The sequence below is a fragment of the Streptomyces sp. NPDC050759 genome (assembly GCF_044456945.1).
In the GTDB taxonomy this organism is placed as follows: Bacteria; Actinomycetota; Actinomycetes; order Streptomycetales; family Streptomycetaceae; genus Streptomyces.
Genome location: NZ_JBITGI010000021.1, coordinates 1 through 115343 on the forward strand (window position 1 = coordinate 1; position 115343 = coordinate 115343).

Consider the following 115343-nt stretch of genomic DNA (forward strand, 5'->3'; position numbering starts at 1 on the left):
TGCAGCAGCCCCGTGACGTAGTGCGGCTCGTAGGTGCGCACGGTCTGGGCCCCGGCCTCCAGGCTGACGTAGGCGCTGAACCAGTTCGGCAGGACGTCCCGGTAGGTGTGCCACCAGCCGGGCTCGTTGGCCCGCTCGGCCAGGACGACGAACTCCTCGATCTCCTGCTGGTCGGCCCCATAGGTCTCCAGCAGCTTCTCCACGTAGAGCGGCTTGAGGGCGACCTCCGCCTTCTCCAGACGGCGGATCGTCAGGGACGTCACCCTCAGGGCCCTGGCCGCGTCCTCCAGCGAAGCCCCCGCGCCCTGACGCCGCTCCTGAAGACGCCGGCCCAGGATCATGCGCAGCACGGTGGGAGCACTGGTGCCACCGGTGCTCGTACGGCCTTCGCTCACGTCCTGACCTCCTGAGGGGGTGTCACCGGCTCGAGTCTGACAGTGACTTGATGACGCCACCAGACGGATATCGGCTTTCTGAAATTATCAGGGAGCTGGTTGCAGGTTGAACTTGGGTGCGAGCATAGTGACTTGTGCGAACCGTGCCGCCGAACGCGAGCACGGTGACGTCAACCGCCCCCACCCCGCGGCGTGTTGGCATCCCCCGCCCCGATGCTGCTTGCCCGGCCGCGCCGCCGCCCCCACGGAAGGCCAACACCGTGTCCCCCCACACGACCTCGTCCCCGCAGCTGTTAGACGCCGTGGACCAGGAACGAACCCACTGGATCGAACTTCCGGCCCACCGCTCCAGCGTCGGTGTCGCCCGGCGCTCCGTCGGCACCCGGCTCAAGGCCTGGAGCCTGCCCGGCGAGCTGTGCTCGGACGCGGTGCTGCTCCTGTCCGAACTGGCCACCAACGCCGTGTGCCACACCCTCAGCCCGCGCATCCTGTGCGGCATCGGGCTGGTCACCGACGGGATCCTCCGGCTGGAGGTGCACGACCACGACCACTCGGGCCCCACGCTGCGCCGGTGCCGGGCGGGGCTCGACGACGAGGGCGGGCGCGGACTGTTCCTTGTCGAGCAACTCGCGGACACCTGGGGGGTGGACCGCTCGAGACTCACCGGCGGCAACGCGGTATGGGCGAACCTGAGGGCCTGAACTAGCTCTTAGAGGGAGTGAGTTCGGCGAGGAGCAGGGTGCGGTCGTCCGCGCCGGCCGGATCGGAGGGGGCGTTGAGCAGCCGTCGGCACAGGGAGGGGAGCGGGTCGTGGTCGACGGCGGCCGTGTCGAGCGCCCGGGCGAGGCGGGCGATCTGGTGGTCTATGTCGGCGTCCCGCGACTCGACCAGACCGTCGCTGTAGAGCGCGAGCAGCGCGGGCTCGTCGATGCTCAGCACGGTCGGCTCGTAGGCGCCCGCGCCGAGACCGAGCGGCAGGCCCGCGCCGACCAGCGTGACCGGAGCGGTCCGGCCTTCCGGCCCGCGCAGCAGCGGCGGAGGATGACCGGCACCCACGAGGGTGCAGGTCCCGCGCCGGGCGTCCCACTCGGCGTAGATACAGGTCGCGAAGGACGCGCCCGGGGTGTCGCTGGCGAGCGCGTCGAGCCGTCGTACGAGATCGACGGCGGGGATGTCGAGACCGGCCAGCGTGCGTACGGCGGTGCGCAGCTGGATCATCGCCACGGCCGACTCCGGGCCGTGCCCCATGGCGTCCCCGACGATCAGGCTGACCCGGTCGTCCGGCCGTCTCAGCACGTCGAACCAGTCACCGCCGATGATCGAGCCCTGTCCGGCGGGCAGCGAGCCGTGGGCGATACGGCAGCCCTCGACCTCCTGAATCGTGCCCGGCAGCAGGCTGCCCCGGATGGCCAGGGCGGTGCGGCGCTCGTGCTCGTAGCGGCGCGCGTTGTCCAGGGCGACCGAGGCCCGCGCGGCCAGCGACTCCACGGCCGCGATCTCCGCGGTCAGGAAGGGTCCGCGGTCCGGTCCGCGGGAGCAGGCGACGAAGCCGATCGCCCCGCCGCGCAGCCGCAGCGGCACCACGAGGAAGGAGCGCGTCTTGAGGAGTTCGCCGATGCGCGCGTCCTCACCGACGGAGGCGGCGAGCCGCTCGGCGGTGTGGTCGTCGACCGAGTCGAGCAACTGCGCGTGTCCGTCGACCAGGGCCCGGGCGTACGGGGTCTCGCGGGGGAAGACGAGCACCTCGCCGACCGGCAGGGTGCGCTCCCAGGACTCGGGCGCGTCCGTGCCCACGCGCAGGGCCAGTCGGCGGGCCTCGATCTGCGCGGGGTCCGCGCCGGCGTACGTGGTCTCCTCGCGCCGCCACCGCTCCAGCAGATAGAGGGACGCCGCGTCGCAGAAGCCGGGCGTCAGCGCGTGCACGACATGGCTGCCGGTCAGCCCCAGGTCGAGTTCCGAGCCGATGACGTCGGCCGCGGGGGAGAAGGCCGACCGACGAGGCGGGGGCACGGCGGCGGGGGTGTCGTCGGAGCGGCTGTGCGGTTCGTTCCGCAGGGTCGTGGTGCCTTTCCGGGTGGGGGTCCGGGCGCCCGGCGCGGGACAACTGATCGCCAGACGTCGACGGCAACTATATGATGAGTCGTCAAGTACCTTGGCCAGAAAGGACGTTCTGGTGACCGACACGGATGCTCTGCCGCCAGGGACCGATCCGGACAAGGCGAGCGTAGCCCGGATGTACGACGCGATGCTGGGCGGGGAGCACAACTTCGCCATCGACCGGGAGGCGGTCGCGGCCGTCACCGCCATCGACCCCCAGGTGCGCACGCTGGCCCGCGCCAACCGTGCCTTCCTCGGGCGGGCGGTGCGCTTCCTGGCCGACTCCGGTGTCCGGCAGTTCATCGACCTCGGCTCGGGGATCCCGACGCAGGGCAACGTCCACGAGGTGGCCCAGGCGGCGAGCCCGCAGGCCCGGGTGGTCTACGTCGACAAGGACCCGGTGGCCGTCGCCCACAGCACCACCCTGCTCGCCGACAACCCGTACGCCGGCATCGTCGACGCCGACATCCGGCGGCCGGCCGACGTCCTGGCCTCGCCGCAGGTGCGCGAGCTGATCGACTTCGACCAGCCGGTCGCCGTGCTCATGGTCGCGATCCTGCACTTCGTCGCGCCCGAGGAGAACCCGGCCGGTATCGTCGCCGCCTTCCGGGACGCCCTGCCCGAGGGCAGCTGGCTGGCCCTGTCCCACGCCACCAACCAGGACCGCCCCGACACGGCCGCCGCGGTCACCCAGCTGTACCGCTCCCGGGCCACCTCACCGGTCACCGTCCGCTCCCACCAGGAGATCCAGGACCTCTTCACCGGCTTCGAAATGACCGAACCGGGCCTGGTCCACGTACCCCTGTGGCGTCCGGACGAGAAAGATGACATCCCGGAGAACCCGTCGGAGTACTGGGTGTACGCGGGGGTCGGCCGCAAGAACGGGTGACCCCCGCGACGGTCCCGTGCCGAAGGGACACACGGGTTTGTGCTTGACGGGGCTCTCACCCCACGAGGGCTCTCACCCCACGAGGGCCCTCACCCCGCGAGGGCCCTCACCCCGCGATGGAGTCCAACTGTTCCGCCGCCGGACGCAGAGCCCACAGGTCTCCGCCCGGCGGCGCCTCCAGTAGCGGAACAGCCTTGCGGGCCTGTGCGTCGCCCGCGTCGGCGGCGGCATGCACGACGTCGGTCGCCGCGTACCGGAGGAACTCCAGTTCCGGGTGGGGCCACACGGCGGCTCCGGTCGCGGCGGGCAGCAGATAGTCCACCGCCTTGAACAGGCTCTGCCCGTCGGGGCCTTGGTACGCCCACAGATCGACCCCGACATGCCGGCCGATGGCCGCGAGCCGGGTGTAGGCGACCAGGTCGAAGGTCGAGTAGTGCCAGCTCCGGGTGCGGGTCAGCTCCTGGGGCTGGCTGCCGTCGGCCGCGATCTGCGGCGCGATGCGCTTCCCACGGGCGTCCAGGACCGTACGGCGGGCCAGGGCCTTGTCGCCGGTCGCGTAGGCGAGGCCGGCGAGCAGCATGTCGTAGAAGGTGCCGTGGTTGTTGGCGGCGGCCGCCTCCTGCTTGCCGAAGTCACTGTCCTTGACCCAGCCGAGGAAGTCGGTGTTCCACTCCGTCATGCCGGCGCGGTCCTTGGTGCTCCAGCCCGGAGCGCCGGTGTCGAGCAGGGCGAGCGCGTCGAGGACGCTGGTGTACGACTGCGAGAAGTCGATGATGCCGATGGCGCGCCCGTCGTACTTGCAGGGGATGAACTGAGCGTGGTCCAGGTTGGGGTTCATCCGCGTGGCCGGGTCGAGGAACCAGGTGCGCAGCACCTGCCCGGCCTTGCGTGCGTACCGTTTCTCGCCCGTGTAGTACCAGGCGAGGGAGAGGTCGTACGCGGAGTCGAAGGTCTTCTCGACATCCTGACGGTCGGTGCCGGAGTCGACCTCGGGATTGCGCTCGCCGTCACGCTGGACGTACGGGCAGCCCCATGGGTTGTCGGCGGTGGGGGTCTGGGAGGGCCACCAGTACGGGGCCTGGCTGAGGTAGTCGTGGACGTCGCCGCCGGGAGCGGGCCTGGGCTTGTCGACGACGGTCCAGGGGCCCTGGTCCAGCCACTTGTCGGCGCGGACCGTCAACGCCTTTACCGCGCTCCGCAGTTGCGGGTCACCATGGTCGAGCCGGGCCTTCGTCTGCTGCAGACGGGCGCCGTCCAGGACCGCGGTGTGCGGCGGGGGCGCGGTCTGTGCCACCACCGGTGCGCAGAGCCCGGTGGTGAACGCGGCCAGAGCCGTCACCAGAACGCGCAGGCGGGAGCGCACGCTCATCGGCCCACTCCGTTCAGCCGGCGCTGGGCCTCGTACAGGTTCCGTGGCCGCACCGCCCCCGAACTGCCGTACAGCTCGAGGCGCGTGTGCAGATCACCCGTGAAGTCGGGGACGTCGATCTGGTCGAACTCCCTGACCTCGTCGATGCCGACGGTCGCGGAGTACGGCGCCAGACCGTCGATCTTGACCAGCCCCGCACGGCCGTTGGTGACGCGGATGTTCCAGTGCGTGAACCGGGCGCCGAAGAGGGGACCCGCGCTCGCGTCACCGCCGTGGCGGCCGTTGTTGTTCAGGGTGATGTCGGTGCGGACGTTGGCGAAGGGCAGGCCGCGATGGCTGTCGAAGGTGCCCATCCGCATGTCGCCGCGCGACCAGACGTTGTACGACGACAGCCCCTCGACGTTGATGCCGTGGAGCTGGGTGTTCGCGGGCGCGGGGGTGCTGCGCTCCTCGATCGTGAAGTCCTCGACGAGGTTGTCGTGCGAGCCCTCGCGGCAGAAGTAGGGGTGATGGGAGCCGCGGCCCGCCACGCGCGTCCGGCGCAGAGTACAGGCGGAGGCGGCCACCAGGCCGAAGCCGTTGTCGACATGACGGACCGTCACGTCGTCCACCCAGCAGTCGTACGCGCACTGCAGCACGACGCCGTTGTGCCCCTTGTCCAGCAGATGCGGCTGCTGTGGGGTCTCGAGCGCCTCCAGGGTCAGGCCCTCGACGCCCGAACCGCTCAACTCCGCCACGTGCGTGGTCAGTTGCGGAGACCACTCGGGGCGCAGGTCGAGCGGGAGCGGCCGTTCGAGGGTGACCTTCCGGCCGTGGACGCGGGCGATGCGGACCGGCCACTCGTAGGGCACGTACGACGTCAGCTTCGTCTTGTCGTCCCAGAAGTAGGCCTCGGGGCCGGGCCCGCCGCCGCACATGTGCTCAAGGAGGGTGTGGTCCGCGTCGTCCGCGAGCCGGAGGAGGACCAAGGCACCCGGCCGCAGTGAGCGAGTGTCGGCGGCCGTCACCGTCCAGGAGCCCTGGCGTGCCGGGGCGAGCTCGGTGAGCGTCCGCCATTCGTCGCGTCGGTTGCCCGTCCAGCCCTCGAAGGGCCACGCCTTGGCCCTGATCGCGGCGACGAGTGATTCCCAGCGGGCCCGGGGCGCCAGCCAGATCAGTCCGCCCGCCCATGACCAGGACGACTTGTCCCCTCCGTAGCGGGAGCCGTAGGTCCCGATCAGCTCGGTGAGGTTCTTCGTCGCGTACAACGTCGTACGACCGCTGCCGGCGCCCCTGAGCACGACGTTCGAGCGGTCCACGCGGATCACGTCATCGATGCGGAACCTGCCCGGCGGGATGGTGACCGTGCCACCGCCGGCCCTTCCGGCGGCGGCGATGGCACGGTTGATCGCGGGGGCGGAGTCGGTCGTCCCGTCCGTCACGGCGCCGAAGTCGCGTACGTCGGCGACGACTCGGTGGCGCGGAAAACGTGCCGCCCCGCCGTGGCACCCGGCGCGGCCGACGTACGGGATCTGCGGATGGGTGAGAGGAGTGCGGCTGAACTCCCGCCACAGTGGCGTGACTTCGGCCGCTTGTGCGGTCGGCGCGGTGACGGCGCCGGCCGCCACGGCGACCGCGCTCCCCAGCAGCGTTCGCCTGGTCATGCCCATGACATTCCAAGAACCCGATGGGCCCGTGTGCGCATTGCTCATGTCCGTTCGCCCTTCCCATGCGCTTTTCATGGATGTGAACGACGTTCATAACTGCGTTGCGCGGTGAGCATGCCATGAGGTTCTTCCGTGCGAAAGAGGTTGCGCAGCGGTTAATTGGCCATGTCCATGAACAGATGCAGACGCCGAGCCCCGCCGACGAGGTGTCTGTCGGCGGGGCTCGGTGGGGCGGTGGGTCCGGGCTTTACCGGCGGCTCCAGCCGACGGTGACGATGCCGGTGATCTTCGATCCGGTGACGTTGTCGTAGACGACCTCACCGCCGGACCTCTTCCAGATCCTGAGGTGGAAGGTGTCCGGGGCATCGGTGGCGGTGATCCGGAAGCCGTATCCGCTCTTGCCGTCGACCGTGGCGGATCCCTGGTAGACGGCCCGGGAGCCGGCGACCACGAGCCAGTCGGAGCCGGTCGAACGGAACTTCAGCCTGGCCGGGCCGAAGTCGAAGGAGGCCTCGCCGACGGGTGCGGAGGCTCCCGGCAGATAGGCCGCTGCGAAGGAGAAGGCGGCCTTGCCCGTCAGGTCCGGCTTGGCGGGGTAGGCGCCGGCCGGGGAGCCGAGGACTCCGGTGCCGAGCGCGGGACCGGCGGAGCGGTCGTAGACGATCAGCTCGGGAAGCGTCCTGCTGTCCGATGCCCCGTCGTCGTCGGTGACGGTGAGCACCGGACGGCGGATTCCGGCCTGGGTGTAAGGGTGTTCGGCGCGGCAACCGGACGCGGTGACCGTGCCGGACTGCGGCGCGCTCCCGTCCTTCCAGTCGACCACGCACGTGTGGGTGTCACTCGCCCCCGGGTCGGTGAACTCCGCCGTGACGACGGTGCGCTTGCCGACCGGCACCGGGGACTGCGGACCTGTGGCGGAGACCACGGCAGGTGCCGCGTTGACCACGTCGACCGTCGCCGTGTCCTTGCTCCGCCCGCCCGTCAGGGTGACCGTGTAGGTGCCGTTGTCGGTGCATGTGAGCGTCGTCGCGGCCGAGCCGGGGTCGGCGAAGGAGCAGGGCGCCCCCTCCTCGACGGTCCACTTAGGGCTGCCCGCACCGGAGATCGTGCCGTGCAGCGCGATCGCGTCGCCCTCCGTCCCGCCGACGTCCTCGCCGGCGTGCACGATGCTCACCGGGTCGATGCTCGTCAGGGTGGGCACGACCTTCTTGATCAGGCCGTCGGAGTCGAACTCCAGCTTGTCGACGGTCGTTTCGCGGTGCATGCCGTCACCGCCGGGGATGGCGAACCGGTGATAGGCGATGTACCAGTCGTCGGTGCCCGGCACGTGGACGACCGAATGGTGACCGGGGCCCTTGATGCCGAGCGAGAGGTCCTTCTCCAGGATCACGCCCCGCTTGGTCCAGGGGCCGGTGGGGGAGGGGCCGGTGGCGTAGGCGACGCGGTAGTTCTCGTCGCGGGTGTCGTTCTCCGACCACGTGAGGTAGTAGGTGCCCTTGCGCTTGATGACGAAGGAGCCCTCGTTGTAGCCGCTGGGCGTGATGTCCTTCATCTTCGTGAGATCGACGGACGTCATGTCGTCGTTCAGCGGCGCCACGTAGGCGTGCCCGTTGCCCCAGTAGAGGTACGACCGGCCGTCGTCGTCGGTGAACACGGCCGGGTCGATCATCTGGCCGCTGAACTGGCCCGCCTTCAGCAGCGGTTGGCCGAGCGCGTCCTTGAAAGGACCGGTCGGCGAGTCGGACACCGCGACACCGATGTTGGCGTCGGCACAGAAGTAGAAGTAGTACTTCCCGTCCTTCTCGGCGATCGTCGGCGCCCAGGCCCTGCTGTCCGCCCAGCTCACGTCGGGACCGAGGTCGAGGATGACGCCGTGGTCCTTCCAGTGCACCAGGTCGGTGGAGGAGTACGTCTTGAACTGCGTGCCGCTCCAGCCCTCGAAGCCGTCGGTCGTCGGGTAGATGTAGAAGGTGTCACCGAACCGCACGATGTTCGGGTCGGCGTTGAGCCCCGGCAGGACCGGGCTCCTCATGACGAGCGCCGAGACCGTCCAGGTGCGCTTCGTGCCGTCGGACCCGGTCACCTCGTACGTCACCGGCTTGCTGAAGTCCTGCACACTGCCGGAGGCGGGGCTGATCGCCGCTCCGTGGGCGAGGGTGAACTCCGGTGCCAGCGCGGTGAGATCGGTGCCCTCCCGCATCGGCAGCGTGACCTTGCCGTCCGCGTTGTCGACGATGGCGTCGACCTTCAGCGCCGGGTGTGTGGCCTTGGCGATGCCCGCGGTGTTGCCGCTGAGCTCCATGACCTCCGCGGCCGACAGGGCCCGGTCGTAGATGCGGAAATCGTCGACCTCGCCGCCGAAGGACGGGTCGGCCGCGTACAGGGACTTGCCGATATAGCCGCTGTAGTCCTTGTTCGCGTCGTACAGCTCGGACGGCTTGATGGTGGTCGTCGTGCGGGCCGCCTCGACGCCGTCGACGTAGAGGACCATCGTGCCGCTCGTCCCGTCGAGGGTGACCGTGACGTGCCGCCACTCGCCGGGCGTGAGCTGCGAGCCGGCCGTCAGCTTCGACTCCGCCGACCAACTCGCCTTGGTGATCGCCGAGTAGAGGCTGTTGCCGCCGTTGGACGGGGTGGCGAACAGGTACTTGTCGCTGTCCGGACCGAGCCCGAACAGCCACTGGAAGCTGTTGCCACCCTTCCACTTGGCGTAGGTCGACACGGTCACGCTGTCGGCGTTCTTCAGCACACCGCGCGGGATCTTGAGGTACGGCGAACCGGTCGCGTCTCCCGACATCTTGAAGGAGCCGCCCCGCACGCCCGTGCCGAAGCCGGGGGTTCCGACATAGGTGCCGTGGTAGCCGTGTCCGCTGGAGTCGACCGCGATGTTGCCGCCCGTCTCGTCGAAGCCGTAGTGCAGCAGCAGGTCGGCCGGGACGTCGGCGCCCTCCTCGGACACGGTGACCTCGGCCTGGACCGGGATCGCGGCGCCGTCGGGCAGGCTGCCGGTGACCGTGAAGGTGCCGGCCTGTGCGTACTTCGACGCCGGGACGTCGTCCCAGGTGACGGCGACCGGGCGCTTGACGCCGTCGGCGTAGGTGGCGATCACGGTGGCGGGCAGGACCGGCGCCTCGCCGGTCCGTGTCTTCACCTTCACGGCCTCGACGCTCTCGACGAGCTGGTCAGGCTGGTAGGCCCGCAGCAGCCGGTCGTACTCCGCCTGGGTGACGGGCAGGACGGTGCCGTGGCGCGGCTTGGCCGGAAGGTCGTAGTCGGCGACCGGGGTCCAGTTTCCGGAGTCGAGGTCGGTCGTCTCGAAGGGGAGGTAGCCGCGCCCGCCGAACTCGTCGAGGAACGCGTACCACTTGTCCTCGGTGTTCGACTTGAACACCAGGGGCCCCTCGGCGGCGCTCATCGCGCCCTTGCCGATGCCCTCCGCGACCGCGGTCCAGGACGGGTTCAGGATCGAGTCGCTCTTCTCCTCGAAGATGAACTTGCTGTTGGGCGTGGAGGAGCTGTTGTTCCGCTCGTCCTTCGACAAGCGGTAGTAGGTGCCGTTGTCCTGGATCATCGTGGAGTCGATGACCGAGTAGCCGCGGTCGATCCAGACCTTGGGCTCGGTGAACGTGTAGAAGTCGCGCGTGGTCGCGTACATCATGCGGTTGTACGTGTCGCCGGAGTGCGCCTCGTTGGCGTACAGCTTCGACGCCCAGAAGACCACGTACTGGCCGAGCTTCGCGTCGTAGAACGCCTCCGGCGCCCAGGTGTTGCCCGCGCTGTCCGGGGAGACCTTGATGAGCCGCTGGTTCGTCCAGTGGACCAGGTCGGTGGACTCCCAGATCATGATGGACTTGCTGCCGGAGCGCTGGGCGGCGTCCCAGTCGCCGTTGCCGTAGATCCTCAGATCGGTGGCGATCTGGTAGAACTTGTCGCCCTCGGGGGAGCGGATGATGAACGGGTCGCGCAGGCCCTTCTCACCGAGCGTGGAGGTCAGGACCGGCTTGCCGTCGTTCAACTCCCGCCACTTCAACGGGTCGTTGCCCTTGCTCAGGGCGGAGTAGAGCTGCTCGCCGTCCGAGGTGCCCTCTCCCGTGAAGTAGCTGAACATGTAGCCCTTGAGGGCCTGTTCCGCGGGGAGTTCGGGAACCTTCGCGGTGAAGGTGCGGGTCGCCTTCGCCTCGCCCTTGGTGACGGTGGCGGTCAGGGCGACGATCGCGGAGCCGTCGCCGTGCGCGGGGCGGTGGACCACGCCGTCGTCCTCGATGACCTTCGCGTCGGCGGAGGACCAGGAGACGGTGGTGGCGTAGTCGCCCGCTGCCGGGAGGGTCAGGTTTCCGCGTACGTCGTCGAGGTTGTGCACGGTGAGCGACTGGGCGGCCCGCTCGGTGGCCGTGGTGTCGTCGAAGTCGGGCAGGACCGTGACGTCGAAGCTCTTGGTGTCGGTCACGGTGCCCTTCTTCAGGGTCGCCGTGAGCGTGGCGTGGCCGTCCGGTTCCCCGGCGGCGGGGCGGGTCACCTTGCCGGAGCCGCTCACCACATCGGTGTTGTCGCTGGCCCAGGTGATGGTGGACCCGCCCGCCGTGCCGGTCCTCGGCAGGTTCAGGTCGGCCGTGACGGCGCTGGTGTCGCCGAGGCTCAGCGCGGCCTTGTCGGCGGAGACGCCCTGGCCGGCGACGGGCAGGGAGAGCTGCTCGACCTCGGAGGCCGCGAGGGCCCGGTCGTAGACCCGGAAGTCACGGATCCGGCCCTTGAAGAGCTTGTCGCCCGAGTAGACCGACTTGCCGATGGAGTTGGCGGTGGTGGTTCCCGATCCGATCGCGCCGGGCGTGATGGTGACCGCCGTGTTGCGGCCGACCTCGACGCCGTCCTCGTACAGGACACCGGTGTTGCCGGTCTGGGTGTAGGTGAGCTGCTTCCACACCGCGCGGGTGAGGTTGTGCGCGTCGGAGGGCTTCGTGGTCTGCTCGGTCGACCAGTTGCCGCTCGCGATCGAGGTGCGCAGGGAGTTGCCGGTGGCGAACAGGTACCCGTTGCCGTTGCCGCCGCTGGAGTTGCCGAAGCCGTAGATGAAGTACGGCGTGGTCTGTGCGGAGTCGATCAACACGTCCGTGGAGACGGTGATCGAGTCCATGCCCTTCATGACGTCGTCCGGCACCTTGATGGACGTGTCGGAGCCGTTGAAGGCGAGTCCCTGCGCGGGGTCCGACCAGTCGGCGGTCCCGTTCACCGTGCCGTCGCGGCCGTGGCCGGAGGCGTCGGTGACGGTGGTGCCCGAGGCGCCGTCCAGCTTGTACCAGAGGGCCAGGCCGTCCGTGATATCCGCGGTGTCCGCCGCCTGGGCGGGGACCATCGGTGCGGCGAGGCCCAGGAGCAGCGACGCGGCGGTCAGACCGGCGAGGCGGCCCGCCCGGCGTCTCGCGCGGGTACGCGGACGTGCGAAGTACGTCATGTGGGGTTCCCTGCTGAGGCGTGGCGGGGCCTCGGCGGGGGCACCCTGCCGTTTCGGCTGTGTGACGTCGTGTTGCGAGAGTGTCAATCGCGTCGCATGGGCACGTCAAGAGGTTTCGAACGATGTCCGACTGGCCGAACGACACGTTCTCCCCACATGTATGGGGGAGTTGGGGGCATGCGGGTTGTACCCAGCGTGACTACCTCAGACAATCGAAGGGACGGGCACCATGCTCGCCATCATCTCCGCGGTCCTGTTCTTCATCTCCTTTCTGATCAACGCTGCGGACATCTCGACCAACGACACCTTCACCTCGACGAACATCATGCTGCTCGGTCTCATGGTGCTCGCCCTGCACGTGGCCGGTATCGGAAGCGGCTGGTCCGTGGGCAGCCGCCGGCGGTGAGACCCGTCAGACGCGGGGCAGCCCCCAGCGGGGCGCGTCCTCGTTCGGGCGCACGGGCGCGACCGTCAAATCAGGGCGGTCGCCCCTGGCGGTGATGAGCGCCGACTCCCCCTTGCGCAGGGCGACTTGGACGGCACCATCGCCGACGTCGGTGTGCGGAAGGGGGTGTCCCCGTCCGTCGCGTACGTCGACGGGACCCGCGATCCCATGCCGTACGACGCAGGGCGCACCCGCCTCGCTCACCAGCCGCACCCAGCGCGTGGCGCCGTTCTCACGCCGCGCGCCGAGCAGGAAGGCGCCCTGCGTGCGGAAGTCGTGCACGACCAGGTCCGCCCAGGCGGCGGGCAGCGCGGGAAACACCCTGATGACGCCGCCCCACGACTGACACACCATGTCGTGCAGTGACTGTGCCGCCGACAGCGGTGTCTCGATGACCGGCCCGGACTCCTTGTACATGGTGTTGGGCTGGATGAAACGGGTCATCAGCTCGCCGAGGTACCCCAGCGCGTCCTCGCCCTTGCCGAGCAGTGCCGACATGGAGGCGGCGCCGGTGAAGGTGTAGCCCTGCAGGGCACCTTCGAAGCCCACCCAGTGTGCCAACGACCGCTCGATCAGGGCGCGTTCGTCGGGCGTGCGGCCGGTGACCTCGTACAGGGGGTACACCGCGAGAAGGTGGGAGTAGTGGCGGTGCGACTTCGCGAAGGGGATGTCCGCGCCGATCATGAAGCCGTTGGCGTCCGTCGGATACGCCACCCGTTTCGCCAGTACCTCGCGCCAGCGGGGCGCCAACGGGTCGTCGATGCCGAGGAGGTCGGCGGAGTCGAGAAGGGTTCGGCAGCCCCAGGTCAGGAGCATCAGGTCGTAGTTGCAGTCGCGCGAGTCGCCGCCGTACTCCGGGGAGAAGGTGGCGGGCAGGTGCAGCTTGCCGTCCGGTCCGGGCTCGAGGAAGTGCAGGTAGTAGTTGATCGCCTTGCGCAGCAGGGGGAACAGCACGTCCTGGAGGATCGACCTGTCCATCGTGTGCCGGTAGCTGAGCCAGACGTTGTGCAACGCCCAGGTCAGATTGCCGACTTCGGGGGTGGGAGGGTCCTGGCCGGGGACGCCGACGCCGTAGCCCATGAGGGTGCTGGCCGCGCCGTTGACCAGCTGGGGGTCGGTGGTGCGTGGGATGCCCAGCGAGTCGGCGCGGTACAGCGTCGGCGTCTCCTGGGCGAGGTTGTCCCGGAACTCGCTCAACGCCCGGGTGATGGCGTCCAGTTCGAGATGGTTGGAGCCGTGGATGAGCCAGTACTCCAGTTGGGCGTTCAGGTTCCACCAGGTGTTGGGCCAGGGTGTGGGCTCCAGCCAGGGCCCGCTCGTCGCCATCACGGGGGCGTCGCGGCGGGCGGCGGAGGCGGTCTTGTACAGCTGGATCCAGTAGAAGCGCTGGATACGGGCGTCGGGCAGGGACAGGAAACTCTTGCGGTAGTAGGCGTGCCACCAGGCGCGGTGGTCCAACGCCAGCGCCGAGTAGGGGAGTTGTGCCGTCCGGCGGACCGCTGTGAGGGCCCGGCCCAGAGCCGTGGTCCCGGGGTACGAGTGCGCGACATGTGCGTACAGCGTCCGGGTCCGGCCCCTGGTCCGCTCCTGCCACGCGGTGACGTGCTGCCCGCCCGCCAGCAGCGGCTGCACGGCGGCGGTGATCCCGTCGTGGTCGGCGACCTGGGCGGGCGGATTGCCCTGGTAGCCGTCCGGCAGCGGCTTGAAGGCGGCCCGCGGACTGATCGCGTCCGCCGGATGGAACACCCACCGGAAGCCGCGCTCGCCCTCGCTCGCGGTCACCTCCACGGCCAGGACCGAGCGGTCGTTGTGGATCAGGGCGCGCAGGGCCAAGGTGCCCTTGTCGGTGCTGAGGGTGCCGGTCAACTCGGCGTCGCGCAGCGACAGCCGCCAGTCGAGCCCGGTGATCGCGCCCACCGGCTCCAGGGTGAAGTACCCGATCGGCAGCCGGGCGAGACCGAAGAGTGAGCCGAACTCAGGGCGGTGGTCCTGTACTTCGGAGTGCTGGATGTTGAAACGCACCGCCGTCGAGGCGGCTCCCGGTTCGGCGTAGATCCCGGAGCCGAGGAGGCCGTTCCCCAGGAACGGGCCTTCGTACCAGGCGGTCGGCATCCGCTGCCAGACGAGGTCGGCGTCGTCGAGAACGGTGCGCCAGGGGTCGCCGGCCGGCGGGGCGGCCTCGGTGCGGTCGGCCGCCGTCGCCTGAGTGAGAGGCAGACCCGACGCCAGGAGTGCGCCACCGAGGGCGGAGCCGGTGGCGAGCACGGTGCGTCTGGACGGATCGGGTGCGGAGGGGCTGGACACGGTGCCTCCAAGCGGGCTCTGCAAGGGCGAATCATCGGAGCTATCCCGCGTTGCAACCTAGAGTTGGGGTTGCGGTGCGTCAATGGAACGGGATAGATCCGATGTCCCTCATCGCTCTCGCATCCACGCCCGGGTGCCGAACGAGGCACACGCCCGTGCGGCCACCGCCGCCGCGGCGCGCAGGGCTTCGCCGAAGCCGTACGGGGTCAAGTCGCCCTGGGCGGCGAGGTGATGGGTGAGCGCCCCGTGGAGGACGTCACCGGCGCCCAGCGTGTCGGCGACCCGGACGGCAGGTACGTCCACGGTGCCACCGCCTTCGGGGCCCGCCCACTCGATGGGCCGCGCTCCGCGACTCACCGCCGACCAGACAACCCCGTGTTCCCTCAGGAACCGCAGGACGTCCGCCGGGGTCCGCGTGCCGGGAGGGCGGAAGTCGTCCGAGCAGACGGCCACGTCGATGAACGGCAGCAGCTGCTCCGTACCGGCCTTCCAACTGCCCCCGTCCAGAACGGTCCTCCTGCCGGCGGCACGCGCGGCGCGGGCGGTCGCCGTCGCCAGCTCCATGTGGTGGCCGTCGAACTCGACGATGTCGCAGGCGGCCACCAGTTCGTCGAGATCGTCGGGCGGCGTGAGCCGGTACCCGGTCGCGTTGGTCGACGCTACGGCGCGGTCCCCGCTCGACTCGGTGACGAGAATGGACGACACGGCGGGCGGGTCGGCCGAATCGGCGGCCAGGTCCGACACGCTCACCCCCAGCTCCCGCAGGTCCGCCGCCGCCGCGACTCCCAGCGGATGGGAACCGATCCCGGTGAGCAGCCTCGCCTCGCCACCCAGATGGCTGAAGGTCACGGCCGCGTTCGCGGCAGGACCGCCCGCGGCCACCACCTGCTCACGAGCCGTCAGTTTCTCGTCGGATGACGGCACATGGTCCACGAGCTGAATGACGTCCACCGTGCACAGGCCGACGAACAGCCCTCGAGGTCGTCGGCTGTTCGTCGGCTCCACTGTGTGCACCTCTTTCTGCCCGCAGCCCCTGGGCCTCAGCCCGCCGCCCTCTTCACGAGCTCCCCGATCCGCGCCTCGTCGGCCGCGGTCAGTTTCGTGAGCGCGAAGGCGGTCGGCCACATCGTGCCCTCGTCGAGGTTCGCCTTGTCGTTGAAGCCGAAGGTCGCGTACCGCGCGCTGAACTTCTGCGCGCTCTGGAAGAAGCAGACGACCTTGCCGTCCTTGGCGTACGCGGGCATTCCGTACCAGAGCTTCGGCGCCAGGCCGGGCGCGCTCGCCCTGACGACGGCGTGGATGCGTGCGGCCATGGCCCGGTCCCCGTCCTCCATCTCGGCGATCTTCGCGAGCACGGCGGCCTCGTCCTCCGCCGCCTTTTCGGCACGCGAGCCGCGGCGCGCCGACGCCTTCACCTCCTGGGCGCGCTCCTTCATCGCGGCGCGCTCCTCGTCGGTGAACGTCTCGGTCTTCCTGGTCGTCTTCCTCGTGCCGGCCGCCATGACGGTTCCTCCTGGTCTACGGATGGTCGGGGACATCTTCACGCCGGACTGGCGCGCCGTTCACCCCCACGCGCCGGCGATCTGCCGGGTCGTGGCGTTGAGCCGGTTGAACAGGTTCGTCACGCCGATCATCAGGACGATCGCGGCGAGCTGCTTCTCGTCGAAGTAGGTGGCGGCCGTGTCCCAGACCTCGTCGCTCACCGCGTCGGGACGGTCGGCGAGACGCGTCGCCGCCTCGGCCAGCGCGAGCGCCGCCCGCTCCTCCTCGGTGAAGTAGGGGGCCTCCCGCCATGCGGCGACGGTGGCCAGCCGCTCGTCGCTCACTCCCGCCTTACGGGCCGTCTTGGCGCCGCCGTCGACACAGGCGCTGCAGCCGTTGATCTGACTGACCCGCAGATGCACCAGCTCCAGCGTCTGCCCGTCCACCCCACCGGAGTGCACGGCCTTGAAGAGCTGCTGGATGGGCTGCATGGCGTCGGACAGGACGGCGGCGGGGTTCTGCATACGGGACTGCATCAGGAATCTCTCCTCTGTCGGGCTGTGCCCCGTCCGTCGGGGCGTGATTCCATCTCAGCCGAGAGGGCTTGTCAGGACGACGGCCGTGGGACACCGTGGGACAGCCGAAACGGCCTTGAACAGGCACGATCCGGCCTGGACGAGTTCGGCCGGGGCGGGACAGGGGGGCGGGGAGCAGTGGTCGAGTACGACGGGACGGTGGGCGCAGACCCGCAGGAGGAGCTGGCTGCCCGGCTGCGCCTGCTCCAGGAGCTGTCGAAGCGGGGCGTACGGGCCCTGGCACGGGACGCAGGTCTCAGCTCGTCGTCGCTGTCCCGCTACCTCAGTGGCCGGACGGTTCCGCCGTGGCCCGCGGTGATCGCCCTGTGCCGGCTCGTCCAGCGCGATCCCCGCCCGCTGCGCCCGTTGTGGGAGCGGGCCTCCAACCCCCTGCCGGCACCGCCGAGGACCAGCCGCCAGGTTCTCCCCCCGTCGCCGCCCGCCGGTGCCCCGCGCCCGCCCCGCAACGACCTCCCGCGCGACGTGCCCGACTTCACCGGCCGCGAGGCCCAGGTCACGGCCGTGCTCGACGGGCTGGGCGCCGGCCGGGTGATCGCCGTCGACGGCATGGCGGGCGTCGGCAAGACCTGCCTGGCCGTGCACGCCGCCCACCGGCTCACCGCCGACTACCCGGACGCCCAGCTCTACCTGGACCTGCACGGCTTCACCGAGGGCCGCAAGCCGCTCGACCCCGACCGTGCCCTGCGCACCCTGCTCGCCGCCCTCGACGTGCCCTCCGAGAAGGTCCCTCAGGACGGCGGTGTCGAGGAGCTGGCCGCCCGCTGGCGATCCGAACTGGCCCACCGGCGGGCCGTCGTGGTCCTCGACAACGCCGCCGACGCCGACCAGGTCCGCCCGCTCCTGCCCGGCGCCGGCCCCTCCGTCGCCCTCATCACCAGCCGCAACCGGCTGCTCGGCCTGGACGAGGTCCCGCCGGTGTCACTGGACGTGCTGACCGAGCGGGAGAGCGCCGAACTGCTGGCCCGCGCCAGCGGCGAGGCCGACGGCCGCGAGGGGCGCCTGGCCCGTGACCCCGAGTCGACGGCCGAGGTCCTGCGCCTGTGCGGGCGTCTGCCCCTGGCCCTGCGGCTGGCCGCGGCCCGGCTGCGGCACCGGCCGGGCTGGACCGTCGGCGTCCTCGTCGAGCGGATGGCGGAGGGGGCGAGCGAGTTCGACACCGCGTTCGCCATGTCCGTACGGCAGTTGGACCGCGCCAAGGCCCGGCTGTTCCGTCTGCTGGGCCTGCTGCCGGGGTCGTCGTTCGACGAGCACGTGGCAGCCGCCCTGGCCGACGTGCCGCTGCGCAGCGCCCGCGAGACGCTGGAGGACCTGCTGGACGCGCACCTCGTCCAGCAGCCCGCGGCCGGCCGCTACCGCCTGCACGACCTGGTCCACCAGTACGCCCGCCACGCCACCATGGAGCAGGACTCCCCGGCGGAACGGGACCGGGCGCTGACCCGGGTGCTCGACCACTACGTGCACGCGGCGGCAGCGGCAGATGCCGCCATGCCGTTCCCGTCCCTGAGCCGCGAGGCCACCGTCAACCGCCCACCGGCCGAACCGCCCCGCTTCGACGAGAAGATCGCGGCCCTCGTCTGGTTCGGCACCGAGTACCTCAACCTGCTGGCCGCCTTCGAGGCGGCGGAGGACGCCGGGGCCGACCGGCACCTGTGCGAACTACCGCGCTTCATGCGGGCGTACTTCGCCCGGCGCTGCGGAACCACCATGCTCAACGGCCTCTTCGAACGCTCCCTGGCCGCCGCGCAACGCCTCGGCGACCCCCTGCAACTGGCGGAGGCATACAGCGACTTGGGATTCGCCCGCTACAACGCGGGCCGCATGGCGGAGGCGAGTGCCGCGTACGAGGCGGCCGCACCACTGGTGTCGCGGGCGGGGGACATCCGCGCGGAGGCCGAACTGACCATGCGGCGCGGCTACTTGGCGTGGGACGAGGGACACGTCGAGGAGCCGCTGGGCCTGTTCCGGTTGGCAGGCAAGCTGTACGCGGACGCCGACTGCCCGATGGGCACGGCCCACGCGACCGCGTACGAGGCCTGGGCGCTGCTCCAACTGGGACACCGCGAGGAGGCGGCGCAGCTGGCCCGAACGGCGCTGGAGGCCCCGCACGCCGACGGAGCATGGCCGCCCACCCTGACCGCCCTGATCACGCTGGGCGTGGCCATCGCCCACGAGGACCCCGACGCGGCCGTCGGCCACCTCCACCAGGCGCTCGCGCTGGCCCGCGAGGACGGACACCAGCACAACGAGGCCTGGTGCCTGAACTGCCTCGGCGTCGCCCTGACCCGGATGGGCCGCTACGAGGAGGCCCTGACCCGTCACGAGCAGGCGTTCGCGCTGCTGGACGCACTGTTCGAGGACCACTGGAAGATCCACTTCCTCAGCGCCTACGGCGAGACCTGCCGCCTGGCAGGCCTGCCCGACCAGGCCCTGCGCCTGCACCACCAGGCCCTGGAACTGGCCCCGAAACTGGGCCACCGCCACGCCGAGGCCCTGGCCCACGAGGGCATCGCGGCCATCCTCGACGAGACGGACCCGGCAGCGGCGGCGGAACACCGGGCGGCGGGGCGGGCTGTTCTGCCGGACCCCCACCCGGGGGTGGACCTCGGCAGTTCGGAGCGGCCGTAGGTGGGCGGTTTGCGCGGTGGCAGTCCCGCAGTCTGCGCCGCGTGCTCCTTCGCGCGCCGGTCGGCTCGCGGCATTCGCCTCGACATCACGGGTGTCTGATGAGCCGCGTCCCGCACCCGGGGTGCCGACCGGGAGTGACCCGGCACGGCGCGGCGCGATCCGGCCCTACCGGGAGCCTTGAGGCGATCGGAGACCGGCGGAGCCGGGCGAGACGGCTCCGGGCCCGCCGAAGAGGAGGGCGGTCCGACCGAGGCGAACACACCCCGTCAGGGCGCGTCAGCCCCGCACGCGCAGACCCGCGATGAGGATCCCGACCAGTCGCCGCGGGTCATAGTCGGGATCGCTGTCCGCGCCGATGCAGAGGTTGCCGACCCCGCGCATCAACTCGTAGGCCCCGACGCCGGAGCGGATCTCACCGGCCGCGGTCGCGGCGTCGAGCAACTGGGTGCACACGGGCACGAGGCGGTCGAGGAAGTAGGCGTGCAGCGTGTCGAAGCCGGAGTTGTCGGACTGCAGGACGCCGGCGAGCCCGTGCTTGGTGATCAGGAAGTCGACGAAGAGGCTGATCCACTGCTCCAGCGCGGCATGCGCCGTCGCGCTGCTCGCCAGCAGGGCGGGGCCGGCCTCGGCGCAGGCGTCGACCTGGTGCCGGTAGACGGCGATGATCAGGTCGGACCGGGTGGGGAAGTGCCGGTAGATCGTGCCGAGGCCGACACCGGCCTCGGCGGCGATGTCGCGCACCGGTGCCTCCACGCCCTTGGTGACGAACACCGCGGCGGCCGCGTCGAGCAGGGTCTCCTTGTTGCGCCGGGCGTCCTTCCGGCGTGGGGCCGCGCGCTCCGAGTCGTCGTTCACCGTGCCGCTTCCTCCGTCTCCTTGCAAAAACGGAACGTTGTTCCGTATCGTTTCCGGAACGAGGTTCCGTTTGCCCATGATGGCAGAGCGGAGCCCCGGTCACCAAGCCATGCCATGCCGCACGGCTTCACCCGTCACGGAGGACCATTCATGCAGTACCGCACGTTGGGCCGCACCGGTGTCCAGGTCAGCGCCCTCGCCCTCGGCGCCATGAACTTCGGGAGGATCGGCCGCACCACCCAGGACGAGGCCACCGCGATCGTCGACGCCGCTCTCGAGGCCGGCGTCAACGTCATCGACACCGCCGACATGTACGGCGACGGCGAGTCGGAGGAGATGGTCGGCAAGGCCATAGCCGGCCGCCGCGACGACATCGTGCTGGCCACCAAGGCCGGCATGCCCATCGGCAACGAACGCAACCACCAGGGCAGTTCACGCCGCTGGCTGGTCACCGAACTGGACGCCAGCCTGCGCCGCCTCGGCGTCGACCACGTCGACCTGTACCAGATCCACCGCTGGGACCCGAACACCGCCGACGAGGAGACGCTGTCGGCCCTCACCGACCTGCAACGCGCCGGAAAGATCCGCTACTTCGGCTCCTCCACCTTCCCCGCCCACCGCATCGTGCAGGCCCAGTGGGCCGCCCACGAGCACCGCCTGAGCCGTTACGTCACCGAACAGCCCAGCTACTCCATCCTCCAGCGCGGCATAGAGACCCACGTCCTGCCCGTCACCCAGGAGTACGGCCTCGGCGTGCTGGTGTGGAGCCCGCTGGCCTCGGGCTGGCTGTCGGGCGCGATCCGCGCGGGCCGGGACATCACCACCCACCGCTCGGCGATCCTGCCCGCACGATTCGACACCACGATCCCCGCCAACCGGACCAGGCTCGACGCCGTCGAGCGACTGGCCGCGGTCGCCGACGAGGCGGGTCTCACGCTCATCCAGCTCGCCCTCGGCTTCGTGACCGCGCACCCCGGCGTGACCAGTGCCCTCGTCGGCCCCCGTACGGTCGACCACCTGCGCGCCCAACTCGCCGCCGCGGACACCGTCCTGACCGACGACGTGCTCGACGCGATCGACGAGATCGTGGCCCCCGGCACCGACCTGGCCCCGGAAGAGAAGTACGACACCCCGCCCGCGCTCCTCGACCCGTCACTGCGTCGCCGCTGACCGCCGGGGGAGACCCCAGGACGAAAGGGACCCATCCCATGCCGCACCGACCCCCGCCCAGCTTCGGGATCATGACCGCCCCCATGCAGGTCGACTACAAGGACATCCTGCGGGTCTGGCGCGAGGCCGACACCATCCCCGCCATCGAGCACGCCTGGCTCTTCGACCACCTCATGCCGATCGGCGGCGATCCTGACGGCCCGGCCTACGAAGGCTGGACCCTCCTCGCGGCCCTGGCCGCCCAGACCAGACGCCTACGGCTCGGCGTCATGGTGACCAGCAACCGCTTCCGGCCACCCGCGATGCTGGCCAAGATCGCCACCACCGTCGACGTGGTCTCCGGAGGACGGCTCGACTTCGGCATCGGCGTCGGCTCCCGCCCCGACCATCCCCTGGCCCGGCGTGAGTACGAAGCCCACGGCCTGCCCTTCCACGACTCCGCGCAAGCGGTGAGCAGCCTCGCCGAGGCCTGCACGCTGATCAAGCGCCTGTGGACCGAGGAGAAACCGTTCGACCACCACGGCACCCACCACCACCTCACCGGAGCTTTCGGCAACCCGAAACCGATCCAGCGCCCCCACCCCCCGATCCTCATCGGCGGCCGCTCGGCCGCGACCCTGCGCATAGCGGCCGAACATGCCGACCTGTGGAACATCCCCGGCGGTGACATCGAGGACGTCATCCGCCGCAGCGCCCTGCTGGACCGCTACTGCGGGGAGATCGGCCGCGACCCGGCCGAGATCACCCGCTCGATCCATGTGCCGGTCTCCTACGACCGTCCGGGCCCCACCCGCGACGCGATCACCGAAGCGATCGACGCGGGCTTCACCCACCTGGTCCTCGGCCTGCCGTCGCCCTACCCCGCCCACGTCGCCCGGTGGGTCACCGACGAACTCATCAACACGTCCGTCTGACCTGTCACTTCCAGCCGTAGGCATACGCCGCAACCCACGTGATGTCGAGCTGCGCGCTGCTTCCCGGTGCCGCTCCCGGGCCCTCCAGAGCGCTTTCGTTCTGGAGCACCCAGGACAGCGGTCGGTCTGGCACGTCACGGGTGTCATGACCCGTCTGCCGGCCGTCGACGAAGAACCGGACGTGGCCCGGCGTCCACTCGGTGGACACGGTGTGCCACCGCGTCCAGTCGTCGCTTCCCGGGAAGTAGCCCTGCTCGCCGCCACCACAGGGATGGTGGAAGGAACTGAGGGAGCCGGTCCACTCGCCTTCGGGGTGGTCCATCTCGCAGCCTCCGCCGTAGTGCAGCCACGCGGACTTGTAGCCGGGCGCGAGTTTCGTGACCTTGATGCGCGCGCTGTACTTGCCGTACTTCATCTGCATCACCGCACGCGGCACCAGCGCCGCGGCATGCACAGGCCCGCCGTCGGCGGGTCGCCACATCCGGACGGACATCCTTCCGTCGCCGTTCGCCGCGGGACCGACGCTCACGGTGTCCTCCGGGTGGTAGACACCCACCACATCCCGCCCCCGGCTGCCGGCCGTGTCGGGCCAACCGGTGGGATACGCCCACCAGTTGTCGCGGTACTTCCCCTTCAGGCCTCCGCAGTAGGCCGCGGAGGTGTCGACGTCGTGCTCGCAGTCGCTGAACGAACCCAGTGGCACCCGGTCGCCGTTGAAGTCCTCGGCGAGGACCTGCCAGAAGGGCCCGCAGTCACCGCGGGGCAGGTGCGCGGCGGTGGTACGGCAGGCGTCGGCCGGAGCGGGTGCTCCGTCGGCCCGGGGAAGGCCCAGGAGGCCGCCTCCCACCAGCAGGAGGCTCGAGACGATCACCAGGATTCGCTTGTGGTGGCGCGGCGCTGCGTGTGAACCCATCCGAAGGCTCCTTCAGGCGGCCGACGTCGTCCGCCCTTGCCGCGCGGGGCACCGAAGAGGCCGTGAACCGCGGTGGGCGGACCGCACTTGCGCGAAGGAACATCCTCGCCCGCCGGACTCCCCGACGCCATCCCCCGTGCCGGCCGCGAACCGCACGGCCGCTTCGGCGCCTGCCTCAGAACTCGCTCTCGATGCCGGTCACGACCGCCGCGCCCAACGCCGAGTCCTCCTCGGCCAGACCGCTGTCACGCAGGGCCCGGGAAACCAGCCGTACCGCTTCGGCCTCGGCCTGCGACCGGTCGGCGGCCTCGACCTCGACCCGGGCGGCGAACATGCCGTCCTCCTCCACGGTCAGCACACTCAGCGCCTCGCTCTCCCCGAGATCCGTGTTCCTGGGGTCCTGAGGCCTGAGCCTTCGCCCGATGTCGGAGCAGAGGCTGTCGGGGACTCCTCGCAGGAACGTCCCGGGGACGGTGATGACGTAGGTGGTCACGGCGACTCCTTTCTGACGTCCTACCCGGTTCCCCCTGAGACCGATCGGAACCGAAGGCCCGGGGAAGGGCCGCAGATGTGGAGAAGGTGTGTCGCGGAAGGTCGTTTTCCGGGCCTGCCCCTGCATGGTGACGCCCGTCAGGGGTAGACGCGGCCAGAACAACTGGAATCCAGGGTGGGCGCTCCCATCGTTGTGCTGGGCAACGTCTGGAGGCAAACGACACGTATGGGAGGTCGGGACCGCAGTGATCTCGGGGACTGGGGCTGCCGAGTTGGTGTCGGCGAGGGCAGCCGGTGCCGAGACGGCGTGGGAGCACTGGGAGCCGTCGGTTCTCCTCGTGGAGGACGATCCCGGCGACGCGCTGCTCGTGGAGGAACTGGTCGCCGACGGCGCCGTGAAGATGCGGCTGCGCTGGGTGCGGTCGATGACCGAGGCCGCCGAGGTGCTCGCCACCGAGACGCCCGACTGTGTCCTGCTCGACCTGCACTTGCCGGACGCTCATGGACTCGAGGTGGTCTCCTTGGTCCAGGGGCTGGCCGAGCAGGTCGCCATCGTGGTCCTCACAGGGCTCGCCGAGGAGCAGACCGGCCTCGCCGCGGTCGCGGCCGGCGCACAGGACTACCTGGTCAAGGGCCGGGTGGAGCCCGAGCTGTTCGGGCGGGCGGTGCGCTACGCGATCCAGCGCAAGCAGACCGAGCAGGCGGCGGTGGCGCTCCAGGCCGGCGCGCTCCAGGCACAGGAGAACGCCCGCCTGGAACGTGGACTGCTGCCCCGCCCTCTCCTGCGCGCCGAGGGCGTCCGCGTCGTGGCCCGCTATCGGCCCGGACGCGCGCAGACACTGCTGGGCGGTGACTTCTACGACATCGTCCAGAGCGCCGACGGCACCCTCCACGCCCTCATCGGGGACGTCTCCGGGCACGGCCCGGACGAAGCGGCCCTGGGAGTCGCCCTGCGGATCGCCTGGCGGACGCTCGTCCTCAGCGGTATCACGGGCGCGCAGCAGATGGCCCGGCTCGAGGAGCTGCTGATGGCGGAACGGGCGCGTGACGAGGTCTTCGCGACCCTCGTGACGCTGGCCGCCGTCCCGGGAGAGCAGCAGGCCCACGTCGTACGAGCCGGTCATCACGGCATGCTCCGGCGCACCGGAACGGACGTGGAGTGGGTGGAGGTGCCCGGCGGACCGGCCCTGGGCATGGTCCCCGGCGGCGCGAGATGGCCGACCGCACACCTGCCGGTTCCGGCGGGAACGTCGGTGGTGCTCTTCACCGACGGCCTGTTCGAGGGACATGTGAGCCGTGGCCCGGAACGCCTCGGTGAGGAAGGGCTGCTGGCCCTCGCCCGCGAGGGCGCCGCCCTGGATGCGGAGGCTTTCGTGGACCGGCTGATCGAGAAGGCCGAGAGTCTCGCCGAGGCGCGCGGCGGCCTGGCCGACGATGTGGCCGTCGTCCATCTGAACTGGAACTGAGTGCGCGGGAGCGTGGTGTCGGAACACATGGTGAGGCGAGGAATGGGCGCGGTGTGGATCGGACGCCGGCTGACGGTGCAGGGCTGGTTCTCCCTGGTGCTGGCTGCCATGACGCTGCTGGTGCTGGTCGGCAGCGTGGTCGGCGCCACGCTGCTCGGCCGGACGGCAGAGGTCAGCGACCAGCTGCTGCGCCGCGTCCAGCCCGCCCAGACCGAGGCGTACCGGCTGCAGGCGGCACTGGCCAACCAGGAGTCGGGCATCCGCGGCTACGCGATCGCCGCCGACGGCCGGTTCCTCGTCCCGTACACCCAGGGCAAACGGGACGAGGCGGGCTCGGCCGCCCGGCTGCGCGCGTTCATCGGCGACCGGCCCGAACTGCTGGCCGACCTCAAGGCCGTCGAGGGCCAGGCGGCCGACTGGCGCCGCACCTATGCCGAACCCGTGGCGGCCTCGGTCACGCCCGGCCGTCCGACGCCGCTGGACCAGCAGAAGGCCGATCAGGGCAAGCAGGAGTTCGACCGGCTGCGCGCCCTGTGGAACCGGCAGAACACCGACCTGGCGAAGGCGGTCGAGGAGGGCCGTTCCCATCTCGCCCATGAACGGAAGGTGCGCGACTCGGTCCTGGCGGGCATGGTCGCGGTCTTCCTGCTGGCCGGTGTCGCCTGCGCCGTCCTGGTCCGGTTCCTGGTGACACGGCCCCTGGAGGCGCTGGGCACGGCGTCGAGGCGAGTGTCGGGAGGTGACTTCGCCTACGTCATCACCGGCGGCGGTCCGGCCGACCTGACCGCGGTGGCCCATGCCGTCGAGGGCATGCGCTGGCACATCGTGGCCGAACTCGAGGCCTCCCGGGAACAGCAACAGGAACTGGCCAGGCAGGCGGCCGACCTGGACGCCCAGGCCGAGGAACTGCGCCGCTCCAACGCGGAACTGGAGCAGTTCGCCTACGTCGCCTCCCACGATCTGCAGGAGCCACTGCGCAAGGTCGCCTCCTTCTGCCAGCTGCTGGAGAAGCGTTACGGCGACACGCTCGACGACCGCGGCCGGCAGTACGTGGACTTCGCGGTCGACGGGGCCCGGCGCATGCAGGTCCTCATCAACGACCTGCTCACCTTCTCCCGGGTCGGACGCGTCAACGACGCCCGCGTGCCGGTCGGACTCGACCAGGCACTGGACAAGGCGCTGGCCAACCTCGGGACGGCCGTCGAGGAGTCCGGCGCCCGCGTCGACCGCCCGGAACACCTGCCCGAGGTCGTCGGGGACCCCACCCTGCTGGCCATGCTCTGGCAGAACCTGGTCGGCAACGCCCTCAAGTTCCGCGACCCCGACCGCACTCCGCACGTGTCCATCACCTGCGGAACCGACCCTGACGACCCCGGCAGCCTGCTGGTGACCGTCACGGACAACGGCATCGGCATTCCGGAGCCGTTCAGGGAGAAGGTCTTCGTCATCTTCCAGCGGCTGCACGGGCGGGACGCCTACGGTGGCACCGGGATCGGTCTGGCACTGTGCAAGAAGATCGTGGAACAACACGGAGGCAGGATCTGGATCGACACCGTCCACACGGACGGCACCCGCTTCTGCTTCACCCTCCCGTCCATCACCGAAAGCCCGGAGACACCCGGTATCGGCACCGAGGAAAAGGCCCTGACATGACCACCCCCGCCGCCAGCCCCATCGACGTGCTCCTCGTCGAGGACGACCCCGGCGACGAGTTGATGACTCGTGAGGCCTTCGAGGACAACAAGATCGGCAACACGCTCCATGTGGTCCGGGACGGCGAGGAAGCACTGGACTTCCTCTACCGACGCGGCGACCACACGGACGCGCCGCGGCCCGACCTGATCCTCCTCGACCTCAACCTCCCCAAGTACGACGGCCGTCAGGTCCTGGAGAAGATCAAGTCCGATCCGGAGCTGTCCCACATCCCCGTCGTCGTCCTCACCACCTCCGCGGCCGAGGAGGACATCCTGCGCAGCTACAAGCTCCACGCGAACGCCTACGTCACCAAGCCGGTGGACCTGGACCAGTTCATCGCCGCGGTCCGCCAGATCGACGACTTCTTCGTCCAGGTCGTCCGACTGCCACGCCACTTCTGAGGCCACGGCCGGGGTCTCATCCGCGTTCGCGGAGGTACGCCTCCAGCTCGGCGGCCCCGGCCGGCATCGCCCGTCCGCGGGCGGACAGCCGGCCGTGCCAGTCGCGCAGTGCGGCTCCCAGCGGCTCCAGCCCTCCGGCCTCCCGTACCTGCGCGGTCAGCGGTGCGATCTGTTCCAGCCGGTAGCCGCCCCGCCTGAGCTGATGGGTCAGCCGGGCGTCCCGTACGTCGGCCTCGTCGTAGACGCGATACCCGGTCAGCGCGTCGCGGCGGGGGCGCACCAGCCCCGCGCGCTCCCACTTGCGCAGCGTCGCGGGCCGGATCCGGATCCTGGCTGCCAGCGGTCCGATGAAGGTGCCGCCGGGCCCGGCCGGCGCGGCGGGCTCGGACGCCGTGCCGGCCTCCAGGTCGCGCAGGGCCCGCTCCACGGCCTCGAGGGTCCGCCGGTCGTCGAGGAGCTGGACATGGCTCTCGTCGATGAGACGGAACGCCTCCCCGTCAGCGCTCTCGTTCACCGCCCGCATGATCGACGTCGCCGTCCGGTGGGCGGAAGAGCTCGTTGCGCACTTCGAGCAGGGTGTCCTCGCCGTGCCGGCTCGTCGAGCAGGAGGGCTACCGGACGATCGCGATCGAGAGCGACTGCATGAGGGGCGTCACCTCGGGCACCGGCACCCTCGACGAGGTGGGCTCGCCCAGGGCGGCACGGCTACCGCACCTACACCTCTGTGCACGCGGGTGCCCTGCGCGCCTTCCTCGCCCTGGTGCCCGGCCACGGCCAGGTGATGGAGCACGGATTCAGCCACGGCCGGGGCGCCTGTGCGGCCAACCGCGAACTCGTGCGCTGGATGCGCGCTCACAACGACGGCCGGCCCGCGTCCCAGCGGCTCCGCTTCGCCGGCTTCGACGGCCCGCTGGAGATCACCGGCGCCGCGAGCCCCCCCGGCAGGCCCTCACCGCACTCCACGGCTACCTGGCGGCTCGGGTGGACGTGCATCTGCTCCCCTGCACTGCGGAGACGCTCGACCACCTGCTCGGCGCCGACGACCGGTGGACCGACCCCGTCGTGATGAGGGACCCGGCCCGGTCAGTCGGGCAGTCGGCCGAAGCGGGCCGACTGCGTCTGCTCGCCGACGACCTGGTGACGCTGCTCGACGTCCAGACGCCCCACCTGATCACGGCGACCTCGCGGGACGACTGGGACCGGGCGCGCCTGTATGGCCGCACCGCGACCGGCCTGCTGCGCTACCACCACTCGACGGCCGACACCTCACCGACCCGCATGACGCGCCTGTGCGCGCTGCGGGACTCGATGATGGCCCACAACCTCCTCGTTGTCGCGGCCCGTGGCCCGGCACTCGTCCACGCCCACAACTCCCATCTCCAACGGGAGAAGAGCTCGATGCAGACGTGGGAGGGGCGGGTGGTGGAGTGGTGGAGCGCCGGTGCGCTGGTGAGCGCCCGACTCGGCGCGGAGTACGCCTTCGTGGCCACCGCTCTCGGCACGATCCGGCACCAGGGAGTGGACACACCGCCGCCGGACACCGTCGAAGGACTTCTGTACGCCCTCCCGCAGGACCCCTGCCTCGAACTAGCGTCCTGCTGAACATCATTCGTTCGAACCTACGAACTTCTGCGCAGTGGGTTACTGATCGCTCCCCGCACTGGTAGGAAACATTCCTAACAATCAGGTCCGGACCAACTCTCCACCCCCCACCTCCACTTGGAGCCCCCGTGGAACCTGACACAGTGCCCCCGTCCGCCCACACCTCGCGCCGCACCCTGCTCGCTCTGATGGGAGCGGCGACCTGCGGCGCCCTGCTCAGCCCTCCGCGCGCCGCGGCAGCGCCCGCGGCCGCAGCGGGCCTCGACGACCCCGCGAAGAAGGAGATCGCCATGAAGCTGGTGTCGAGCGCGGAGAACTCCTCGCTCGACTGGAAGGCGCAGTACAAGTACATCGAGGACATAGGCGACGGCCGCGGTTACACCGCCGGCATCATCGGCTTCTGCTCCGGCACCGGAGACATGCTCGACCTCGTCGAGCTGTACACCGACCGCAAGCCCGGCAACGTTCTCGCCAGGTATCTGCCGGCGCTGCGCCGCGTCGACGGCACCGACTCGCACGACGGCCTGGACCCGAACTTCCCCGACGACTGGCGCAAGGCAGCCCGGGACACGGCATTCCAGCAGGCGCAGAACGACGAACGCGACCGCGTCTACTTCAACCCAGCCGTCAGGCAGGGCAAGGCGGACGGCCTGCGTGTGCTCGGTCAGTTCGCCTACTACGACGCCATCGTCATGCACGGCGACGGCGGTGACGCGACCAGCTTCAGCAGCATCCGCCGCCGGGCCCTGCGCCAGGCCAAGCCCCCGGCGCAGGGCGGCAACGAAACGACGTACCTCAACGCCTTCCTCGACGCACGCGTGTGGGCGATGAAGCAGGAGGAGGCGCACAGCGACACCAGCCGCGTCGACACCGCCCAACGCGTCTTCCTGCGCCAGGGCAACCTCGACCTGAACCCGCCACTGGACTGGAAGGTCTACGGGGACAGCTACCACATCAGCTGAGGCAGGTGAGAGGCGACGGCCCGGTGCGCCCCGCACCGGGCCGTTTCGACAGAGCGTGTTTGCCGTCGAAGCGAGCGGTAACGCGTTGTCCATGAGTGAATCGAACGAGCAGACGAACCAAGATTCCGGGACCACGCGGGCCGCGGCGAAGGCTCGGCGTACCACGGCGAAGGCCACCGCCCCGGCGACCAAGGCGGCGAACAAGGCGGCCGCGAAGACGGATGACGCTGCGTCAGCGGGCAAGGAGGCGACGGAGCGGACGGCCAGGACGGCAAGTGGGGCCGCGCAGACCGCGGCCAAGAGCGTCGAGTCCGGCCGCCAGACCGTCATCGCCGCCTCGGGGCAGGCCGCGGCCGTCGCCAAGACGGCCTGGACGGTGATAGCCCAGCGAAAGCTCATCGCCGCAGGCGTGGGTGTCGGCGTGACCGCGCTGACCGCGACGTCGTACGCGGCCGGCCGACGCGCCGGTCGTCACGTGCACGGTCCGATCACCCGCTTGACCGGCGGGCGGATCTGACGGGGGAGAGGCGGACGCGGAGACGTTCCTTCGCGGCAGGGCATACCGACTGCTGGTCACCGCCCCTGCGACAGCAGGTCGTTGAGACGTGCCCCCGCCGCCCACTGCCGCAGAGCGGACCCGTCGAGCAGGCAGATCGTCTCCTCCCGCCGCGCCCACCGGATGTCCCGGGCGGTGAAGACACCGCGATGGACGACCAGGCGCAGGGGTGACTCCTGGTCCCCGCGGTGCGGGTGAGGATGCGGCGCGTCCTCGTCGGGGAGGGGTTCCGCCACCGGCCGGAAGGCCACGTCGATCCGACGGCCGGCCGCGTCCCGGGCGCACAGACGCGGCCGGTCCGGCGCGGGCATCAGCCGCACCCGCCACCCGTCCCGGCGCAGCATCCGCGCCACCGCCAACGCGAGTCCCTGGGTGTCGAGTTCGAACAGTTCGTCCGCGGTGTAGTAGCCGATACGCCGGCGAGCGCCAGGGCGTCCGTGCCGTATCGCGGCCGTGACGGCCAGGGCCAGGAACGCGACACCGGCGACAGGGACGACGATCCCGGCAGCGCGGTATCCCGCGGCGAGCACGGCGGCCACCGCGCACACCGCTGCCACGACACCGGCGAAACCGGGCAGCACATCACGGAACCTGGGCCCGTAGAGCCCCTGAGCCCGCAGCGCGCGCACCACATGGCGCTTCCGTGATCGGCGTGACGGGAAGAGGCCGGACGTCCACGACAGGCGTGCCACAGCCCAGCCCTCCCCATGCCGCCGGTCTCACCCGTGACTTCACGGATACCCAGCGCGCGGCCAAGTGCCTTGAAAGCAGGGGAAATTCGGCCACACGCACCCGGCGCACGGAAGCGTCAGGGGGCGCGAAGGCGGCGCCGCTCACCCTTCTCCACGCTTGCGGCCCTGCCGACCCGGTTGCGAGGTCTCGCTCACACGCGAGGCTGGATACATGGGTGCCGGGGCAGACGGGAAAGGCAGTACCGCCGAACGAGAACGCCACCGGCGGACAAGGGGCGGCGGCGGACCAGCGAGGAGAGGAAGACATGACAGGCGCGGAGGACGCGGCGACCCCCGGGAGACGACCCACGGCGATACCCGCCGCGGGACTCACCGGAGCCCTGGAGGGCATCGGGACCGCGGCGTACGTCGTGGACGAGGAAGGCCGCGTCCTCGCCGTCAACGCCCACGCCGAGCAGCTGCTGGTCCGGCCCGCGGAGGAGTTCCTCGGCCGCGACGCGCACGACCTGCTGCACCGGGACGCCCACGGCCACCCCTTGCCGAGGAGCCGGTGCGACATGCGCCAGGCCTTCCACGCGGGGCGCACCGCCCAGGCCGAGGGGGACCACTTCGAGTGCGGGGACGGCTCCTTGCTGCCCGTTTCGTGGCTGATCACGCCGTACGTCGTGGACGGCCGGGAAGCCGGCACGCTCGTGCTCGTCCACGCCCAGCGCCCGGCGGAGACCGCCAGACGACCGGAGACGGCGGCCAACGCGCTGCCGGAACTCGAGCGGCTCGCCCTGCTGGCCGAGACCACCACCCGGCTGACGTCCACTCTCGACGCCGAGGAGACACTGCGTCGGCTGGTGGCCCTGGTGGTGCCCCGGCTGGCGGACTGGGCCGTCGTCGATCTGATCACCGAGCGCGACGAGGTGTGGCGCACCGCCGTCGTCCACGCGGAGAACGACACCCTGGTGCGCCACGAGGACCTGCAGGGACCGATGCCTCCGGTCCCGGAGGATTCGCCGATGCCCCTGTCCAGGGCGCTGCGCGGGGTCGCCTCGACGCTGGCCGGCCCGCAGACCTACCAGCAGGAACCGGATTCCGGCATCGCGGTGGAACAGCACCGCCTGTTCGAGGCCACCGGTATCCGTTCCGCCGCCATCGCCCCCATCCGCAGCACACGCGCGGTCCTGGGCGCACTGACCCTGGGCCGCGCCAAGGATCCGGCGGACTTCACCACCGCCGATCTCCCCCTGATAGAGGACATCGCCCGCCGCGCCGGCCTGGCCCTGGACAACGCGCGGCTGTACCAGCGTCAGCGCAAGGTCGCCGAGACCATGCAGAACCACCTGCTGCCCCAGATGCCGCGAGTGCCGGGGCTGCAGATGACGGCCCGCTACCTGCCCGCTCCCGATGCCTCACAGGTCGGCGGCGACTGGTACGACGCCTTCTCCCTCTCCGACGGTGCCACCGCGCTGGCGGTCGGAGACGTCGTCGGCCACGATCTGGAGGCCGCGGCCGGCATGGCACAACTGCGCAACATGCTCCGCGCCTACGCCTGGGCCCACCAGGAACCGCCGAGCCGGATCGTCGCCCGGCTCGACGAGGCGGTCATGCACATCACCGACGTCACCATGGCCACCACGATCTTCGCCCGGGTCGAGGAGCGGGACGACGGCCACTGGGAACTGTCCTGGACCAACGCCGGCCACCCGCCACCCCTGCTGATCAGCCACGACGGCCTGGCCCGCTACCTGACCGACGGCCACGGCATCCTCCTGGGCACCGGAGTCCGTACCCCCCGTACCGACGCGACCGCCCCACTGCCGCCCGGCTCCACGATGCTGCTCTACACCGACGGTCTGATCGAGGCACCCGGCCAGACCCTCGACGAGGGCCTGCAGCGCCTGCGCAGACATGCCGCCGCCCTCGCCCACCGACCGCTTGCCTCCTTCACCGACCAGGTGCTGCGCCGGGTCCGGAACGCCACCAACGACGACGACGTCGCCCTCCTCGCCGTACGCGCGCCCATCCGCACATGATCCGGACAGCCGGTCCGACACCCGCGGGGCGCCCGCACCGGCACCCCGCGCCACCTCGGCGACGCACGACCGTGATAGACAACGCCCGTGACCCCACGGGCCGTTTGCGCCCGCCACCCGGGCGACCGCCCGAAGACAGGACTTGGTGCCAGTGATTCTGAAGACCTTTCGCTGGGCGTTCGCGGTCACCGCGCTCGGCCTGGCCGCAGGAGTGCTGTACGACGGCTGGACCGCGTTCGGCATCGTGGCGATCCTGGCCGTGCTGGAGATCTCGCTGTCGTTCGACAACGCGGTGGTCAACGCCGGAATCCTGAAGAAGATGAACGCCTTCTGGCAGCGCATCTTCCTCACGGTCGGCGTTGTGATCGCCGTGTTCGGCATGCGGCTGGTCTTCCCGGTCGTGATCGTCGCCATCACCGCGAAGCTCAATCCGTACGACGCGGTCCAGCTGGCCGTGACCGACAAGGACCGTTACCAGCAGCTGGTGACCGACGCGCACCCGGCGATCGCCGCGTTCGGTGGCATGTTCCTGCTGATGATCTTCCTGGACTTCATTTTCGAGGACCGGGACATCAAGTGGCTGGCCTGGCTGGAGCGGCCGCTGGCCAAGCTCGGCAAGGTCGACATGCTGTCGGTCTGCATCGCGCTGGTCGTCCTGCTGGTCACCGCGTTCACCTTCGCGACCCACGCCCACCAGCACGGCGGCGCGCACGCCGACAAGGCGCAGACCGTCCTGATCTCCGGTATCGCGGGTCTGATCACCTACATGGTCGTCGGCGGCCTCTCGGGCTACTTCGAGAACAAACTCGAAGAGGAGGAGGAACGCGAGGAAGAAGCCGAACACTCCGGCGGGACCGGATCGCCGGTCAAGCTGGCGGGCCAGGCGGCGTTCTTCATGTTCCTCTACCTTGAGGTCCTCGACGCCTCGTTCTCCTTCGACGGCGTGATCGGCGCGTTCGCCATCACCAACGACATCGTCCTCATGGCGCTGGGCCTCGGCATCGGCGCGATGTACGTCCGGTCCCTGACCGTGTACCTGGTCCGCCAGGGCACCCTCGACGACTACGTCTACCTGGAGCACGGCGCCCACTACGCGATCGGCGCCCTCGCGGTGATCCTCATGGTCACCATCGAGTACCAGATCAACGAGATCATCACGGGTCTCGTCGGTGTCGTCCTGATCGGCTGGTCCTTCTGGTCCTCCGTGCGCCGCAACAAGGCGCTCGCGGCGGCCTAGGGGGAGACGGAGACGGACTCGGTCCCGGTGCCGTAGATCCGGAGGGTTCGGCCCCGCCGTCCGCCTCTGCCATGGCCGGGGCGAACCGGGGCATCCGAGGCTGTATGAAGGCGATGCCGACACGGCGCCTGACGCGCCTGATGGTGGTTCTGGCGCTGCTGCCCCTCGCCGGGGCGTGCAGCGACGGTGACGGCGGGGAATCCGGCGGCCCGCTGGTGGCGGGAACCTTCCGCGCGGGGGGCTCCGGAGACCAGGTGGTGATCGCCACCGACAACGGCCTGCGGCTGCGCCCGGCCGACGGCCGCGATGTCACCGTCGACGACCGCGTCGACGAGCACTGGTCCCATCGCGGGAAGGTGTGGACGCTCGACCTGTCGTGCGCCGACCGGACCACGGGCGACGAGGGCTGCCCCCGGATGCCGTACGTGGACATCCCCGACGGCGTGAGCGTCACGGCCACCGCACGCAACGCCGGCGTCGACGTGGCGGGCGTCGCCGCCGCGCTGGACATCACGACCGTCAACGGCGATGTGACGGTGACCCGTTCCGGAGGCGACGACGCCGACGTACGGCTGTCCACCCGCAACGGCTCGGTGCGCGCGACGAGCGTGGCAGTGAAGCGGGTACACGCGGCCACCACGAACGGCGACGTGGTTCTGGGATGTGCCGCGGTACCGTCGGGCGTCAGCGCCGCGACCGTCAACGGCTCGGTCGACGTCACCGTGCCCCACGACAGCCCGGCCTACCGGGTCACCGCCTCCACCGACAACGGCCGCGCCACGGTGACCGTCCCGGCACAGCGCGCCGACCGGAACCACACCATGACGCTGACCACGGTCAACGGCGACGTCGACGCCCGCCGGGACTGACCCGGGCACGGGAGCGGGCGGAGGACCGAGACCGTCAGCCGCCGCCGGGCTGCCCGCGCCGGGAACAGCTGATGGCGGATCTGCCGGTGGTCCCGTGCCGAGAAAAGAGCTGACCGAGAGGCGGGTTTGGACCGGGGCGGCCCGGGCAGACGCGCGGCAGGTGCTTGGGATCACAGGCCCACCGCGGAAGCGGCCGAATGCGGCTCTCCTTGGTGTGTCCGCCGAGGCCTCTCCCGCGACAGTCCGAGTGACGCGGCGGATGCGACCGCCCTCACTCCCCTGCGCAGATGGAGGAGAGCGCATCATGCTCATGGCCCACCCCGCCCTTCTGACCGACCTGCTCGAGCGCTATGAGGCGCTGCGGGTTCTGCACGCGGAGGACGGCAGCGCCGAGGCGCGTCAGCGCCTCGAGGACGTGTCCTACACCTTGTGCATCGCCACCGGCACCCGTGACATCGACTCCGCCCTGGCAGCCGCCCGCCGTCAGCTGTCCGGCGCCCGCCCCGACGACGACGCACTGATGGCGGACGCGTGACGTGAGTGGCGCGAGCCGACCGGGTACTCGGGCGATCCGCCGAACACCGGTCGGCGGCTGCCCGCTCCACCGAGGGCTGTCACCTGCCGAGAACCTGAGGAGCCCAGATCATGACGGATGTGTCCGGTACCGGTCCCGCTCCGGCGGACGACCGCAAGGTGCTCACCAACCGCCAGGGCCACCCGGTCCACGACAACCAGAACCAGCGCACCGTCGGCGCCCGCGGGCCCGCCACGCTGGAGAACTACCAGTTCCTGGAGAAGATCAGCCATTTCGACCGGGAACGCATCCCCGAGCGCGTCGTCCACGCTCGCGGTGTTACCGCCTACGGCTACTTCGAGTCCTACGGCGCCTGGGGCGACGAGCCGATCAGCCGGTACACCCGGGCCAAGCTGTTCCAGGACCGCGGCAAACGCACCGACCTGGCCGTCCGCTTCTCCACCGTCATCGGCGGGCGCGACTCCTCCGAGGCCGCCCGTGACCCCCGTGGCTTCGCCGTGAAGTTCTACACCGAGGACGGCAACTGGGACCTGGTGGGCAACAACCTGGGCGTCTTCTTCATCCGGGACGCCATCAAGTTCCCGGACGTCATCCACGCCCTCAAACCCGACCCGGTCACCTTCGAGCAGCAGCCGCGCCGCATCTTCGACTTCATGTCGCAGACACCGGAGTCGATGCACATGCTGGTCAACCTGTTCAGCCCGCGCGGGATCCCCGCGGACTACCGCCACATGCAGGGCTTCGGCGTCAACACCTACAAGTGGGTCAACGCCGACGGCGAGACCAAGCTGGTCAAGTACCACTGGATGCCCAAACTGGGGGTCCGCTCGATGACCGAGGAGGACGCCGCCAACGTGCAGGCCGACTCGCTCGGCCACGCCACAAAGGACCTGTACGAGGCGGTCGCCCGCGGGGAGTACCCCGAGTGGGAGCTCCTGGTCCAGATGATGGACGACCACGACCACCCGGAGCTGGACTTCGACCCGCTCGACGACACCAAGACCTGGCCCGAGCAGGAGTTCCCGCCGAAGCCGGTGGGCCGGATGGTGCTCGACCGGATGCCGGACAACTTCTTCGCCGAGAACGAGCAGATCTCCTTCGGCACCGGCGTCCTCGTCGACGGACTGGACTTCTCCGACGACAAGATGCTCGTGGGCCGGACCTTCTCCTACAGCGACACCCAGCGCCACCGGGTCGGCCCGAACTACCTCCAGCTCCCCGTCAACCAGGCCAAGAACGCCGACGTGCGCACCAACCAGCGCGACGGCCAGATGACCTACCACGTGGACGGCGCGGGCGAGAACCCGCACGTCAACTACGAGCCGTCCATCACCGGAGGCCTGCGCGAGGCGCAGTACCCGACGCACGACGAACAGGGCCCGGAGATCCACGGCCGGCTCACGCGCAAGCGCATCCCCCGCACCAACGACTATCTGCAGGCGGGCCAGCGCTACCTGCTCCTGGAGGAGTGGGAGCGCGACGACCTGGTGAAGAACCTCACCGACCTGATCGCCCAGTGCGACCGGCCCGTACAGGAGCGCATGGTGTGGCACTTCCTGCTGGTCGAGAACGACCTGGGCCTGCGGGTCGGTGACGGGCTCGGCATCAGTCCGGAGGACGTCGCCGGGCTTGAGCCGCTGGCCGGCCAGGACCTCACCGACGAGGACCGCAAGCGGCTGTCGAACCTCGGCAAGAACCCTCCGCGCGACGTCGAGGGACTGACCATGACCCACTGCGTCCCCGACGAACGGCACGTCGTGACCCGCTGAACCACAGTGGACCGGGGCGGCCCCGGCAGCGAGAGCAACAGCATGAGATCGTTGGGCCACCGATCCGTGAGAGGCGACCCGGACGATGAACGAGGTGGAGCCGGACGGCTCCGGAACCGCGGCGCGAACGCTGGCCCGGCTGGCTCTGCTCTGTCTGGCAGGGGTGGTCGCGGCGGTCGTGGCCGCGGGTCAGTGGCTGCTCCCGCTGCTGGGGCTGGTGGGCCTCGCCCTGGCCGGCGCGGGCATCTGGTGGGCCCTGGCACATCGGGGTGTGGCGCGTCTGTGCGGCGCCCTGCTGGCGGTCGCCGCGCCCGTCGCCGTCCTGGTCCTGTACGCGGTGTCCGGCGTGTGGCCGTTCGCGGCGGCGGCGCTGGGGCTGTGGGCGGCGGCACTGGCCTGCGCGCGAAGCGCACTGCGCCGGCTGCGGACACCCCGTGGCATGCACTCGCATCCGGTCCGGCCGCCCCGCCGACCGGTGCTGATCATGAATCCGCTGTCGGGCGGCGGAAAGGTCGCCGAGCACGGCCTTGTGGAGCGGGCCGAGGCGCTGGGGGCCCGGGTGATCCTGCTCGACGTGGACAACAGCCCCGATCCGGCGGCGCTGGCCCGCCAGGCCGTCGCGGAGGGCGCGGACCTGCTCGGCGTGGCCGGCGGTGACGGCACCCAGGCCCTCGTGGCGGGAGTGGCCGCCGCACACGACGTGCCGTTCGTGGTCCTGGCCGCCGGGACCCGCAACCACTTCGCGATGGACCTGGGCCTGGACCGCGACGATCCGGCAAGCGGTCTCAGGGCGCTCTCGCACGGCGTGGAGATCCGTGTCGATCTGGGCGACGTGGCGGGTCGGCCCTTCGTGAACACGGTCTCGTTCGGGACGTACGCGGAGATCGTGCAGAGGCCCGAATACCGCGAGGCCAAGGCGTCCACCACCCTCGACCTGCTGCCGGACCTGCTGGCCGGCGGGGCCGGAGCACAACTGACCGCCACGGCGGACGACCAGCGCCTCGAAGCCCCGCACGCGCTGCTGGTGAGCAACAATCCCTACGTGCAGGCCGGCCCGCTGGGCGTCGGACGAAGATCACGCCTCGACGAAGGCCGACTCGGTGTGATCAGTCTGCGGATCGAGGGCGCGGCACAGGCCGCCGAACTCGCGCTGCTGGGCGAACGCGCCAGCGGGATCACCACGTCGACCTCGCGCCGGGTGGTCGTCGAGGCCGACGCGGAGACCATCCCGGTGGCCGTGGACGGCGAAGCGCTGCTGCTGCCCCCGCCGGTCGTGTGCACCGTACGACCCAAGGCCCTGCGCGTGCGGGTACCGAGAAACCGTCCCGGCGCGCCGTACACTGCCCCGTCCGTCGACTGGCGCCGTGTCGTCCGACTGGCCCTCGACAGGACTCCCTTCCCGGCCGTCAAGAACCAGGAGCAGAGCGATGCTTGACCGACCACAGCGCCAACAGCGAACCTCCCGCGCGCTGTTGCGGGATCTCGCCGCCCTCGACCAGGCGCTGTACGAGGCCGTGACGGTCACCAGGACACCGGCCCTGGACTACGCCCTGCGGCGGCTGTCGGCCGCGGCGGACCACTCCAAGATCTCGTTCACGATCGCCGGACTGCTCGCCCTGTGTCCCGGGCGGCCCCGGCGCGCCGCCGCCCTCGGAGTCGCGGCCATCGGTGTCGCCTCGGCCAGCGCGAACATGCTCGGCAAGCGCCTGGTACGCCGCCCGCGTCCGCACCGGGCCGAGGACTCGCCGTTTCCGGGGCGGCACGTGCCGATGCCGGAGTCCGCGTCCTTCCCCTCGGGGCACACGGCGTCCGCGGTCGCCTTCGCGGCGGCGGTGGGGCCCGCGCTTCCCGTCGCCACGGTGCCGCTGGGCCTGTTGGCCTGCGCGGTGGGCTACTCACGGATCCACACCGGAGTGCACTATCCGGGCGACGTGGTCGCCGGTGCCGTACTGGGCACCGGCGCGGCGGCCGCGGTCCTCGCGGCCGGCGGATGGCAGGGACGGGGCGGGGGCGGTTTCCATCCCTCACGGCCGGCCGCCTGAAGGAGCCCCGGCGCGGCGTTCGTCAGTCAGTTTCCCGGGAGCCGTCCTCGGCTTGCGCGGCAGGTTCGCTCGCGTCGGGTGAGGTGTAGAAGACCGAGGTCCCCTGCTTGGTGCGCTGGGCCTGGTTCCTGGCCACGAGTCCCTCGAGTGTGGTGCGCACGACGGTCGCCTTGATCGTGCGCTCGGGGTACTCCCGGCCCAGCGCGGTGGAGATCTCGGCCGCCGAGCGGGGCTCCCTCTGGGCGGCCAGATGCTCTCGGACAAGGTCGACGAGGGTGGGCCCCGACCGCACGGTCGAAGCCTTGGCGGCTGCCTTCTTCCCGGCCCGCTTTCCAGTCTGCTTTCCAGCCGGTGCGGTGGATTTCCGGGTGCCCGTCCGCTCGTCGGAGGCGGCGGCCTCCTTACGGGGAGCGGGCACCACTGCGCCTGGTGGAGTGGCCGGCGCGCCGGCTGTCGCCGAAGTGCCCAGAACCTGCTGGATGTTCATCAGGACGGCGTGGTCGTGCTGCAGAGCGGCCAACTGACCCTGGAGTACCTCGATTTCCCCGCTGAGGCGCTCTTGTTCCTTGAGGTTGCGTTCGAGGTCACCGGCCACCTGGGTGCTGTACTGGGAGGTCAACTCGGTGGTACCGGGGGCGGTTTCGGACATGGGCTCGCACCTCTTCCTGGGACCGTGGCCCGCAGTGCGCGCGCCCGCGGCCTCCGCGAAATCCAATGGGCGTGCTGTCTCGCCCGCATCCGCTGATGCGGTGTCAGTTTCTGCCGCACGCCGCTGTCGTAGTGATACTACGCAGGACACGTGTCTTGTTCTGTACTTGTGCCGCACCGGCAGGCCCAGGCGAAGGTCGGCATGGACTTCAGCGGCTTCGGCACCGAGCGGAACGAGCTCGCGGACGAACTGACCCCGCTCGTCAGGCAGGTACACCACGACTGCGTGACGGTACGCGGTTCCCGGCCCGCCGACTTGGGGACGTCGATCGGGGTACACGGGGCGGCATGACACACACCGACGACATCACGGCGGCCGGGGCCGCAAGGCAACTGCGCCGCATCCGGGCCTTCTACGCGGCCGGCGTCGTCCTGTGGACGGCATCGTCGGCCTGGACGATGGGGGATTCCCCCGGCAGTCGGCCCATGTGGACCTCCTTGCTGCTCCTGGCCGTGTTCACGGGCCTGCTGCTCATGGCCTCCCGGTGGCTGCGGCGCCTCGGGCCCACCGGTTCGGCCCGGCCTTCTCGCCCCATCGCACTGTCCGGGCGGACCGGGCGCCACGCGATGTCCAAGCCCTGATCACCTCGATACCGGGGTACTCGACTGAAAGGTGACCCCGTGATTCCCAGGAAGTCCCGCTGGGCGGCCGCCGCGGGACTCGCCGGAGCGGCCGTCGCCGTGCGGAGGGCCCGGACACCCCGGTCGGCGTCGAGCGGCGCCGACCGATGGCTGGCGGTGACGGTCGCCTGCGAACCGGAGGACTTACGGGCGGACAAGCTGCCGTCCCCGCTCCAGGAGTACGGCGAACGCATCGAGACGCGGATCAGCCCGGCACCCGCGGACCGCGGCACGGAGCTGGCCGTGCGGTTCAGGCAGCCGCCGTCCGACCTCGCGCGGACCGTGCCCGCGCGGCTCGCCGGGCAGGACCCGCGCCAGGATCTGCGCCGCGCCCTGCGCGAGGCCAAGGCCCTGCTGGAGGCGGGCGAGGTGCTCGTCCCCGACGAGCCGACCACCCACGACACCCCCGGCGGCAAGGTCGTCGGGCTGTTCAGCCGACGCGCGGGCGGGGAGGGCGTGCTGTGAAGGCGCTGTGCTGGGAAGGCGTGAACAAGCTCGCCGTGGAGACGGTGCCGGATCCTGTCCTGCGCAACGACCAGGACATGATCGTACGGCTGATCGCGGACACCACCTGCGGTTCCGACCTCCATCTCATCGGCGGCTACATCCCGTTCATGCGATCCGGGGACGTCATCGGACACGAGTTCCTCGGCGAGGTCGTGGAGGTCGGTGACGGGGTGCGCCGGCACGCCGTGGGCGACCGGGTCGTCGTCTCCTCCTTCGTCGGCTGCGGCCGCTGCTGGTACTGCACCCACGACCTGTGGTCGCTCTGCGACAACACCAACACCAACCCCGGGATCGGCCAGGCTCTCTTCGGGTCCGAGACCGCGGGCATCTTCGGCTACTCGCACGCCATGGGCGGACTGCGCGGCAGCCACGCCGAGTACGTGCGCGTGCCCTTCGGCGACTACGGAGCCTTCAAGGTCCCGGAAGGCGTGGACGACACCAACGCGCTGTTCGTGTCCGACGCGGTGCCGACCGGCTGGATGGGCGCCGACCTCGGCGGGGTCGGTCCGGGCGACGTCGTGGCCGTATGGGGCTGTGGCGCCGTCGGCCAGATGGCGGCACGCGCCGCGATGCTGCTCGGCGCGGAACGGGTGATCTCCATCGACCGGATCCCGGAACGTCTGGAGATGACGCGGCGCCACATCGGCAGCGAGGTCATCGACTACACGGCCACCGACGTCGGCGCGGAACTGCGCGAACGCACCGGAGGCCGCGGCCCCGACGTGTGCATCGAAGCGGTCGGCATGGAGGCGCACAGCGACAGCCCGGTCCACCTGTACGACCAGGCGAAGCAGCAGCTGCGGCTCCAGACGGACCGCCCCACCGCCGTACGGCAGGCCATTCACGCCTGCAGGAAGGGCGGCACGGTGTTCGTCCTGGGTGTCTTCGCCGGTGCCGTCGACAAGTTCCCGCTGGGCGCGGTCATCAACAAGGGGCTGACCGTGCGGGGCGCTCAGCAGCACGGCCAGCGCTACATCCCGATGCTGCTCGAACGGCTGGCGGCAGGGGAACTGAGCACCGCGCACCTGGCGACCCACACGCTGTCCCTGGACGAGGCACCGCGGGCGTACGACATGTTCAAGCAGAAGTCGGACGGCTGTGTGCGCGCGGTCATCCGGCCGGGCGGCTGAGCGTGCTCGTTTGCGGCGCGTGCTGAGGGAGACCCGGCTGGCCATGAGCGCGCGACGACGTCATCCGGAACGGGAACAGCGGCTGGACCGGTGACCGACGCCCTCCGGTCGGGCGTGCAGCTGGGAACCCTGATCGGTATCGGAACGAATCAGGACGGGGATCCGCCCATGGCCACTCCTACGGACAACCGCATCAGACGACGGGCACAGGCGTTCCTCCGGCGCACGGGCCGCGGCTACGCGGGCACGCACGACCGGCCCCTGCGCGGTTATCTCACGGCCATGGCGGCGTTCGGCGCGTACACGGCGGGCTGGGCCGCGGCGGTACGGTTTCGCAGGCGCCCGCTGCCCGACCGGCCGGAACCCTGGGACGTGCTCCTGACCTCGGTGGCCACGTTCCGGCTCAGCCGGCTGCTCAGCAAGGCATCGGTGACGAGCCCGCTGCGCGCCCCGTTCACGACGTACGTCGGTCCGCAGGGCCCCGCCGAACTGCACGAGGAGGCGCAGCCCGAGACCGGCAAGGAGACCGTGGGCGAGCTGGTGACCTGCCCCTTCTGCATGAGCGTCTGGGTGGCGTCGACCCTGACCGCCGGGCAGCTCCTGTGGCCTCGCGCGACGCGCACCGCGATGGGCACGCTGGCCGCGCTGGCCGGGGCGGACGTGCTGCAGCTGGCGTACGGCGCGCTGGTCGGCAGGACCACCGACGGCTGACCCGAAACCCTGCTCATCTGTGAATGATCTGCTTCAAACGCGCATTTCTACGCGTATCGATCGATCTCCTGGGCACTTGGGGGTCACCCTGAGAGAGGCGGGACCTCCGGCAACACCTCAAGGAGCGACTGTGGTCATGCGCATCGGAGTCGAGGAGGAATTCCACATCCTGGAAGTGGAAAGCGGACTGCTCGTGCCGCGTGCCGATGCGGTCCTGCGCGGGCTTCCGCGGTGCACCTTCACCACGGAACTGCACCAGTCCACCGTGGAGTCGAACAGCGGGGTGCACGCGACCCTGGCCGGCCTGTACGCCGACCTCACCAGAACCAGACGGCGGCTCGACGCGGCCGCCTCCGCGCTGGGGCTCGCGGTGGTGGGCGCGGGCACGGCACCACTCGCCCCGGCCGCCTCCGGACACCCCACCGCCGACCCGCGCTATCGCCACATGGTCGAGGAGTACCGCCAGGTGGCCGACGAACAGCTCATCTGCGGCGCCCAGGTGCACGTGGACATACCCGACCGCGACACGGCCGTAGGGGTGATGTGCGCGGTCTCTCCCTGGCTGCCCGCGCTGTTGGCGCTGTCCGCCAGTTCGCCGTTCTGGCAGCGGGCCGACACCGGCTATGCCAGTTGGCGCACGCTGCTCTGGCAGCGCTGGCCCACCGCGGGTCCCGTCGGCTGCTTCCCCAGCGCGGCCGACTACGACGCCGCGGTACGCGACCTCGTCCAGGCAGGGATCATCAGCGACCCGGGGATGATCTACTACGACGTTCGTCCCTCCGCGCACCTGCGGACACTGGAACTGCGTATCTGCGACGCCTGCCCGCGGGCGGAGACCGTCGTGCTCGTGGCCGGCCTGTTCCGTGCCCTGGTGACCGACGCCATCGAACGGCGCGCGTCCGGCGCGGCGGTGTGCGACGGCCGCCACGAATGGCTGCGCGGCGCGACCTGGCGCGCCGCCCGGTCCGGCCTGGAGGGTGCGCTGGTGGATCCGAGGACCCACCGGGAGGCGCCTGCCGCCGACGTCGTACGCGGGCTGCTGGCCCGGTCGCGCCCCGCGCTGGAGGCCCACGGCGACTGGCGGACCGTCAGGGATCTGACCGAGGCGGCCCTGGCGGACGGCAGCGCCGCCGAGCGCATACGCCGCACGGCACGCGAAGAGGACCTGCTGGCCTGCACAGACCTGCTGATCGCAGAAACCCGCGGCGAGCGGCGACACCGCAGGCCGGTCCCCGTCACCCGCAGGAAAGTCGCGCGCTCCGCCGCCGGCGCGGGAGGTTCCGGGGCACCGGAGGTCCTGGGCAGCTGACCCGGTTGCGCGCGACGCGTCCCACTGCACCGCCCGTCACCCACAAAACCCGAGGAGAGGTTTCCTTCATGTCCAGCAATTCCGCCCGGGTCGCGACCGGCAGGCGCGACCCGGGCTTCCCGTCCAGGCCCGTGTCCGACGGCTCCCGGGAAGGGGGCGGAGCGCCATGTGCGGTCTGAGCGGCGAGATCCGCTTCGACGGCAGGCGACCCGACCTCGCGGCCGTCGAGCGCATGACCGACCGGCTCGCCGCCCGCGGGCCCGACGGCCACGGCAACTGGACACAGGGCGCGGTGGCGCTGGGGCACCGACGACTGAAGATCATCGACCTGTCCGATCTCGGCGCTCAGCCGATGACCGACGCCGACGGCGAGGTCACGGGCGTCTTCAACGGCTGCGTCTACAACTACCGGGAGCTCCGCGACGAGCTCGGGCGCCTCGGGCACCGCTTCCAGTCGACGTCCGACACGGAGGTCGTGCTCCACGCCTACCGGCAGTGGGGAACCGCCTGTGTGGAGCGCTTCCACGGCATGTTCGCCTTCGCGCTCGTCGAGCACCGCACCGGCCGTGTCGTGCTTGGCCGTGACCGGCTGGGGATCAAACCGCTGTATCTGGCGCCGACGCCGGACCGGTTGCGGTTCGCCTCCTCCCTGCCCGCTCTCCTGGCGGCCGGAGACGTGGACACCTCCGTCGATCCGGTGGCCGTCCACCAGTACCTGAGCTGGCACGCCACGGTCGCCCCACCGCGCACCGTCCTCAACGGCGTGCGCAAACTGCCGCCGGCCACGGTACGGGTGATCGAACCGGACGGCAGCCATCGCGACCACCGCTACTGGCAGCCGTCCTACACGCGTCGCGCCGAGTACGCGGACATGGGGCCCGACGAATGGCGTGACGCGGTGCTGGAGGCGCTGCGCACGGCCGTACGCCGCCGGATGGTCTCCGACGTGCCGGTCGGCGTCCTGCTCTCCGGCGGCCTGGACTCCAGCCTCATCGTCGCGCTGCTCGCCGAGGAGGGGCAGCGCGGCCTGAAGACGTTCAGTGTGGGATTCGAGGCCGAGGGCGGGGAGCAGGGCGACGAGTTCCGCTACTCGGACCTGGTCGCCCGGGAGTTCGGCACGGACCATCGCCGGATGACGGTGCCCTCCGAGCGGGTCTCGACCGGCCTGGACGATGCCGTCGCCGCGATGAGCGAGCCGATGATCAGCCACGACGTGGTCGCCTTCCACCTGCTGTCCGAGCAGGTCTCCAAGGAGGTGAAGGTCGTACAGAGCGGGCAGGGCGCCGACGAGGTGTTCGCCGGTTACCACTGGTACCCCGAGCTGGCCGCGGTCGCGCGCGAGGAGGAGCCGCAGCGGTACGCCGAGACGTACTTCGACCGTCCCCACGCCGACCTGGCGCGGATCCTCCAGCCGCACATGCTGCCCCCGGACGACGTGTCGGGCCGCTTCGTCAGGGAACACATGGCACGTCCCGGCGCGCAGACCGCCCTGGACGCGGCGCTGCGGCTGGACACCCACGTGATGCTCGTCGACGACCCCGTGAAGCGGGTCGACAACATGACCATGGCCTGGGGACTGGAGGCCCGCGTGCCCTTCCTCGACCACGAGCTGGTGGAGCTGGCCGCGGCCTGCCCGCCGGAGCTCAAACTCGCCGACGGCGGCAAGGGCGTGCTGAAGGAAGCCGCACGCAAGCTCCTGCCGCGGGAGATCGTCGACCGGCCCAAGGGCTACTTCCCCGTCCCGGCCATCCGGCACATGGCCGGCCCCGTCCTGGACCGGGTGCGCGAGGCCCTCTCGGCACCCGAGGCGAAGAAACGGGGGATCTTCCAGGAGTCGTACGTGGCCGAGCTCCTGGCGGCACCGGACGAGCACCGGACCAAACGCGGCGCCAACGCCCTGTGGCAGGTGGCACTCCTGGAGACATGGCTGCAGACGCACGGAATCACATGACCGGGCAGCCCGGCACCCGGCCCCCGCACCCGGCAGCACCCACATCGGCGCACGGACCTGCCGGCGCTGCGGCGCCCCCACCGGCACAAGGGCCGCCCGCTCGTGGTGCGGAGCCCGCACCGGCACAGGGCCCTGGCCGCGCCGCAGGCGACCCCGCATCGGCGCACGGGCCTGCCGGCGCTGCGGCGCCCGCACCGGCACCGGGGCCTGGCGGCGCCGCGATGCCGGCATCGGCGTCGGGGTCTGCCCGTGGTGGCGTGCCCGCATCGGTGCGTGAGTCTGGCCGCGCCGCAGAGCCCGCACCGGGGCATGGACCGGTCGGGGCTGTGGCGCCCGCGCCGGCGCAGGGGTCTGGCGGTGCCGCGATGCGGGCATCGGCGTCGGGGTCTGCCCGTGGTGGCGTGCCGGCATCGGTGCGTGAGTCTGCCCGCGCCGCAGACGGCCCCGTATCGGCGCACGGGCCTGCGGGCGCCGCGGCGCCCGCAGCGGCACAGGGGCCTGCCCGTGGCGGTGTGCCTGCAACCGCGCGTGAGTCTGCCCGCGCCGCAGGCGACCCCGTACCGGCGCACGGGCCTGCGGGCGCCGCGGCGCCCCCGCCGGCGCAGGAGTCCGCCCGCGCCGCAGGTCCCGCCCCGGCGCAGGAGTACGCCCGTGCCGCGGCGCCCGCCTCGACGCCGCTGCCCGAGGCGGAAGGGCCGCGGGACGCCATCACGCGGCTGCACGCGCACGGGTGCTGGTATCCCTCCGCCGCTCCCGACGGCACCGAGGTGGCCTTCATCTGCGACCGGGGCGGTGTGCCGCAGCTGTGGGCCGGGCCCGTGGACGGGGAGGGGATTCGACTGCTCGACTCCTCCCCGGATCCGGTCAAAGAGGTGTCCTGGTCACCCGACGGCCGCTGGATCGCGTACACCACCGCGCCGGGCGGGGGTGAGCACTCGCGGGTGCTGTGCGTGCGCCCCGACGGCACCGGCCGTCGCCTGCTGGCCGGTGCCGACCCCGACAGTTCCGCCTACCTCGGCTGCTGGGCCCACGACGGCTCGGCCGTCGCCGTCACCCTCGCCGCACCACCCACCGCCCGCGCCCAGGGAGACGGTCTGTGGACGGCCCGGGACGGCCGGGCGACCCTCCTCGGCACCACCACGTACGCCGTGGGGCCGGGCGGGACACCGGCGACCCGGCCGGGCGGAGGACTGTCCGCCTACCTGATCGATCCCGACGGTCTGGCCTCACCCGTGCTGCTCGCCACGGAACCGGACGCGCCCACGCTCCGGGTGTGCGACCTCAGCCACGACGGCCGGTTCGCGCTGCTGCGCCGGGGACCGCGCGGGCGGCGGGAGGGGGTCGTCCGGCGCACCTCGGACGGGGCGACCACCTTCACCCTGCGGGTCGCCGACGGAGACCAGTGGATCGGCCGGTTCTCGCCCGACGGACGGACGCTGTGGCTGCGCAGCGACGCCGACCGGGAGTACGCGGCCCTCTTCGCCGTCGCTCTCGGCGCCGACGGCACACCGCGCGGCAGAACCGTCGTGGCGGAACGCGCGGACAGCGGCCTCGAACTGCTGGCGATGGCACACGACGGCCGGACGGCCGTGCTGGCCTGGAACGTGCGGGGCGCGAGCGAACTCGAGGTCGTCGAGACCTCCCCGGGGCACGGAGCCCCGGACGCCGCCGGACCGGCCCGGCCGGTACCGCTGCCCCATGAGGTCGTCACACGGGTCGCACCCGCCGGGACGGGGCGGCTGCTGCTGGCACTGTCCGGTTCCCAACGCCGCCCCGGCGTGTGGTGGGCCCACGAAGGCGTGTCCCTGCTGCGCACCCCGTGGTCCTCCCGGGACGAGGACGCCGTCCCGCCGGGCCGCCCGCCGGTACGTCCTGTCCTCTCGCGCCTCGCCGCCAGGGACGGCCTGCCCCTCAGCGGCTGGTATTACCGGGCTCCGGGACGTGCCCCCAACGAGCCGGCCCCCTGCGTGATCCACCTGCACGGCGGCCCCGAGGACCAGGAACGCCCGGTGTTCGACCCGCTGTACCACGAGCTGCTCGGGCGCGGCCTGGACGTCTTCGCCCCCGACGTCCGCGGCTCCGGCGGACACGGTCGGTCCTTCGTCGACGCCGACCTGGGCACCGGCCGCTTCGCCGCGCTGGACGACGTCGCGGACTGCGCGGCGCACGCGGTCACGGCGGGCCCCGCGGACCCGACCCGGCTGGCGGTGATGGGGCGCTCGTACGGCGGCTACCTGACCTTCGCCTCCCTCGTGTGGCACCCGGACCTGTTCCGCACCGGCGTCGCCGTCTGCGGCATGTCCGACCTGCTGACCTTCTTCGCCGGCACCGAGCCCTGGATCGCGGAATCGGCGGCGCACAAGTACGGCCACCCCGAGCGCGACCGCGAACTGCTGCGCGCCCTGTCACCGATGAGCCGTATCGACGCGCTGCGGGCCCCGCTGCTCGCCGTCCACGGTGAGCACGACACCAACGTGCCGCCGGGGGAGTCGGAACAGTTCGTGCGGGCCGCCCGGGAGCACGGTGTCCCCGCCGAGCTCCTCGTCCTGCGTGACGAGGGGCACGACTTCCTCCGTGCGGACAACCGGCGCCTGTTCCGCCGGACCGCGGCGGACTGGATGGAGCGGCACCTGCACCCCTCCTGAGCCTCCGGGGGGACCGGACGGCTGCGCCGAGTGTTTCGGCGGGCGCATGCGGTCAACACGGTGTTGAGACCGAGTGGGCCGTACGGCTTCGACAACTGAACGGGGCGGGACGGACTTGGGAGGAACCATGGATCACTCGCGGGTGCCCGTGCTGGAGGCGCTGGAGGAGTTCCGGCGTCGCGGAGACGTGGTCTTCGGTCCGCCCGGCCACAAGCAGGGCCGCGGCGTGGACCCGCGGGTGGCGGAGATCGTCGGGCTCGACGTGTTCCGCTCGGACGTCCTGTCCCTGAACGGGCTGGACGACCGCCGCCAGTCCCAGGGCGTGCTCAGCCAGGCACAGGAACTGATGGCGGACGCGGTCGGGGCCGAGCAGGCGTTCTTCTCCACGTGCGGCAGCTCCCTGTCCGTCAAGACGGCCATGCTGGCCGTGGCCGGTCCCGGGGAGAAGCTGCTGCTGTCGCGCAACGCGCACAAGTCCGTGATCTCGGGCGTCGTCGTCAACGGCGTCGAACCGATCTGGGTCCACCCCAAGTTCGACCGCGAGCGGCACATCGCCCATCCGCCGGAGCCCGACGACGTACGCCGCCGTCTCCAGGAGCACCCGGACGCCAAGGGCATGCTGCTGATCACCCCCACCGACTGGGGTACCTGCGCCGACGTCCGGGGCGTGGCCCGGGTGTGCCACGAGTTCGACGTCCCCCTCATCCTCGACGAGGCCTGGGGCGCCCACCTGCCGTTCCATCCCGGGCTGCCCGCCTGGGGCATGGACGCCGAGGCGGATCTGGTGGTCACCAGCGTCCACAAGATGGGCGGGGCGATCGAACAGAGCTCCGTGTTCCACCTCCAGTTCGACCGGGTCTCGCCGGAAGCGCTCAAGCAGCGGGAGGACCTGCTCGGCACCACCAGTGCCTCGTCGCTGGTGTACCTGACCCTGGACGGCTGGCGCCGCCAGATGGTCGAGCAGGGCCACGACCTCCTGGACGCCGCGCTGCACCGCGCGGAACGGATCCGGCTGGCGGCCGGAGATCTGCCCGGACTGCGGCCCATGGGGCAGGAGGTCGTGGAGGAGGGGCTCGCCGCCGACTTCGACCCCCTGAAGGTCGTGGTCGACGTACGCGAGCTCGGGATCAGCGGCATGCAGGCCGCCGAGTGGCTGCGGGCCGAGCGGCACGTGGACCTCGGCGGCTCCGACACCTGCCGGATCAGCGCGTCGATCACCCACGCCGACGACGACGAGACGGAGAAGGCGCTGCTGGACGCCCTGCGCGCCCTCACCGAGAGCGCCGAGTCCATCGAACGCAGGCCGCCGGTACACCTGCCCGAGCCCTCGGTCCTGGAACTGGAGCAGGCCATGCTGCCGCGCGACGCGTTCTTCGCCGAGGTCGACCACGTCCCCGCCGAGCGTGCCGCCGGCCGCATCGCCGCGGAGATGATCAGCCCGTACCCGCCGGGTGTGCCGGCGATCGCCCCCGGTGAGGTCATCACCGACGAGGTCCTCGACTATCTGCGCAGCGGCGTCGAGCACGGCGTCCTGATCCCGGACGCCGCCGACCCCTCGGTCGAGACGTTGCGGGTGGTGGCGCGGCACTGAGGCCGGGCAGCCTCAGCCGGCCGCGGGCGGGTGTGACGTGAGGAGGCCCTTGTCGGCGATGGCGGCCAGGGACAGCGTCCGGTATCCCATGGACTCGAACAGCACGGTGATCCGGTCGCCCTCCTCGCTCATCACCGTGCCCACTCCCCACTCCGTGTGCCGCACCCGGGTACCCGCCGGATAGGCGACGGCGGCCGCCTGCGAGACGGACTTCTCGCTCGCGTCCCCCACTCCCTCGACGACGGTGTCCCCGGACGAGGGGGACGTGCACACGTCGCAGGCCCCGCACGGCGCGTCGTACGGCTCACCGAAGTATCCGAGCAGGAAGCGTCGCCGGCAGCCCGTGGTCTCGGCGTACCCCAGCATCATGGCCAGCCTCGACTGCTCCAGCCTGCTGCGTGACCTGGCCTCCTCCGCCGCACGTGCGGCCGCGTCCTCGGCCCTCGTCCCGGGAACGGCGCGTATCCGCCCGTCGTCCTCGGTGCGCACGGCACCCGACTGCTCCAGGAGATTGACCGCCGCCGTCACGCGTCTGCGCGAGAGATCCGTCTCCTTGCGGATGTCGTCCGGCTCGGCAGGAGCGTCGCGCTCATGGATGCGCTCCGCGACCGCGCCCAGGGTTTCCTCGTCGGGCGCGCGCGTCGCGAACAGGCGCTGGAGGCCGCTGTCCTGCGGCCGGTAGTGGAGGACGGCGAGCGCGGGCCCGCCGTCGCGCCCCGCACGGCCGATCTCCTGGTAGTAGGCGTCGAGCGAGCCGGGCACGGACGCGTGCAGCACGAACCGTACGTCCTCCTTGTCGATGCCCATGCCGAAGGCGGAGGTGGCGACGACGACGTCGGTCTCGCCGGCCAGGAAGGCGTCGTGCACGCGGGAGCGCTCACCGGCTGTCAGCCCGGCGTGGTAGGCGGCGGCCGACAGGCCCAGGGCGGCCAGGTCGTCCGCGTACGCCTCGGCGTCCCGGCGGGTGGCGGTGTAGACGATCCCCGGCTTGGGCTCCGCCGCGGCGCGCTCCACGACCACCCGACGCTTCTCCGTGTCGTCCAGGAAGCGGCGCACCTCCAACGCGATGTTCGGCCGGTCGAAACCGGCCACGACCAGGGCCGGATCCTCCATGCCGAGCCGCTCCACGATCTCCTCGCGTACCGGTGGGGCTGCCGTGGCGGTGAGGGCGAGGACCGTGGGCCTGCCCATGCGCTGGGCCGCCTGGGCGAGGCGGAGGTAGTCGGGACGGAAGTCGTGGCCCCAGGCGGCGACGCACTGGGCCTCGTCGACCACGAACAGCGACGGCGCGGCCCGGGCCAGGCGCTCGACCACCTCGTCCTTGGCGAGCTGCTCGGGGGAGAGGAACAGGAACTCCGCGGCACCGTGCCGGACGTCGTCCCAGGAGGCCGCCGCCTCTCCGGCCGCCTGGGCGGAGTTGACCGCGACGGCGTCCAGGGCGTCGTCGTGACGCAGCAGGCCGGCGATCTGGTCCCGCTGGAGGGAGATGAGCGGGGAAACCACCACCGTGGGCCCGGGCAGCAGCAGCCCCGGCACCTGGTACACCGCGGACTTCCCGGCGCCGGTGGGCATGACGACCAGAGTGTCCCGGCCCTGCATGACCGCTTCCATCGCGGTCAGCTGTCCCGGCCGCAGTTCGCTCCAGCCGAACACGTCGCCGGCGGTCCGCGCCAACCGGTCCGAGACGCCCGTACTCCCCTGGTCGGGCATGCCCACTCCCTTCACGGTCTGGGGTTGGTGCGGTGCCACCTCGGACGAGCGTCGCCCCCACGACGTCCCGCCACGGAGGCACAGCGCGGACACAGGCGCCGCACCCGGTCGGCCGCGCCTCCGGACTCCGGGATCGTGTCGGACCAGGTGACGTGCGGGAACCGGACCAGCTGGGAGCGGCTGAGGGACAGACCGCAGACCGTCTGGTTCGTGCCCGGCTCCCAGGCGTGGACTTCTCCGGCGGGCAGCCGGCGGCGGCCCTCCTCTTCGTCCGTCCACCGACCGGACGCGGCGACGGCGTACTCCTTGACTCGTGGCATGACGTCTCCCCGATGGTTCCGGACAACGCGTTCCCCACCTGCCCGGACACAAGCCTCCGGCGCGCCTGCAGGGACCGCCCCGGCCTCAGGCGGCCACGCGGATGCCCACGACACAGGTGTCGTCGTCCGTGTCGGACCTGCTGTGGGTGAGCAGACGGTCCAACTGCTGGTCCAGGGTGGGATGGACCGCGCGTGCGACCGTCAGGAACTGCGCCAGGGACTCCTCCACGGACCGGTCTCGGCGTTCGATCAGACCGTCCGTGTACATCAGCAGGGTGTCGTCGACGGCGAGCTGGACCTCGTGCTCCTCATACGTGGCCTCCGGTACGGCACCCAGCAGCAGCCCCTTGATCAGCGGCAGCGGTGCCGCATCCGAGCCGCGTACCAGGACCGGCGGCAGATGCCCGGCCCGCGCCCAGCGCAGGGTGTGGTTCTCGGGGTCGTACAGGCCGCAGACCGCGGTGGCGGTGACGGCGCCGGTCAGATGGTGGGCCACCACGTTGAGCCAGGACAGCAGCTGGCCGGGACCGGCACCGGTCACGGCGAGCCCGCGCAGCGCGTTGCGCAGGACGACCATGCTGGTGGCCGCCTCGATGCCGTGCCCGGCGACGTCGCCCACGCACAGCAGCACCAGCCGGGACGGCAGCACGACCGCGTCGTACCAGTCACCGCCGACCAGATGCTGGGTCTCCGCCGGCCGGTAGCGCACCGCCACGTCCAGTCCCGGAACCTCCAGCGGCGCCCGCGTCGGGGGCATGATGGCGTGCTGCAACTGCAGGGTCAGCCGGTTGCGTTCGCCGGCCTGCTGCTCGCTGTGGGCGAGCTGGTCCCGGGTGGCGGCGAGGGCGACCTCGGTCCAGTGGTGGGCCGAGATGTCCTGGTAGGCGCCGCGCACGACATACAGCTGACCGGCGGAGTCGAGCACAGGCTCCGCCACGACCCGGATGTGGCGGGTGACCCCGTCGGGGCGTTGCAGGCGGAACGCGGTGGACGCGGGACGGCGCTGGTGGAGCAGGGTGCGCAGAAACCGTCCGATGGCGACGGCGTCGTCGGGGTGGGCGTGGGCGGGCAGGTCCTCCAGCGGCACGGCGGGGTCGGAGACGGGCTTGCCGTAGAGGTGGTAGAGCTGACCGTTCCAGGTGATCTCGCCCGTCAGCAGGTTCTCCTCGAAACCGCCGATGCGGCCCAGGCGTTGGGCGTGCTGGAGCAGGCTCGCCAGGCGGGCCGTCTCGTCCTCGATGCGCCAGATGAGCAGGACGCTGCCGCCGTGCCGGCTGATGTTGATGTCGGCGACGGCCGCGAGCGGGACGTCGTCCACCAGGGCGGTGAGCCGCATGCGGTGGGCGCGGAACGGCTCACCGGTGGCGTAGACGCGCTCCATCCGTTCGAACAGCTCGCTGTGACCGGCGGCCATCGGGTACGCCTCCAGCAGCAGCGCGCCGCTCACCACGCCCCGCGGCCGGCCCGCCGGGTCGAGGAAGCGGCTGTTGACGTGGTGGATGCGGAAGTCGACGAGGTGTCCGTCGGAGTCCAGGTGCGGCACCAGCACCAGCGCCGGGTCGTGGAGGCCGTCGGCCAGGTCCATCAGCTCGGAGACGTCCGGCAGGACGCGCGGGAGCGGGTCGCCGTCGGGGTGGTGGAGGGTGTTCGTCTCCAGGGTGTGCGCGCACAGCTCGGCCAGCGCCTCGATCTGACGGACGATCGGCGGGGGAGGGGGCTCCAGCGGCGCGGCCCAGGCGATCTCCAGTACGCCCTGGATGCGCCCGCCGGTCTCCGCCGGTACGGCGACCCGGCCGCCGTCGGAGTGGTGGTGCCGGCCGATGGACGGCAGCCCGGTCTCGGACAGACTGCGGATCCACTGCCCCGTGCGCTCGGCGAGTCCACGGCGCGCCACGGTCGTCACGCCCGGCGGCACATGCCGCCAGCGTCCGGCCTCGGCCGTGGAGAACCCGGCGCTGCCCGCCAGGGCGAGGGACCCGTCGGCACCCAGGGCCCAGATGGCCACCGCCTCCGCGCCCAGCGGGGTCAGCGCGTGTTCCAGCAGGGAGTCGGCGACAGCCTGGGTGTCCTGGGCGGCGAGCGCACCACTCTCGGCGGTACGCAGCCGCACGGCGGAGGAGTGCCCGTCGGGTGGGTCGGCGGTGGCGGCGAGGAAGGCGCTGGTCACCTCCGACACGCGGTCCCGCGAGGCCTGGTTGATCACCTCGGCCGCGAACTCCAACGGCGTCACGCCCGCCTGTGCCGTGAGCTCGGCGAGCTGCCGCGAGGCCTGTGCCGGACCGCAGCCCAGCCGCTCGACGAGGATGCCCTTGGCCAGTTCGATCAGGGCCCGCCCGTCCGCCTCGGCCTGTGCCGCCCGTACCTCCCGGCGCAGCCGCTCCACGGTCGCCGCCAGCCTGCCGACGGGAGAGGGCTGCCCGGCGCTGTCGTCTCCGTGGACGGCGTGCTGGTCGTCCACGGCGGCACTCCGGGTCTCGGGCGGCTGACGGAGATCACTCACGGTGGGCCTGTTCCTCGGCTGGGACGTCACGCGGTCGGCTGCTGGTCGCGGCGTGGGTTCACGCGGGCAGCCACCGTCGGACCCGGGCGATGAGGTCGCCGGTGTCGACGGGTTTGGTGACGTAGTCGTTGGCACCCGACGCGAGGCTCTTCTCCTGGTCGCCGGGCATGGCCTTGGCGGTGACGGCGATGATCGGCAGCTGGGCGTACCGCGGCATCGAGCGGATCTCCGCGGTGGCGGCGTATCCGTCCATCTCCGGCATCATCACGTCCATCAGGACCAGCGAGATGTCCGGGTGGGCGAGCAGCATCTCGATGCCCTTGCGGCCGTTGTCCGCGTGCAGGACGTGGAAGCCGTGCAGTTCCAGCACCCCGCTGAGCGCGAAGAGGTTGCGCGCGTCGTCGTCGACCACGAGGACCGTCCGGCCGACGAAGGAGTGGTCCCCCGTCTGTGCGGCGGGGCGCTGTGGCTCCTCGGGACGCGCCGGCGACGGCACGTCGCCCGGCTGCTCGGCGGACAGGTGGCGGGTGATGCGCTCGCGCAGATCGTCCAGGCCGGCCAGGAAGGCCAGCGGCCGGTCGCCCGCCAGGGCCCGCAGCCCTTGCTCCTGGCCGAGGTTCAGACGGTGCCCGGTGTGGATCAGGACCGGCACGCTGGCCAGCGCCGAGTCGCCGCGCATGGCCTCCAGGAAGGCCGCGCCCTCGTCATGCCGCATGCCGAGCTCCAGGACGACGCAGTGGCACGGGTCGGCCGCCAGTGTGCTCGCCGCCTCCTGCGCCCCCACGGCCGTGATGATGTCGATCCCCCCGTGCGGATCGCCGGAGTCGTACGCGAGGTCGGCGACGGCCCGCTCGGCGACGAGCGTGAGCAGACCGCGCGGGCGCTCCTCGATGACCAGCAGACGGCGTCTGCGCTGCTCGGGGGAGGGCGCGGGAGCGGCGAGCTGCCGGGGCTCGGCCGCCTCCTCGGAGGCGGAGGGTTCGTACGGCTGTTCCGCCGGACGTCCGCCTGTCTCCATTAGTTCCTCGAAGTCGGCCCGCGCGACAGGCAGGTACAGCGTGAAGGTGCTGCCCTGGCCGGGGATGCTGTCCACGGTGACCGCGCCGCCCAGCAGGTGGGCGATCTCCCGGGTGATGGACAGACCGAGCCCTGTGCCGCCGTACTTGCGACTGGTCGTCCCGTCGGCCTGCTGGAACGCCCCGAAGATCGTCTCCAGCTGCTGCTGCGGGATGCCGATACCGGTGTCCTTGACGCGGAAGGCCACGACCGGGCCGCCCCGGTGCACGCCCGGCGGCACCTCCCGGTCGGCGGCGGGCTCGATCCGCAGCTCCACACCGCCCTGTTCGGTGAACTTCACCGCGTTCGACAGCAGGTTGCGCAGGATCTGGCGCAGCCGGGAGTCGTCGGTGAGCAGGTCGGCCGGGGTGCCGGGCGCGGTGGCCACCGTGAACTCAAGGCTCTTCTGTGACGTCATCGGGCGGAACGTCGCCTCGACGTACTCGAGGAGCTGGCGCAGCGGGACCCGCTCGGGGGCGACGTCCATCTTGCCCGCCTCGACCTTGGACAGGTCGAGGATGTCGTTGATCAGCTGGAGCAGGTCCGAGCCCGCCGAGTGGATGATGCCCGCGTACTCGACCTGCTTCGGGGTGAGGTTGCGCGAGGGGTTCTGCGCCAGCAACTGGGCAAGGATCAGCAGGCTGTTGAGCGGGGTGCGCAGCTCGTGGCTCATGTTGGCCAGGAACTCCGACTTGTACTTGGAGGCCAGCGACAACTGCTGCGCGCGGGTCTCCAGTTCCTGCCGGGCCTGTTCGATCTGGAGGTTCTTTGCCTCGATGTCGCGGTTCTGCGAGGCCAGCAGGGAGGCCTTCTCCTCCAGCTCGGCGTTGGAACGCTGGAGTTCGTCCTGCTGGACCTGCAACTCCTCGGAGCGGGCCTGGAGTTCGGCGGTCAGCCGCTGGGATTCGTCAAGGAGCTCGTCGGTGCGGACGTTGGCCACGATGGTGTTGAGGTTGACGCCGATGGTCGGCATCAGCTGCGCCAGGAAGTCCTGGTGGATCTGGGTGAAGCGGGTGACGGACGCCAGCTCGATCACGCCGAGGACCTGCTCCTCGACCACGATGGGCAGCACCACCAGAGCTGTGGGCACGGCGTGCCCGAGGCCCGAGGAGATGGTGACGTACCCGGCGGGCAGCTCTTCCACGGTGACGGTACGGCGGTTGCGCGCGGCCTGCCCGACCAGTGAGCGCCCGACCGGGATACGGGTGGGCCGCTCGTCGTCGTCCGGACAGCCGTACGAGCCCACCAGGCGCAGCTCGGGCCCGCGCACGGTGTCCTCCGCCAGGTAGAAGGCGCCGTACTGGGCCGAGACCAACGGCGTGAGCTCGTCCATGATCAGCTCGGCGACCACCGGCAGATCGCGGTGGCCCTGCATCAGGCTGGAGATGCGGGTCAGGTTGGTCTTGAGCCAGTCCTGTTCCTGGTTGGCCCGGGTCGTCTCGCGCAGGGACTCCACCATGGAGTTGATGTTGTCCTTGAGGTCGGCGACCTCGCCGGAGGCCTCCACGGTGATCGAGCGGGTCAGGTCGCCCTCGGCGACGGCGCTGGTGACCTCGGCGATCGCGCGGACCTGCCGGGTGAGGTTCCCGGCCAGTTCGTTGACGTTCTCCGTCAGCCGCTTCCAGGTGCCCTCGACACCCTCCACCTCGGCCTGTCCGCCGAGGCGGCCCTCGCTGCCGACCTCGCGGGCGACACGGGTGACCTCGGCGGCGAACGACGACAGCTGGTCGACCATCGTGTTGATGGTGGTCTTCAGCTCCAGGATCTCGCCCCGGGCGTCGACGTCGATCTTCTTGGACAGGTCACCATTGGCCACCGCGGTCGTCACCAGGGCGATATTGCGCACCTGCCCGGTGAGGTTGTTGGCCATCGAGTTGACGTTGTCGGTGAGGTCCTTCCAGGTGCCGGCCACGTTCGGCACATGCGCCTGGCCGCCCAGGCGGCCCTCGGTGCCGACCTCGCGGGCGACCCGGGTGACCTCGTCGGCGAACGCGGACAGCGTGTCGACCATGGTGTTGATGACGTCCGCCAGGGCGGCGACCTCGCCCTTGGCCTCCACCGTGATCTTCTGCGAGAGATCACCGCGCGCGACGGCGGTGGCGACCTGGGCGATCGAACGGACCTGCCCGGTCAGGTTCGAGGCCATCACGTTGACGTTGTCTGTGAGGTCCTTCCAGGTTCCCGACACGCCCCGCACGATCGCCTGGCCGCCGAGGTTGCCCTCGGTGCCGACCTCGCGGGCGACGCGGGTGACTTCGTCGGCGAAGGCGGAGAGCTGGTCGACCATCGTGTTGATGGTGTTCTTGAGTTCGAGGATCTCGCCGCGGGCGTCGACGGTGATCTTCTGGGAGAGGTCGCCCTGTGCCACCGCCGTGGCCACCTGGGCGACGTTGCGGACCTGCGCGGTGAGGTTGCCGCCCATGAAGTTCACGGAGTCCGTGAGATCGCGCCAGGTGCCCTTGACGCCCTTGACGTCGGCCTGCCCGCCCAGCCGGCCCTCGGTGCCGACCTCGCGGGCGACGCGGGTGACTTCGTCGGCGAAGGCGGAGAGCTGGTCGACCATCGTGTTGATGGTGTTCTTGAGTTCGAGGATCTCGCCGCGGGCGTCGACGGTGATCTTCTGGGAGAGGTCGCCCTGTGCCACCGCCGTCGTCACCTGGGCGACGTTGCGGACCTGGGAGGTGAGGTTTCCCGCCATGAAGTTGACCGAGTCGGTCAGGTCGCGCCACACACCGCCCACTCCGGGCACCTGGGCCTGTCCGCCGAGCCGGCCCTCGCTGCCCACCTCCCGGGCGACGCGGGTGACTTCGTCGGCGAACGCGGAGAGCTGGTCGACCATCGTGTTGACGGTCTCCTTCAGCTGAAGGATCTCCCCGTGCGCGGGCACGTCGATCTTCTGCGAGAGGTCGCCCTTGGCCACCGCCGTCGCCACCTGGGCGATGTCACGGACCTGCGTGGTCAGGTTGCCCGCCATCGCGTTGACCGAGTCGGTCAGGTCCGCCCAGGTGCCGGAGACTCCCGGCACCTCGGCCTGGCCGCCCAGCGTGCCCTCGGTGCCCACCTCGCGGGCCACCCGCGTGACTTCCGACGTGAACACGGACAGCTGGTCGACCATGCCGTTGAAGACCGTGGCGATGTCACCCAGCAGGCCCTGTCCGTCGGACGGCAGCCGGGTACCGAAGTCGCCGTCGCGCACGGCGGTCAGCCCGGCCAGCAACTGCCGTAGCTCCTGTTCCCCCGGAGCCTTCTCCCGGTCCTGAGTCGACGTGCCGCTCATGCGCACCCTCGTTCCGCTCCCCAAGAGCCCCCGCACGAGGACTCGGAACCGTGTCGGGCTCGTCAAGGGCCCGCTCACCAGCGACAATTCTGCACCCCACAGAACAGCCCGATGAGAAATCCGTCGAAGATTAACCCAGGTGCGCAGTGGCGACAAAAGCCTGGTCGGAGCGTTGTGGCAGGCAGAAAGGAGACATCGGGAAACCGGCATGGGGGGAGTGATCCCGGGTACCCGTTCTCCTTTTCACGCGCCTGGCTGCGTCGACGCGAGGGCGTCCTCCAGGGTCGGGTGACAGGGGACGACGGTGTCGAGTCCCACGAGCTGCAAGGTGCGCTGCACGGCGCCCCCCACTACCACGAGCCGCAGCCATCCCTGCGCGGCCTGAGCGGAGTGGAAGGCGGCGATCAGAGCGTTGACACCGCTGGAGTCCATGAAGGTGACCTGGCTGAGATCGATGACCACCCGGTGCCCCTCACGAGGGTCGGCCAGAGACAGGGCCCGCGTCAGGCCGCCCACGCTCTGATGGTCGATCTCTCCGTCGAGACCGAGCACGGTGATGCCGTCGGCGTCGGTCCGGACCACGGACAGTCTGCCGTGTCCCACTTCTTTCCGGTTGTCTGTCACTTGCGTCCTCTGCGCGCTCGATGGGGGCTGTCACGTCCTTGGTGCCACCGTTGCCCAGGAAGCCCGAGCACGATGCATGAGACGGCCCTCTGGTTCATGGGCGGCACAAGAAAGGCGCGGCACAGGAGTAAGGCGGGAATCACGGGGTATCCGCGCGCCCATGAACGGGGTATTGGAGATGGCCGGCAGGCTGCGGGTCCTGCCTGAGGAGTGTGCGTGGATGCCGGAAGCCGCACCTGCCGAGGTGACCGTGGCCCTGGACGGAGCGGACGGCTGTATCGCCGACGCTCGGGCTCAGACGTCGAAGTTCCTGACGCGGGTGCGGGGCGAGTACGGGCTGCCGGTGTCGGTCCGTGCCATGGACCTGGGGCAGTTGGTGGTCAGCGAGTTGGTCACCAACGCGCTGAAATACGCGCCCGGACCGGTGCTGCTGCGGCTGCGCATCGTCGACGCCATGCTGGAGATCGAGGTGTGGGACACCGATCCGACGCTTCCCCTGGCCCGCGCCGCCGACGCCGGTCGGGTGGGCCAGCACGGTCTGGAGATCGTGATGGCGGTGGTACAGGGGATCGAGGTGCGCCGAGAGCCCGTAGGCAAGCGCATCGCGGCCCGTCTCGCGTTGTTCGACGACCCACAGCAGGACCTTTCCGGCTGAGCCGACGGTCTTCGGCTGCCCGTCGAGAGGTCAGCCGGCAACGATCGCCTTCTCGGCGGCCGTCTTGATCCGGGTGCCGAAGGCAGAGGCGTCCTTGCGGGCCGCGGCCAGCGCCAGTCCGACCAGCAGTTTGCCCAGACCGTGGCCCTCGAGGTGGTTGAAGATACGGACGCGAGTCCTGCCGTCGGCCAGGGCTTCCAGGTCGTAGCCACCCTCGCGCACCGTCACGCTGTTCTTGGACACCTCGGCCCAGCGAAGCTTCACCGGGGCTTGGAGTTCGGTGACGCGGAACTCCCGGGCGGTCTTCATGCCCGCGTCCTTGACCGTGCTCCGGAAGACGGTGCCCACCGCGGTCGGGGTGTCCGGGATCCTCTCGATGGTGAGGACCCGGGGGCTGAACTGAGGGTCGTTGCGCCCGTCGGCGAGGTAGGCGAACACCTCCTCTACGGGCCGATCGACCTCCACCACCGCTTCGAACTGTCCAGACATGGGCACTCCTCATCTCCGCGGCCTGCGGCCGACGGGCGACCCGGGCCGTAGGGCCGTGCTGCCATGGCGGCACCGTGACCCTACGGGAGGACGGGACATCGCGCGAGACGAACGGTGACCGCGGCGGCGTACTGACCGAGCGCTCAGCCGGAAGTGCCGGAACCGACAGCGTGCGTCCTTCCTCCGCTCGCGGCTCTCAACGGCTTTGTGGCGCCGCTGAGTCGGCGACGTCCGCCGACCGGTCCCGACCGTACGGCTCATACGTCGTCGCGGGGGGATCGGGCGGTCCGGGACGAGCGTGCCGACGGGTGGTCAGGGTCCAGCCGGTGGCGGCGAGTGCGGTCACCGTGAGGGCGGCGAGCAGCAGCGTGGTGTGGGATCCGGCGCCGTCGGCCGCCCGGGCGACAGGGTTGGGCAGGCCGAGGCGGTCGGCCAGCCAGCCGACGGCCGCGGTGCCGGTGAGCACCGCGCCGGTCAGCCCCAGCGCGGGCTGCACCCGCAGGCGTGCCAGCACCAGCAGCGAGGGCAGGGCCAGGCAGACCAGCAGGAGCTGGACCAGTTCGATGCCGAGGTTGAAGCCGAGAAGGCTGGTCACGAGCTGACCGGTGGACAGGTGCATCTCCGCCAGGACGAAGGAGAACGCCATGCCGTGACCGAGGCCGAAGACCCCGGCCACCAGGGCCTCCTTACCGGGGAAGAGAGGGCGGATCGCGTGGATCGCGCCGACGAGGATGCTCGCGGCGATGAACGCCTCGACCGGCCATCCGGGGATTTCCAGGCGGCCGAGCGCGGTGACGGCCAGCGCGACGGAGTGCCCGGCGGTGAAGGCGAGCGTGATCCGGCCGATCCGGCCGAGCGCGGAACGGGCGCCGACCACGCCGTCCCACCGCCGCCCGGTGACCGCGAGCGGCGCGGGCAGGAGCAGGATCAGCAGGAAGAGCAGGTGATCGGTGCCGGTGAGGATGTGGTCGCCGCCCAGCCGCACCATGGCCAGGAAACCGCGCCAGGCGCTGCCGTCGCCGAGGTCGACCTTCAGGGCGGGGACGGTCATGGTCCGGGTGTCGATCCGGATGGTGCCGACCTGAGTGGTGCCCTCGCCGTCGACCTGCCCGGCGGCCCAGTCCTGACGCGCCGTCACCAGGACGGTGTGCGTGACGACTTGGTGGACGATGACGTCGTAGCCGAAGGTGAAGTGGCGTACGTCGGTGCCGGCCGGCGGGGTGAGCACGGCTTCGGCGACCAGCTCGCGGTAGGGGCCGGTGGAGGTCTGCTCGGTGCGGCTGAGGCTCAGGGCGCCGATGCCGACCTGCCAGGCCTTGCCGCCGGAACCGGCCGGATGGATGTGTGTGCGGAGGTAGCTGCGGATGGCCTCGGCCTTACCGGACAGCGTGGCCCGGGTGGTGTCGCTCAGGTCGATCCCGGCGGCCCGGGAGAGGTCGTCGACCGGGAGTTCCAGCCGTGCGGTGACCGACGCCTGGTACACGTCGAGCTGCACCACCGAGTGCGGCATCGGATGCGCGGCGGCCGGCGACGCCCCTGCGAGGAGCGCCGCCGGTACCACGATCGCGATCCCGGCCACCAGACGCAGTGCCGTGGTCAGCCAGTTTCGCGGTCCGGTCATGAGAAGGAGAACTCGCTGCCGTAGTCGCGGGTGTGGTCCCGGTACACGGTGTGGTAGTGGACCTGGTCCCGGTACACGACGCCGTTCTGGCAGACGAACTCGACCCACACGCTCGGGCCGTCGATCCGCACGTAGTCGCCCTGGGTGTCCAGGCCCGTGCCGCCGGAGTAGGCGACGTAGGTCTGGTCGAGTTCCCTGGCGTACGTCTTCATGAGCTGCTTGGCGGTGACGTCGTCCACGTCTGCGACCCAGGGGTGGATGGCCTCCAGGACCAGCTTCTTCTGCTTCGCCGACAGTGAGCTTGCCTTGATGCCTTCCTTGGTCGCCGGGAACTGGCCGTCCTCACCCGGGCCGAGCAGCACGTCGCCGAACGACTCGGACAGCTTGGCCTGGGCCAACTGCGCCGTGCTCATGCTGCCGGTCAGCTTCAGCAGACCGTCGCGGAACTTCGCCATCGGCGCGTGCGCGGTGCCGTCGTCGTCGGTCCAGCTGGTGGGCTCGACACCGGTGAAGAACGGGCTGGCGCCGGCCACCTTGCCGTTCTTGTAGGTGACGTTGACGGCGAGGTGGTGGCCGCCGAAGTGCAGCTGCCAGGTGCCGTCCGCCGACGGGGTGCCCAGGAACGCCAGGAAGTAGACACCGCTGCCGTAGCCGCCGAGACCACCGCCGCCGGTGCCGCCGGACGGCGGGGCGCCGGTCGGGACGTCGGTGGGCGTGGCACTCGGGTCCGCCGATGCCGATGCCGATGCCGATGCCGAGGCCGAGTCTGAGGAGGAGGCGTCGGGCGAGGGGGCGCCGGATGCGCCGTCCGTCGGCGCGGCGGAGTCGGAGCCGCTGCTCTGCGCCGACGCGAGCACGTCGTCGGCCTTGAGCGTCTCGAGGACGTGCTCGTAGCCGGTGTCCCCGCCGGACCCCAGGGCCACCTTCAACACGTTCTCGGCCGCGGCCAGTTGCTCGTCGCTCAGCGAGCTGAACTGGATCCCGGGGCGGCAGCTGGACCCGCACGGAAGGTTCGACCACGCGGTCGCGTTCGCCTGGGAGAAGTCCAGGACGGTCTCCGCCTGCTGATCGGAGTCCAGTGTGTTCAGGAACGCGTTGGCGGCGCTGACCACGGCCGCGACGCCGTCGGCCTTCTTGTCGACCGGGTAGTGGACGCCGGCCTTCTTCGCGTCGCCCGTGGTCGTCGCGGCGTTGGCCGCCACGAATCCGCCACCGACGAGGACCACGCCCGCGGCCACGCCCGCCATGCCCCGCCAAGTCCGTCGGGTACGCACCCGACGGGTTCTCTCTTTGCTCACGAACACTCCCTGAAGAAAGGGTGGGAACGCTGCGCCGTCTCTGCGGACGGCGGCGTCCGGGACACGCGCGCGCTGGATGAGAGAACTATCAGCAAAATTGTTGACAACTCAATGCTCGAGCCGTCGGGCCTGTCCCCTTTGGGTGGCGGGCACCACGTATGCAGGAAATAAGCTGTGCTCATTGACAGGGTGCTCTTATCGAGTCTTCAGCTTCCGACGCGCCCCCGTGCAGGACGTGCCACCGTCGGCCGACGGCGTCCTTCACGGTGACGGTGGCGGTGCAACTCGTGGCGGGGGAGCCGGCGTTGTTGCCTGCCCAGACGTTGCGCTCCGGCGGGGCACCGACCGTTCGCGCAGGGGCACGGGACAGGGCGCCCGCCGGCGGATACGCCCTCACCGCAACGGCAACGTTTCGCCCCAGGCCTTGTCCCGACCAAGCGGGCGTGTCCGGTGCCTGGGGCGAAACCGCCGGATGCCTCACCGCGTGGCGGTGCCGACTGCGGTCCTGGTCAGGAGCGCCGTGTACGGCGGGTGCCGTAGAGGGCGGCCGCCCCGAGGGCGATCACCGCGGCCGCGCCGCCTGCTATCAGGCCGACGGGTGCGCTCGAACCGGTCTCGGCCAGCGGCGGGGTGCTGTCGCTGGGCGAGGGCGCCGGGGAGGTGGGGGGCGTCGACTCCAGCGGCGGGACGTCCGGGGTGGTGGGCGGAGTGGAGGAGGTGGGGGGCGGGGTCGTGGACGTGGCGGGCGGAGTCGTCTGGTCCGCGGGCGGCTGGCTGGCGGGCGGGCTGCTCGGGCTGTCCGGCGTGGACGGGGATGCCGGAGGCGTGGGGGAGTTCGGCTGCTCGGGGGTGCACGACTTGTCGCCGCCGTTCCACGCCGCGATCAGGTGGTAGGGCGTGACGACGTTGTCGGGCTGGTAGGGCGCGGGCCCATGACCGTTGCCCGACCCGCCGTCGTAGATGACGTCGTCGCCGTACAGGTCGATCTGCCCATAGCAGTCCGGCGTCTTCACCGTGAGCTTCTGCCAGGTCCGCTTGGCGTCGTCGGCGCCGGGGAGGTCCTCGGTGCCGAGATAGACCGTGGCGTGGTCGACGAGGGTCTGAAGGCCGGAGGTGTACCAGTTCGGGCCCTCGGTGGTGTATTCGGCCAGTGAGACCGGGTACTTGCAGCCCTCGCCGACCGACTGTCCCGGAGCCAGCCGCACCTCGACGGCGCCGGGGGCGGTGGACCACTGGCGGAAGCCGCCCTGTGAGGTCCAGTCGGCATCGACCGGCTTTCCGGCGGCGTCGACGAGGCGGTACTGAACCGTGGCCGTCTGGCAGCCGCCCGCGGGTGTGGCACTGGCGGCAGCGGCCCCGAACAGGGGAGTGGCGGTGGCGATGAAGGCGGTTGCGGCAACGGCGGCCGACGTTCTGGAGCGTGAAAGGCGCGTCAAGATATGTCCTGGCGGATTCGTGAGTGTGGGAGGTGGCAGGACGCGAGCAGCCGCGGCAGGCGGAGCATGGAAGGCACCCGTGTCTGAGCCACTCGCGTCACTTCGCTCACTTCAGTGACAGCGAGCGAGCCGCATTCTTGTCGCTCTTCACAACTCCCGTCAATCTTTCACGAGTTCGGCACGTGGGGGCGTCCTGGCTTGCGAGTTCTGCCCTGGTATCCGCAGGTGGTCGCGACAGGATGCGGGTAGTTCAGGAAGCGTCCGACGTGAGTGGCGGGGGCCAACAAGCCGCCGCCTTTGGAGGAGATGAACGGGTGAGAATCGTCGTGACGGGTGCGTCCGGGTTCCTCGGACGGCTGCTGGCCGGCGCCTTGCTGCGGGCGGGGGCCTTCTGCGGTGCGCCGCTCAGCCGTCTGGTGCTGGTCGACCGCGTGGCCTGGCCCGACGACGCGCAAGGTGCCGGGGCGCCGGTCCAGGTGGTGCACGGGGAACTGTCTGAGCACCTGGACACGGTCTTCGCCGAGCCGGTGGACGTGCTGTTCCATCTCGCAGCCGCGGTATCGGCCGAGTGCGAGGCCGACTTCGATCTCGGGATGCGTGCCAACGTGGACGCCACCCGCGCGCTGCTGGACGCCGCGCGGGCGCAGTCCCGGTCGGGCGGGCCGGTGGTGCGGATGCTGTTCGCCAGCAGTGTCGCCGTCTACGGCTCCCACCCGGCCCTGCCTCTGCCACCGGCGGTCAGCGAGACGACGGTGCCGGTACCGCGGTCGAGCTACGGCACCCAGAAGTTGATGTGCGAACACCTGATCGCGGACTGCACCCGCCGCGGCTTCATCGACGGGCGTGTCGTGCGGCTGATGACGGTGGTGGTACGTCCGGGCAGGCCCAACGCGGCCGTCTCCGGCTTCCTGTCCGGCATCGTGCGCGAGCCACTTGCAGGCCTGCCCGCCGTCTGCCCGGTCGATCCCGGCCTGAAAGTGGCCCTGTCCTCCCCTCGGCGCACCGTGGCGGGAATCCTCCGCGTCGCCGAGGCGGAACGCGGCACCGGACCGGGGCGCCTTAACGGCCCGCTCCCGGTCAACCTGCCCGCCCTGACCGTCTCGGTCGCCGACATGCTCGCGACCCTGCGGCAGGTGGCCGGTGACACTGTCGCCGACCGGGTCACCGTCGCCCCCGACCCGTCCGTCGAAGCGATCGTCGGCTCATGGCCGGCCGTCTTCGACCACCGACGCGCCGCCGCACTGGGCCTCGGCCCCGACCCGAGCTTCCTGTCGGTGCTCCAGGACTACCTCACGGATCACCCCGACGCGGTCGCCACCCCGTTGGAGTGAAGTCATCACCAGCACCGCGGTCGACCGGCACCGGGAAGCACCACCTACTGGTGACTCAGGGGGCCAGTGAAACCTGAAGCACCACTGTGTCGGGGCTTCCCGGCGGGTCCGTCAAGGCAGGATCTCGACGTACCCGTCGGTTCCGTGCACGCGGATCCGCTGTCCGTCCCGGATCCGGCGGGTGGCCTGCTCCACGCCCACGACGGCCGGCAAACCGTACTCGCGGGCGATCACCGCGCCATGGGTCATCAGACCGCCCACCTCCGTCACCAGGCCCGCGATGCCGACGAACAGCGGCGACCAGCTGGGGTCCGTGAAGGTCGTGACCAGGATGTCGCCCTCCTCGAGATCGGCCTCCGCGATGTCGAGGATGACGCGGGCCCTTCCCTCGATGGTCCCGGTGGAGACCGGTAGGCCGACGAGGGCGCCGGCCGGCACGTCGTCGCGCCGGTACGCCCCGGTGAGAGCCTCGCCGTCCGAGGTGAGGACCCGGGGAGGTGTCAGCGCCTGGTACGAGCGGAACGCGTCCTTGCGCCGCCGGACGAGCTGGTCGTCCACCTGCTGCGAGCGCACGACGTCGTGGAACTCCTGGAAGGTGAGGTAGAAGACGTCCTCCTTGTCGGCCAGCACGCCCGCCTGAACGAGGCGCTCGGCCTCCGCCAACAGGGCCTGCTTGTAGACGAAGTAGCGGCTGATGATGCCGTACTTCGGGTACTCCCGGTACCCGATGAAGGTGCGGACCCGCTCGATCATGCCCTTGGCCTCGTCGGCCTTCCGTTCCCCGTCCGGCAGGGTCCGCAGGCGTGACAGCACCTCCTGTTCCTTCTGCCGCGCCTTCTGCCGCCCTTGCTCGAAGCGCCGCTGGGCCGCGCCCTGTTCGAAGTTCCTGACGTTGTCGAGGATCACGGGAACGAGGGTGCTGGGGCGCTCGCGCCAGCGCGGCCTCGTGATGTCGATCTCGCCGACGCAGCGCATGCCGTACCGGTCGAGGTAGGCCTCGATGGCATCGCGCGCTTCCGTCCCGCCCGGGAGCTTCGCCAGCTCGTCGAGGAAGCCGTCGTCCTCGACGCCCTCCAGGAACCCGACCACCTCCGGATACGGGCGGATCGCGTCCGCGACGTCGAGCAGCGCGAGTCCCATCTCGGACGTGACGTTGCCGGGGGCGGACAGCGTCAGCGTGTCAGCCGCGTTCTTCTCGCCGAGCCACTCCTCCAGCTTGTCGTTGAGCCACCACGTGGCCTCCATTCCCGCCATGATCACCTGAAGGTTCAGTGGATCACCGAGGACTCGTTTGTGCTCCTCGAACGCCTCCAGCAGGAAGTCGAACAGCGCCGGTCCGGTCTTTGCCCGGACGTCGCGCCGGAGGGCGGCGACGGACGCCTGGCTGCGCTCGATCAGCCCGGTGACGACGGCCGGATCGGTCTCGATCGAGGCAGGCGGGACAGCGGCCGACGGCGCGCCGGGAGACGCGTCCGGAAGCGACGGGACGAAATCCTCGCGGTCGAGGACGGTCTCCAGCGCGTCCCGGACCAACGGATCGCCCTTCCCCATGAGGTCCAGCAGGCCGGCGCGGCTCGCGGGCGAGGCCAGGCGCCGGGTGACGTCGACGAACAGCCTCCCGCCGGCCTCGTGCATCGGCACCATGGCCGTCAGCCGCCACATGGAGAGCCCCAGGGGCTTCATGGCGTCGGTCATCATCTGCTGATGACCGACGGAGACGTAGACGTGGTTCTCCTGGTCGTCGCTCTCGGGTACGGGGAACAGCGTGGTGATCGGCCGGCTCTGCACGATGTGGAAACCGTCGTCGGCCAGGCACCATTCGATGTCCTGCGGGCGGCCGAAGTGCCTTTCGATCCGCCGCCCGAGCTGCACGAGCCGGACCGCCTGCGCATCCGTCAGCGCCGGCTGCTCCTGCCACTGCGAGTCGATCCCCACTTCCCGTGTGCCGCCGGACGGCAGGGCGTGAACGGCACGCTGTTTGGCGGAGATCGTCCTGGCCACGACTTCGCCGTGCCGCACCTTGAAGACGTCCGGGTTCACCAGACCGGAGACCAGGGCCTCGCCGAGGCCGAAACCGGCGTCCACGGTGGCGACCGTCCGGTCGCCCGTGACGGGGTCGGCCGTGAACAGGATGCCGGCCGCCTGCGGGAAGACCATCTGCTGCACGACCACGGCCATGTGGACCGCACGGTGGTCGATGCCGTTGCGCCGGCGGTAGACCACGGCCCGCTCGGTGAACAGTGAGGCCCAGCACCGGCTGATGTGCTGAAGGATCGCCGTCGCTCCCACGACGTTGAGGTACGTGTCCTGCTGGCCGGCGAAGGAGGCCGTCGGCAGATCCTCCGCCGTGGCGCTGGAGCGCACGGCGTAGGCGGCCTGCTCACCGGACCGGCCGAGCGTGTGAGTGATGGCCGCGGCCACATCGTCCGGGATGGCGGTCTCTTCGATGATCCGGCGGATGTCCGCACTGAGCGTGCGGATCGCCTCCTGGTCGTCCGGATTCACGCGCGCCAGCTGGTCCAGCCGATCGGCCATCGACGGCGACTGCGCCACGACCCGCCGGAAGGCGTCCGTCGTCACGCAGAAGCCCGCCGGTACGCGGATGCCTTCGATCCGGGACAGGGCGCCCAGGTGCGCGGCCTTGCCGCCGACGACCGCGATCTGACTCTCGTCAATCTCATGAAGATCCAGCACGTACCGCTCGGTCATCGCAGTTCCGTCACCGGTCGCGTTCCCCGTCGACGAGTCGGTCGAGAACAAGTCGTTTCCCCATTTCCGCAGGTTGTGGCCTCGGCCGACGATTGTGCGCGGTGACCCGGGTCTTGCCGCAAGCCCCCCTGCGCGCTATAAGTTGAGAGTGGCAAGGAGAGTTCTCTCCTTGCCTTTGCCATTTGTGGTCATGTGCTTGCTCGACGACTCATCGGGTACCGCGTTTGAATGAGGGCGGTATCTGCATGGCCAGGCGATTACTGAAAGCGATGCGTGTGTGACTCGTCTCAGTGGCTCGGGGGACGGCCGGTCGAGCGGGCCGGGTGATGACCCGCTATCCGTCGCGTGGGAGATCGCCGATGCCGTGGACGGTCTCGCGCACGTGTGGTCGGTGGCCGCCCAGGGGGCGAGTCTGAGGCTGTCGCCCCACCAACTGAGGGCTCTTCGGGTACTGGAGTCGGAACCGGGGCTCAATCTCACCACTCTGGCGGAGAGCATGGACATAGGGCCGCCGACCGCCAGTCGGCTGTGCGATCGGCTGGAGGCGGCCGGCCTGCTGGAGCGGCTGCTGCATCCGCACAGGCGACGAGAGGTGCAGCTCGTTCTCACGGGGCGCGGCCGGCAGATCCTGAACGAAGTGGCCGCGCGCAGATCTCAGGCGCTTGCCGTGGTCCTCGCGGCCATGGAACCCGGCGAGCGGGCGGCGCTCGGCGGCGGCCTGCGGGCTTTCCTGACCGCTCAGAGCGATACCGGCAAGCCGATCGACGACCCCGAGCGCTGACGGTCTGAAGTAACACCTCCTGCGCGCCTGCCCGTTGTCACGGCGCCACGGTGTGGCACAGGAGCAGGCAGACGTCGTCGTCCCGTTCGGAGTCGTGGAGGAGGGGCTTCAGCAGGGCGTCGGCGGCGGCGTCCAGGTCCTGTTCCAGCTCCGGTGTGTTCAGCGCCGCGAGGGCGTGGCTCAGACGCCCGATGCCGGGGTCGATGCCCTGCTCTCGCCGTTCGACCAGGCCGTCGGTGTACAGGACCAGAGAGGAACCGGCGGGCAGCTCGGCCCGGTGATCCGTGTACACGTAGGGCAGCGGGATGCCCAGCATCACGCCCGGTTTGGCGTCCAGGACCCGTACGGTGCCGTCGGCGGTGCGCACGACGGCGGGCGGGTGGCCGGCCGACGCCCACACCACTTCCGGTTCGCCCGGCCGGAAGCGGGCGATCAGGGCGGTGGCGTACAGGTCCGGCTGCAGGTGGCCGAGCATGCGGTGCAGGCGCGTGAGGATCTCGCCGGGGGTGGCGTTCTCGACGGCGTACGCGCGCAGGGCGGTGCGCAACTGGCCCATGACGACTGCGGCGTGCAGTCCGTGGCCGGTGACGTCCCCTATGACGGCCAGCAGGCTGCCGTCGGGCTGGAGGAAGGCGTCGTACCAGTCGCCGCCGATGTTCATGCCCCAGGTGGCGGGCAGGTAGCGCGCGGCGAGCAGCAGGCCGGGCAGGGTGGGCAGTTCGGTGAGCTGGGCGCGCTGCAGGGCTTCGGCGGTGTTGCGGGACTGCTGGTAACGGTGCGCGTGGTCCAGGGCGACGCCGACGCGGCGGGCGAGTTCGACCAGCATGACGGAGGTGTCCTCGTCGAAGCGGGGGCCGGGCGCGGTGAGGGTGAGGATGCCCAGCAGGCGCTGTGCGACGAGCGGGATGGCCAGCAGCGGTCGCTGGGGGGACAGGGCGGAGGGCGGGAGGTCGTCGACGCCGGGCAGGCCGCCGGGGTGGGCCGCGGCGTGCTGGGGACGGCCCGTGCGGGCGGCGGCCACGGCGGCCGCCGAGTGCTCCCGGACGCGGGGTGCGTGCTCGTCGTCGCGGTCGCCGTACCCCTCTTCGTCGAAGAGCCAGACGTCGAGATGTTCCGCGTAGTCCGGCACCAGTATGTCGGAGAGGCGGCGCAGGATGGCCGTATGACTGAGGGACGAGGTGATGGCGGCGCTGGCGTCACCGAGAAAGGTCAGCAGGCGCCGGGCCCGTTCCGCCTCGGCGCGCGCGGTCCGCTCGGCTTCCAGGAGGTCGCGCTGTGCGCGTGCCGCGGCCTCCAGGTCGGCATGGAGCGCCAGAACGCCCTGGTTGGTCTGATGCAGTTCCTCCCGGTGCAGCCGGACCAGGCTTTCCTGCTCGTCGAGGAGGTTCAGCACCGCAGCGGTATCCTCGTCGGCGCGCAGCAGGGCCTCCGGCAGCGAGGTGGCGACGCCGGCACCGTCCTGGGCGGGCCGGCGAGGCAGAGAGCACGTGAGTGAGGGCTCGTCGTCCAGTGGGCCGCCCGGCGCGGAAAGGCCGACCTGGCTCAACGAGGCATCGAGCCGACCCGCCTGCCCGGTGGCGGACTGCCGGACGTGGAGCAGGAGTTCCCACTCTCCGCCCTGGTCGAGGCAGCGGCGCAGCCGTGCCGTCAGCGCGGTCAGGAAGCGGGCTCGTTCCAGCGTCGGTGCCCCGGCGTCCGTGGCGATGCGGTCGACGGCGGCGCGGGCCCGGGCGGCGTCGTCGACGGACGCGATGTTCCAGACGTCAGGGGATACGGTCATGCGGGTCCGTCCGGGGAGCAGGAGTCAGTACGGCCACACTGGCGTCGTCGCGCAAGGGGCGGGCAGCGCTGCCGGCGTCCCTCAGGACGACCGCGGCCACCACGGCCGGGTCGTGCACGACGAGTCGGGGATCGCCGGGGGGCACCCAGCGGCTGGGGAGCCCGTCGCTGTGCAGGACGAGCAGACTGTCCGGCGCCCAGTCGGTCGCGGTCAGGGGCACGGTGGCGGGGAAGTGGGCTCCGACGATGCCCGGATGGGAGATGAGGGGCCGCCATGCGCCGTCGGTGCGCAGTCTGGCGCCGATGTTGCCGACACCGGCGAACGAGAGCCGGTCGCTGTCCTCGTCCAGCTGTGCGACGCCGACGGCCGCGCCTCGTGTGGCCCGCAGCGCTGCGTGCAGTCGCCGCAGGATCTCGGCCGGCGGCAGATCAGCGCACCTGCGCAGTTCTTCCACGGCGGCGGTGGACGCCTCGGCCGCCTTCTCCCCGTGGCCCAGCCCGTCCGCGAGCATCAGCGTGACGCGTGGACCGGAGCGCACCCGGCTGAAGGCGTCTCCGGAGTGCTCGGCGTGGGCGAGGGAGGTGGTGATCCCCCCGGCCCTGGTGCCGGTACGCGAGCGGGCCTGCCGGGGTCGAGGGCCGCCGGGCGCCCGGGCCGGGGTGATGCGTGCCACCGCGACGGTGCCCTGACCCGGTCGGCTGTGCAGGTCGAACTCGCTGGAGACACGCCGGCAGGTGCCCAGGCCCGCCCCCAGGGAGGAAGGGGCGGTCGTGTGACCGTCCCGCATCGCCGCCGGGACGTTGTCGATGCCCGGTCCGTGATCGAGCGAGGCGATCTGCACGCAGGGCACGTCCTCGGCGCACGTGTCGGAGGGGGCGGTCAGATTGATGAGGACGCGGCCGCCGCCGGCGTGCTTGACGAGGTTGGTGCCCAACTCGGTGGCCACCAGCGCCGCGACCGCCGTGGCATGCGCGTCCAGTCCCGCGCCGGCGCAGGCGGCTTCGGCGGCGACACGTACGTCCCGGACCCGGGTGCTGTCCTGCACCGGGATGTCCCACACCCTGCTCAAGGCGCACCTGTGCGGGGCGCGGGCAGGCCGGAGACCCAGTCCGTGATGGTGACGGTGGTGCCCTGGCCCGGGCGGCTGTCGAGCCAGAACTCCTTGACGAGCCGCTTCGCCCCGCTCAGCCCCAGGCCCAGGCCGCCGCCGGTGGTGTAACCGTCGGTCATGGCGAGCTCGACGTCCCGGATGCCGGGGCCCGTGTCGACGAAGGACAGCCGCAGTCCGCGGTGGGCGCCTTCTGTCAGCACCGTCATCTCCATGTGCCCGCCGCCACCGTGCACGAGGGCGTTGCGGGCCAGTTCGCTGGCGGCGGTCACCAGCTTCGTCTGCTGGACCAGATTGAAGCCGAGGTCGGCAGCGGCCTGGCGCACTTGTTGTCGTACCCAGGCCAGGTCGGCGTCCGAGCCGATGGGCAGACGCGTGGTCGAGGTGATGGGGGCATGCATCATGCACCCTCTTCCAGGTGAGCGGTCGGAGCCGCCGAGGAGGCCCGGCCCAGCAGGGACAGGGCCTTCTCGACGTTCAGGGCGGTGCTCAGGCCGGGCAGGGTGAGACCCAGCTCGACCAGGGTGATGGCCACCGCCGGACGCATGCCGGCCAGTACGGTGCGCGCGGCCAGCAGGCGGGCGCTCGCGGCGATCTCGGCCAGAACACGGCCGAGGAAGGAGTCGATGATCTCCACGCCGGAGAGGTCGATCACCACACCGGCGACGGGCGTCGGACTGGACGCGATGCGCCAGGAGATGTCGTGCTGGAGCTGTTCGGCGGCCCCGTCGTGCAGCTCTCCCTGCAGGGTGACCAGCAGGACGTCTCCCAGCGCCAGTACCGGTACGGGGCCCGGGCCGGGATGCCCGGCGGGGAAGCCGGTCACCGCGGGCCCGCCTCCGTGGCCGGGCGCGCGGAGACGACGATGCCCTGCCGGGTGAGCGCGTAGGCCAGCGCGTCGGCGAGACCGGCCCGCGTGATGACCGACCCGAGGTCGATGCCGAGCTGGACGATGGTCTGCGCGATGGCGGGACGGATCCCGGAGACGATGCACTCCGCGCCCATCAGTCGGGCCGCGGCGACCGTCTTCATCAGATGCTGGGCCACCAGCGAGTCGACGGTCGGGACCCCGGTGATGTCGAGGATGGCGTACGCCGCCCGCTGGTTGACGATGGCCTCCAGCAGGCTCTCCATCACGACCTGGCTGCGGGCGCTGTCCAGGGTGCCGATCAGCGGTACGGCGACGACGCCGTCCCACAGCTTGATGACCGGGGTGGCCACCTCCAGCAGCTGCTGGCGCTGCCGGGCGATGAGCTCCTCGCCCGCGCTCACCGTGGTCTCCATGATCACCAGGCGCAGTGTGGCGGTCAGGACCGCCAGTGCCTGCGTGCACGCGGTGAGCCGCGCGTCGTCGGCGTCGTCGGCGTCTTCCTGGAACTCGGCACGCAGCAGTGCGGTCACCGGCTCGCGCAGGCCCGCGACCTCGCCGGAGATCTGCACCGGCGTGAACCCGGCCCGGGCCCGGGCCGCGGCCATCCGGCCGAGCTGGTCCCGCACGGTGCCGAATCCCGGAGCCTCGACATCCTCCAGCCGTCCGGAGCGGGCCACGTCGGCCAGGGCGTCCACCACCGCTTTGCACGCCTCGACCGCCTCGTCCCGGGAGACGGTGAAGACCGTGCGGAACAGGGCGGCGTCCGCCCAGCGTTGGGCGATCTGTTCACGACGCCGTTCCAGAAAGGCTCCCAGCTCCTTTGCCGTTCCGGGGGCCGTGTCGTCCTCCGCCACCTGCATCGTCTCCCTGCCTGCGAGGCCGTAGGGCCCGCCGGGCGGTCAGGCCATGTGGCAATTATTGCCGCATGGCAAACGTTAACGCGAGCGTGTGGGGCGAACAACATGCGGTCGCCGCCATGGGGTCGGCTCGTCCGTCACTCGCACTGCGGCCTGCCGCGCCAGTCCAGACACACGATCAACGCGTCGTCGTCCGGCAGGGCTTCGCCGCGGTGGCCGGTCAGCTCCCGCAGGATGGCGCGCGGCACCTCCGCGGCGGGCAGCAGTCGCGTGGAGTGGATGGCCCGGGCGAGCGCCGCCTCCCCGTACGCCTCCCCCCTGGGGGAAGCCACGGCATGGACGCCGTCGCTGACGAAGACCAGCCGGTCACCGGGCTCGACGTGGAAGTCCTGCGCCACGTAGTCGGTCTCCTCGAACATGCCCAGCGGGAGCTGGGCGTCGAAGGTGACGCGCTCCACGGTCCCGCCGCGCAGACGCAGCAACTGCGGGGAGCCGGCGTCCACGACGCTCGCCCGGCCGGTGGCCAGATCGAAGTCGAACATCAGGACGGACAGGTAGCAGTGTCCCCGGTAGTGGGCGTAGACGGCCTGGTCCGCCAGGGCCGCCTGGTCCGCGATGGAGAGCCCGGCGCGCCGGGCGTTGCGCAGCGCGTTGATGGCCAGGTTCGTCAGCAGGGACGCCTCTATGCCCTCGCCCATGCCGTTGGTGACGTACAGCATCAGATGGTCGGCGGTGGCGGACCAGTCGAAGTTGTCGCCGAAGATGGCATAGGCGGGCTCCAGTTGGGCCCCCAGGTCGTACTCGGGACGGGAGCAGGCGCGGCCGGGCAGCAGCTGCCACTGCATCTCGGCGGCCAGCGTCAGCCGGTCCTTGCGCCGCGCCTGGAGATACACGTCGGTGTCGCGCTCGGCCACGACCACCTCGTGCCCCAGTACGTCGGCGATGTCGGCCAGTTCGGACTCCCACCGGTGCGCGGCGTCGCCGTCGGACAGCGTGAGCGACAGCACGCCGAGCCGGTCTCCACGCACACTGACCGGCAGATGCAGGCGCGTCCGCCCGTCCCGCCCTTCCTCCCGGTACGGCTGCTGGGAACCGAAGGCCCGGCCGGGCGGACTGTTGTGCACCGACACCGGCACCAGCGTGTGCGGCAGCACCGACACCGGCTGGAGGACGCTCAGGCTGTAGTCGGCCATGTACAGCTCGACGTCCTCCGCGCCGTACTGCTCGATCAGTACGGCGCGGATGGCGTCGAGCAACTCATGGGGGGCCGCTGTGCGCAGAGCGCGTTCAACGGTCAGAAATCTCTTCATGATGCGAAATACACCTGTCCTTCGCCGGACGACGTATGAGTCCCCCTTACGAGGTCGGCCCCCCGGTGGACCGCTTCGACCATCCCGGTCCCGTGTGGTCAGCGCGCGTGCCTAGTACGCTGACAGCACCCCAGTGCCTGCGAGAGTGTGATCGTGACTGCCTTCCGCCGCCGCTCAGAGCGCGATGAGGTCGCACGCGTGACCACCACAGCCGTCGAGCTGCTGGAGGTCGTGTGGGGCCGGGCCTCGACCGCGCCCACCTCCGCGTCCCAGCTTCGGGTGCTGCACATCCTCGAACACCACGACGGCATCAACCTGCGCACCCTCGCCGAGTCCCTCGCCTCGACCCCGCCGTCCACCAGTCGGCTGTGCGACCGGCTGGTGGCGGCCGGGTTCGTCGATCGGGCCGTCAGCGAGGAGAACAGACGTGAGGTGCGGCTGCATCTCAGTGGCCGAGGCCGCGCCTTCCTCGTCGACCTGCGCGCACGCAGGGAGAGGGAGTTGCAGACCGTGCTGGCGGACATGCCTGCCGCCAAGCGGGTCGCGCTGCTGGAGGGGCTGGAGGCGTTCTGCGTCGCCGCGGCCACGCAGATACACGACGACGCGGCGGATTCCGGCAGCCGGACCGCCTGAACCGACGATCGCGCCGACAGCGTCTTTGTCACCTCTCGACATGGGTGACCAGCACACGGAGTGGTCTCCGTCCACCGGAGCATTCCAGGTCCTTCCCCGTACGTCCGACATGGTTACTGTGTTGCTTCCCGGCTTTTGTTGTCAAACGGCAACAGTGCGTCCGACAGCCCTTACCCGAACTCGGTTACCCCGCCACGGTGAGTTCTTGGGTGGGTGTGCCGCATCTCTCTCGAACGAGGGAAGCCGTGCATGTGCGGAGCCATCCGGGGAAAAGGACGGATTTCTGCTCAGCCGAAGCGCGACGTACGGGGCGCGAAGGTGCCTTCGGGGCCGTCGGCGCGGCCGACCGACCACACCGTGTCGGTGCCCGGTACCGGCGCCAGCCGCAGTGTCCGGGAGTCGCCCTCGCCGGCCACCGCCGGTTCGTTGTACTCGGTGAACGACTGGCCGTTCCAGGCGAGGAAATCCGGCCCGGGGACAAGCGGCGGAGAGCTGCCCGCCGGGCCCCACTTCTGCGAGCGGGCCACCGACACCCAGGCCAGTCCACCGGACGTCGAGGCCGCCAGTGAGCTGATCGAGCCGAAATCGGTGGGGACGCTCACCCGGCTCCACGTCTGCCCGTCGAAGCGGAGCAGCAGCGGCGGAATCGGCCGCCCGGGCGGACCGCCGACGAACCCGGCCGTGCCGCCCGCCCACACCTCGGTCGGCGAGACCGCCAGCACACTGCCCACGGCCGACCGCGGGAAGCCGTCCACGATCGTCTGCTGCCACGCCTGCCCGTCCCAATGGGACACGGCCGCACTCGAGTCGGTGGCGCCCGCCGCCCAGATGTCGTCGGCCGCCCGTATGTGCAGCCCGTACACCGATCCCGGCGGCACGGGCATGTCCCGCCAGCCGCTGCCGTCCCGGCGCAGCAGTACCTGGGTACCGTCGCGTGAACCGATCAGCCAGGCCTCACCGCCGCCGGCGACGATGCTGGTCAGCACCACACCGGGCGGCGGCCGGCTCTCGGACCAGGCGATGCCGTCGAAGCGGAGCAGACGGGTGCCGCCCGCCGCATCGCGGCCGACCGCCCAGACCATGGTCGGTGAGGTGGCGGCGACGGACAGCAGCTCGCCCTGCCAGCCGATTCCGGACAGGCTCTGGCGGTGCCACGCGGTTCCGTCCCAGCGCAGCACCAGCGGGAAGCCCGGCGCCTCGCGCCCCACGGCGTCGGCGCCCACCGCCCACGCCCGGTCCGGGCCGAACGCCACGGCCTCGTTCAGCGCGGCCTGGGGGCGTACCTCCGCCGGAACCGGAACGTGCTGCCACGACAGAGGTTGCGCCGCGGCCGAGCCCATGACCGTGGTGAGCGTCATGGCGACAGCCAGGGCCGCGACGAAAAGTCTTCTTGCCATGCTCAGCCTCCCAGCCGCTCGCTCATCAGGTTCGGTTTCGAGCCGTAGATCTCGACGGTGCCGAAGGACAGCAGTGAGGAACCGGCCCTCGTCAGCACACGCGGTTTGACGTCGATCGCGTTCGTGCGCTCCGGGCCGTAGGAGAAGGTCGTGCGGGGGCCGTCCACCCGCGCGTACTTCGCCTGGAACGCGCGGTCGCTGCGCACCGGCAGCCACAGCGCGCCGTCCGGGCCGCGCACGATGGCCTCGGTGGAGGTGTCGCCCAGTGGCGGGTGGGCGGTGCGCCAGACGTGTCCGTTGAAGGTCATCAGGTAGGTGCGGGCCACGCCGTCGGTGTACTGGCTGCCACCGATCGTGATCCGGCCGGCCGGTTCGAGCAGGAGCGCGTGCACGTTGCTGTCCGGCGGCAGCGGCACCTTCGCGTCCTGCCATGCCGCGCCGTCCCAGTGCAGGACGGCGGTCCCGGTGCTGGTGTCCGCCCAGGCCCAGGCGTCGTCGGCGGTACGCGCGGTGACTCCCATCAGGTACAGCACGTCGGCCGGGGTGGCCTGGGCGGTCCAGCGGGAACCGTCGTAGTGCAGCACCTTCAGCCCGGTGTCGTCCTCACCGACCACCCACGCGGCACCCGGTGTCGCGGTGAAGTCCTGGTAGGTCCACAGGGTTTGCGGCAGCGGGAGGGCGCTCCACCCTCCCGCCGACCGGCGCAGGATCTCGCCCTCTCCGGCACGGTTGTGGAAGATCCACACTTCGGTGCCGACGAACTGCACCTTGCCGAGCCAGCCGGGCTCACCGGCACCCGGGAAGGTGGTGTCCCGGCTCCACGCCGTGCCGTTCCACCGGTACAACATCGGCCGCCATCCGTCGGCGGCCTGTTCGTACCCGGTCGCCCACGCCTCGGCCGGCCCGCGGGCGGCCAGATCGGACACGGTCACGGGCGGGGCCGCCGCCGGCACCGGCAGCGCCGACCAGCTCGGCGTCACGGCAGGGTCCGGTGTCACGGCCGCAGCCGGCGACACCACCGAGGCACACGCGATCACAAGGCAGACGACGACCGCACGGAGACCGTTCACGAGACCTCCCAGAACGCGAAGGCCGCACAGGCTATGGGCCTTCACCGATCCGTGGACAGTCGGCATTCGGCCGATCGCGGTCGATACTCCTGGTGTCGTCCGTTGGAGAACTCTCGTGACCGAGCCGTGCGTACGGACCGCGAGAACTGATACGTAGGTCCTGTTGCGTTCGGTCAGGCGGGCGTGGGCTCGAGGCGTACGACGATGCCCTTCGACGTGGGCTGGTTGCTGATGTCGGCGACGCTGTCCAGCGGCACCAGGACGTTGGTCTCGGGGTAGTAGGCGGCGGCGGAGCCCTGTGCGGCCGGATACGGGACGATCTCGAAGTTCTCGGCGCGGCGCTCGGTGCCGTCCGCCCAGACGCTCACCAGGTCGACGTGATCGCCCTGGGAGAGGCCGAGTTCGCGCAGGTCGGCCGGGTTGACGAGCACGACGTGGCGGCTGCCGTGGATGCCGCGGTAGCGGTCGTCGAGCGTGTAGGGGATGGTGTTCCACTGGTCGTGCGAGCGCAGGGTCTGCAACAGCAGGTGGCCCTCGGGCGCCTTGGGGACCACACGCTCGTTGCGGGTGAACAGCGCTTTGCCGACCGAGGTGTTGAACACGCCCTCGTTGACCGGATTGGGCAGTTGGAAGCCGCCGGGTCGTGTCACCCGGGCGTTGAAGTCGTGGAACCCCGGCACGATGCGGGAGATGCGGTCACGGATGGTGCCGTAGTCCCCTTCGAACCGGTCCCAGGGGATGTCCGGGGTGCCGTCGAGGGTGCGGCGGGCCAGCCGGCACAGGATCGCGACCTCGCTCAGCAGCAGGGGGGACGCCGGTTCGAGGCGCCCCTGGGACGTGTGCACCTCGCTCATGGAGTTCTCGACCGTGACGAACTGCTCGCCGTCGGCCTGTACATCGCGTTCGGTGCGGCCCAGGGTCGGCAGGATCAGCGCCGTGTCACCGCAGACGGTGTGCGAGCGGTTCAGCTTGGTGGAGATGTGGGCGGTCAGCCGGCACGAACGCATGGCCTCCTCGGTGACCTCGCTGTCGGGAGCGGCGCGTACGAAGTTCCCGGCCAGGGCGAGGAACACCTTGACGCGGCCCTCGCGCATCGCCTTGATCGAGTTCACCGAGTCGAGTCCGTGCGGGCGCGGCGGATCGAAGCCGAACTCCTTCTGCAGCGCGTCCAGGAAGGCGTCCGGCATCTGCTCCCAGATGCCCATCGTGCGGTCGCCCTGGACGTTGCTGTGCCCGCGCACCGGGCAGACGCCGGTGCCGGCGCGACCCAGGTTGCCGCGCAGCATCATGAAGTTGACGATCTCCCGGATGGTGGGCACGCCGTGCTTGTGCTGCGTGATGCCCATCGCCCAGCAGACGACGACCCGTTCGCTGCGCAGGACCTCGTCGTCGTGGACCTTCTCGATCTCCTCGCGGGTCAGTCCGGTCGCCGCGCGCACGTCGTCCCAGTCGACGGTGCGGGCATGCTGCGCGAACTCCTCGAAGCCGGCGGTGTGGGCGTCGATGAAGTCGTGGTCCAGAACGGTGCCGGGCCGCGCGTCCTCCGCTTCCAGCAGCAGGAGGTTGAGGGCCTGGAAGAGGGCGAGGTCGCCCCCGGGCTTGATGTGCAGGAAGCGGTCGGCGATCTGGGTGCCCCGTCCGATGACCCAACGTGGCTTCTGCGGGTTCTTGAAGCGCCGTAGCCCGGCCTCGGGCAGCGGGTTGACCGCCACGATGCGGGCGCCGTTGCGTTTGGCCTGCTCCAGGGCGGTGAGCTGGCGCGGATGGTTGGTGCCGGGGTTCTGCCCCACCAGGAAGATCAGGTCGGCGTGGTGGAGGTCGTCGAGGCTGACGGTGCCCTTGCCGGTGCCGAGCGTCTCGCTCAGGGCGAAGCCACTGGACTCGTGGCACATGTTGCTGCAGTCGGGCAGGTTGTTGGTGCCGAAGGCGCGGGCGAAGAGCTGCAGGACGAACGCGGCCTCGTTGCTTGCCCGGCCCGAGGTGTAGAAGACGGCCTCGTCCGGGGAGGCGAGCGAGGTGAGTTCCCCGGCGAGCACACCGAGCGCGTCGTTCCAGCTGATGGGTTCGTAGTGGTCCGAGTCCGGCCGCTTGATCATGGGTTCGGTGAGCCGGCCCTGCTGGTTGAGCCACATGTCGGAGCGCCCGGCGAGGTCGGAGACGCTGTGCTCACGGAAGAAGTCGGCGGTGATCCGGCGTTCCGTGGCCTCGTCGTTGATGTGCTTGGCGCCGTTCTCGCAGTACTCGTTGCGATGGCGCTGCCCCGGGGCCGGATCCGCCCAGGCGCAGCCGGGACAGTCGATCCCGCCCACCTGGTTGATGGTGAGCAGGTCCACCCCGGTCTTGCGCGGGGAGGTCTGCTCCAGGGAGTACTCCAGCGCGTGCACGACCGCGGGGACCCCGGCCGCCCACTTCTTCGGCGGTGTCACGGAGAGGGTGGTCTCCGGCTCCTCGCCGGGCGGATTCTGCATCGCTTCGCCTTTCTCTTGCCGCGTCTGTCCTACGGCGTCCGTCTTGCCGCGTCCGGTACGCGGGTCACCCGACGGGCCACTGGGCCACACGGCTCCTCGGCGGTTCCGGGTGATCGTGCTGTACCCGGCCGTTGCGGATGGTGCCGCGCCAGGCCCCGCCCTCCTGTCCCAGCCCCTCGATGAACTGCTTGAAGTGCTGGAGCTCGCGGCGGACCAGCCGGGCGGTCACCTGCGCGACCTTGGAAGATCCGGTGAGTCGTTTCGCGGCTCCGCGTGGTTCGAGCAGCATCCGGACGGTGATGGCCGTGCCGCCCGACTCCGTCGGCCTGAACTCCACCTCGCCCTGGTGCGAGGGGCGCTGCTCCAGGCCGCGCCACGCCAGGTAGGAGTCGGGGTCCTGCTCCACGATCTCCACCGCGAAACGGCGGCGCAGCGGCCCGTAGCCGATGGTCCAGGCGGTCACGGTGGGCCTGACCTGTTCGACGCCGTGCACCACGGGCGAGAACCGGGGGAAGGTCTTGAACTGCGTCCACTGGTTGTACGCCGTCCGTACCGGCACCGCGACCTCGACCGTCTCCTCGACGTGCCGCCTCCGCAGCGGCCGACGGCGGGTGACACCGTCCCTGTCGGGGCGCATCCCCGCAGTGTTCGGGACGGCCTGCCGGGAGTCCTGTTCGCGCGCCATCGTGGCCTCTCCTCCGGTGCAGGGATCCGGGCCTCGCGCACCCGCTTCCCTCTCGTGTGTCAGGGCTCCTCTTCCGGTTCCCCGAGCACGGGGTTCGAGTCGCGCGAATGCGCCTCCATCGTGCTCGGTCCCGGCTTCGGGGTGGGGGCGCCGTCGGCGGTTCGTCCCAGGCCGGGACTGGCCTGGCGGGGCACCCCCATGGACGACATCCGCTGCCCTGTGCCGGGTCAGACCCGCCTGACGCTCAGCGCGTCGCGGCCCGCGTCCTGCGGCGGCGCACGGCGAACAGACGGGTCACGGGCATCACCGGCCACCGCGCGCTGCACACGGTCGTCAGCAGTCGCCAGCAAGCGTCCCGCCGAAGTGCCGGGAGGTCATGATCAGGGCGCGGATGACGGCTCCTCACGCCATCTCTGCCGGAGCCGCCCGCGCGCGGGCGGCGAGTGCGAAGGGTACGGCGCTCTCGGACCTGAAGGCGCGCCGAACAGCTGCGCGACCTTGCCTCAAGCCGGTGCGGGCACGGTGAAGACCTGCGGCGGACGAGGGTGGCCAGGTGGGAGAACAGCACCACCGGCACGCCGGGACGCGCGTCGGCGAACCAGTCGAGCGCCGGCGCGCACGCCTCAGCGGCGTATCCGCGTCCCCATGCCTCCGGCAGGAACAGGTAGTGAGCTCGGCCTCCCTGGCATTCGGACGGACATTGCCGCGACGCTCCGCATCGCGCCGGCTGACCTCGACCGTGCCGGTCATCGCTCCCTCGAGCTCGATCACGAAAAGGCCAGGGCGCTGTCCGGGCGTCTCGGGCACCGAGCGCGCGAGCTCGTCACGAGGTTGAGGGCCACCGAGGTAGGTGTGCACATCCGATGAGGCCAACAGCTCGATGAACGCCGCACGGTCCCGGGCCTCGGACTCGCGGAGCACGAGCCGCTCGGTTCTGATCGGGGCGGGCAACCTATCGCACGTCCGGGAGGGTGATCCTTGGGGTCGGAACCGAGAAGGCGGGTGCCGGCTCAGTGAGTGGGGTGGGTGTTGTGTCCCACTGCACCGGCGGCCGTGCGCCCGCGCCCACGCCCACAGAATCCAGGGTCCGCACCGCGCTCGTACGCCTGAGAACGGACACCGGTGCCCCGTACCACGCCCGGCATGACAAGCTGTGATTCCCACTGCCCGAACCCAGGAGGTCACGATGACCGCAGAAGCTGCATCCCCAGAAGGTTCGGAGCCGGCTGAGCCCGAGACGTCCGCGCTCGCGCCCGACAGCGACGGCAACTACGACCTCAAGCGCAAGTTCCGCGAGGCCTTGGCCCGCAAGCGCGGTGCGCAGGCGGACGCCGCCGACCTTGCTGCCAACCCCCAGGCCTCGAAGATCCGTGGGGCACACGGCCCGGCTGCGAGCCAGCGGTCGTTCCGGCGGAAGAGCGGGGGCTGAGCCGGAGCGGTTCCGGAAGCTGACCACCCCGGAGGCGGGCGCGGGTCGCCGAGAGCGCGTCGGATTTGCTCGCTCGGGCGGCTCGGGCGGCTCGGGCGGCTCGGGCGGGGGAGCCGCCGCTGCTGATGGGGATCACGTCGCCGTGGCCGCGGTGCTGTGATGGCTACGACCAGAACCCGATCCACCATGCCGACGGACTGGCCGCAGCCGGCCGCTCGGATCGGCTGTCGGATTGGCTGATGGAGGAACGACCGCCCGTGGGGGAGTTCATGAATTCCCCCACGGCGATCTGCGCTCTGGTCTGAGTGTCCCTCTGCCCGGACACCCCGTTGAACGAGCCGTCAGTGCCCCATAGGTTCCGCGTATGACGAACGTACGGATCGGCGTGATGTACGACCGGGACTGGGCCCCGGAGGGGCTGCCCGACTTCGCGCGGCGGGCAGAGGCGCTCGGCGTGGACGACGTGTGGGTGGTGGAGGACCTCGGATGGAACGGCGGGGTGTCGGCAGCGGCCGTGGCCCTGGGAGCCACGGAACGCATCAGGGTGGGTATCGGCATCGCCCCCGCCCCGTTGCGCAGCCCGGCGCTTCTGGCGATGGAACTGGCCACGCTGGCACGGGTGTTCCCCGGACGGCTGGTGGCCGGGATCGGGCACGGGGTGCAGGAGTGGATGGCCCAGGTGGGCGCCGCGGCCCGTTCCCCGCTGGCCCTGCTGGAGGAGACGATCACCTCGGTACGCGCGCTGCTGCGCGGAGAGCGGGTGGAACTGACGGGCCGCGAAGTGCACCTGGACGGAGTCCGGTTGACACATCCGCCGGCCCAAGTGCCGCCGGTGGTCGCGGGAGTGGTGCGCTCTCGGTCCCTGGAACTGTCCGGCCGGGTCGCGGACGGCACCGTGATCACTGAGGGCCACGGCCCGCGCGACCTGGAGAATGCCCGCGCGCTGACCGCCAAGGGCGGCGCCGCGTCCGACCACGCCCTGACGGTCTTCGCCTTCACCTGCGTCGGTGACGACGCCGACGAAGTCTCCCAGGTCCTGCACCCGCACATCGAGGGCCACGGCGCCTGGCTCGGCCGCCCGCCGCACGAGGTGTTCACCGTCTCGGGCCCCGCCTCGCAGGCCGCCGAGCGTCTCCGCGCTCTGGCCACGGCCGGCGCGGACACGGTCGTCCTGCGGATCGCCGGCCCGGACCCGCTGCGGCAGCTGGAGGCCGTACTGGATGCGGTGGGACCGCGGGACGCAAGTCCGGGAGCCGGCCGGTGAACCCATCTGATCGGCGTCCGGGACGCGGCCGCCGAGCCGCCCGGGGAACGGCTCGGGTAGGCCTCCGAAGAAGTTCCACCTCTCGGGTCGCAGCGGCACCAGCTCCGGCCGTCCGGCGGGTGATACGCGAACGCGCTGCCGCCAGGACCGCGCCGTCGCGCCACTGGTCCGTTGGACATGGCAGCGGCCGTGGCAGTGGCCGTGGCCGCTACTTGGGCGGCAGGCTCGCTGCGAAGGCGCGTCCCTCGTCGATCCACGCTCCCAGGTCCTCGTCCTCCGTCACGGCGGACCCGGCGACCACGACCCAGCCGCGCATCGGGCGGCCGGTCATGTCGAAGACCCGTGCCCCGGGCCGGGCGAGGGCCGTGTCGGCGGCGTCGGGACCGACGCGGACCATGAGATCGTCGCCGGTCACGCCGACGGCCATGTTGCCCTGGTACAGGAAGGCGATGCCGCCGAACATGCGTTTCTCGGTGACGCCCGCATCCGCGCCGAGATAGTGGCGGATGCGCTCGGCGAGTCCTTCGTCGTACGCCATCAGATGTCTCCTTGCCGCTCGGAGAGTCTGCGCTCGAGGTCGCGCAGATCCTTGGTGAGGGAGGAACGGACCTGACGGGCGAGCAGGGGTGATGCCAGGCTGAGAAGACCGCCGGGGCCACCCCGGACCCGGATGGCCGCGAGCGTGCCGCGCGGGTGCGCCTCGAAGGAGTAGGTCACGTGCATCGGCATGGGAGCGGCCACGGAGACCATGTCCAGCAGCCTCGGGGGCTCGTACGCGACCACCCGCAGAACGTAGTCGATGCGCCGCCCGAGGAAGTACGCCGTACGAGTGATCTCGGCGGCCGTCCCGAATCCACCGCCGTCCGCTTGCCGGGTCAGCTCCGCCGTACGGATGCCCTGCGTCCTCCCCCATAGCCCTGAACGGGCATGGGAGGTGCCCCCAGGCGTCGTGGCGCCGGTCCATGGCGTACGCGGCCACTCGCTCGGGCGGCAGTGGGATCTCGCGCCGCACCGTCACGTCGATGGTCATCGTCTCACCGCCTCGTACCCCTGGCCCCGGGTTGCCGTCGGCGCTCCGTCGCCTCCAGCATGGCCGTGATCGTCGGTGGGTGCGCGCCGTGGGGGTCGCGCCGGGGAGAGCGCCCCCTGAACAGTCGACCGGAATGTTTCGCGTGGGACAACCTTTGTCAGACCCTGAACGTCCAATGAACAACAGGAGACGCTTAGTCTCCGTTGGGGGGAGCGTTCATGCTGAAGGTCAGCATCGTGGTGCCCGTCTACAACGCGGGCCGTTACATCGAAATCTGCGCGCCGTCACTCTTACGTCAGACCCTGGGGGAGGACGCGTACGAGATCATCTACGTCGACGACGGCTCGACCGACGACTCCGCGCAGCGGCTCGACGAGTTGGCGGGCAAGCACGCGCATGTGCGCGTGATCCACCAGGAGAACTCCGGCTGGCCCGGCAAACCCCGCAACGTCGGCATCCGGGAGGCCCGCGGGGAGTACGTCCAATTCGTCGACCAGGACGACGAGTTGACCCCGGCAGCCCTCGAGCACCTGCACCGACTGGCCACCCGCAACGCCTCCGACATCGTCCTCGGCAAGGTCGTGGGCACCATGGCAGGCCCCAGCAACGTCTTCAAACGCACCCTGGAGCGCTGCACGGTCGAGGACGCGCCCCTCATGGAGAGCCTCACCCCGCACAAGATGTTCCGCCGTGACTTCCTGCTCGCCCACGACCTCAGGTTCCCCGAGGGCCCGGTGCGCCTGGAGGACCAACTCTTCATGGTCCGCGCCTACTTGCGCGCCAAGACGGTCTCGATCCTCGCCGACCACCCGTGCTACGTATGGAAACGCCGCGACGACGGCGGCAACACCAGCAGCCGCGCCTCCACCCCCGAGGACTACTACGGTCACCTCCGCACAGTCGTCGAGGCCATCAAGCAGGAGACCCGACCCGGCCCCCTGCAGAACCACCTGCTGCGCCGCTCCTACCGCGTCGAACTCCTCCGTCCGGTGGGCGAGCCCCGCGTTCTGCAGCGCACCGGCAAGAACCTCGAGCGCTACTACGACGTCGTACGCGCCATGGCGCTCGAGGCCTACCCGCCCGGTGTCCGCGACGGCCTCCCCGCCCTCACCCGTCTCCGGGCACACCTGCTGGAGGAGGGCCACCTGGACTCCCTCGTCGAACTCTCCCGCCGCACCCAGCGCATCAGGCCCGAGGTCACCGTGGACGACATCCGCTGGCGCGACGGAAAACTCCACGTCACCACCACGGTCGGCATGCGCCGCGCCGACGGTGAACCCCTTGCCCTCGTCGAACGCTACGGCCGTATGCTCCTCGACCCCGACCTGTTGGACGGGATCAAGGGCGCCGAGGGCTGGGAGGCCCCGCACCCCCTCGGCCACGCCTACGGCGAACTCCTCGTCCACGACACGGCCCAGGACCTGTGGTGGTACCCGGACGCCGACCTGACCCCGCGCACGCAACCGCTCGGCGGCGGCCGCCACCGCGTCGTGCTCACCCGTGAAACAGCCATCGACCCCCTGACCCTGGCCGGCGGCCGGCCGATGGAACCCGGCACGCACGTGGTGTGGGCGAGCGCCCAACTCCTCGGTGTGGGCCGCAGGGCGCGGGTGACACGCAGCGACGTGGCAACGCGTGGCGCCGGACCGGGCCTCGGGACCGGCCCCGGTCTCGGCTTCGGCTCGGTCAGGGTCGGCACTCCACCCCACCTGGTGGTCTCGGGCTGGGGCGGCCAGGCCGGCCAACTCCGCCTCGCCGTCCGCCCACCGGGCCAGGCCACGCTCCCACACCGCATCTACCTGCGCACCACGTCGGTCCCGCCCATCCGCCGCGCGGCCCGTACGGTCCTCCACCGCCTGCCTCCGGACGCACGCCGCCGGGCGAAGAAGCTGGCGCGCAGGGCGGATCCCTGGAGCGGCGCCTGAGAAGCGGCGGACGGGCGGCGGCGAGCAGGCCTTCCGGCCTGACCTGCCGCCCGCACGTGGCCGGGCGTTGCACGCCGTCGCTGACGACCAGCGGGTGTGTGCTGGTCGCTGCCGAACTCGCAGCCTGCGGGGACGGTGGCGAACACCCCGGGGAGGTCTTGTGTCGGACCCGCCGGGTGGCGGGTGGCGGGGGTTCAATGTCCATCATGATGCAAAGAGGAACGTCGTCCACCGCCGCCGTTGCCGTTGTTGTCGCTTGCGTGTTCGCCGTTCTCACGTCGTGTTCCTCGGATTCTTCGGACGGGACCTCCGCCGGGAGCCGGCCCAGCAGGTCCGCATCCGGGTCGGCGTCCGATCCCACACAGACGGCCACGCCGTCGCCCTCGCCCACCGGACCGTGCGCTGACGGGGTGTGCGAGATCAAGGTCGCCGTGGGAGACGCCGTGACAGTTCCGGAGGCGTACGGCCTCGGGCTGATCAAGGTGACCGCGATCGCCGGCGACAGGGTGGACATGGTCGCCCCGCTGACAGGGTCGGGTTACAGCGTCTCGGGCTGTTCCGGTGGCGGCAGCGTGTCGTCGGACGGCGGCGGCGGAGTCGCGCTCAGCTGCGGTGAGGGCCCCGCTGCCACCATCAACAACGCCATGAGCCTGAAGGTCGTCGACATCCGGGATGCGGCCGCTGTCCTCCGCATCGAACCCGCGGGCTGACGTACAGCCCTGCGCTTGCGGCGGGGCCGCCTCTTCGTCAACGCCGGGTTCTGGTGAATGTGAGACCCGGTCAGTGGTGCACGGGGTGAACACTCTTCATCAGTGAGGGGATCACCATGCGGACTGCTGCTGACGGCCCTGGCGCCGCCGCGAGCGCCAGGACGGCTGTAGAGGTGTCCTCTTCGGGCACGCCGTAGACACGACGCGGGAGGACCGGCAGGCAGAGTGCGGAATGCCTGAGCAGCCACAAGACCCGGTCCCATGACAGCAACTCCACCCGACTCGGGACGGTCCGGAGCCTCCATCCATCAGATGTCTCGTGCTGTGGTGAGGCGCTGAAGCAGTTCGAGGAGGGTTGCGCGGTCCGCGTTCGGCAGGGCGGAGAAGCAGTCGGCGAGCACTTCGTCGGCGATGCTGTGGCCGACTGCCAGGACTTTTCGGCCGGCCGGTGTGAGGTGGTGTTCGATGCGCCGACCGTGTCCTGGTCGGCGTTCCACGAGGTCCTGGGCGGTGAGGCGGCCGGCGAGTGTTCCGAAGGCTTGTTCGGTCTGGAACGTGGCTGCGGCCAACTCACGGGCGGACGCTCCGGGAGAGCGGCTGATCGCGCGCAGGGCGTCCCACTGGGCCAGTGTCGTGCCGACGGCCTGGAGGGCGCTGTCGAGGGCCCGATGCTGTCGGTACTGGGCCTGTTTGACCGCTCTGCCGAGTTCTTGCAGCTCAACATGCATACATCGAGTCTACGCCATGACCAAGCTAGCTTATATAAAGATGTTTAGTTACTATGGTCGGCATGTCCACCAACGCGTCAGCCATGTATGCCGACCTGTCCCTGACCCTGTCCGAGGCCGGAGAAGGCAGGCCGGTCCTCGTCCTGCACGGCGGCGGAGGCCCCGCCACTGTCGCCGGCCTCGCCCAGCACCTCTCCCGCACCGCCCACACGATCACACCTGTACACCCCGGCTGGGACGGTACTCGCCGCCCCGCCTGGCTCACCGGAATCGACGACCTTGCCCTCGCCTATCTGCACATGCTGCGCGACCGCCGGCTGCGCGATGTTCTCGTCGTCGGCTCCTCCCTCGGAGGCTGGACGGCCGCCGAGATGGCCGCACGTGACAGCGTGGGAAGCATCACCGGCCTCGTCCTGATCGACGCGGTAGGCGTGCAGGTCGAGACGGAACACATCACCGACTTCTTCGCCCTTGACGCCCGCGGCGTCGCGGACCACACGTGGCACGACCCGGACCGCTACTACCTCGACCCGGCCGACCTCCCGGCCGAAGAACTCGCGCGCAGACAGGCCAACATGGCCACCATGCGCATCCTCGCCGGCGATCCCTACATGCACGATCCCTCGCTGCTGCGCCGGCTCGGGCAGATCCAGGTGCCCTCCCTTCTCCTCTGGGGTGAGAGCGACCGCATCGTCACCCCCGCCTACGGCGCCGCGTACGCCGACGCATTCGGCGACGGCCGACTCGAGGTCGTTCCCAAGGCCGGCCATCTTCCGCAGATCGAGCAGCCGGAAGCCACCTTCGCTCTGATCGACGCGCACCTGCGCCAGTCGGGCAGTCCGTCGGATCAGCAGTGAGCAAAAGTCTTTGCGCGGGCCGCCGTACGGATGATGGGGTGGCGCGGTGGCAGACCACGATGGGGCGGGGGCCGTACGGCCGTTGACGCTGGCCTGGGTGGGTCGGCATCTGGACGTCGGCGAACGGGTCGTCAAAACCGAGGCGCTGCAGGGCGGCAGCACTGCCGAGATGCGGCGTGTGACCGTCGGCAGGCGGGACGGAGGCACCCGTGACCTGGTGCTGCGGACCTTCGTCGATGATGAGCACGCCGAGGACTGGCTGAACAGGGAGAGGGGTGCCCTTGCCCTGCTCGCGGAGACCGGCGTGCCGACTCCTGGCCTGGTCGCGGTTGATCACCGGGCCGTGCATTGCGAGTATCCGTCACTGCTGATGACCCATCTGGCGGGCCGGACGGTCCTCGAGGACGAGGGGGTGGAGGCGCGCGTACCCCTGCTCGCCCGTCAGCTCGTGGCGATCCACGCGGTGAGACCCGCCCCCGCCGAGCGGCCCCCGCGGTACGTGACCTTGACGACCGCCGACACCGTCGTGACACCCAAGGGCGCCGACACGGCGGCATGGGCCGCGGCGGTCGACGTGATCCGAGGACCCGCACCCGCCTATGAGGGGCGGTTCCTGCACCGGGACTTCCACCCCGGCAACGTGCTGTTCGACGCCCCGTCGCCGGGCCCGGAGGCCCTCCGCATCACCGGCGTCGTCGACTGGGCAGCGGCTTCTTGGGGCCCGGCGGACCTCGATGTAGCGCACTGCTGCACCAATGTCGCGCTGCTGCACGGCCCGGCGTGGGGCGTGCGGTTCGCTGAGGAGTACGAGGAGGCCGGCGGGGCGCTGGCGACGTCAGCGGGCGAGCGGCTGTACTGGCAGGTGCGGGACGCGCTGGCGCTCTCAGAAGAAGTGCAGCAGGTCTCGCTGCCATGGCGGGGTGCAGGCAGGACGGAGCTGACGGCACGGGTTGTGGAGGAGCGGCTGGCTGCCTACGTCACCGCCCTGATGGACGCGCCCGGCTGAGCCGAGGTGGTCCGGGGTGTGGGCACGGCGGTGAACTGTCGTTGCCCGACGTTGTCTTCGGGGTGGAAACGCCGCCAGACCGACACCTGCTTTCGTCCTGGGCGGGATCGTGTTCCGTTGCTGATTGCCGGACAGGGATTCACGTGAGGTTCGACAGCCGGCGATGCGGCAGTGCAGCGCTTGCCCGCACAGATGGTGGACCTACAAAACACGATTGCCGGGCACCATGCCCGCTGGCAGGCTTGCGGGCGTGATCACAGCGGAGACGCCGGACTGCCTGATCGTGACGGGGATGCCGGGGGCAGGGAAGTCGACGGTGACCAGGCTGGTCTCCGAGCGCCTGCCTCGCTCCGCCCGGTTGGACGGCGACTTCATCAGCCGGCTCGTTGTCAGCGGTCGTGTCTGGGCCCTGGGGGAACCTGCCGACGAGGCGGCCCGGCAGGTTCAGTTGTGCAACCGCAATCTGTGCACGCTGGCGAACAACTTCTGCGACGCGGGCTTCACGCCTGTGATCGACTGGGTGATCCCCGACCGCAGGCAGTTGGACTTCTTCGTCTCTCTCCTTGGAGCACGTCAGGTCCTGTTCGTCGTTCTCGCACCGGGGATCGAGGCGTGCCGGTACCGCAACACCCTGCGTGATCCACAAGAGCGGTTCGACTTCGGCGGCTATGAGGATCTGGACGGCGCGATGAAGCGGGAGCTCGGCGATGTCGGCTGGTGGTTCGACACGGCCGCGCTGACTCCCGAGGAGACCGCCGACGGCATCATCCGGGAGGCTCGCCGTCGTGCTGTGGTGAACTGACCGTGAGCCTCTTCATCCTGTTCAGGGCACCGTGGCCGGTTGGCCCTTGGCGTGGGAAGGGGCCAGGGGGCGATGACGGTCTTGGTCCAGCACCACTTTGTACAGGCCACGCGCGTCGGACGCGGCTGCGGCTTCTGACGCGGCCGCGGCCAGGTCCACTCCAGACGTTCTGCACCGTCGGGTGGCAGCCGCCGTACCGGCGCATCACGGCCCGCTCCGACATCCCGGCACGGCAGTCCCCGCGACTCGCCGCGTAGGACTCGGCCTTGGGCCCGATGGCGTCTGAGCGCTTGGTTGGAGTCCGGCACGGCCCCTACGGCTTGGCCCCTCTGGTCCGCCGTCCGGGTGAGGGTGGTGAGGCCTCGGCTTCTTCGGCTTCTCTGGCGAGTTTCGCGATTCTTGTCTGCGCTGCGGTGATGCCGCGGAGGATGAGACGTAGGTGGGTGGTGGACCGGGGCACGGCCGCCTCGAGTTCTTCCAGCCGTCGCTGCTGGGCGGCGAGTTCGGCCCTCAGTCGTGAGGCCCGGTCGGGCGGTGGGGGAGGGGCGGTGCCGTTGAAGACGACGTTGTGCAGGGGCCGTTCGGCTTGGACGGCTTCGCGTTCGGCTGTGTGTGCGTCGTCGGGGTAGTCGATCTGTATGGCGATGACGCGGTGGCCCCAGGGTTGTTGTTGCAGGTGGGTGCGGATGCGGGTGAGTGGGCAGGTGGAGATGCCGACGTAGAGCAGGCCTTCGGGGCCGTGGAGCCGGTACAGGGCGGTGCGGCCGGCGGTGTGCAGGCTGCCTTCCTCGTCGAACAGGCTGCGCAGGAACTGTGTGTCGATGTCGGTCATGACGCGGCCTCTCTCGGCTCGGGGCGCGCGGTGGCTGTCGCGGTCGGCTGGTGTCACGCCCGCAGCCGTGCGGGCAGCACCTCTGCCTACCGGGCGGCACGGGCATGCCCCCGGAGCGGGCGTCCGACCGCGCGCCGCTTGTCCATCTCCTCACGGTCCCACGCGGGTGTGACAGCGCCTCTGCGACCAGCACGGCGAGATCGCTGCCCTGCTGCGTGACCCCGACTTCGGACCGGCCCGTATGTGTCTGTTCGAACCACCCGGCGGCGACAAGGAAATTACCGACCGTCGATTCCAGCACCGATGTCTGGCCGTACCCGCCCGACCCTGGAGGCGGAGTCACGAGAGACGTGGGAGAAACCTGTCCCGCAGGCCTGGACGCGCTGCGGCAGGCGTATCCGGAGACAGAGGGGGTCTCGAAGGAGAGCAATGAGCCTGCTCGGGGTCGGGTGCGGGGCGCCGTCATGCACGACCCCGTCCGTCCTCGCGGACGTCGACGCGCCCCCTTGCCGAGAACAGCGACCTCGCCCTATCTCTACGAATCGGTCTCGATCCGGGCCGTCGCTTGGGCGTCGAGGGTGATCAGGCAATCATGAGGCCATGCACCGGCCGCCCCGCCTCCACAGCCCCGAGTGGTTCACGGCCGACGATTCGACCCTGAACGTCGCCCTCGTGTACCCGATGCAGGGGCCCGCCGGGATCTTCGGTCCCGCCTGTGAGGCGTGCGCGCGGCTCGCGGCCGAGGAGATCAACAAGGCCGGCGGGGTGCTCGGCAAGGAGCTGCGGCTCCTCGAAGTCGACGGCGGCGCGGATCCCCGGACGGTGGCCCGGGAAGTGGAGGCGCTGGTCGCGACGGGAACGGTGCACGGCGTGACCGGGTGGCACATCTCGTCGGTCCGGGAGGCGGTCGCGCCGCGGGTCGCCCACCGGGTGCCGTACGTGTACACGGCCCTGTACGAGGGCGGCGAGCGCACCGAGGGTGTCTTCATGACCAGCGAGACGCCCGAATGGCAGCTGCTGCCCGCCATGCGGCTGCTCGCCGAGGCGCGGGGTGTGCGGCGCTGGTTCGTCGTCGGCAACAACTACGTCTGGCCGCGGCGCACGGCCCGTGCCGCCCGCCGCTACGCCCGCGCCTGCGGCAACGGCCGGGTCTGCGGAGAGGCGTACCTCCCGCTGGGCGCCGAGGACTTCCGGGACGTGCTGCGGCGGATCGAGCACGCCGACGCGGACGGCGTGCTGATGCTGCTGGTCGGTACCGACGCGGTCCGCTTCAACCGCGCCTTCGCCGCCGCCGGGCTCGACCAGCGGTGTCTGCGGCTGAGCACGCTGATGGACGAGAACATGCTGATGGCCAGCGGCCCCGAGGCCACCGGCGACCTCTTCAGCACGGCCGGGTACTTCGCGTCACTGGCCAACCAGGACACCCTGGACTTCCACGGCCAGTACGCCGCCCGGTTCGGGATCGAGGCGCCCGCCCCGGGCAGTCTCGGCGAGTCCTGCTACGAAGGCGTGCTGCTGCTCGCGGCGCTGATCGAACGGGCCCGCACCCTCGATGTCTCCGCGATCGGCGCCGCCGCCGACGCGGTGTCGTACGAAGGGCCACGCGGGCTGCTCCATCTCCACGAGCGGCACGTACGCCAGCGGATCTACCTCGCGGAGGCCGACGGCCTCGACTTCAACGTGCTCGCCCAACTGGACGCTCCTCACGACCTGTTGTGACACGGCTGTCCAACGCGTCGGCCAGCCGGTCCAGCAGCGTCTCCAGCCGCGGCCCGTCCTCTCCCTCGAGCAGGGGTTCCAACTCCGCCCAGTCCGCACGCACTTCACGCGCTAGCAGCTGCCAGTGCCGCAGGCCCCGCGGCGTGAGGTGGGCCAGGATGCGGCGCCGGTCGGCTGGGTCGATCCGTCGGAACACCAGGTTCTGGTCGACGAGTTGGTCGATCAGCTTGGTGAGGGTCGGTGCCGGCAGGAAGGCGCGGTCGGCGAGGGCGGTCATGTTGTGTCCCTGTCCGTCGGAGAGCAGGTCGAGGACCCGCCATGCCTCCACCGAGCACTCGAACTCCTCGAGTACGGACTGCACTCGGCGCACGGAGAGGCGCTCGGCCCGGGTCAGCAGGTGGAGCAGTTCCTGGGGCCGCCTCGCCATTGCGCTCCTCCGCTCGAAGCCCTGACTCCCCCTGAGGGGGATGCCTGAAGCCTACCGTCGATCAGCGCGCTCTTGACAAGAGGCACCGGGAAATAGATCCTTCCGGCAGGAAGTATTAATTGCCGTTGCTGAGATGCCGTCAAGTGGGCGTACTCAGTGGCGGCTTTTTCTTTTGGTCCGACTTTTTGCTTCCACCGGAAACTATTCTTCTATTGCGTCGAAACGTGGGGGAAACAGTTTCCTCGCAGGCTGTGGACGCACTTCAGCGACCAGCCCGGACGCCACCTAAGGAACGGCTGGGGGATGCGTGCGCCACCGCCGCCGTTTCTGAAGCGCGTCCCAACTGCTCCCTCCCCAGAGTCTTCCGCTCTCATCGCATCGCCCTTCGGGGCATGGAGGTTTCGTATGTCCGGGCTCAGCATCAGCAGACGCGGTCTGCTGGCAGGTATGTCAGCGGTCGGCGCGTCCGCCGCCCTCAGCGCCTGTGGCGCCAAGACCGGGGACACCTCCTCGACCGACGCGGCCGGCGCCAAGGCCGACACCTCCGGCAGCACGGTCAAGGTCGGTCTGCTCAACTCGCTGTCCGGCACGATGGCCATCAGCGAGGTCACGGTCCACAATTCGCTGCTGCTCGCCATCAAGGAGATCAACGCGGCCGGCGGTGTGCTGGGCAAGAAGCTGAAGCCCGTCAGCCAGGACGGCGCCTCCGACTGGCCGACCTTCGCGGAGAAGGCGGAGGCTCTGATCAAGGACGACAAGGTCGCGGCCACCTTCGGCTGCTGGACCTCGGCCAGCCGCAAGGCCGTCAAGCCGGTCTTCGAGCGGTACAAGTCGCTGCTCTTCTACCCCGTGCAGTACGAGGGTCTGGAGCAGTCCCCGTACATCTTCTACATCGGCGCGACCACCAACCAGCAGATCATCCCCGCGCTGGACTACCTCAAGAAGCAGGGCCTCACCAAGCTCTACCTGGTCGGCAGCGACTACGTCTTCCCGCGCACCGCCAACAAGGAGATCAAGGCGTACGCGAAGGCCAAGGGCATGACGGTGGTCGGCGAGGACTACGCGCCGCTGGGCTCCACGGAGTTCAGCACCATCGTCAACAAGGTCAAGGACTCCGGCGCGGACGCCGTGTTCAACACCCTCAACGGCGACAGCAACGTGGCCTTCTTCAAGGAGTACAAGTCCTCCGGGATGACCGCGAAGAGCATGCCGGTGCTGTCGGTCTCCATCGCCGAGGAGGAGGTCAAGAGCATCGGCACCCAGTATCTGGAGGGCCAGCTGACCGCGTGGAACTACTACGAGACCACGCCCGGCGCGGCCAACACCAAGTTCGTGGCGGCGTACCAGGCCGCGTACGGCAAGGACAAGCCGACCAGCGACCCGATGGAGGCCGCCTACATCTCGGTCTACCTCTGGAAGGCGATGGTGGAGAAGGCCGGCTCCTTCGACGTCGCCAAGGTCAAGGCCGCCTCCGACGGCATCACCTTCGACGCCCCCGAGGGCAAGGTCACCGTCGACGGGGCGACCCAGCACGTCTACAAGACGGCCCGGATCGGCAAGGTCGGTGCGGACGGCCTCATCACCGAGGTCTGGAACTCGGGCAAGCCGATCAAGCCGGACCCGTACCTCAAGGGCTACGACTGGGCCTCCGGCCTGTCCTGACCCCGGCTCAGCCCTTTCCGGACGGACCCGGCCTTCTGCAGGCCGGGTCCCGTCCCGCGCCCGCACCTCCGTCCCCGACCCGGAGCCGCTTCATGACGGTCATCCTCAACCAGTCCTTCACCGGCATCAGCATCGGTGCCGTCCTCCTGCTCATCGCGCTCGGCCTGACCCTGACGTTCGGTCAGATGGGCGTGATCAACATGGCGCACGGCGAGTTCATCATGGCCGGCGCCTACACCACGTACGTGCTGCAGAAGTCCATCAGCAGCGCGGGGATCTCGCTGCTCGTCGCCCTGCCCGTGGCATTCCTCGTCGCCGGCGCCCTCGGGATGCTGCTGGAGTGGCTGCTCATCCGGCGCCTCTACACCCGCCCGCTGGACACCCTGCTGGTCACCTGGGGTGTCTCCCTGATGCTCCAGCAGCTCGCCCGGGACATCTTCGGCGCCCCCAACGTGCAGACCCATGCCCCGGATCTGCTCACCGGCAACATCTCGGTGGGCGGGGGCATCACCCTCGCCAACAGCCGGCTGTTCATCCTCGGGCTCGCCCTGCTGAGCGTCCTCGCCCTCACGCTGATCCTGCGGCTGACCCCGCTCGGGCGGCGTATCAGGGCCGTCGTGCAGAACCGGGACCTCGCCGAGGTGTCGGGCATCGCCACCGGGCAGGTCGACCGGATCACGTTCTTCATCGGCTCGGGCCTCGCGGGCGTGGCCGGGGTCGCCCTCACGCTGGTCGGCCCGATCGGCCCGACGATGGGCACCAACTACATCGTCGACGCCTTCCTGGTCGTCGTCGTGGGCGGCATCGGCCAGCTCAAGGGCAGTGTGATCACCGCCTTCGCGCTCGGTGTGCTCCAGTCGGTCCTCGAATACTCGACGACGGTCAGTGTCGCGAAGGTCATGGTGCTCGTGGCGATCGTCGCCTTCCTCCAGTGGCGGCCCCAGGGCCTGTACACCCTGCGCACCCGGAGCCTGGCATGACGACAACGACCACCACCGCCGTACCCCCGCCGTCCGCATCCCTCCTGGAACGCTTCCGCGTGCCCGGCGGCTTCGCCCTCGGCGCCGTGCTCCTCCTCGGCATCGCACCGCTCGCCCTCTCGGACTTCCGCCTCTCGCTCCTCGCCAAGTACCTCTGCTACGCCATCGTGGCCGTCGGTGTCAGCCTGGCCTGGGGCCGCGGCGGACTGCTCGTCCTCGGCCAGGGCGTCTTCTTCGGCCTCGGCGGTTACGCCATGGCCATGCACCTCAAGCTCGCCGACGCCGCCGCGGCACCGGGCGGCAGCCCCGGCGCACTGCCCGACTTCATGCAGCTGTACGGGACCGGTGGCGCCCTGCCCTGGTGGTGGAAGCCCTTCGCCAACCCCGGGTTCGCGCTCGCGGCGACCGTCCTGCTGCCCATGGCCGTCGCCGCGGTGCTCGGCTTCTTCATCTTCCGCCGCCGGGTCAAGGGCGCCTACTTCGCCATCCTCAGCCAGGCCATGGCCGCGGCCCTGTCCATCTGGCTGGTCGGCCAGCAGGCCACCACCGGCGGCACCAACGGACTCACCGACATGCAGGGCTTCTTCGGCTACTCGCTGGACGACCCGGCCAACCAGAAGATGGTGTACTTCATCATCGCCGTGGTCCTGCTGCTCCTGATGGCCCTCGCCCGGCAGCTGTTCGTCAGCCGCTACGGCGAACTCCTCATCGCCGTACGGGACTCCGAGGAGCGGGTCCGCTTCCTCGGCTACGACCCGGCCAACGTCAAGCTCGTGGCCTACGTCGTCGCGGCGGGCATGGCCGGTCTGGCGGGCGCGCTGTTCGTGCCGGCCGTCGGGATCATCTCCCCGGCCCTGATCGGCATCGTGCCGTCCATCGGCTTCGTCATCGGCGCGGCGGTCGGCGGCCGGGCGTCCCTCGTGGGCGCGGTGCTCGGCGCGGTCGCCGTGGCCTGGGCGCAGAGCACCCTCTCCGACGCCTTCCCGGCCGCCTGGACCTACTTCCAGGGACTGCTGTTCATCGTGGCGGTCGGCTTCCTCCCCGGCGGACTGGCCTCCCTGGTGACGGTCATCCGCAACCGCCGTACTCCCACCACCCGTTCAGGAGAGACAGCATGAGCGGCGAAGGACTGACCATCCGCGACCTGCGCGTCACCTTCGACGGCTTCACCGCCGTCGACGGCGTGAACCTGGACGTCTCGGCCGGAGACCTGCGGTTCCTCATCGGACCGAACGGCGCCGGCAAGACCACCCTGGTCGACGCGGTCACCGGGCTGGTGAAGGCCACCGGCTCGGTCCGTTTCGGCGACCGGGAACTCATCGGCACGCCCGTGCACCGCATCGCCCGCCTCGGCATCGGGCGTACGTTCCAGACGGCCACGGTCTTCGAGCAGCTGACGGTGCTCCAGAACCTCGACATCGCCGCGGGCGCCGGACGGGGAATCACGACGATGCTCCGCCGCCGCAAGGGCATACCGGAGCCGGTGACGAAGGCGCTGGAGACGACCGGTCTGACCGACCTGCGCGACCGCCCCGCCGGTGTTCTCGCCCATGGCCAGAAGCAGTGGCTGGAGATCGGCATGCTGCTCGTCCAGGACGTACGGCTGCTGCTGCTCGACGAGCCGGTCGCCGGAATGAGCCACGAGGAACGCGAGGCCACCGGCGCACTCCTGCAGCGGGTGAGCGCGGACCACACCGTCGTCGTCATCGAACACGACATGGACTTCATGCGCTCCTTCGCCCGCAGTGTCAGCGTGCTGCACGCCGGCAAGGTCCTCAGCGAAGGCACGGTCGCCGAGGTCCAGGCCGATCCGAAGGTCCAGGAGGTCTACCTGGGCCGCGCCTCCGAACCGGACGCCGCGTCCGTCTCCGGACCGTCCGCCACTCCCGTATCCGTCGCCGAGGAGGCGTGACACCCATGCTGGAGATCAACACCGTCCAGGCCGGCTACGACCGCACCACCGTGCTGCACGGCGTGACCGTCGAGGTCCCGTCGGACGGCGTCGCGGCCGTCCTCGGCCACAACGGTGCCGGCAAGAGCACCCTCCTGCGCGCCGTCATGGGCCTGATCAAGCCGAAGAACGGGACCATCCTGCTGGACGGCGAGGACATCACCCGCCTCGCTCCGCACCAGCGGGTGGCCCGCGGGATGGCGTACGTGCCGCAGGGCCAGCAGTCCTTCCCGCACCTCACCACCGCGGAAAACCTCCAGCTCGTCGCCGACGGCCGTCCCGACGGCAAGGAAGCCATCGCCGAAGCTCTCGACCTCTTCCCCGTCCTGCGCGAGTTGTCCGCCCGCCGCGCGGGCCTGCTCTCCGGCGGCCAGCGCCAGCAACTCGCCATCGCCCGGGCCCTGGTGACCCGTCCGCGCCTGCTCCTGCTCGACGAGCCGACCGAGGGCATCCAGCCGTCCGTCGTCGCCGAGATCGAGCAGACCGTCCTGTCCCTGGCCGGGCGCGGTGGACTGTCCGTACTCCTTGTCGAGCAGCACGTGGGCTTCGCCATGCGGGCCGCTCAGCGCTACTACGTACTGGAGGCGGGCCGCGTGACCTCCTCCGGCGAGGGAGGAACGGGAGCCGAGCAGACCGTACGGGCGGCGCTCAGCGTGTGAGCACGCTCCGGCAACGTGTGGAGGCGTCCAGGCGCGTTGCAACTGTGCCGTCGCTGACCTCGTGCGGGCACCTGCCCATCACCTCGGGAGTCCGGCCGACGGTCGCGGCCCGTTCGGGAACCCGCTCGGGGACGGCCTCGCCCCTGCGCCGTAAGGATTCCGTCATCACCCGCGAGGTACGGGACGGCCGCCCGTCGCCGTTGAATGGGCGGACAAGCAACTCCCAGGAGACGAGGCAGGGATGGGGCGCGGGCGCAAGGTACTGACCAGGCCGTTGGTCATCGCGGTGCTGGTGGTGGCGGTCGGCGGGGTCGGCTTCGGGCTGTACTGGTTCCAGCCGTGGAAGCTGTGGCAGGACGAAACCGTCGAGGAGGCCCTGCCCGGGGTGGTGGAGACGTCCGCCCCTCCTGCTGTGACGCCCTCGCACAAGCCCTCCCGTCAGCCTTCGGCCACCGGTCCGCAGACATTGGCAAGTGGCGAGCTGATCAGCCACGAGCATGCGACCTCGGGCACGGTGAGGCTCGTACGGCTGGCCGACGGCTCCCACGTCGTACGGCTGGAGAACCTCGACACCAGCAATGGACCGGATCTGCGTGTCTGGCTGACCGACGCGCCGGTGAAGGAGGGGGAGGCCGGCTGGCATGTCTTCGACGACGGGAAGTACGTCAGCCTGGGGAAGCTCAAAGGCAACAAGGGGAGCCAGAACTACGCCCTGCCCAGGGACGTGGATCCGTCGACCTACAACAGCGTGAGCATTTGGTGCGACCGTTTCGACGTTTCATTCGGCGCGGCGGAACTCGCTCGCGTCTGACAGTGGGGGCCATTTCCGACGCCGGCGCTCACCCCAGGGCATCGAGGGCGACGAGGAGGTCGCCGGGCCGTCCGGCCAGGGGTGGGCTCTGAACGGCCCGCTCGTAGCTACTTCGTCGGACGGCCGCCGGGATTCGGCTGTTCCAGTTGGGAAGCCAGGACCGCGGCCTGGACGCGGCGCTGGACACCGAGTTTGGCCAGGAGCCGGGAGATGTGGTTCTTGACGGTCTTCTCCGACAGATAGAGCTTCTTGCCGATCTCGCGGTTGGTCAGGCCGTCGCCGATCAGCGCGAGGATGTCCCGCTCGCGGGGCGACAGGCCGGCCAGTTCGGGTGCCAGGGCAGGTGTCTCGGCGGGTTCGGCGCGCAGCGAGCGGATCAGTCGGGCCGTGGTCGCGGGGTCGAGCATCGACTGGCCCGAGGCAACCGTACGCACGGCCGAGACCAGGTCGGATCCCCGGATCTGCTTGAGCACGTAGCCCGAGGCCCCGGCCATGATCGCGTCCAACAGCGCGTCCTCTTCGTCGAACGACGTCAGCATCAGACAGGCCAGCTCCGGCATCTGGTTGCGCAGCTCCCGGCAGACCGTGATGCCGTCGCCGTCCGGCAGGCGTACGTCGAGCACGGCGACGTCCGGGCGCAGCGCCGGGCCGCGGACGAGGGCGTGTTCCACGGTGTCCGCGTCGCCGACCACCGAGATGTCCGGTTCGGCGTCGAGCAGGTCGGTGATACCGCGTCGTACGACCTCGTGGTCGTCGAGCAGGAAAACGCGGATCGGATCCTGCTCCGTGAAGCTGCGTGTCCCGGTCATGACGGCCCCTCGTTCCCGGCGGCGTACGGGCTGCGGGTTGCCCGCGAGCACGATCATCGCTCGCCGGGGCCGGTCGCACTAGGGCCGACCGGCCCAATCGGCTTGGGCGTGCGTCCTCACCGGCCCCATGGTGATGGCCCGGTGGCCTCTGCTACCGGGCGAGTCCCCGCGGCGTGGGGACAGCACTCGTACAGCTCGCCTCTGACGTGGCCGACGCGGTCGTCACCCACCACCCAGGCACACCCTCTGGCGACACTGGGAACCGTCGGCCGCGCCACCCCTCGCCCTGGAACGGCGAGAGCCACCCGGCGCCGATGTGCAGCCTGGAGTACGACGTCCTGGCGCGCGATCTGACTCTGGCGCGCCGCCGGCTCAGCGACCGTCCGGCGCCGAGCGCCTGATTCCCTCGGTCCGGGGCTGTGCGGCCCTCAGACCCGCGGAGTCACACGGGTCCCCGTGGCCCTTCAGCTCGAAGTCCGTGTCCACGACACCTTCGACAGCGCGCACCAGGCGGGCGGCCACGGGAACCAGGGCCGTGTCCCGGACGCGGCCGACCAGCTTCACCACTCCGTCGTGCACGTCGACGCGGATTGCTGAGCCGGCGGGGGGGGGAGGTAGGCCACGACCTCGCGGCGGACCTCCTCGGCGATCTCCTCGTCGTCGCGCAGGAACACCTTGAGGAGGTCGGCCCTGCTGACGATGCCTGCAGGATGTCCTGCTCGTCGACCACGGGGAGGCGCCTGATCTTGACGCGCGCCATAGTACGTGCGGCCTGGGCGAGCGTGGTGTTCGGGCGGGCGGTGAAGGCCGGGGAGGTCATCAGCTCGTCCGCAGTGAGCGCACCGGCCTTCGCCAGGTCGGACAGGCGCCGCAGTTGGGTGTACCGGTCGGGGTCGCTGTCGCGGAACTCCTCCTTGGGCAGCAGGTCCGCTTCGGAGACGATGCCGACGACGCGGCCCTCGCCCTCCAGGACCGGCAGGGCGCTGACCTTCCGGTCCTGCATCAGCCGCACGACGTCCTTGAAAGTGGCCTTGCGGCCGATGGCGGCGACCGTGGCGGTCATGACGTCGCTGATGATGTGCGGGGTGCCGTGCATCGTGGCTCCCTCTCGTTGTCGCTTCGGACCGCCGACGCGCTCAGACGTTGCCGCCGGCGCCGTACGGCGCGTAAAGGTCCAGCAGCCGGGTCCGGGCGGAGCGCAGGCGGTGGGCGAGCACGTCGCCGACCCATTGGGCGATGGCGCTGCCCATGGCCGGGTCGTCCTGGCACATCAGACGGACGGCCGTGGCGTCGAACTCGTACGTCCGCACCGGGCTCGTCGCCTCGGCGCCCAGATGCCAGACGTGCGGGGTGAACAGCCAGGACCAGCCGACCAGTTCGTTGTGGTGGAGCGTCTCGATGACGGCGGCCCGGCGGCCGGGGACGTGCATGTCGAGCTCGACCGTGCCCGTGCGGATGATCCAGAACCGGTCGGCCAGGCTGCCCTCCTCGAACAGACGCGCCCCCTGCGGGAAGGAGACCTCGCGGCCGAGGCGCATGAGCCGGTGCCGGTGTTCGGCGGGCAGGGCTCGCAGCATGCTGGGTGTGGGGGTGGTGATCATGGCGCGCTCCGACGGGTCGTGGATACTGCCATGGCCAGCGTGTGGCCCACCCTTGGCGGCGGCCATGGGCCACCCGGGCCACCGGACGGGCCACCCGGCCACGATCCGAAGACGACCGGCACTCTACGGCCACGCCGACCCGCCCGCGGACGGGTCGGCACATCGCCGACCACGACGACGGCGCGTTGACAGGGCACCTTCGGCGAGCGGATCGAGGCCCCCGGCCTCCCGTGTCCTGGGCCCGGGCGGCCGGTGCCTGGCGGGAATTCGCGGGAACCGGATACATCGACCGCGACCGCGAACTGATCGTCGGCCTGCGGACCGCCGCCCCGCTGAAGCGCGCGATCATCCCGAACGGCGGCCTGCGCATGGTGGAGACCGGGCTGAGGGCGTACGGCTACGCAGCCGACCCGTTCGTGACGAGGATCTTCGGGACCTACCGCAAGACCCCACACCAACGGTGTCTTCGAGGCCTGCACACCCGAGATGCGCGCCGCGCGCAAGGCCGGCATCATCACCGGGGCTGCCCGACGCCTACAGCCGTGGCCGGATCATCGGCGACTACCGGCGCGTGGCGCTGTACGGCACGGACCGGCTGATCGAGGCCAAGGAGGCCGAGCGGGCCCGCCTGGACGCCAGTCCCTGCACGGCCGACGTGATCCGGGACCGTGAGGAACTCGCCGCACAGATACGGGCATTGGGCGAGCTGACCCGGATGGCGGAGACATACGGCTGTGACATCTCCCGCCCCGCCACCACCGCACACGAGGCCGTGCAATGGCTCTACCTCGGCCACCTCGCCGCCGTGAAGGAAGCAGAACGGCGCCGCCATGTCCCCCGAGTACCGTGCCGACAGCATCGCCGTGGGCCTGGTGGAGTCCTTCATGGCGAAGGTGCGTAAGCACCCCGCCCACCGGGACGCCGAACATACCCAGTCCGTACGGACGATCACCTCCAACGTCGTCTACGGCAAGCACACCGGCAACACCCCCGACGGCCGCCGTACCGGAGAGCCCTCCGGCCCCGGCGCCAACCCCATGAGCGGCCGCGACCGGCACGGGGTGGCCGCCTCGGCGCTCTCGGTCGCCAGACTGCCGTACGAACAGGCCCGCGACGGTATCTCACTGACCACGACCATCACCCCCGAGGGGCTGGGGCACCACCCGATCGAGCGGGCCGGCCACCGGGTCGGCATCCTCGACGCCTACACGGCCGCGGGCGGCTTCCAGATGAACGTCAACGTCGTGGACCGCACCACGCTGGAAGACGCCATGGCACACCCGGAGAGAAGTATCCGGACCTGACCATCCGCGTCTCCGGACACGCCGTCAACTTCGTCCGGCTGACCCGCGAAGAGTAGCTCGACGTGATCAGCCGCGCCTTCCACGGATCGCTGTGAGCACGATGGCGGTGACGACGAACGGCCGGATCCACTCCTGGCACCTGTCCACCGGCGTGGACGGGCCGGCCCGGGACCCTTCGTCCTGTTCTGCGTCGCGGCCGCCGGCTGCGTTGAGCGCGGGAGGCGCGGCGGCCCGTCGGCGGGTCCGCCGCACCACATCGACACCGGCCAGGGCCGTTCGGCCCTCGGCAGGGACCTGTGGCCCCTGCCGAGGGCCCGCGCCCGAAGACCAAGCTCGAGTCGGCACCCCCGATGCAGAAGGTGGAGATCATGACCCGTACCCTCACCGCCGGCCTCGACGGCTCTCCGGAGAGCCACGCGGCGGCCGAGTGGGCCGCTCGTGAAGCGCAACTGCTGGGCCTGCCGCTGAAGTTGGTCCAGGTCTGGGAGCCGGTTCCGGCCCCCATGGCCCAGGCGCCGCTCCTCGGCCCCGAAACGCACCAGCACTGGACCGAGCGGGTCACCCGGGAGACGGCCGAAGGCATCCGACTGCGCCACCCCGGCCTCGACGTGATCACCGAGCAGCTCTCCGGACGGCCCGCCGAGGCGCTGGCGGATGCGGCGAAAGGCGCCGAGCTGCTGGTCCTGGGCTCCCGTGGGCTGAGCGGGATCGGCGGGTTCATGGTCGGCTCGGTCGGTCTTTCCGTCGTGGCGCATGCCGAGCGGCCGGTCGTCCTGGTGAGGGCCGGCGAACAGGCTGCCGACGAGCACGAGATGGACCCGGTCGGCATCCCGTCCGCCGCGGCCCCGTTCCGGCCCGTCGTCCTCGGCCTCGACATCGAGAGCCCCGACGAGGAGCTGATCGCCTTCGCGTTCGCGGCCGCCGTCCGCCGGAGCACGTCCCTGCGGGTGGTCCACGGCTGGAACCCGCCGCCGTACTACGCCTACGGGCTCTCCGTCGACCTGGAGCTCCACGGAGAGCTGGCCCGGTCGGAGAGCACCGCCCTGGCCGAGGTCCTGCTCCCGTGGCGCGAGAAGTTCCCGGACGTCGAGGTCACCGAGGAGTCCTCCTACGGCAGCCCCGGCAACCCCCTCGTCGACGCCTCCCGCGAGGCCTCACTGGTGGTCGTGGGACGGCGCGTCCGGCGCAGCCCGTTCGGCGCCCACATCGGCTCGGTCACCCACACCGTCCTGCACCACTCCACCGCCCCCGTGGCCGTCGTCCCACACCACTGACCTCCATCCCCAAGGAGCAGACACAATGAAGGCAGCGGTCGTACGAGTCTTCGGTGAACCTCTGGTCATCGAGGACCGGCCCGACCCCGAGCCCGGCCCCGGCCAGGTCCGGGTCCGGGTCGAGGCCTCCGGGCTGTGTCACACCGACATCCACGCCGCCCGGGGCGACTGGCCGGTCAAGCCGACTCCGCCGTTCGTCCCCGGTCACGAGGGCGTCGGCCTGGTCGAGAAGCTCGGCGAGGGCGTCACCCACCTGAGCGTCGGGCAGCGGGTCGCCGTGCCCTGGCTGGGCAAAGCGTGCGGGCGGTGCGAGCACTGCCTGTCCGGCTGGGAGACGCTGTGCGAGCGGCAGATCAACACCGGCTACGGCTGTGACGGCGGGTACGCCGAGAAGATGCTGGCCTGGGCCGACTTCGCGCAGCCGGTGCCGCACGGCGTCACGGCCTTCGACGCCGCCCCGCTGACCTGCGCCGGCGTGACGACGTACAAGGCGCTCAAGGTCGCCGATGTGCGGCCCGCGCAGCTCGTCGCGATCTCCGGCGTCGGCGGCCTCGGACACCTGGCCGTGCAGTACGCGAAGATCGCCGGGGCGCAGGTCGCGGCGATCGACGTCACCGACGAGAAGCTGGAACTCGCCGCCGAGCTCGGCGCGGACCTGGTGATCGACGCCCGCAAGGAGGACGTGGGCGAGGTGCTCAAGCGGTACGGCGGAGCCCACGCGGCGATCGCCCTCGCGGTGAACGAAGCCGCTTTCGCCGCCGTCAACTCCGGGCTGCGGCGCGGCGGAAAGCTCGTCATGGTCGCCCTGCCCGCGCACGGCACGATCCAGGTCCCGATCTTCGACACCGTCCTGAACGGCACGAGCGTGATCGGTTCGATCGTCGGCACCCGGCAGGACCTCGCCGAGGTGTTCCAGCTGCACGCGGCCGGCCGTACCCGGGTCATCCACGAGACCCGCCCGCTGTCGAGCGTGAACGAGTCCATCGACGAGGTCCTGCGCGGCCAGGTCAAGGCCCGGATCGTCTTCGACCTGGGCGCGGGACGGTGAGGATGATGGACCTGCCGATCGTCGTCGGTGTCGACGGCTCGGAGTCCGCACTGCGGGCCGTCGACTGGGCGGCCGACGAGGCCGCCCTGCGCGGGCTGCCGTTGCGCCTGGTGTACGCCTCGCTCTGGGAGCGCTACGAGGGCTCCCGGCCCGCCGAGGACCTGGGCCGGCCGTCCGAAGAGGAGCGGGTGGAGGACGTCGTGGCGGCCGCCGCCCGGCGGGCCGGCCGGCGCCGGGCCGACGCGAAGATCTCCACCGAGGTGCTGCCCGAGGAACCCGAGTACGCGCTGGTGCGCGAGAGCCGCGGGGCCGCGCTGCTGGTGACGGGCACCCGGGGCCGCGGCGGCCTCGCCGGGGCCCTCCTTGGCTCCGTGAGCCTGACCGTGGCCGGGCACGCGCACTGCCCGATGATCGTGGTGCGCGGCGACCAGGACGACCAGGGCGACCGGGCCCGTCCCGGACAGCATGCCCGCGTCGTCGTCGGCGTCGGAGACACGCCGGCTGCCCCGGAGACCATGCGCTTCGCCTTCGAGGAGGCGCGGCGACGGGGCGCCGTACTGGATGCCGTACGGGCCTGGCGGTGCCCGGCGCACGAGACCACGGACCACCCCCAGCTCGCCGGTGAACCCGCCCGGCTGCACGAGCAGCACGCGGTGGACGCCCTGGAAACGGCACTCAAGGAGGCTCCCGACGACGTCGTGGTGCGTCGGCGCACCCTGGAGGGCCACGCCCGGACCGTCCTGGTGGGAGCCTCGCGCGACGCCGACCTCCTGATCCTCGGGGCCCGGCGCAGGCCACGGCACTTCGGGCTCCAGCTGGGCCGGGTGGCCCATAGGGTGCTGCACCACTCCGACTGTCCGGTCGCGGTCGTGCCGGAACCGGTGTGACGATGGTGATCGTGCCGACGGCGACCGTGGTGACCGGCTGCTCAGAGGCTCGCCGCGTGGTCGGGGACGAAGGTCTGCAGATCGCGCGGCGGGCGCTCGTAGCCGGTCGACTCCGGGCGCACCGGCAGTTCCAGCACTGGTGGCGGCACATCGTGGTAGGGCAGCGAATCCAGCAGGTGGGCGATCATGTTCAGCCGCGCCCGCCGCTTGTCGTCGCTCTCCACGACGTACCACGGCGCCTCGGAGATGTCGGTGTGCACCATCATCTCGTCCTTGGCCCGGGAGTAAGCCTCCCAGTGGATGATCGACTCCAGGTCCATCGGCGAGAGCTTCCAGCGCCGCAGCGGATCCTCCAGCCGCTTGCGGAACCGCTCCTGCTGCTCGGTGTCGCTCACCGAGAACCAGTACTTGCGCAGCACGATCCCCGCTTCGACCAGCATCCGCTCGAATATCGGGCATTGCCTCAGGAAGAGCTGGTACTCCTCCCTGGTGCAGAAGCCCATCACGTGCTCGACCCCGGCCCGGTTGTACCAGGACCGGTCGAACAGCACGATCTCTCCGGCGGCCGGCAGATGCTCGACGTACCGCTGGAAGTACCACTGGCTGCGCTCGCGCTCGGTCGGCTTGGGGAGCGCCGCGATCCGGGCGACGCGGGGGTTGAGATGCTCGGCGACCCGCTTGATGGTGCCGCCCTTGCCCGCCGCGTCCCGCCCCTCGAAGACGACGACCACCCGGGCGCCCTCGGCCCGCACCCACTCCTGGAGCCTCACCAACTCCGTCTGAAGACGCAGCAGTTCCTTCTCGTACGACTTGCGCGGCACCCTCGCCGCGGCCTTGCCGGCCATGCCGCCTCCACCGCCCGATGACCTACACACGGAGCCATCCCATGTCCGAGGCACAACGCGTCGAACACCAGGACGCCACCGTACTTTCCGACAACGAACTGCGCACCCTGGACGCCCATTGGCGGGCCGCCAACTACCTGGCCGCCGGGCAGATCTACCTGCTGGCCAACCCGCTGCTGACCGAGCCCCTGAAGCCGGAGCACATCAAGCCCCGGCTGCTCGGTCACTGGGGCACCTCGCCCGGACTGAACCTCGTCCACACCCACCTCAACCGTGTGATCAAGGCGCGCGGGCTCGACGCGCTGTGCGTGTGGGGGCCGGGGCACGGCGGACCGTCGGTCCTCGCCAACTCCTGGCTGGAGGGCAGCTACAGCGAGACGTACCCGAACGTACCGCGCGACGGCCAGGGTATGGAGCGCCTGTTCCGGCAGTTCTCCTTCCCGGGCGGGGTACCGAGCCATGTCGCCCCGGAGACTCCGGGGTCGATCCACGAGGGCGGTGAGCTCGGCTACTCCCTCTCGCACGCGTACGGGGCGGCCTTCGACAATCCGGACCTGCTGGTCGCCTGCGTGATCGGCGACGGGGAAGCGGAGACCGGGCCGCTCGCCGCCGCCTGGCACTCCAACAAGTTCCTCGACCCGGTGCACGACGGCGCGGTCCTGCCGATCCTCCACCTCAACGGCTACAAGATCGCGAACCCGACGGTGCTCGCCCGCCTCCCGGAGGCCGAACTCGACGCGCTGTTGCGCGGCTACGGCCACGACCCGATCCATGTCACCGGCGACGACCCGATGACCGTCCACCGTGCCATGGCCCACGCCTTCGACCAGGCCCTGGACCGGATCGAGGTGCTGCAGCGAACGGCCCGTGAGGACGGGGTGAGCGAGCGGGTGCACTGGCCCGTCATCGTGCTGCGCACGCCCAAGGGCTGGACCGGCCCGGCGGAGGTGGACGGCGTGCCCGTGGAGGGCACCTGGCGCGCCCACCAGGTCCCGCTGGCCAACGTGCGCGAAAACCCCGAGCACCTGCGGCAGTTGGAGGCCTGGCTGCGGTCGTACCAGCCGCAGCAGCTGTTCGACGCCGACGGCCGCCCCGTGGCGGACGTCCTCGCCTGCGTGCCCGAAGGCACCAAGCGCCTCGGCTCCAGTCCGCACGCCAACGGGGGCCTGCTCGTACGCGAGCTGCCCGTCCCGGATCTCGACCGCTTCGCCGTACCCGTCGACAAGCCGGGCACCACCCTGCACGAGCCGACCCGGGTCCTCGGCGACCTCCTCGAACAGGTCATGGACGACACCTCGGCCCGCCGGGACTTCCGTGTCGTCGGTCCCGACGAGACCGCCTCCAACCGCCTCCAAGCCGTCTTCAACGCCAGCGGCAAGGCCTGGCAGGCCGAGCTGCTCCCGGTCGACGAACACCTCGAACGGCACGGCCGGGTGATGGAGATCCTCTCCGAACACACCTGCCAGGGCTGGCTGGAGGGCTACCTCCTCACCGGCAGGCACGGACTGTTCTCCTGCTACGAAGCCTTCGTCCACATCGTCGACTCCATGGTCAACCAGCACATCAAGTGGCTGAAGACATCACGGGAGTTGGCCTGGCGCGCTCCGATCGCCTCCCTCAACTACCTGCTGACCTCGCATGTGTGGCGCCAGGACCACAACGGCTTCTCCCACCAGGACCCCGGCTTCGTCGACCACGTCCTCAACAAGAGCCCCGAGGTCGTCCGCGTCTATCTGCCGCCGGACGCCAACACCCTGCTCTCCGTCGCTGATCACGTGCTGCGCAGCCGCGACTACGTCAATGTCGTCGTCGCCGGCAAGCAGCCCTGCTTCGACTGGCTGTCCATGGACGAGGCCCGCGCCCACTGCGCCCGCGGGGCCGGGATCTGGGACTGGGCGGGCACCGAGGACGGCTCCCGGGAACCCGATGCCGTCCTGGCCTGCGCCGGTGACGTACCCACCCAGGAGGTGCTGGCCGCCGCCCAGCTGCTGCGCCGCCACCTGCCTGACCTCGCCGTCCGCGTGGTCAACGTCGTCGACATGACCCGGCTGCTGCCCCGCGAGGAACATCCGCACGGAATGAGCGACTTCGAGTACGACGGCCTGTTCACCACCGACAAGCCGGTGATCTTCGCCTACCACGGCTACCCCTGGCTCATCCACCGCCTCAGCTACCGCCGCACCGGCCACAAGAACCTGCATGTGCGCGGCTACAAGGAGTCCGGCACCACGACCACACCCTTCGACATGGTCGTCCGCAACGACCTCGACCGCTACCGCCTGGTCATGGACGTCATCGACCGCGTCCCCGGCCTCGCCGTCCGCGCCGCCGCCCTGCGTCAGCAGATGGCCGACGCCCGCACCCGCCACCAAGCGTGGATCCGCGAGCACGGCACGGACCTGCCCGAGGTCGCCGACTGGACCTGGAACGCCTGAACACCCTGCCTCCCACAGGAAACCACTGCCATGGCCATTCGCGTCGGCATCAACGGTTTCGGGCGCATAGGCCGCACCTACCTGCGGGCGGCCCTCGACCGCACCGAGGCGGGCACCCAGGACGTGCACGCGGCCGCGATCAACCACATCGCCCCGCCCGCCACCCTCGCCCATCTGCTGGAGTGCACGTAACGGACCATGACGCTGGGCTGCTCGGCTCGGCGGACCCGGTTCGGCTCCTCGGTCACGACGTGGCCTCAGCGTCGAACGGAGCCGGGTCCACCCGGCAGGTGCTGTCCGTCCCCCGTCCAAGGCCGAACGGCCCACTGTGGCCCTGCGGGGTGAGGGCGGATGCGCGTCACGCCCGCGCTCACGGCAAAGGCGACCACTGGCCGCTCTGCCGCCGGATCGGAACCCGTACCTTCACCCGTCATCGGCCGGTAGCGTGGTCCACGACCGGAGCGGCCGGTGTCAGCCCGGCCGAGGGACCCGAGGAGACGCAGGTGGCAAGCCCCCAGGAGCCGCAGGAGGCCCGTGTACGGCTCCCACAGCTGAGGCTGGACGAGCTCCTGGGGGAGCTTCAGGCGCGGCTGGACGCGGCCCGTGGAACCCGGGACCGGGTACACAACCTGCTGGAGGCGGTGCTCTCGGTCGGCCGCGAGCTGGATCTGGAGCAGGCGCTGCACAGCATCGTCGAAGCCGCTGGAGTGCTCGTCGACGCGGAGTACGCGGCCCTCGGCGTGATCGGACCGGACGGCAGGCGTCTGTCCGCCTTCCACACCGTCGGGGTCACCGCGGAGCAGATCGCCCGGATCGGCCCCTACCCCGAGGGCCACGGCATCCTCGGTGAGCTGATCCGCCATCCCGAGCCGCTGCGCCTGACGAAGATCTCCGAGCATCCCTCGTCATACGGCTTCCCCGACCACCATCCGCCGATGAACAGCTTCCTGGGCGTGCCCATCCGGGTGCGCGACCAGATCTTCGGCAACCTGTACCTCACCGAGAAGCGGGGCGGCGCGCAGTTCGACGAGGACGACGAGTCCGTTCTCTCGACCCTGGCGGTGGCGGCCGGCGTCGCCATCGACAACGCGCGCCTCTATGAGGACTCCCGGCTGCGAGAACGCTGGCTGCAGGCGAACGCGGAGGTCACCCACAGCCTCATGTCCGGCGGCGGGCGCACCGACGTGCTCGGCCTGATCGCCGAGCGGGCCGGCGAGATCACCGGATCGGCGCTGGCCGCGGTCGCGTCCCCCATGGAAGACACCGGGTCGCTAGCCGTGGAGATCGCCGTAGGGCTGGATTCCGACGCGCACAAGGGTCTCGTACTCCCGATGGACGCGACCTTGATGGGGCTGGCCTTCTCCAGCGTCGCCCCTGCCGTCAGTACGGACGTCTCCCACGACGAACGCGTTACCCCGGAACCGCCCCGTTTCCAGGGACTGGGCCCCGCCGTGGCCGTGCCCATCGGCACGGGCGAGGACGGAGTGCGAGGCGTGCTTCTGCTGGCAAGGGAGGCCGGTCGGCCGGAGTTCACCACGACGGAGACCGAGACCCTGCAAGGCTTCGCCGCGCAGGCCGCCGTAGCCATGGAACTGGCGGAGCGACGCCAGGACGCCGAGCAGATCGCGGTGCTCAAGGACCGTGACCGGATCGCCCGTGACCTGCACGACCTGGCGATCCAGCGGTTGTTCGCCACAGGAATGACCCTGCAGAGCGCGGGCCGGTTCATCGAGCATCCCGAGGCGTCCGAACGTGTGGTCCGAGCGGTGGACGACCTGGACGAGACCATCAAGATCATCAGGTCGACGATCTTCGGGCTCCGGGCGCGTGACGGTGGGGCCGGGACGGGACTGCGCGCCCGGGTCGTACGGGCCGTCGGTGAGGCGGCCCCGGTGCTGGGCTTCACGCCCAGCGTGCGTATGGAAGGACTGCTCGACACCGATGTGCCGCGCGATATCGCCGACCATGCGCTGGCCGTGCTCTCCGAGGCCCTCACCAACATCGCCCGGCACGCCCACGCCGACCGCGCCGACCTGGCGCTGGAGTGCGACGGCCGCCAACTGCGGCTGACGGTCGCCGACAACGGCGTGGGCATTCGGGCCGACGGCCGCCGCAGCGGTCTGCTCAACATGGCCGAGCGGGCCGAACAGCTGGGAGGCGAACTGGAGTTGAGCAGTCCGCCCGACGGCGGCACCATGCTGGTGTGGCGGGTGCCGGTGGGGGAGCGGTAGCGGGCACGCGTCCCGCGCCATCCCTGACATCGAGGTGCCCCCCTGAAGGGCCACTCGCCACAGATCGGCCGTCAGCGGACTCGGTACGACCTCAAGCCATGAGCGACACCCCTCTGCCGGATGACAGACATCCCTCATGTGTCACTTCTGCGGAGAATCGAAAGCCCGCGATCAGCGACCATCAGAGTTGCGGGCCGGACCGATGTCCCGGGCCGGGGGACGCCGTGGCTCCAGCCGCCGGGGCCGGCGAACAGGTCGAGGATGATCCGCCTCGCGAGGACGGCTCGGAATTTCCTCTACCGCCTGGGCTTCGCCACGGCAGGCCCAGGGAAAGCTGCCGTCGACCACCCTGTTCTCCGGCTTCTCCGCACCGGTTCGGGCGTGCGGTTGCTGCTGGCGGGCGGCCGATTCGGCGGCAGGGACGTGGCCGATCGGGCCTGGGTGAGCGGTTCGCGGGAGTGATGGACGAACGCCTGCCCGAGCAGTCGACCCGCCGCGCGAAGGCACTCCCCAGTGCGAGATACTCTCCCGATGAGTTCACGCCCTTCCCCGATCAGCCAGCCGATCACCATACGGAGGGCCGTCGCGCGGGATGCCAAACGGCTCACGCGGCTCGTGCGTGGCTCACGCGCCTACCAGGGGAAGTACGCGGCCGCAGTCGCGGGCTACCGGGTCGGTCCCGACTACATCGAGGCCCACCGCACCTTTGTGGCCGTCGGCGCAGACGAGCACGGAGGCCGGGTCCTCGGGTTCTATTCGCTGGTCCTCGCTCCACCGGAGCTCGACCTGCTGTTCGTCGCCGACGAAGCGCAAGGACGGGGTATTGGACGGCTGCTCGTCGCGCACATGCAGTCCGAGGCCCGTGCCGCCGGGCTCGACCGTCTCAAAGTCGTGTCGCATCGTCCCGCCGAGGACTTCTACCACCGCGTTGGTGCGGTGCGGACCGGGACCGCGTTCGCGAACCCGCCCGCCGTGCCGTGGGACCGTCCCGAATTCGAGTTTCGCATTCCTCCGGAATAAAGCGATGTGCCGGTTCGCGGGGCACCGGCTCACCTGCAGCCAGGCGCAGCGGATGATCGTGCCAGTCACCGGTCGTGGAGACGCCGTCGGGCTGCTGGGGCTCTTCCCGCACATATAGTGACCGATCCCACGGGCCACGATATGGACGCCGCCCTGGCCGCCCTAGCCCTGTGGGCGGCGCCCCTGCGCGGCGGGCACCGCGCAAGAGTCGGCCTCGCCGAGCAGGCAGACCCACCCGGCCTACGACAAACGCGGCCACCCCACCGGCAACTGCAGCGCATCAACCTCCGCACCGGGCGGGCCCAGCTCGCCGGCGTCGGCCACCCCTGGCCACTCGCGCGCCGGGTGGAGCGTTGTGCTGGGTCACGTACCGCTCCGACGGCGCCCGGCCTCGGCGGCGATCACCCGATCACGGGCGATGGGTTTCCGTCGGCTCGACGCCCCTCC

93 protein-coding genes and 6 pseudogenes are annotated in these 115343 nt (G+C 70.8%); 54 read left to right on the forward strand and 45 right to left on the reverse strand.

The window, feature by feature from the left end; genetic code table 11:
- Positions 1 to 395 (reverse strand): helix-turn-helix domain-containing protein (locus ACIBJB_RS40530; RefSeq protein ID WP_398938745.1); only part of this gene is annotated, 395 nt, incomplete at its 3' end.
- A gap of 302 nt (positions 396 to 697) precedes the next feature.
- On the opposite strand from ACIBJB_RS40530, the gene ACIBJB_RS40535 reads away from it, so the two are divergent.
- Positions 698 to 1096: an ATP-binding protein gene (locus ACIBJB_RS40535; protein WP_398938747.1), complete on the forward strand. Its 399-nt coding sequence runs from the start codon at positions 698 to 700 to the stop codon at positions 1094 to 1096.
- A 1-nt stretch (position 1097) separates the two neighbouring features.
- Here the strand turns inward: ACIBJB_RS40535 and ACIBJB_RS40540 are convergent, their stop codons facing one another.
- Positions 1098 to 2405, reverse strand: a complete 1308-nt coding sequence (locus ACIBJB_RS40540) for a PP2C family protein-serine/threonine phosphatase (protein WP_398938749.1) — start codon at positions 2403 to 2405, stop codon at positions 1098 to 1100.
- A gap of 163 nt (positions 2406 to 2568) precedes the next feature.
- On the opposite strand from ACIBJB_RS40540, the gene ACIBJB_RS40545 reads away from it, so the two are divergent.
- A complete protein-coding gene (locus ACIBJB_RS40545) occupies positions 2569 to 3381 on the forward strand; it encodes an SAM-dependent methyltransferase (protein WP_398938751.1) in 813 nt (270 codons plus the stop codon).
- Positions 3382 to 3487: 106 nt separating this feature from the next.
- Here ACIBJB_RS40545 and ACIBJB_RS40550 read toward each other — a convergent pair whose 3' ends face one another.
- From ACIBJB_RS40550 to ACIBJB_RS40560, 3 genes are all read right to left on the reverse strand, one after another.
- Positions 3488 to 4750 carry an alginate lyase family protein gene (locus tag ACIBJB_RS40550; RefSeq protein ID WP_398938753.1) on the reverse strand — a complete coding sequence of 421 codons (1263 nt, stop codon included), beginning with the start codon at positions 4748 to 4750 and terminating at the stop codon, positions 3488 to 3490.
- A complete protein-coding gene (locus ACIBJB_RS40555) occupies positions 4747 to 6399 on the reverse strand; it encodes a glycosyl hydrolase family 28-related protein (protein WP_398938755.1) in 1653 nt (550 codons plus the stop codon). The genes ACIBJB_RS40550 and ACIBJB_RS40555 overlap by 4 nt, the downstream gene beginning before the upstream one ends.
- Positions 6400 to 6643: 244 nt before the next feature.
- Positions 6644 to 11845 (reverse strand): family 43 glycosylhydrolase, encoded by a 5202-nt coding sequence (locus ACIBJB_RS40560; RefSeq protein ID WP_398938758.1) that lies wholly within the window; start codon positions 11843 to 11845, stop codon positions 6644 to 6646.
- Between the two features lie 229 nt (positions 11846 to 12074).
- Between ACIBJB_RS40560 and ACIBJB_RS40565 the strand changes: the two genes are divergently transcribed.
- On the forward strand, positions 12075 to 12251 hold the full coding sequence (locus tag ACIBJB_RS40565) for a hypothetical protein (protein WP_167363031.1): 177 nt from the start codon (positions 12075 to 12077) through the stop codon (positions 12249 to 12251).
- A gap of 6 nt (positions 12252 to 12257) precedes the next feature.
- Here ACIBJB_RS40565 and ACIBJB_RS40570 read toward each other — a convergent pair whose 3' ends face one another.
- From ACIBJB_RS40570 to ACIBJB_RS40585, 4 genes are all read right to left on the reverse strand, one after another.
- On the reverse strand, positions 12258 to 14594 hold the full coding sequence (locus tag ACIBJB_RS40570) for a glycosyl hydrolase family 95 catalytic domain-containing protein (RefSeq protein ID WP_398938761.1): 2337 nt from the start codon (positions 14592 to 14594) through the stop codon (positions 12258 to 12260).
- Between the two features lie 108 nt (positions 14595 to 14702).
- A complete protein-coding gene (locus tag ACIBJB_RS40575; RefSeq protein ID WP_398938763.1) occupies positions 14703 to 15599 on the reverse strand; it encodes a PfkB family carbohydrate kinase in 897 nt (298 codons plus the stop codon).
- Between the two features lie 35 nt (positions 15600 to 15634).
- Positions 15635 to 16096 (reverse strand): iron chaperone, encoded by a 462-nt coding sequence (locus ACIBJB_RS40580; protein ID WP_398938765.1) that lies wholly within the window; start codon positions 16094 to 16096, stop codon positions 15635 to 15637.
- Between the two features lie 60 nt (positions 16097 to 16156).
- Positions 16157 to 16612 (reverse strand): carboxymuconolactone decarboxylase family protein, encoded by a 456-nt coding sequence (locus ACIBJB_RS40585; protein WP_359385658.1) that lies wholly within the window; start codon positions 16610 to 16612, stop codon positions 16157 to 16159.
- A 177-nt stretch (positions 16613 to 16789) separates the two neighbouring features.
- Between ACIBJB_RS40585 and ACIBJB_RS40590 the strand changes: the two genes are divergently transcribed.
- Complete coding sequence (locus ACIBJB_RS40590) at positions 16790 to 19297, forward strand: tetratricopeptide repeat protein (RefSeq protein ID WP_398938769.1); 2508 nt, start codon at positions 16790 to 16792, stop codon at positions 19295 to 19297.
- A gap of 276 nt (positions 19298 to 19573) precedes the next feature.
- Here the strand turns inward: ACIBJB_RS40590 and ACIBJB_RS40595 are convergent, their stop codons facing one another.
- Positions 19574 to 20230 carry a TetR/AcrR family transcriptional regulator gene (locus tag ACIBJB_RS40595; protein WP_398938771.1) on the reverse strand — a complete coding sequence of 219 codons (657 nt, stop codon included), beginning with the start codon at positions 20228 to 20230 and terminating at the stop codon, positions 19574 to 19576.
- Between the two features lie 72 nt (positions 20231 to 20302).
- Here ACIBJB_RS40595 and ACIBJB_RS40600 point away from each other — a divergent pair, with 72 nt between their 5' ends.
- Both ACIBJB_RS40600 and ACIBJB_RS40605 read left to right on the forward strand, forming a co-directional pair.
- Positions 20303 to 21322: an aldo/keto reductase gene (locus tag ACIBJB_RS40600; protein WP_398938773.1), complete on the forward strand. Its 1020-nt coding sequence runs from the start codon at positions 20303 to 20305 to the stop codon at positions 21320 to 21322.
- Between the two features lie 38 nt (positions 21323 to 21360).
- Entirely contained in the window at positions 21361 to 22236 is an 876-nt protein-coding gene (locus ACIBJB_RS40605; RefSeq protein ID WP_398938775.1) for an LLM class flavin-dependent oxidoreductase, read from the forward strand.
- A 4-nt stretch (positions 22237 to 22240) separates the two neighbouring features.
- Here the strand turns inward: ACIBJB_RS40605 and ACIBJB_RS40610 are convergent, their stop codons facing one another.
- A complete protein-coding gene (locus ACIBJB_RS40610; protein WP_398938777.1) occupies positions 22241 to 23149 on the reverse strand; it encodes a glycoside hydrolase family 16 protein in 909 nt (302 codons plus the stop codon).
- A 175-nt stretch (positions 23150 to 23324) separates the two neighbouring features.
- Positions 23325 to 23642 carry a hypothetical protein gene (locus ACIBJB_RS40615; protein WP_398938779.1) on the reverse strand — a complete coding sequence of 106 codons (318 nt, stop codon included), beginning with the start codon at positions 23640 to 23642 and terminating at the stop codon, positions 23325 to 23327.
- Positions 23643 to 23886: 244 nt separating this feature from the next.
- Here ACIBJB_RS40615 and ACIBJB_RS40620 point away from each other — a divergent pair, with 244 nt between their 5' ends.
- The 3 genes from ACIBJB_RS40620 to ACIBJB_RS40630 are packed head-to-tail and all read left to right on the forward strand — an operon-like array spanning position 23887 to position 27203.
- Positions 23887 to 25107, forward strand: a complete 1221-nt coding sequence (locus ACIBJB_RS40620) for a PP2C family protein-serine/threonine phosphatase (protein ID WP_398938781.1) — start codon at positions 23887 to 23889, stop codon at positions 25105 to 25107.
- A gap of 42 nt (positions 25108 to 25149) precedes the next feature.
- The gene (locus tag ACIBJB_RS40625) at positions 25150 to 26760 is read left to right on the forward strand and encodes an ATP-binding protein (protein ID WP_398939005.1); all 1611 of its coding nucleotides are present in this window, start codon (positions 25150 to 25152) and stop codon (positions 26758 to 26760) included.
- The gene (locus tag ACIBJB_RS40630) at positions 26757 to 27203 is read left to right on the forward strand and encodes a response regulator (protein WP_307072387.1); all 447 of its coding nucleotides are present in this window, start codon (positions 26757 to 26759) and stop codon (positions 27201 to 27203) included. The genes ACIBJB_RS40625 and ACIBJB_RS40630 overlap by 4 nt, the downstream gene beginning before the upstream one ends.
- 16 nt (positions 27204 to 27219) lie before the next feature.
- Here the strand turns inward: ACIBJB_RS40630 and ACIBJB_RS40635 are convergent.
- Positions 27220 to 27747: pseudogene (locus tag ACIBJB_RS40635) on the reverse strand (MerR family transcriptional regulator); the annotation flags it as partial.
- A gap of 14 nt (positions 27748 to 27761) precedes the next feature.
- On the opposite strand from ACIBJB_RS40635, the pseudogene ACIBJB_RS40640 reads away from it, so the two are divergent.
- The 3 genes and pseudogenes from ACIBJB_RS40640 (at position 27762) to ACIBJB_RS40650 (ending at position 30284) form a co-directional block, all read left to right on the forward strand.
- Positions 27762 to 28805 (forward strand): annotated as a pseudogene (locus ACIBJB_RS40640) (erythromycin esterase family protein).
- Positions 28806 to 28993: 188 nt separating this feature from the next.
- Entirely contained in the window at positions 28994 to 29767 is a 774-nt protein-coding gene (locus ACIBJB_RS40645) for a chitosanase (RefSeq protein WP_398939006.1), read from the forward strand.
- Positions 29768 to 29858: 91 nt separating this feature from the next.
- On the forward strand, positions 29859 to 30284 hold the full coding sequence (locus ACIBJB_RS40650; protein ID WP_266519771.1) for a hypothetical protein: 426 nt from the start codon (positions 29859 to 29861) through the stop codon (positions 30282 to 30284).
- A 56-nt stretch (positions 30285 to 30340) separates the two neighbouring features.
- On the opposite strand, the gene ACIBJB_RS40655 is transcribed toward ACIBJB_RS40650, so the two are convergent.
- The gene (locus ACIBJB_RS40655) at positions 30341 to 31015 is read right to left on the reverse strand and encodes a hypothetical protein (RefSeq protein WP_398938784.1); all 675 of its coding nucleotides are present in this window, start codon (positions 31013 to 31015) and stop codon (positions 30341 to 30343) included.
- 305 nt (positions 31016 to 31320) lie between these two features.
- Between ACIBJB_RS40655 and ACIBJB_RS40660 the strand changes: the two genes are divergently transcribed.
- The 7 genes from ACIBJB_RS40660 (at position 31321) to ACIBJB_RS40690 (ending at position 39491) form a co-directional block, all read left to right on the forward strand.
- A complete protein-coding gene (locus ACIBJB_RS40660) occupies positions 31321 to 33039 on the forward strand; it encodes a SpoIIE family protein phosphatase (protein ID WP_398938787.1) in 1719 nt (572 codons plus the stop codon).
- A gap of 151 nt (positions 33040 to 33190) precedes the next feature.
- Entirely contained in the window at positions 33191 to 34276 is a 1086-nt protein-coding gene (locus tag ACIBJB_RS40665; RefSeq protein ID WP_398938789.1) for a DUF475 domain-containing protein, read from the forward strand.
- A gap of 104 nt (positions 34277 to 34380) precedes the next feature.
- Complete coding sequence (locus ACIBJB_RS40670) at positions 34381 to 35145, forward strand: DUF4097 family beta strand repeat-containing protein (RefSeq protein WP_398938791.1); 765 nt, start codon at positions 34381 to 34383, stop codon at positions 35143 to 35145.
- Between the two features lie 304 nt (positions 35146 to 35449).
- Positions 35450 to 35680 carry a DUF5133 domain-containing protein gene (locus ACIBJB_RS40675; protein WP_398938793.1) on the forward strand — a complete coding sequence of 77 codons (231 nt, stop codon included), beginning with the start codon at positions 35450 to 35452 and terminating at the stop codon, positions 35678 to 35680.
- A 110-nt stretch (positions 35681 to 35790) separates the two neighbouring features.
- Entirely contained in the window at positions 35791 to 37449 is a 1659-nt protein-coding gene (locus ACIBJB_RS40680) for a catalase (protein ID WP_398938795.1), read from the forward strand.
- Between the two features lie 85 nt (positions 37450 to 37534).
- Positions 37535 to 38884, forward strand: a complete 1350-nt coding sequence (locus tag ACIBJB_RS40685; protein WP_398938797.1) for a diacylglycerol/lipid kinase family protein — start codon at positions 37535 to 37537, stop codon at positions 38882 to 38884.
- A complete protein-coding gene (locus ACIBJB_RS40690) occupies positions 38877 to 39491 on the forward strand; it encodes a phosphatase PAP2 family protein (RefSeq protein ID WP_398938799.1) in 615 nt (204 codons plus the stop codon). Before ACIBJB_RS40685 ends, ACIBJB_RS40690 begins: the two co-directional genes overlap by 8 nt.
- Before the next feature lie 22 nt (positions 39492 to 39513).
- On the opposite strand, the gene ACIBJB_RS40695 is transcribed toward ACIBJB_RS40690, so the two are convergent.
- Entirely contained in the window at positions 39514 to 40140 is a 627-nt protein-coding gene (locus tag ACIBJB_RS40695; RefSeq protein WP_398938801.1) for a hypothetical protein, read from the reverse strand.
- A 168-nt stretch (positions 40141 to 40308) separates the two neighbouring features.
- On the opposite strand from ACIBJB_RS40695, the gene ACIBJB_RS40700 reads away from it, so the two are divergent.
- From ACIBJB_RS40700 to ACIBJB_RS40740, 9 genes are all read left to right on the forward strand, one after another.
- The gene (locus ACIBJB_RS40700; RefSeq protein WP_398938803.1) at positions 40309 to 40491 is read left to right on the forward strand and encodes a hypothetical protein; all 183 of its coding nucleotides are present in this window, start codon (positions 40309 to 40311) and stop codon (positions 40489 to 40491) included.
- Entirely contained in the window at positions 40488 to 40781 is a 294-nt protein-coding gene (locus ACIBJB_RS40705) for a hypothetical protein (RefSeq protein ID WP_398938805.1), read from the forward strand. Before ACIBJB_RS40700 ends, ACIBJB_RS40705 begins: the two co-directional genes overlap by 4 nt.
- A gap of 39 nt (positions 40782 to 40820) precedes the next feature.
- Entirely contained in the window at positions 40821 to 41285 is a 465-nt protein-coding gene (locus ACIBJB_RS40710; protein ID WP_398938807.1) for a hypothetical protein, read from the forward strand.
- Positions 41282 to 42457 carry a zinc-dependent alcohol dehydrogenase gene (locus ACIBJB_RS40715; protein ID WP_398938810.1) on the forward strand — a complete coding sequence of 392 codons (1176 nt, stop codon included), beginning with the start codon at positions 41282 to 41284 and terminating at the stop codon, positions 42455 to 42457. Before ACIBJB_RS40710 ends, ACIBJB_RS40715 begins: the two co-directional genes overlap by 4 nt.
- 168 nt (positions 42458 to 42625) lie before the next feature.
- Positions 42626 to 43168: a DUF1360 domain-containing protein gene (locus ACIBJB_RS40720; protein ID WP_398938812.1), complete on the forward strand. Its 543-nt coding sequence runs from the start codon at positions 42626 to 42628 to the stop codon at positions 43166 to 43168.
- Positions 43169 to 43304: 136 nt separating this feature from the next.
- On the forward strand, positions 43305 to 44477 hold the full coding sequence (locus ACIBJB_RS40725) for a glutamate--cysteine ligase (RefSeq protein ID WP_398938814.1): 1173 nt from the start codon (positions 43305 to 43307) through the stop codon (positions 44475 to 44477).
- Between the two features lie 166 nt (positions 44478 to 44643).
- A complete protein-coding gene (locus ACIBJB_RS40730) occupies positions 44644 to 46428 on the forward strand; it encodes an N-acetylglutaminylglutamine amidotransferase (RefSeq protein WP_398938816.1) in 1785 nt (594 codons plus the stop codon).
- A gap of 365 nt (positions 46429 to 46793) precedes the next feature.
- Complete coding sequence (locus ACIBJB_RS40735) at positions 46794 to 49073, forward strand: S9 family peptidase (protein WP_398938818.1); 2280 nt, start codon at positions 46794 to 46796, stop codon at positions 49071 to 49073.
- 127 nt (positions 49074 to 49200) lie between these two features.
- Entirely contained in the window at positions 49201 to 50664 is a 1464-nt protein-coding gene (locus ACIBJB_RS40740) for an aminotransferase class I/II-fold pyridoxal phosphate-dependent enzyme (RefSeq protein ID WP_398938820.1), read from the forward strand.
- A 12-nt stretch (positions 50665 to 50676) separates the two neighbouring features.
- Here the strand turns inward: ACIBJB_RS40740 and ACIBJB_RS40745 are convergent, their stop codons facing one another.
- The 5 genes from ACIBJB_RS40745 to ACIBJB_RS40765 form a co-directional block, all read right to left on the reverse strand.
- Entirely contained in the window at positions 50677 to 52374 is a 1698-nt protein-coding gene (locus ACIBJB_RS40745) for a RecQ family ATP-dependent DNA helicase (protein WP_398938822.1), read from the reverse strand.
- An 11-nt stretch (positions 52375 to 52385) separates the two neighbouring features.
- Positions 52386 to 52694: a hypothetical protein gene (locus ACIBJB_RS40750; RefSeq protein WP_398938824.1), complete on the reverse strand. Its 309-nt coding sequence runs from the start codon at positions 52692 to 52694 to the stop codon at positions 52386 to 52388.
- A gap of 85 nt (positions 52695 to 52779) precedes the next feature.
- Positions 52780 to 55152, reverse strand: a complete 2373-nt coding sequence (locus ACIBJB_RS40755; protein WP_398939007.1) for a SpoIIE family protein phosphatase — start codon at positions 55150 to 55152, stop codon at positions 52780 to 52782.
- Positions 55153 to 55252: 100 nt separating this feature from the next.
- A complete protein-coding gene (locus ACIBJB_RS40760; RefSeq protein ID WP_398938826.1) occupies positions 55253 to 59527 on the reverse strand; it encodes a HAMP domain-containing protein in 4275 nt (1424 codons plus the stop codon).
- Positions 59528 to 59770: 243 nt separating this feature from the next.
- Complete coding sequence (locus tag ACIBJB_RS40765; protein ID WP_398938829.1) at positions 59771 to 60151, reverse strand: STAS domain-containing protein; 381 nt, start codon at positions 60149 to 60151, stop codon at positions 59771 to 59773.
- Positions 60152 to 60311: 160 nt separating this feature from the next.
- Between ACIBJB_RS40765 and ACIBJB_RS40770 the strand changes: the two genes are divergently transcribed.
- Entirely contained in the window at positions 60312 to 60806 is a 495-nt protein-coding gene (locus ACIBJB_RS40770) for an ATP-binding protein (RefSeq protein WP_398938831.1), read from the forward strand.
- A gap of 30 nt (positions 60807 to 60836) precedes the next feature.
- On the opposite strand, the gene ACIBJB_RS40775 is transcribed toward ACIBJB_RS40770, so the two are convergent.
- From ACIBJB_RS40775 to ACIBJB_RS40790, 4 genes are all read right to left on the reverse strand, one after another.
- Positions 60837 to 61295, reverse strand: coding sequence for an SRPBCC family protein (locus ACIBJB_RS40775; protein WP_398938833.1), 459 nt, complete (start codon positions 61293 to 61295; stop codon positions 60837 to 60839).
- A gap of 196 nt (positions 61296 to 61491) precedes the next feature.
- Positions 61492 to 62916, reverse strand: coding sequence for a HupE/UreJ family protein (locus ACIBJB_RS40780; protein WP_398938835.1), 1425 nt, complete (start codon positions 62914 to 62916; stop codon positions 61492 to 61494).
- Positions 62913 to 64214 (reverse strand): DUF3500 domain-containing protein, encoded by a 1302-nt coding sequence (locus ACIBJB_RS40785; RefSeq protein ID WP_398938837.1) that lies wholly within the window; start codon positions 64212 to 64214, stop codon positions 62913 to 62915. Before ACIBJB_RS40785 ends, ACIBJB_RS40780 begins: the two co-directional genes overlap by 4 nt.
- A 509-nt stretch (positions 64215 to 64723) precedes the next feature.
- The gene (locus ACIBJB_RS40790; RefSeq protein ID WP_398938839.1) at positions 64724 to 65650 is read right to left on the reverse strand and encodes a hypothetical protein; all 927 of its coding nucleotides are present in this window, start codon (positions 65648 to 65650) and stop codon (positions 64724 to 64726) included.
- Between the two features lie 314 nt (positions 65651 to 65964).
- On the opposite strand from ACIBJB_RS40790, the gene denD reads away from it, so the two are divergent.
- On the forward strand, positions 65965 to 66981 hold the full coding sequence (gene denD, locus ACIBJB_RS40795) for a D-erythronate dehydrogenase (protein ID WP_398938841.1): 1017 nt from the start codon (positions 65965 to 65967) through the stop codon (positions 66979 to 66981).
- A 111-nt stretch (positions 66982 to 67092) separates the two neighbouring features.
- Here denD and rph read toward each other — a convergent pair whose 3' ends face one another.
- Positions 67093 to 69690: a rifamycin-inactivating phosphotransferase gene (gene rph / locus ACIBJB_RS40800; protein ID WP_398938843.1), complete on the reverse strand. Its 2598-nt coding sequence runs from the start codon at positions 69688 to 69690 to the stop codon at positions 67093 to 67095.
- A gap of 277 nt (positions 69691 to 69967) precedes the next feature.
- On the opposite strand from rph, the gene ACIBJB_RS40805 reads away from it, so the two are divergent.
- Positions 69968 to 70471, forward strand: coding sequence for a MarR family winged helix-turn-helix transcriptional regulator (locus tag ACIBJB_RS40805; protein WP_398938845.1), 504 nt, complete (start codon positions 69968 to 69970; stop codon positions 70469 to 70471).
- Positions 70472 to 70508: 37 nt separating this feature from the next.
- Here the strand turns inward: ACIBJB_RS40805 and ACIBJB_RS40810 are convergent, their stop codons facing one another.
- The 6 genes from ACIBJB_RS40810 to ACIBJB_RS40835 all read right to left on the reverse strand — a co-directional run bounded on the left by ACIBJB_RS40810 (position 70509) and on the right by ACIBJB_RS40835 (position 76397).
- A complete protein-coding gene (locus ACIBJB_RS40810; protein WP_398938847.1) occupies positions 70509 to 72251 on the reverse strand; it encodes a PP2C family protein-serine/threonine phosphatase in 1743 nt (580 codons plus the stop codon).
- Complete coding sequence (locus ACIBJB_RS40815) at positions 72235 to 73320, reverse strand: SpoIIE family protein phosphatase (protein ID WP_398938849.1); 1086 nt, start codon at positions 73318 to 73320, stop codon at positions 72235 to 72237. Before ACIBJB_RS40815 ends, ACIBJB_RS40810 begins: the two co-directional genes overlap by 17 nt.
- Positions 73317 to 73760, reverse strand: a complete 444-nt coding sequence (locus ACIBJB_RS40820; RefSeq protein ID WP_398939008.1) for an ATP-binding protein — start codon at positions 73758 to 73760, stop codon at positions 73317 to 73319. The genes ACIBJB_RS40815 and ACIBJB_RS40820 overlap by 4 nt, the downstream gene beginning before the upstream one ends.
- Positions 73760 to 74185 carry an STAS domain-containing protein gene (locus tag ACIBJB_RS40825; RefSeq protein ID WP_398938851.1) on the reverse strand — a complete coding sequence of 142 codons (426 nt, stop codon included), beginning with the start codon at positions 74183 to 74185 and terminating at the stop codon, positions 73760 to 73762. The genes ACIBJB_RS40820 and ACIBJB_RS40825 overlap by 1 nt, the downstream gene beginning before the upstream one ends.
- Positions 74182 to 75090, reverse strand: coding sequence for an STAS domain-containing protein (locus ACIBJB_RS40830; protein ID WP_398938853.1), 909 nt, complete (start codon positions 75088 to 75090; stop codon positions 74182 to 74184). Before ACIBJB_RS40830 ends, ACIBJB_RS40825 begins: the two co-directional genes overlap by 4 nt.
- Positions 75091 to 75224: 134 nt before the next feature.
- Entirely contained in the window at positions 75225 to 76397 is a 1173-nt protein-coding gene (locus tag ACIBJB_RS40835; RefSeq protein WP_398938855.1) for a PP2C family protein-serine/threonine phosphatase, read from the reverse strand.
- A gap of 198 nt (positions 76398 to 76595) precedes the next feature.
- Here ACIBJB_RS40835 and ACIBJB_RS40840 point away from each other — a divergent pair, with 198 nt between their 5' ends.
- Positions 76596 to 77030 carry a MarR family transcriptional regulator gene (locus tag ACIBJB_RS40840; RefSeq protein ID WP_398938858.1) on the forward strand — a complete coding sequence of 145 codons (435 nt, stop codon included), beginning with the start codon at positions 76596 to 76598 and terminating at the stop codon, positions 77028 to 77030.
- A 287-nt stretch (positions 77031 to 77317) separates the two neighbouring features.
- On the opposite strand, the gene ACIBJB_RS40845 is transcribed toward ACIBJB_RS40840, so the two are convergent.
- From ACIBJB_RS40845 to ACIBJB_RS40865, 5 genes and pseudogenes are all read right to left on the reverse strand, one after another.
- Entirely contained in the window at positions 77318 to 78427 is a 1110-nt protein-coding gene (locus ACIBJB_RS40845) for a hypothetical protein (protein ID WP_398938860.1), read from the reverse strand.
- A gap of 2 nt (positions 78428 to 78429) precedes the next feature.
- Complete coding sequence (locus tag ACIBJB_RS40850; RefSeq protein WP_398938862.1) at positions 78430 to 79497, reverse strand: hypothetical protein; 1068 nt, start codon at positions 79495 to 79497, stop codon at positions 78430 to 78432.
- A 173-nt stretch (positions 79498 to 79670) separates the two neighbouring features.
- Positions 79671 to 81965 carry an FdhF/YdeP family oxidoreductase gene (locus ACIBJB_RS40855; protein WP_398938864.1) on the reverse strand — a complete coding sequence of 765 codons (2295 nt, stop codon included), beginning with the start codon at positions 81963 to 81965 and terminating at the stop codon, positions 79671 to 79673.
- Between the two features lie 64 nt (positions 81966 to 82029).
- A complete protein-coding gene (locus tag ACIBJB_RS40860; protein ID WP_398938866.1) occupies positions 82030 to 82650 on the reverse strand; it encodes an SRPBCC family protein in 621 nt (206 codons plus the stop codon).
- A gap of 547 nt (positions 82651 to 83197) precedes the next feature.
- Positions 83198 to 83601, reverse strand: a pseudogene (locus ACIBJB_RS40865) (GNAT family N-acetyltransferase); the annotation flags it as partial.
- 235 nt (positions 83602 to 83836) lie between these two features.
- On the opposite strand from ACIBJB_RS40865, the gene ACIBJB_RS40870 reads away from it, so the two are divergent.
- Together ACIBJB_RS40870 and ACIBJB_RS40875 are read left to right on the forward strand one after the other, a co-directional pair.
- Positions 83837 to 84079, forward strand: coding sequence for a DUF5302 domain-containing protein (locus ACIBJB_RS40870; protein WP_059209864.1), 243 nt, complete (start codon positions 83837 to 83839; stop codon positions 84077 to 84079).
- 364 nt (positions 84080 to 84443) lie between these two features.
- A complete protein-coding gene (locus ACIBJB_RS40875) occupies positions 84444 to 85343 on the forward strand; it encodes an LLM class flavin-dependent oxidoreductase (RefSeq protein WP_398938869.1) in 900 nt (299 codons plus the stop codon).
- 208 nt (positions 85344 to 85551) lie between these two features.
- On the opposite strand, the gene ACIBJB_RS40880 is transcribed toward ACIBJB_RS40875, so the two are convergent.
- Positions 85552 to 85881 (reverse strand): TfoX/Sxy family protein, encoded by a 330-nt coding sequence (locus ACIBJB_RS40880; protein ID WP_398938871.1) that lies wholly within the window; start codon positions 85879 to 85881, stop codon positions 85552 to 85554.
- The gene (locus ACIBJB_RS40885; RefSeq protein WP_398938873.1) at positions 85881 to 86126 is read right to left on the reverse strand and encodes a hypothetical protein; all 246 of its coding nucleotides are present in this window, start codon (positions 86124 to 86126) and stop codon (positions 85881 to 85883) included. The genes ACIBJB_RS40880 and ACIBJB_RS40885 overlap by 1 nt, the downstream gene beginning before the upstream one ends.
- Positions 86127 to 86591: 465 nt before the next feature.
- Between ACIBJB_RS40885 and ACIBJB_RS40890 the strand changes: the two genes are divergently transcribed.
- A complete protein-coding gene (locus tag ACIBJB_RS40890) occupies positions 86592 to 88298 on the forward strand; it encodes a glycosyltransferase (RefSeq protein ID WP_398938875.1) in 1707 nt (568 codons plus the stop codon).
- A gap of 443 nt (positions 88299 to 88741) precedes the next feature.
- Positions 88742 to 89008 carry a hypothetical protein gene (locus ACIBJB_RS40895; protein ID WP_398938877.1) on the forward strand — a complete coding sequence of 89 codons (267 nt, stop codon included), beginning with the start codon at positions 88742 to 88744 and terminating at the stop codon, positions 89006 to 89008.
- A gap of 308 nt (positions 89009 to 89316) precedes the next feature.
- On the opposite strand, the gene ACIBJB_RS40900 is transcribed toward ACIBJB_RS40895, so the two are convergent.
- On the reverse strand, positions 89317 to 89736 hold the full coding sequence (locus tag ACIBJB_RS40900) for a MarR family winged helix-turn-helix transcriptional regulator (protein ID WP_398938879.1): 420 nt from the start codon (positions 89734 to 89736) through the stop codon (positions 89317 to 89319).
- Between the two features lie 62 nt (positions 89737 to 89798).
- Here ACIBJB_RS40900 and ACIBJB_RS40905 point away from each other — a divergent pair, with 62 nt between their 5' ends.
- The 3 genes from ACIBJB_RS40905 to ACIBJB_RS40915 all read left to right on the forward strand — a co-directional run bounded on the left by ACIBJB_RS40905 (position 89799) and on the right by ACIBJB_RS40915 (position 92401).
- Positions 89799 to 90593, forward strand: coding sequence for an alpha/beta fold hydrolase (locus ACIBJB_RS40905; RefSeq protein WP_398938881.1), 795 nt, complete (start codon positions 89799 to 89801; stop codon positions 90591 to 90593).
- Between the two features lie 46 nt (positions 90594 to 90639).
- Positions 90640 to 91599: a phosphotransferase family protein gene (locus ACIBJB_RS40910; protein WP_398938883.1), complete on the forward strand. Its 960-nt coding sequence runs from the start codon at positions 90640 to 90642 to the stop codon at positions 91597 to 91599.
- 250 nt (positions 91600 to 91849) lie between these two features.
- The gene (locus ACIBJB_RS40915; protein ID WP_398938885.1) at positions 91850 to 92401 is read left to right on the forward strand and encodes an AAA family ATPase; all 552 of its coding nucleotides are present in this window, start codon (positions 91850 to 91852) and stop codon (positions 92399 to 92401) included.
- Positions 92402 to 92714: 313 nt separating this feature from the next.
- Here ACIBJB_RS40915 and ACIBJB_RS40920 read toward each other — a convergent pair whose 3' ends face one another.
- Positions 92715 to 93233, reverse strand: a complete 519-nt coding sequence (locus ACIBJB_RS40920; protein ID WP_398938887.1) for a GIY-YIG nuclease family protein — start codon at positions 93231 to 93233, stop codon at positions 92715 to 92717.
- Positions 93234 to 93833: 600 nt separating this feature from the next.
- On the opposite strand from ACIBJB_RS40920, the gene ACIBJB_RS40925 reads away from it, so the two are divergent.
- Entirely contained in the window at positions 93834 to 94952 is a 1119-nt protein-coding gene (locus tag ACIBJB_RS40925; protein WP_398938889.1) for a substrate-binding domain-containing protein, read from the forward strand.
- Here ACIBJB_RS40925 and ACIBJB_RS40930 read toward each other — a convergent pair.
- Entirely contained in the window at positions 94909 to 95379 is a 471-nt protein-coding gene (locus tag ACIBJB_RS40930; RefSeq protein ID WP_398938891.1) for a MarR family winged helix-turn-helix transcriptional regulator, read from the reverse strand. The genes ACIBJB_RS40925 and ACIBJB_RS40930 overlap by 44 nt on opposite strands.
- A gap of 405 nt (positions 95380 to 95784) precedes the next feature.
- Between ACIBJB_RS40930 and urtA the strand changes: the two genes are divergently transcribed.
- From urtA to ACIBJB_RS40960, 6 genes are all read left to right on the forward strand, one after another.
- Complete coding sequence (urtA, locus tag ACIBJB_RS40935) at positions 95785 to 97041, forward strand: urea ABC transporter substrate-binding protein (RefSeq protein ID WP_398938893.1); 1257 nt, start codon at positions 95785 to 95787, stop codon at positions 97039 to 97041.
- 92 nt (positions 97042 to 97133) lie between these two features.
- Positions 97134 to 98021 (forward strand): urea ABC transporter permease subunit UrtB, encoded by an 888-nt coding sequence (gene urtB / locus ACIBJB_RS40940; protein WP_398938895.1) that lies wholly within the window; start codon positions 97134 to 97136, stop codon positions 98019 to 98021.
- Positions 98018 to 99139: an urea ABC transporter permease subunit UrtC gene (gene urtC, locus ACIBJB_RS40945; RefSeq protein WP_398938897.1), complete on the forward strand. Its 1122-nt coding sequence runs from the start codon at positions 98018 to 98020 to the stop codon at positions 99137 to 99139. The genes urtB and urtC overlap by 4 nt, the downstream gene beginning before the upstream one ends.
- Positions 99136 to 99933 carry an urea ABC transporter ATP-binding protein UrtD gene (gene urtD / locus ACIBJB_RS40950; protein ID WP_398938900.1) on the forward strand — a complete coding sequence of 266 codons (798 nt, stop codon included), beginning with the start codon at positions 99136 to 99138 and terminating at the stop codon, positions 99931 to 99933. The genes urtC and urtD overlap by 4 nt, the downstream gene beginning before the upstream one ends.
- A gap of 5 nt (positions 99934 to 99938) precedes the next feature.
- On the forward strand, positions 99939 to 100631 hold the full coding sequence (gene urtE / locus ACIBJB_RS40955) for an urea ABC transporter ATP-binding subunit UrtE (RefSeq protein WP_398939009.1): 693 nt from the start codon (positions 99939 to 99941) through the stop codon (positions 100629 to 100631).
- Between the two features lie 241 nt (positions 100632 to 100872).
- Complete coding sequence (locus ACIBJB_RS40960) at positions 100873 to 101442, forward strand: DM13 domain-containing protein (protein WP_398938903.1); 570 nt, start codon at positions 100873 to 100875, stop codon at positions 101440 to 101442.
- A 107-nt stretch (positions 101443 to 101549) separates the two neighbouring features.
- On the opposite strand, the gene ACIBJB_RS40965 is transcribed toward ACIBJB_RS40960, so the two are convergent.
- The 3 genes and pseudogenes from ACIBJB_RS40965 to ACIBJB_RS40975 form a co-directional block, all read right to left on the reverse strand.
- Positions 101550 to 102251: a response regulator gene (locus tag ACIBJB_RS40965; RefSeq protein WP_398938905.1), complete on the reverse strand. Its 702-nt coding sequence runs from the start codon at positions 102249 to 102251 to the stop codon at positions 101550 to 101552.
- A gap of 372 nt (positions 102252 to 102623) precedes the next feature.
- Positions 102624 to 103347, reverse strand: a pseudogene (locus ACIBJB_RS40970) (CBS domain-containing protein).
- Between the two features lie 40 nt (positions 103348 to 103387).
- On the reverse strand, positions 103388 to 103852 hold the full coding sequence (locus ACIBJB_RS40975) for a Crp/Fnr family transcriptional regulator (protein ID WP_398938907.1): 465 nt from the start codon (positions 103850 to 103852) through the stop codon (positions 103388 to 103390).
- A 278-nt stretch (positions 103853 to 104130) separates the two neighbouring features.
- Here ACIBJB_RS40975 and ACIBJB_RS40980 point away from each other — a divergent pair.
- The 4 genes and pseudogenes from ACIBJB_RS40980 to ACIBJB_RS40995 form a co-directional block, all read left to right on the forward strand.
- Positions 104131 to 105212 (forward strand): annotated as a pseudogene (locus ACIBJB_RS40980) (pyruvate formate lyase family protein); the annotation flags it as partial.
- A gap of 312 nt (positions 105213 to 105524) precedes the next feature.
- Complete coding sequence (locus ACIBJB_RS40985) at positions 105525 to 106430, forward strand: universal stress protein (protein ID WP_398938909.1); 906 nt, start codon at positions 105525 to 105527, stop codon at positions 106428 to 106430.
- 25 nt (positions 106431 to 106455) lie between these two features.
- Positions 106456 to 107478 (forward strand): zinc-dependent alcohol dehydrogenase, encoded by a 1023-nt coding sequence (locus ACIBJB_RS40990; RefSeq protein ID WP_398938911.1) that lies wholly within the window; start codon positions 106456 to 106458, stop codon positions 107476 to 107478.
- Positions 107479 to 107483: 5 nt separating this feature from the next.
- Positions 107484 to 108365, forward strand: coding sequence for a universal stress protein (locus ACIBJB_RS40995; RefSeq protein ID WP_398938913.1), 882 nt, complete (start codon positions 107484 to 107486; stop codon positions 108363 to 108365).
- A 41-nt stretch (positions 108366 to 108406) separates the two neighbouring features.
- Here the strand turns inward: ACIBJB_RS40995 and ppk2 are convergent, their stop codons facing one another.
- Positions 108407 to 109210 carry a polyphosphate kinase 2 gene (gene ppk2 / locus ACIBJB_RS41000; RefSeq protein ID WP_398938916.1) on the reverse strand — a complete coding sequence of 268 codons (804 nt, stop codon included), beginning with the start codon at positions 109208 to 109210 and terminating at the stop codon, positions 108407 to 108409.
- 41 nt (positions 109211 to 109251) lie between these two features.
- Here ppk2 and ACIBJB_RS41005 point away from each other — a divergent pair, with 41 nt between their 5' ends.
- From ACIBJB_RS41005 to ACIBJB_RS41020, 4 genes and pseudogenes are all read left to right on the forward strand, one after another.
- Positions 109252 to 111645, forward strand: a complete 2394-nt coding sequence (locus ACIBJB_RS41005) for a phosphoketolase (protein WP_398938918.1) — start codon at positions 109252 to 109254, stop codon at positions 111643 to 111645.
- A 30-nt stretch (positions 111646 to 111675) separates the two neighbouring features.
- A pseudogene (locus tag ACIBJB_RS41010) lies at positions 111676 to 111828 on the forward strand (glyceraldehyde 3-phosphate dehydrogenase NAD-binding domain-containing protein); the annotation flags it as partial.
- A 320-nt stretch (positions 111829 to 112148) separates the two neighbouring features.
- A complete protein-coding gene (locus ACIBJB_RS41015; RefSeq protein WP_398938920.1) occupies positions 112149 to 113876 on the forward strand; it encodes a GAF domain-containing protein in 1728 nt (575 codons plus the stop codon).
- Positions 113877 to 114407: 531 nt separating this feature from the next.
- On the forward strand, positions 114408 to 114896 hold the full coding sequence (locus ACIBJB_RS41020; protein WP_398938922.1) for a GNAT family N-acetyltransferase: 489 nt from the start codon (positions 114408 to 114410) through the stop codon (positions 114894 to 114896).
- Positions 114897 to 115343: the final 447 nt, after the last annotated feature.

Bases quoted from the DNA above. Each gene is read 5' to 3' on its own strand.
- ACIBJB_RS40705 (WP_398938805.1), top strand. From the start codon at position 40,488: ATGACACACACCGACGACATCACGGCGGCCGGGGCCGCAAGGCAACTG.
- ACIBJB_RS40660 (WP_398938787.1), top strand. From the start codon at position 31,321: ATGACAGGCGCGGAGGACGCGGCGACCCCCGGGAGACGACCCACGGCG.
- ACIBJB_RS40920 (WP_398938887.1), bottom strand. From the start codon at position 93,233: ATGACCGACATCGACACACAGTTCCTGCGCAGCCTGTTCGACGAGGAA.
- ACIBJB_RS40810 (WP_398938847.1), bottom strand. From the start codon at position 72,251: ATGACCGTATCCCCTGACGTCTGGAACATCGCGTCCGTCGACGACGCC.
- ACIBJB_RS40645 (WP_398939006.1), top strand. From the start codon at position 28,994: ATGGGAGCGGCGACCTGCGGCGCCCTGCTCAGCCCTCCGCGCGCCGCG.
- ACIBJB_RS40770 (WP_398938831.1), top strand. From the start codon at position 60,312: ATGAACGGGGTATTGGAGATGGCCGGCAGGCTGCGGGTCCTGCCTGAG.
- ACIBJB_RS40830 (WP_398938853.1), bottom strand. From the start codon at position 75,090: ATGCAGGTGGCGGAGGACGACACGGCCCCCGGAACGGCAAAGGAGCTG.
- ACIBJB_RS40880 (WP_398938871.1), bottom strand. From the start codon at position 85,881: ATGGCGTACGACGAAGGACTCGCCGAGCGCATCCGCCACTATCTCGGC.
- ACIBJB_RS40960 (WP_398938903.1), top strand. From the start codon at position 100,873: ATGGGGCGCGGGCGCAAGGTACTGACCAGGCCGTTGGTCATCGCGGTG.
- ACIBJB_RS40690 (WP_398938799.1), top strand. From the start codon at position 38,877: ATGCTTGACCGACCACAGCGCCAACAGCGAACCTCCCGCGCGCTGTTG.
- ACIBJB_RS40630 (WP_307072387.1), top strand. From the start codon at position 26,757: ATGACCACCCCCGCCGCCAGCCCCATCGACGTGCTCCTCGTCGAGGAC.
- ACIBJB_RS40775 (WP_398938833.1), bottom strand. From the start codon at position 61,295: ATGTCTGGACAGTTCGAAGCGGTGGTGGAGGTCGATCGGCCCGTAGAG.
- ACIBJB_RS40550 (WP_398938753.1), bottom strand. From the start codon at position 4,750: ATGAGCGTGCGCTCCCGCCTGCGCGTTCTGGTGACGGCTCTGGCCGCG.
- ACIBJB_RS40985 (WP_398938909.1), top strand. From the start codon at position 105,525: ATGACCCGTACCCTCACCGCCGGCCTCGACGGCTCTCCGGAGAGCCAC.
- ACIBJB_RS40930 (WP_398938891.1), bottom strand. From the start codon at position 95,379: ATGGCGAGGCGGCCCCAGGAACTGCTCCACCTGCTGACCCGGGCCGAG.
- ACIBJB_RS40860 (WP_398938866.1), bottom strand. From the start codon at position 82,650: ATGGCGCGCGAACAGGACTCCCGGCAGGCCGTCCCGAACACTGCGGGG.
- ACIBJB_RS40835 (WP_398938855.1), bottom strand. From the start codon at position 76,397: ATGAAGAGATTTCTGACCGTTGAACGCGCTCTGCGCACAGCGGCCCCC.
- ACIBJB_RS40820 (WP_398939008.1), bottom strand. From the start codon at position 73,760: ATGCATGCCCCCATCACCTCGACCACGCGTCTGCCCATCGGCTCGGAC.
- ACIBJB_RS40905 (WP_398938881.1), top strand. From the start codon at position 89,799: ATGTCCACCAACGCGTCAGCCATGTATGCCGACCTGTCCCTGACCCTG.
- ACIBJB_RS40740 (WP_398938820.1), top strand. From the start codon at position 49,201: ATGGATCACTCGCGGGTGCCCGTGCTGGAGGCGCTGGAGGAGTTCCGG.
- ACIBJB_RS40965 (WP_398938905.1), bottom strand. From the start codon at position 102,251: ATGACCGGGACACGCAGCTTCACGGAGCAGGATCCGATCCGCGTTTTC.
- ACIBJB_RS40595 (WP_398938771.1), bottom strand. From the start codon at position 20,230: ATGGGCAAACGGAACCTCGTTCCGGAAACGATACGGAACAACGTTCCG.
- ACIBJB_RS40685 (WP_398938797.1), top strand. From the start codon at position 37,535: ATGAACGAGGTGGAGCCGGACGGCTCCGGAACCGCGGCGCGAACGCTG.
- ACIBJB_RS40855 (WP_398938864.1), bottom strand. From the start codon at position 81,965: ATGCAGAATCCGCCCGGCGAGGAGCCGGAGACCACCCTCTCCGTGACA.
- ACIBJB_RS40760 (WP_398938826.1), bottom strand. From the start codon at position 59,527: ATGAGCGGCACGTCGACTCAGGACCGGGAGAAGGCTCCGGGGGAACAG.
- ACIBJB_RS40730 (WP_398938816.1), top strand. From the start codon at position 44,644: ATGTGCGGTCTGAGCGGCGAGATCCGCTTCGACGGCAGGCGACCCGAC.
- ACIBJB_RS40725 (WP_398938814.1), top strand. From the start codon at position 43,305: ATGCGCATCGGAGTCGAGGAGGAATTCCACATCCTGGAAGTGGAAAGC.
- ACIBJB_RS41020 (WP_398938922.1), top strand. From the start codon at position 114,408: ATGAGTTCACGCCCTTCCCCGATCAGCCAGCCGATCACCATACGGAGG.
- ACIBJB_RS40875 (WP_398938869.1), top strand. From the start codon at position 84,444: ATGACGAACGTACGGATCGGCGTGATGTACGACCGGGACTGGGCCCCG.
- ACIBJB_RS40900 (WP_398938879.1), bottom strand. From the start codon at position 89,736: ATGCATGTTGAGCTGCAAGAACTCGGCAGAGCGGTCAAACAGGCCCAG.
- ACIBJB_RS40845 (WP_398938860.1), bottom strand. From the start codon at position 78,427: ATGGCAAGAAGACTTTTCGTCGCGGCCCTGGCTGTCGCCATGACGCTC.
- urtD (WP_398938900.1), top strand. From the start codon at position 99,136: ATGAGCGGCGAAGGACTGACCATCCGCGACCTGCGCGTCACCTTCGAC.
- ACIBJB_RS40670 (WP_398938791.1), top strand. From the start codon at position 34,381: ATGAAGGCGATGCCGACACGGCGCCTGACGCGCCTGATGGTGGTTCTG.
- ACIBJB_RS41005 (WP_398938918.1), top strand. From the start codon at position 109,252: ATGTCCGAGGCACAACGCGTCGAACACCAGGACGCCACCGTACTTTCC.
- ACIBJB_RS40995 (WP_398938913.1), top strand. From the start codon at position 107,484: ATGGACCTGCCGATCGTCGTCGGTGTCGACGGCTCGGAGTCCGCACTG.
- ACIBJB_RS40650 (WP_266519771.1), top strand. From the start codon at position 29,859: ATGAGTGAATCGAACGAGCAGACGAACCAAGATTCCGGGACCACGCGG.
- ACIBJB_RS40780 (WP_398938835.1), bottom strand. From the start codon at position 62,916: ATGACCGGACCGCGAAACTGGCTGACCACGGCACTGCGTCTGGTGGCC.
- ACIBJB_RS40675 (WP_398938793.1), top strand. From the start codon at position 35,450: ATGCTCATGGCCCACCCCGCCCTTCTGACCGACCTGCTCGAGCGCTAT.
- urtB (WP_398938895.1), top strand. From the start codon at position 97,134: ATGACGGTCATCCTCAACCAGTCCTTCACCGGCATCAGCATCGGTGCC.
- ACIBJB_RS40870 (WP_059209864.1), top strand. From the start codon at position 83,837: ATGACCGCAGAAGCTGCATCCCCAGAAGGTTCGGAGCCGGCTGAGCCC.
- urtC (WP_398938897.1), top strand. From the start codon at position 98,018: ATGACGACAACGACCACCACCGCCGTACCCCCGCCGTCCGCATCCCTC.
- ACIBJB_RS40735 (WP_398938818.1), top strand. From the start codon at position 46,794: ATGCGGGCATCGGCGTCGGGGTCTGCCCGTGGTGGCGTGCCGGCATCG.
- ACIBJB_RS40890 (WP_398938875.1), top strand. From the start codon at position 86,592: ATGCTGAAGGTCAGCATCGTGGTGCCCGTCTACAACGCGGGCCGTTAC.
- ACIBJB_RS40695 (WP_398938801.1), bottom strand. From the start codon at position 40,140: ATGTCCGAAACCGCCCCCGGTACCACCGAGTTGACCTCCCAGTACAGC.
- ACIBJB_RS40625 (WP_398939005.1), top strand. From the start codon at position 25,150: ATGGGCGCGGTGTGGATCGGACGCCGGCTGACGGTGCAGGGCTGGTTC.
- urtE (WP_398939009.1), top strand. From the start codon at position 99,939: ATGCTGGAGATCAACACCGTCCAGGCCGGCTACGACCGCACCACCGTG.
- ACIBJB_RS40580 (WP_398938765.1), bottom strand. From the start codon at position 16,096: ATGGCGGCCGGCACGAGGAAGACGACCAGGAAGACCGAGACGTTCACC.
- ACIBJB_RS40600 (WP_398938773.1), top strand. From the start codon at position 20,303: ATGCAGTACCGCACGTTGGGCCGCACCGGTGTCCAGGTCAGCGCCCTC.
- ACIBJB_RS40585 (WP_359385658.1), bottom strand. From the start codon at position 16,612: ATGCAGTCCCGTATGCAGAACCCCGCCGCCGTCCTGTCCGACGCCATG.
- ACIBJB_RS40990 (WP_398938911.1), top strand. From the start codon at position 106,456: ATGAAGGCAGCGGTCGTACGAGTCTTCGGTGAACCTCTGGTCATCGAG.
- ACIBJB_RS40925 (WP_398938889.1), top strand. From the start codon at position 93,834: ATGCACCGGCCGCCCCGCCTCCACAGCCCCGAGTGGTTCACGGCCGAC.
- rph (WP_398938843.1), bottom strand. From the start codon at position 69,690: ATGACCGAGCGGTACGTGCTGGATCTTCATGAGATTGACGAGAGTCAG.
- ACIBJB_RS40555 (WP_398938755.1), bottom strand. From the start codon at position 6,399: ATGGGCATGACCAGGCGAACGCTGCTGGGGAGCGCGGTCGCCGTGGCG.
- ppk2 (WP_398938916.1), bottom strand. From the start codon at position 109,210: ATGGCCGGCAAGGCCGCGGCGAGGGTGCCGCGCAAGTCGTACGAGAAG.
- ACIBJB_RS40750 (WP_398938824.1), bottom strand. From the start codon at position 52,694: ATGCCACGAGTCAAGGAGTACGCCGTCGCCGCGTCCGGTCGGTGGACG.
- ACIBJB_RS40605 (WP_398938775.1), top strand. From the start codon at position 21,361: ATGCCGCACCGACCCCCGCCCAGCTTCGGGATCATGACCGCCCCCATG.
- ACIBJB_RS40560 (WP_398938758.1), bottom strand. From the start codon at position 11,845: ATGACGTACTTCGCACGTCCGCGTACCCGCGCGAGACGCCGGGCGGGC.
- ACIBJB_RS40680 (WP_398938795.1), top strand. From the start codon at position 35,791: ATGACGGATGTGTCCGGTACCGGTCCCGCTCCGGCGGACGACCGCAAG.
- ACIBJB_RS40610 (WP_398938777.1), bottom strand. From the start codon at position 23,149: ATGGGTTCACACGCAGCGCCGCGCCACCACAAGCGAATCCTGGTGATC.
- ACIBJB_RS40975 (WP_398938907.1), bottom strand. From the start codon at position 103,852: ATGATCACCACCCCCACACCCAGCATGCTGCGAGCCCTGCCCGCCGAA.
- ACIBJB_RS40565 (WP_167363031.1), top strand. From the start codon at position 12,075: ATGCTCGCCATCATCTCCGCGGTCCTGTTCTTCATCTCCTTTCTGATC.
- urtA (WP_398938893.1), top strand. From the start codon at position 95,785: ATGTCCGGGCTCAGCATCAGCAGACGCGGTCTGCTGGCAGGTATGTCA.
- ACIBJB_RS40745 (WP_398938822.1), bottom strand. From the start codon at position 52,374: ATGCCCGACCAGGGGAGTACGGGCGTCTCGGACCGGTTGGCGCGGACC.
- ACIBJB_RS40720 (WP_398938812.1), top strand. From the start codon at position 42,626: ATGGCCACTCCTACGGACAACCGCATCAGACGACGGGCACAGGCGTTC.